This window comes from Aquimarina gracilis (assembly GCF_035285365.1).
Taxonomy (GTDB): Bacteria; Bacteroidota; Bacteroidia; order Flavobacteriales; family Flavobacteriaceae; genus Aquimarina; species Aquimarina gracilis.
On record NZ_JAYKLX010000011.1, the window covers coordinates 57,672 to 173,014 of the forward strand.

The following is a 115,343-nucleotide window of genomic DNA, read 5'->3' on the forward strand; positions in this document are numbered from 1 at the left end:
CTGACATAAATCGTGAAAGTAGTTTCAATACATAATTTTGATCATTAGTCATATAGGTAACTTGTCCTGATTTTTTGTTTACTCTTATAGCATAGATCAATTTTTCAGTAGTGTTCCAGGTATAAAAGTTATACTTTTCACTGGGTTCATTCGCTTTCAAAAACCCCTTGTTTTTTAAATAGGTTTTAAAACCGATTTGATCATTAGATGAGATATAATTTGAAAGTTTGGCCCATTCTTGTTCTTGTAAAAATTGTCCAAATATCTGGTTTGTTGAAAAAAGAAACAGAAACCCTATAATTATTAAGCCTTTCATATTATTGTTGTTTATGTAAATAATAACGAATATCCTGTTGATTTATGATCGGTTAACTAATATAGTTCCAGATATTCTTGTGTTTTGCCATTTGTTGGTAGGTATATAATAATACCTTATTTTTTTCTAAAGAAAGAGAAGGGTCTTCATTCAATACTTTCATTGCATAATATCGCGCGGTTTTTAAGATATCATTATCCTTTACAATATCTGCTATCTTTAGATTTAATACGCCACTTTGTTGGGTTCCCATAATATCTCCCGGCCCTCTAAGTTTCAGGTCCACTTCTGCAATATCAAATCCATCATTGGTACGAACCATGGTTTCGAGTCGGGTTTTGCTATCTGCAGACAATTTGTGACTAGTCATAAGGATACAATAACTTTGTTCGGCGCCACGCCCCACGCGACCACGTAACTGATGCAGTTGTGAGAGTCCGAAACGTTCTGCACTTTCGATAATCATCACACTGGCGTTAGGTACATTTACTCCGACCTCGATTACGGTTGTAGCAACCATAATTTGAGTTTCACCTTTTACAAACCGATCCATTTCATAATCCTTATCGGCAGGTTTCATTTTACCATGAACTATAGAGATTTGGTATTTTGGAGTAGGGAAGGAGCGAGCTATGCTTTCATATCCATCCATAAGATCCTTGTAGTCCATCGCTTCAGATTCTTGTATTAATGGATAAACAATATAAATTTGCCTTCCTTTTTTTATTTCGTCGGCTATGAATTTGAATACTTTAAGGCGATTGCTGTCATAACGATGTACGGTTTTAATAGCTTTTCGCCCAGGAGGTAATTCATCTATTATTGAAATATCAAGATCCCCATACAAACTCATCGCTAGTGTTCTAGGAATAGGAGTTGCAGTCATAACCAGTATATGAGGAGGATAGGTGTTTTTGTGCCATAATTTTGATCGTTGCGCTACACCAAAACGATGTTGCTCATCGATAATGGCCAATCCTAAATTTTTGAATTGTACTTTATCCTCTAGAACAGCATGCGTACCAATAAGAATATGTAGAGATCCGTCTTTTAATTCCTCGTGTATTTGTCGTCGTTCTTTTGTCGTTGTACTACCCATAAGTAGTTTTACATTAATATCAAGATCCTTGGTGAGTTCTGTAATTCCAAGGTAATGTTGATTGGCTAGAATTGCTGTTGGAGCCATCAAACATGCCTGAAAACCGTTATCAATGGCCAGTAACATGGTCATGAGAGCTACGATCGTTTTTCCAGAACCAACATCTCCTTGCAGTAAACGATTCATTTGTGCACTGCTTCCTATATCATTCCGGATTTCTTTAATTACTCGTTTTTGTGCATTGGTAAGATCAAAAGGCAGGTGGTTTTTATAAAAATTATTAAAATGTTCACCAACTTCGGTAAATGGAAACCCCTTAATCTTTTGTTTACGAATCAATTTCTTGGTAATCAACTGTAACTGGATATAGAAAAGCTCCTCGAACTTCAACCTGTATTGTGATTTGGCTAGTAGCTCTTGGCTTTTGGGGAAATGGATGTTAAAAACAGCTTCGCTTTTTGAGATAAGCTTTAACTCTTCAAGAATTTCTTTGGGTAGCGTATCATAAAAACGAACCTTGGTTTCTACAAATAGTTGTTGCATCATTTTCATGACGACGCGATTTGTGATTCCTTTGTTCGAAAGTTTTTCGGTCGACGGATAAATAGGTTGCATAGCAGTACGAAGATTTTTTTGATGTTCTTCAAGAAGCTCCATTTCTGGATGCGGCATGCTAAAACCATTGTAGTACTTTGTTTTTCCAAAAATTACATAAGGTACATTCAATTTAATATTATCTCGAATCCATTTATGCCCTCTGAACCATACCAGTTCCATCTCACCGGTATCATCAATAAATTTGGCGACCAATCGTTTTCCTCTTTTTTGCTCTACAGTTTTTATATGAATTATTTTACCAATAATCTGTACCTCTGCAGAAGAGCGTTGTAATTGAGTGATTTTATAATATTGAGTTTTATCAAGATATCGATTTGGAAATAGATTAATAAGATCTTGGTATGTGTGAATGCCAAGTTCGGTCCGCAATAAGTCGGCTCTCGAGGGCCCAACGCCTTTCAAATAATCAATAGGTGTTTGTAAGATACTTGGATTCATTAAGACGAAGATAGTACTTCTTAGAAAATTCTTCAATGTAAAACTTGCCACATTAACACCTTAAATTCGTTATTTTGGCAGAACATTTGATTATATCATATTATGCGAATTATTTTATACCTGTTTTTGTTTTTCTTGTTTTTTGAAAGTAACGCTCAACAAATCAAGAAAGTTGATTTTCTAAAAGGTACAATAGATATTGAGATTAATGCCAAAAATAAGGAGGTATGGGGAGTTGTGAATTATACGTTTATGGCTCTTAAAGATATAGAATCAGTTTTTGTCGATGCTCAGAAAATGGAAATTAAATCTGTACAATTAGATGGAAAAAAAATAGATTTCAGGTATGATGATGAGAAACTTGTTATTTCAAAATCATTTAAAGCAAATACAGAACATAGCATAGATATCCAATACAAGGCAAATCCTAAAAAAGCACTTTATTTTGTAAAAGACTACCAGGAGGATTATCAGATCTGGACACAAGGCCAGGGAAAATATACATCAAATTGGCTTCCTAGTTTTGATGACATGAACGAAAAGGTTGAATTCGATCTGGCTATTTCGTATACCAAAGGGTATGAGGTAATTGCCAACGGAAAATTACAAAAAACAGAATCTGTAAATGATTCAATACAACTGTGGAAATATGATATGCAAAAACCTATGAGCAGTTATCTACTTGCTATTGCCATTGGTAAATATGATAAAGTGGTTGAAACTTCAGAAAGTGGAATACCTTTAGAGATGTATTATTATCCGGCTGATAAGGATAAATTTGAATCTACATATCGACATAGCAAACGTATGTTTGATTTCCTGGAAAAAGAAATTGGTTTTCCGTTTCCATGGCAAAATTATAAGCAAATACCTGTGAAGGATTTTTTGTATGCAGGGATGGAAAACACTAGTGCAACAATTTTTTCTGATGCTTTTGTGGTTGACGAAATTGCCTTTACAGACAGAAATTATGTTAATGTAAATGCTCACGAGTTGGCCCACCAATGGTTTGGAGATCTTATTACAGCAACAGAAGGAACTCATCATTGGCTGCAAGAAGGGTTTGCTACATATTATGCACTTTTGGTGGAAAAAGAGATTTTCGGAGATGATTATTTTCACTATAAGCTTTATGAAAATGCAGAACAATTAACAGCTCTTTCTAAAACTGCGAATGCTACCTCGCTATTGGACCCAAAGGCAAGTTCTTTAACTTTTTATCAACGAGGGGCGTGGGCGTTACATGCCCTACGAAGCATAATTGGAGAGACGAGTTTTAAAATAGCTATTCATAACTATCTTGAAAAATATAAATACAGAAATGTAACTACCAGTGATTTTATAAAGGTTGTTGAAGAAGTTAGTGGTATGGACCTAACAGAATTCAAAAAACTATGGTTAGAGAATGTAACTTTTCCTTCTCAGGAAGCGCTAAATATTTTAACAAAATCGGGGTTTATAAAAAGTTATCTCAGTTTGGCACAGGAACGTACACAACCTATGGCCGGGAAATGGGGAACTTTAAATGCGGCATTAGATTTTCCGGTTAATGATTATATAGGACAAGAGGTGGTATATCAATTGGAAGGAAAAACAGATCCAGAAGTAATTGCCCTTTATGAAAAAGCATTTAAAACCAATAATGTATTTGTGCGTCAAGCTATTGCTAATACATTAAGCACGATACCATCAGATCTGCAAAAACACTATGAATCGTTACTTAAAGATCCATCATATGCGACTATAGAACCTGCTTTATACCACTTATGGGCCAATTTTCCAGAAAAAAGAAAGGAATATCTTGATGATACCAAAGATATTATTGGTTTTAGCGATAAAAATATCAGAGTGTTATGGTTGGTACTTGCATTAAGTACCCAAGATTATCAAACCGATAAACATCAAAAATATTATAATGAATTATCTGGATACACGTCATCAAAATACCATTTTAGCACTCGTGAGAATGCCTTTACATATTTAGAAAGTCTTGCTGCTTTTTCTGATCCATCTTTGAAAAATTTGGTAGGGGGAGCTACACACCATAATTGGCGTTTTAGAAATGCATGTAGAAAAATCCTCGATAAATTATTAAAAGAAGAAAAATATAAAAAGAAATATGTAGTTTTAAAGAATGATTTACCAAAGAATCAACAAGATTATTTATTAAAAAAATTAACCCCATAACAATATAACATGCGTGCATTGGTAATTTCCGGAGGCGGTAGTAAAGGAACTTTTGCGGGAGGCGTTGCACAATATCTTATACAGGACTTAGGTAGAAAATATGACCTGTTTGTAGGAACTTCTACTGGGAGTTTGTTGGTATCTCACCTTGCTCTTTCAAAAATAAGTGAGATAAAGGAATTTTATACCAACGTTACTCAATCTTCAATATTTACAAATTGCCCTTTTATAGTAAAAAAGAAAAGAGGGTATGTGGATATAAGCATCAATCATTTTAATGTATTACGCAATTTAATTAGAGGTAAAAAATCCTTTGGGGATAGTCATAACCTAAGATACCTTATTGATAGTGCAATTTCCAAAGAGGACTTTAAAAAATTACAATCTTTGGATAGTGATGTGATTATTACAGTAACCAATCTTTCTACGAACCAAGTAGAATATAAATCTGTAAAAGATTGCGAGTACCAAGATTATCTTGATTGGATTTGGATCTCTTGTAATTATCCTCCTTTTATGAGTTTGGTACGAAAAAATAACTGTGATTATGTGGATGGTGGTTTGGGCTCAATGGTACCTGTCGAAGAGGCCATACATAGAGGAGCAACAGAGGTCGATGTAATTGTTCTCGAAACTGAAGTGAATCATCTAAACCGAATGCCAACCAAGAACCCTTTTTCATTGATTACCAATATGGTTAATTTTATGATGGATCAGATTGAGTATCAAAATATTCAAATAGGCAAGTTTAAAGCAAGAGAGCGACAGGTAGCCATGGATCTTTATTATACGCCAACCGTACTCACGACAAATTCTTTAATTTTTGATAAAGAAAAGATGACGGCATGGTGGAAAAAAGGTTATAAGTTTGCTAAGAAAAAAAATATTTCTAATCCAATATAAATGAGAGCATTAGTAATTTCAGGTGGTGGTAGTAAAGGTGCATACGCTGGAGGTGTTGCACAATATTTAATGCAGGAACAGGGAAAAAAATATGACCTGTTTCTTGGTACTTCAACCGGTAGCCTGTTAATTCCTCATCTGGCATTAGGGAATATTGATAAGGTATACGAGATCTATACCAACGTTAACCAACGCACAATCTTTAATGTTAACCCATTTAGAGTACGTAAAAAAGGAAACAGGGAATTTGTTTCTATTAACTTCTTCTCTTCCCTTTGGCAGTTTATAAAATTGAAACGGACCTTTGGCGAAAGTAAAAATTTAAGACGTGCCATTAGAAGAAACTTTTCTGAAACCGATTTTAGATTGGCTCAAGAAAGTGTAAATGACGTAGTGGTAACTGTCTCTAACCTTACCAGAAGCAAAACCGAATACAAATCAATTAACGATTTTTCGTATGAGGATTTTTGCGACTGGATCTGGATCTCTTGTAACTATGTTCCTTTTATGAGTTTGGCTACAAAAAATGGTTGTGAATATGCCGATGGTGGTTTTGGTTGTTTGGTCCCCATTCGGGAGGCGATTCGGCGCGGTGCTACCGAAGTGGATGCTATTATTTTGGAATCTGAAAACATGGAACACAATAGAGTACTAGGTAAAAACCCGTTTTCACTAATGGTAAACCTGTTTGGGTTTATGCTGGACCAGATAGAGGGACACGATACTGTAGTAGGTAAATTGGCAGCAATTAATAAAGATGTGCCTTTGAATTTGTATTATACTCCTTCAAAACTAACCGAAAACTCATTAGTCTTTAATAAAAAACTAATGAGTAATTGGTGGCGTCAAGGGTTCGAATATGCTGCCCAAAAAGCAAAACAAGCTGAAGAGAATAAGCTTAAAAATATTGATTTGGCGGGGTAGTTTTTTACTATTCTTTAGTTATACTATGACGCCTAAAAGTTTTTGTAACACTATAATTACAGGCCCTGTTCGCCCAATATTCTATCTTGTATTCGGATAAAAGTTGAGCAATGATATAGGTAGTCTCTTCTTCATCAAATCCAAGTTTTTCTCCGAGATCTATTTCATTCATTTTACCATTGTTTTCTTTCAAGGCCTGGTAATATTTATTCTTGTTTTTCATAATTCTTTTTTTACTGCAATCATTATATGAGGGCTAAAGGATAAGAGATAGGGATCATTTTCTGTAATCCTTAAGAGCTCCATCAACGTTTTTTTTCTATTCTTGTCGAGTAGGTTTTTAAAGAAATCTTTATCAAGCCAAGTCATACCTTCAATGGCATAGGTGTTAATATATGTCAATTCTTCGTTAACAAACTCTTCCTTTAAATCATTTGGTTTATGATAATAGCCTTCTGCTAACAGCCAAGGAAAATCATCTGGAGGGTTATGAATCCCGGTAGTTAATTCTTGTTTACACATTTTGAAAAAACTTGGTTTATGCATAAACCCATTTAGTAATCCTGCCAATGTTGATGCCGTATAATTAATAGCAAAAGCCAAAATAATACCGTTGTTTTTTAGTACACGTTTAGCTTCTCTAATGCTTAATTCTCGATCTTCTTTTTTTTGAAGATGATACAGGGGACCGTGCATTAAGACTATATCTGCAAAGTTATTTGGAAATTCTAGCTTTCTTGATTCACCTACGTGAATTGAATACTTGTTTTTCATTTTATTTGCTCTATTTTGTGCTATTTCTATATGTTTTAAAATAGGTTCCACCAAATACACTTGATGTCCTTTTTTTGCAAGCCATTCAGAATATTTACCTGTTCCGCCGCCTATGTCGATAATCTTTGAAGGTGAGGTTGAGGTGTATTTTTCTATAAGTGATTTAATTCTTTCAAACTCAAATACTCCCATCCCTTTGTTAAGTCTGGTTTCTTCAGAAACTTTATTATAGAAAAGCTCTATATTTCTACTTATTAAATGTTTACTATTCATTTTTACATAGTATATTATGCGTTATCACGTTTTGAAATGTTTAGGGTGTTTCAAAGTGATAATCTAATTGATTACAAAATCAATTGATGTTGTTTAAAATTTGATGATATAAATGGTCGTGATTATCTTAGTATTAGAATGAAGATCTCCTAATACCTTAAGTACTCATTTATTAGAGTATGTCTTTTTTGAAGACTTAGATAATATGTTAGAAATAGTATAACAGACTGCAAATATAAAACTTCTGAATTACTTCTTTTTCAGTTTTGGTGTTTTTCTAAATAGTGAGGCATACAATTGTCTTTGGATTGGATTAGGGCATAAACAAACCTTCACAATTTAGTTTTAAGCTTGATACATTATTTTTTGATGAAATCTGATAGCCAATACATACCAAGTACCGCCGTCATAGGAAATGCTTTGCTATGGTCGGCAGATTCAATTACCTCAAGCTTTGATGATAAAGTGGTGTAATTTTCACTTCTCAGTATAGAGGCAAGACCAATAGCTTGCCCTACTGCATCTTTTCTTTCCAATGCACCAACCGATACAAAAATATTGGCATTTAGGTTTTTACGATTTAGGTTCTTAATCGATTCAAGTTCATGAATGTATGGTTTGTTTGATGAAACTGAAGGGCTACCAAGAATGTAATTTTTAAATGTGTCTGGTTGAGTGAACAATATGTATGCTCCAAACTTTCTGCCCATAGAATACCCAAAATAGCTACGGTTATCAGGATCAGTATGATAATTGTTTTCGACATATGGGATAACATCGTTTTGGATAAAGGCTAAATGGTCGTTTGCTCCTCCAAACTGATATTTAGCTTGATGTTCTGGATTACTTGATTTCGTTATTGAGTAATCGCGAAATCTACTGGTATAAACGCTATCACTATTTAAATCTTTTTGCCAGGAAATTCCAACCAGGATTGCTTCTTGTATTATGTATTCAGCAGAACCAGATAGTATTTCGACATGCCACATCGCATCGGTAAAGTAAATTACGGGGTATTTTGTGTCATTGTCTTTTGAATATCCTTCTGGTAACTTTATATAGAGCTCATATTGTCTTTTGTTTTTAGTATCCTTTATTGGGATCACCTGTATTCGTGGCAATTCCAAATAAGAGATTTCCGTATTTTTGGTGTCAACATTTACACCGCTTTTTTGTGCAAAGATTGTATTTAAGGATAAAACGATTGTAAGTATTAATAATTTAATAGTTTTCATGTATTTTCCTTTTTGTTAACATAGTTGATAACGTTTGGATACCACTTTATGTAAATGTTATTCAAGAGCCATCAGTTGATCAGGATGGTTCTGAATAACGAATAGTTTTAAACGCTAATCATAGAATTAACAATTACTATTATTTTATTCTTCTAGAGCATATCTCCGATCTCTTCTTTTATAAAAGCTAGTGCGGTGTCACTAGGAGCTCCTTTTTCTACCAATTCGGTAAGAAGTACTTCTCGCATTTTATCGGCAGAGTCTACTTCTTTATTCATAGTAGTTTTTCTGATCATTGCAATCGTTGCATTTTTGGCTGCTTTTATGGTATTCCAACATTCATATGAAATATAGATTTGTTGAGTAAGATTATGTTCAAACTCTTGATCTATAGTATGTATAAGCATAGATTCATAGCTTTCCTTATCTTCGCCAACAGGGGCCATTCTCGTGAGTAGTTTTCCTGGAGAAATTCGTTCTAAAAATAATGCCATACGTTCATAGGCTTGTAGGCGTAAAGGAAATGCCTGTTTTTGATTTTCCCTATGCAAGAGAAATCTGCGACGCTTTTCTTCATTATTGGTGTGCTGTTTAAAGAAGAATATGGCAAGTATAGTAATTAATGTTGACGGAATCAGTGATATAGCCAAGGGGATGATTTCGATATCCATAGTGTAATTTGGTTGTTTCGTTAGTTTATTTATTTTTCATATCCGCCGCCAAGATAACTACATTGTTTTAAGTCTTCGGCACAGGTAAACTCGACTGGAGTTTTGATGTATTTAAAAGATTCTTCGAGAGTTTTCGTTAGTTCGCCATCATCTACATTAAGGTCGACGTCTTGCATAGTAAATTGACAAGGATGCTCATATCCTGATGCATGTGTGATCTCTATAAATTCTTTTCTAAATGTTTTAAAATATTGTGCAAGACGATCTGATTTTAAAGGTACATTAATACCATTTTGTAACCACTTGCTTTGCGTCGCAATTCCGCTAGGACAGCGATTGGTATGACATATTTGTGCTTGTATACATCCTATACTCATCATCGCTTCACGGGCCACATTGATGCAATCTACACCCATAGCAAAAGCCATAGCTGCTTTGGCGGGGAATCCTAGTTTTCCACTGCCTATAAATACTACACGATTGGTTAATTTATGTTCTTGAAATATTTTATAAATAGCAGCAAATCCATATACCCATGGTAATGAAACGTGATCGGCAAAACTTGGCGGAGCAGCACCAGTACCGCCTTCGCCACCATCTATAGTAATAAAATCTGGTCCTCTATCGGTTTTTACCATAAGTGCTGCCAAAAGTTCCCATTGCTCGATTTTACCTATTGCAGCTTTAATACCTACAGGCAATCCTGTTTCATGTGCAATATCTTCTATAAACTGTAAAAGTTCTGGGACACTATTAAAAGCGGTATGAGCGGAAGGAGATAAGACATCTTTACCAACTTCTACACCTCTAATCTTGGCAATTTCAGGAGTAATTTTTTTACCGGGAAGAACGCCACCCTTTCCTGGTTTTGCTCCTTGAGATAATTTTATTTCAATTGCTCTTATAAAAGGATTGTTTTGAACCAATTCTTTTAATTGTTGCATTGAAAAGTTACCATTCTCATCACGAACGCCAAAATAACCAGTCCCGAAATGAAAGATCACATCGCCTCCATTACTGTGATAGGGCGAAAGACCACCTTCTCCTGTATTATGAAAGGCATTAGATTTTTGAACTCCAATATTTAATGACTCTACAGCTTTGGCAGAAAGTGATCCAAAGCTCATTGCAGATACATTGATTATAGAGCCTGGTCTGTAAGGCTTTTTACGTTGATTATACAATCCCATTACCTTGGCGCAAGGCAGAAAAGATTTATCCTCCTTATTTGGATGCTTTTTATCCATTTTAAAAGGGATCATACAATTTTTTACAAAAATATGTTGGTGTAGATAGATGTCTCTGTCGGTTCCGAAGCCTTCGTAATTGTTTTCATTTTTTGATGAAGCATATACCCAACCTCGCTCAATTCTATTAAAAGGAAGTTCCTCGCGATTGTTGGCTACAAAGTATTGTCGCATTTCTGGACCTATGCTTTCTAGCATGTAGCGCAGATGGCCGATAATTGGAAAATTATGTTTTATCGTATGTTTTTTATTGAAAAAAACATCACGTATTGCTATGATTACAAATAGAACAATAATCCAAATCCACCAGGAAACTGAGTCTAAAAAGTCAAGTATATTTTCCATCAATATTTTTTATCTATTGTGCATTAAGATAATCCAGGGTAAGCTGCGACATGACCTTAACACCAAGTTTAAGACCGCTCTCATCAATATAAAAATCTGGTGTATGGTGTGCAGCCGCTTTTTGGTCGCCAGGGGTTTTTCCTCCTAAAAAGAAATAAAAACCTGGTACCACTTCTTGAAAATAAGAAAAATCTTCACCACCCGTAGTTGCTTTAGAAAGTAATACATTTTCCTTTCCTGCAATTCCCTGAATAGTTGGAAGCATTTGTTTTACCAATTGAGGGTCATTATAGGTAATCGATGTATTGTTTTGAAAATCGATTGTTGCTTCGCCACCATATGTTTTTGCAATAGAAGGAACCATTTCACCCATTCTTCGAATGATAAGTTCCCTCATTTTGGGATCTAGGGTTCTCACAGTTCCAATCATTTCTGCACTTTCAGGAATAATATTGAAACGTACTCCACTAGTAATTTTGCCTACTGTAATTACAGCGGCTTCATTTACCAAAGGGGATTCTCTACTAATAATCGTTTGCAGTCCGTCTATTATTTTTGCTGAAATCAGGATAGGATCGACTCCTGTCCAAGGAGCAGAACCATGAGTTTGCTGTCCTTTTACATTAATCACAAAACGTTCTACTGCCGCCATGGTGCCTCCGGGTTTGTAACGTATTTTGCCCACTTCGGTTCCAGAGTTGATATGTAGACCAAAAATAGCATCGACATCTGGATTCTTGAGAACGCCTTCTTTGATCATTAATTTTGCTCCGCCTTCTTCGCCAGGAGGAGGTCCTTCTTCTGCAGGTTGGAAAATAAATTTTACAGTGCCTTTTATTTTATCTTTATGTTTGGTAAGGATCTCTGCTACACCCATCAAGATTGCCGTATGGGTATCATGACCACAGGCGTGGCTTACACCAACCTCTGCGTCCAAAAAGGTAGTTGTGACGGTCGACTTAAAAGGAACGTCAGCTCTTTCTTTTACAGGAAGTGCGTCAATGTCTGCCCTTAATGCCACGGTTTTTCCTGGCTTACTTCCTTTAAGAATAGCAACAACTCCTGTTTTGGCTACCTTTTCAGTAACTTCCAAGCCAAGATCTTTAAGGTGTTTTGCTATTTTTTTTGCGGTTTCGAATTCTCTATTCGATAATTCCGGATTTTGATGAAAATCCCTCCTCCATTCGATTACTTTTTCCTCGAGGGCATCAGCCATAGTATTGATTTCAGGATCAATTTGTTGAGCCTGAACAGAGCAAAAAGAAAAAAGAACGATAAATAATATTGATGATATGTTTGTATTCATTCGAGTTAAAAATTGATAAGCCTATAATTTTCGTTTTGTAGTTGTACCAAAGCCGTCATTGCCGATAACGCAAATTTTATTTCAGGAAGAGCATCTTCTTTTGTGATTTGCCTATAAGCAGCAGTCTGACCGCATAGGATTATTTGCACACCTTTTTCAGAAAGTGCTGCAATGAGATCTGCATTGGGGTTATCTACTTTATATTTTTCTTGGTATTTGGCGTTGTTTAAAATATCATAGGCAGCTGAACCATGAATTACCAAAGCTACTTTTAGCTTTTCATGAGATACACCTGCATCCACATGCATATTTAGATATCTGGCTGCTGTATTAAATAATGGATTTACTTTGGTATTATCTTCAAAAGTTCTTCCAACATCAAAAACTACTTTTAAATCACTTTGTAAATCCGTTTTAAAATCTGGTGAAGACACTTCATATGTCTTGCCATAATTTGATATCACAGCACCTTTTTTTTGAGCAAAGATCAATAAAGGCATTACTATAAAGATACTGGTAAAGCGTATGTTTTTCAATCTTTCAATTTTTGAGATTTTAAATATATTCAAAAATCTATTAATTGAAAGTTAAAATCATATTTAGATTTATAAAAATAAGGCATATCTCAATTTATAAGATATGCCCCTGTAATAATCACTTTTGAGAATTATCTCTTGATAAACTTTCCAATGGGTTTGTTATTAATCAAAATCACATAAAGTCCTTGGGTTAGATCTGAAACATCAACCTCTGCCTTGGGATCTGATTGTATAACGATTTGTCCCAACATGTCTACAATGCTTATAGCATAGTCATTTTTAGTGATTCCTTCAATACGAAGTGGCTCATCACTTTTTACTGGATTTGGGTAGTACTCAAATGTTCTACTTTCAAGGCTTAAGTTAAGTTGAGAACGATCTACATTGAATTTTTCAGTAATAGAGGAACAACCTGTCTTATTAGAAATCTCTACACTATATTCTCCTATTTGTAAGGGGAGAAGTGTGGCTTGATTACTGTCATCTAACACTTCATCATTTAAAAACCATTGGTAGGTGGTAAATGAGTTCGGTACAGATAATTTTTGATCTTCATTTACTGAAATTTCTGGTACAGTGGGATCGTCAAGAACTATTACTTTGACTTCGGTACGAATCTCAGTTGTGCAATCGTCAATTAAACCAGCAACATAATAGGTTTGAGTAGAAGTTAGTACAGGAGTCCGATAGGTAGCTCCACTGGATAATAAATTACCCCCGTTTGGCTGATCATACCATCGAAATTCACTATTTCCCGAGGCTGTAATTATTGCCGGTTCACCAATACAGATGTTTTGATCTTCTGCAACAGGTTGATTAGGTATGTTTATAGTAATAAAATTTGTTTTTTCGATAGTGTTTTCACCTATTTCATTGACTGCAGTAAGCGATATGGTATAAGTACCAGCAGCAGTATAGTTGTGCGTTGGATTTTGCACATCAGATATAGTACCATCACCAAAATCCCAACGGTACGAATTAACACGGTTTATTGTCGTGCTCCTAAACTCTACTGTAGAACAGCCGATTTGCGAAGCCTCAAAGTTAGCTATAGGCGGTTGCCTATTATCTCCAGGAGTATAACTTCCAGATATAAAATAATTACCTAAAGAAGAGTAATCGGAATATCCATCAAAAGGAGTACCTTCACCAACACCATCAATTTCAATAAAATAAGTACCTCCTTCTAGGTTTGTATTTATAGAAGCATCTAAACCTTGCGGATCTGAAAAAGCAACTTCTTCTCCTAAACCATTTAGAATTCGAGCTTGTATATTAAGATTAGGGTAATCAGGATCTGGATTGAAGTCAAACGAAACATTTCCGGTTTCAACCACAAATGAGAAAATATCTTTGTCCTCTCTGCTATTTATTAAACCAAAGTTCTTATCGGGGCTTACCTGACCATCATCGTTAACCCTAATTTCGGTAGCGTTATTAATAATATCGGCATGGTCATCTGGCCTGAAGCCAACACCATTTCTTTGATCTCCTATGATTGCAATATCATCTTGCGTTTGATTGGCATTTTCAAATTCCCCTTGACTCCAATGTCCAATAGGTCTGCTGGCGCTCCAACCCATAATAGGGCTCCATTCTCCATGTCCCCCATAATACTCGGTACCACCTTGACTGTCATGTGACAAACCAAGAGTATGACCTACTTCATGAGAACCCGTTTCTCCGGCCACTCTTGAGGAACTGATATTATACACCCAACAAGGGTCGTCGAATGAGTTTGAAGCAAAGGATCTAAGATAAGCTACCCCTCCAGAGCCAGGTGCAGCATCTGAAGTAGGGGTGAAGATGCACATCATACGACGATTTCTGGGAGCGGCTTCATAAAGATCTCTGCGCGTAGTAATGTTTATATTAAAAGGTCGGAAATCTTCCGCCATTATTTTCCATATTCTTATAATCTGCTCATCAGAAAATTCGGGCGATTGCGCATTAATTTGGGAACCGCCTGCCCATCTGGATCCCGTAACAACCTCACCATCAAAATCCAGGTAAACAATGCCTTCTGCACCTGGAAGACTTTCTAAAACCGGTGCCATTTTGGTTGGAGTATGAGAAGATTTATCTATGTTTTCAACTTTTTCAAAATCGACGCATAAAACATTGTTGATATCCGTTTCTTTGATGTATATACTTCCGTCATTCTTTGTGAACAATTTAAATGCTTTTTTTTCGGTATTGATAATAATATCTCCTTCTAGTTTTTCTTGTTCGGTGTAAAATGAAAATGAGGATGAGTTTTGATTATTCACAACCCCAATGATGGTGGTGCTTCCTTTTGATTGAATTTGCCTGTTTACAGTTAAGGAAAGCGATTCATAAGCAGAAACTTTTAATGCAACAGATTTGCCTTTCTTTTGATTAATAAAATGATCTATAAAGCTTTGTTGATCATTAGCGATAAGGAATTCTTTTTTGTCGGATTGACAATACAGAATACCAATATTGGCCCCCATTACAAGAACCAAAAAGGTCGTTAGAATTTTTTTGCACATTTTGTCGGTTAAATAGGTTTTAAATGTTAATAGAAATGGGGAAACTTTTGCTTGTTAATTGATCCAACGTTTTGTTGCATATATTAGTATGCAAGAATAAAGAATTAAACTTTAATTATGAAACATTTTGTAGATATACGTAGTAAAGACGTATTCTGTATCCAAAATACGTCTTCGAGCATATACTAGGGATCCTAGATTTTAAAAACCAAGAAATAATTAACTATACATTTTATAGAATTATGAAATGCTAATGATTCTTTCTAAAGGTATTATAGTAGATTGTTTTAAAATAACTTCTTTATCGGTAATTCCCCAAATGGTTGTTTCTACTTTTTTAAATCCTGAATCGTCTACAAAAACGATTTTTACCTTTTGATGTTCCAAATTTCCAAGTGATAAGGCTCTTTGTAATTCTAAAAACCTATCAATTTGATCTTTTCTTTTGTTCAGCACATCTTCTTTTGGGAATTTTAAAAATTTAATCTGTTCTTTTTCAATCATTTGCACATTCATGTTTGGGGCCATAGGTGTAAATTTTGCGTTAGTTTTGAGATTTTTATTAAAAATAATTTTTCTAAATATAACACTTTTAATCTTAAAATATTGCATTTAATCTATAAAACACATTGGTTTTTTACTAAAATGTAGGAAAAAACAAGCGTCCATTAGTACGTTTTTTATAAATGTATTCGGTTTACATATGGGGATATAAATTCAATTGTTTACTAAGGGGGGATGTAATTTGTCTACAATAGGTTATGTTTTGGTTCAGGTAATTTTGATCTAATAATCTACAAAATATTGTATGCTGTTTATTAATGAAATACTTATAGAAAATTGTTTTCACTTTTTTAAAGTTATTTACTACAATTTGTTTACAAAAAGACTGGAAAGTAGTTTTATAACCGTTATGGTTTGCTTAAATTTCGATCATTAAAAATGATCAAATTTGGAAGAGTATTTAGCAGAATTGAATGATGCGCAACGGGCCCCGGTTCTACAGAAAGATGGACCGATGATTGTAATTGCGGGAGCCGGTTCGGGAAAGACACGTGTACTTACATATCGAATTGCATATTTGATGCATCAAGGAGTGGATTCCTTTAATATACTGTCGCTTACATTTACAAACAAGGCGGCGCGTGAGATGAAAAAACGTATTGCCACTATAGTAGGGGCAAGCGAAGCAAAAAACCTGTGGATGGGAACATTCCACTCTATTTTTGCCAAGATCTTACGATTTGAAGCCGATAAATTAGGTTATCCATCAAATTTCACGATTTATGACACTCAAGACTCTCAAAGATTAATCGCTTCGATTATCAAAGAGATGGGACTAGACAAAGATATTTATAAGTATAAACAAGTTTATTCCAGAATATCTTCATATAAGAATAGCTTAATTACTGTAAAGGCTTATTTCCAGAATCCAGAATTGGTAGAAGCAGACGCAATGGCCAAACGCCCACGAATGGGCGAAATTTATCAACATTATGTAGAGCGTTGTTTTAAGGCCGGTGCAATGGATTTTGATGATCTTTTACTTAAAACCAATGAGTTATTGAATCGTTATCCCGATGTTTTGGCCAAATATCAAAATCGATTCAGGTATATATTGGTAGACGAGTATCAGGACACCAATCATTCCCAATATCTTATTGTTCGTGCTTTGTCTGATAAATTTCAGAACATCTGTGTTGTAGGAGATGATGCACAAAGTATTTATGCTTTTAGAGGAGCAAATATCAACAATATTTTGAATTTTCAACGAGATTATGATAATGTACAACAATATCGTCTAGAACAAAATTACAGATCAACAAAGAATATCGTTGAAGCTGCCAATTCGATTATAGACAAAAATAAAACCAAACTAGATAAAGTAGTTTGGACTGCAAATGACCCGGGGCCTAAAATTATTGTTAATAGATTGTTGACCGATGGAGATGAAGGAAGGTATGTGGCAAGTTCAATTTTTGAAAATCAAATGCAGCACCAATTAGGAAACGGACAGTTTGCTGTACTGTATAGAACTAATGCCCAATCCAGGGCAATAGAAGATGCCTTACGAAAACGAGATATTAAATATAGAATATATGGAGGACTCTCTTTTTACCAACGCAAGGAGATAAAAGATGTATTGGCTTATTTGCGTTTAGTGATCAATCCAAAAGATGAAGAAGCCCTAAAACGTGTAATTAATTATCCGGCACGCGGAATAGGAGCTACCACTGTTGATAAATTGGTAGTAGCCTCAAATCACTATGATCGTTCGATTTTTGAAGTCATAGAAAATTTGGATCGTATTAACCTAAAAATCAATAGTGGTACAAAAACGCGATTGGAGAACTTTATGAATATGATCAAAAGTTTTCAGATTACCAATCAAACTTCAGATGCTTTTGTGTTGGCCGAAATGGTTGCCAAGAAAACAGGTTTACTGCAGGAACTCAAAAAAGATGGCACTCCTGAAGGTATCGCCAGAATAGAAAACATTGAAGAATTACTTAATGGTATTCGTGATTTTGTTGAAGGACAGAAAGAAATAGATGAAGCTACGGGATCATTGGCAGAGTTTCTTGAAGATGTAGCGCTTGCCACAGATTTGGATCAAGATACCGGTGATGATGATAGAGTTGCGCTAATGACCATCCATTTGGCAAAAGGATTAGAGTTTCCATATGTTTACATTGTAGGGATGGAAGAAGATCTTTTTCCCTCGGGAATGAGTATGAATACCAGGAGCGAACTAGAGGAGGAACGACGTTTATTTTATGTAGCACTAACCAGGGCCGAAAAACAAGCTTATCTCACCTATACACAGTCGCGATACCGCTGGGGTAAACTGGTAGATGCAGAGCCTAGTAGATTTATTGAAGAAATTGATGATCAATATCTAGAATACTTAACCCCAGTAGAAGGGTATCGATACAAACCTTTAATAGATGCCGATATATTTGGAGAGGTAGACAAAAGCAAACTTAGGCTTAAAAAACCAGTTTCTGGAACACCACCATTGGCACATCAACCAACCGAAGAGCAATTACAAAAATTAAGAAAACTTAGACCTGTTTCTAATGGTAATACAGATCAACCAAAATCAGACCTTTTTGATAGTGGTTTAAGCGCAGGTATGGCTGTAGAGCATATGCGCTTTGGCATAGGCAAGATTTTGAGACTTGAAGGAGTAGGACAAGATAGAAAGGCCGAGATTCAATTTGAGAAAGGAGGCATCAAAAAGTTACTACTTAGGTTTGCCAAGTTGAAAGTTATTGGATAAGATCATTACAAAATAGATTGTGTTTTTAATACTTTACCAACATGATACAAGTGCCATCATTGATTCTGGACATTGAAAAATGCAAAAGAAATATAGAGACCATGGCTCTTAAGGCACAAAAACATGGACTTATTTTTAGACCGCATTTTAAAACTCACCAATCGCTAGAGATTGGAAGATGGTTTAAGGATTTTGGTATTACTAAGATTGCAGTATCCTCTCTAGAGATGGCATTATATTTCTCTGAAGAATGGAATGATATTACAGTGGCTTTTCCAACCAACATTCTTGAGATTGAACGAATTAACTTACTAGCAAGAAAAATTCAACTTAATCTTTTGGTAGAATCTATAGAGACAGTACAATTTTTGTCTCAAAATGTAGACTATCCAGTTGGTTTTTTTATAAAAATTGACACCGGTTATCACAGAACAGGGTTATTGCCAACCAAGATAAATACTATAGATGAAATTCTAAAAACTTCTATGGCTTCAAAAAATTTGAATTTTAAAGGTTTTCTTGCACATTCTGGCCATACCTATACATGTAATAGCAAAGCCGATGTTCTTAAAATTCATTCTCAATGTGTTAATGAATTAAGCATATTGAAGAAAAAGTATGTTACAATGTTTCCAGATATAAAGGCTTCACTCGGTGATACACCTAGTTGTAGTTTGGCAGATAACTTTGGAAGTATTGACGAAATAAGACCAGGTAACTTTGTTTTTTATGACCTTATGCAAGCAAAAATAGGTGCTAACAACATGGATCAAATTGCGGTGGCGATGGCTTGTCCAATTGTTGCTATTCATGATGATAGAAACGAAATTGTAATCTATGGCGGAGGGGTTCATTTTTCTAAAGAAAGATTGGAAAGTGAAAAGGACGGAGTTATTTATGGCAGAATTTTTGAAAGGAAAGGTAACGTATGGGGAAACATAGTACCAGATGCTTATGTGAAGAGTCTGTCTCAGGAACACGGCATAGTTTCTATCCCTGGTGATCAAATCAAAAATCACAAAGTTGGCGATTGCCTTATGGTATTACCAATACATTCTTGTATGACTGCCAATTTGATGAAACGATATAAAATAGAAGGTCGAAAGGATATTTTAATGATGAACTCACAGTAATTCTTTGGTTTTAATTTAAAAGTTATCTTAAAAAGAACCTTTATCTTTACCCTTGTATAAGTGTAATTATGGCAGAGTTTATAAAATTATATAACGAAAACCCTAATCCCAGAGAGATCCAAAAGGTAGTGGATTGTTTACGTAATGGAGGATTAATAATTTATCCAACAGATACTGTATATGGTCTTGGATGCGATATTACCAATAATAGGGCATTAGAACGTATCGCTCAAATTAAAGGAGTAAAATTAGCCAAAGCAAATTTTTCATTTATCTGTAAAGACTTAAGTAATTTATCTGATTATGTTAAGCAAATAGATAATGCTACTTTTAAATTATTAAAAAGAACACTTCCTGGGCCTTATACCTTTATTTTACCAGGAAGTAATAACTTGCCAACGGTATTTAAGAAGAAAAAAACAGTAGGAATAAGGGTACCTGATAATAATATTTGTACGACCATTGTTGAAGAATTAGGAAACCCCATTGTTTCTACTTCAATTTATGATGAGGATGAAGTAATTGAATATACTACAGATCCCGAATTGATATTAGAGAAATGGGATAACCTGGTTGACATGGTTATCGATGGAGGGTATGGAGATAATATTCCATCTACTGTTATTGATCTTACCGAAGGAGACCCTGTACTTATTAGAGAAGGTAAAGGAAGTGTTGATATTATTTAACCCTGGTTAATTTCGGTTTGGGAAACTGCATATTTTAACTCATTTCGGTATTTGCTAGGTGTTTTTCCAGAAAATTGCTTGAATAGCTTGCTAAAATGAGAAAAATTACTGAAGCCACTTTCATAACATATATCGGTTATACTCGTTTGTTTTTCATGTAATAATTTGGCGGCATGTACAAGTCGATATTCATTTACGAATTGGGTAAAGGTTTTTCCTGTAATTTTTTTGAAGTATCTACAAAATCCAGGAACACTCATACTGACTTTTTCAGCAATTTCTTCCAGGGGAATTGGCCGGCCAAATTCTTGTTGTACAAAATTAAATATTAAGTTGATTCTATTATTGTCCTCAAAGGCAGTCTCTACAATAAAACCTTCTGCATTAAGAATGGTATACTCATCAGAATTTTCCATATCCTTTAGGATTTCAAGAATGCCAATTAGTTTTTCAAATGATTCAACCCCTTTTAAAGATTCAATTCGTGTTCCAATTCTTTTTTTGGTATCTCCATAAAAAACAATCCCTTTTTTGGCTTGCTCTAATAATTTTCCAATAGCCATCATTTCAGGGATTTCAAAAAAAGAATCTCCAAGAAAGTTTGGTAACATTTGTATGATGGTTTCACTATTATTTCCTGTAAAATCATCGGTAAATCCACAATGGGGTAGGTTACTTCCAATAAGCATTAGGTCTCCGTTACGGTAATAAGACATGTGGCTACCAATCTGCCTTTTACCAGTGCCTCCATTTACATAAACAATTTCGATTTCAGGATGGTAATGCCAAATGGGGTCTTTATTCTTATTGTCTTTCGAAAATGTCTGATAATACAATGAACTTCCAAATTCGGGAACGATTTTTTCTAATGACGGTTTGTTGTTTTTCATAGTAAGATTTAATCTTTAATGACAAGCTAATATTGTTCTTTTATTGTTAAAATATTGTAAAATTAAAATAAAAAATATGTTAATTTAACATGATTGTGGTTTTGCAGTATCCTACAAAGTTAATATAGCACATAAATATGCAAATTATGTTGTATTTGTTATTTCAAATCGATTCTACATTTGTACCATCAAAACGTTAACAACTAAAACTTGAAATTATGAAAAGAGTAATGAACCTATTTTTGATAGCTTGTGCTATTTTATTTAGTATTTCGGTGAAGGCTTCAGACGTAATGTCTGTAAAGATTGAGAACTCTTCTACACTTAATGTTTCATTGTCTAATATTAGCAAGGGGCAAAAGTTGTATTTAAAAAATTATTCGGGAAAGATTTTATTCGATATCACATTGGAAGCTATGCCATTGTATAGAAAGTATTTTAATTTTAATACAGTAAAAGATGGTGTGTATTTTGTAGAGACAGAAACTGAATTTGATGTTAAAATCACTCCTGTAGTAAAGAACAAAAAGGGGATCGCATTAATTAACCAGTCCGTTGTAACTGTTTTTAAGCCAAAGGTACTTGTTGAAAATGCTTTAGTTCGAGTAATGCTAACAAGGTCTGAAAAGTCTCCTCTACAAGTTTCTATTTATGATAGAGAAGGAGTGATGCTGCTTAATGAAAATGTTGAAGAAGACAAAGCAATTTTTGAAAGAGCTTATAACTTTTCTGATGTACCAGCAGGTAAGTATTTTATCTATTTTGATTTAAAGGATAGAAAATTTGTAAAAGAAATTAATATTTGAATTTGATTGTTTTATTTTGACTAACCACAATCAAAAAGGCAATGCATTTAGCATTGCCTTTTTTCTTATTCTTATATTGTTAATCTTGTAATTACTCTTTTACCAAATTAATTTCTACTCTTCGGTTTTGAGCTCTTCCCGCTCTGGTTTTGTTGGTTGCTATTGGTCGATCTTCTCCATACCCTGTAGCTGATAGTCTAAATTGATCTATCCCATTTTCTACCAAATATGTTTTAACGGCATTGGCTCTTGAATCTGATAAACGTTGGTTAAGTCTTGCACTACCTGCGCTATCTGTATGACCTTCTACTTTGAATTTGGCCGTTGGATATTCATTAAGAATACTTACAATATCAGCAAGAACTTTATTTGATTCTTCTTTTATAGTCGATTTTCCAGAGTCAAATAAAATGGTTTTTGCATATTCATTCAATGTTTTTTGTACTTCCTCTGTAACCTCTGGGCATCCGTTATTAGCTACTGTACCAGGTACATCAGGACAATTATCATCTTTGTCCAATACACCGTCACCATCAGTATCCGGCCAAGGACAACCATAGTTTTCTTGTGGTCCTGCTACTTGTGGACAACTATCATCTTTATCAAGTAAACCATCTCCATCCGTATCCGGCCAAGGACAACCATTATTTTCTACTTCTCCGGCCTCTTCAGGGCATTGGTCATCTTTATCCAATACAGTATCTCCATCGGTATCCGGCCAAGGACAACCGTAGTTTTCTTCTGGACCTGCAGTCTCGGGACATTCATCAACTTTGTCTAATACACCATCACCATCTTTGTCTTTTGGTCTAGATTGGTATACAGGTATCTTTAGACCTGCATATACATCGGCACCTTTGGTTTTGTCGCCCAAAAGAACAGAGAATACTGATCCAGATCCAATGTATAAAGGTCCAGCTCTTAATCCAGCTCCCCATTGAAAACCGCTGTGTTGCATTACACTAATAGGAGAGTAAAAACTAAACCATTTGCTCTCGAATCTTGGGGTAAGTGAGACAACATTAGCGACTCTACTTCTGTTTACTTTATCTTTTGCAGTAAGGGATAAATCTGTATTTAAGTTTAAGTAAAACCTTTTATTAATACTCCAATCTACATTCGCATGTAATGCTGTAGGTAATACTGCTTTAGAAGCATCTCCGGGTGCTAAAGCGGTATAGAATCGCTCTAATTCATCTAAGTCTATATCTTCAAAGTCATTTTGAGAAAGCGTATTATTAAAATCATATCTTTCCTCAATTCCTTCATAAGAGATAGATCCAAGATCGGTAAGAGACAATCCAAATTTTAATTTATACTTATTTACATCTTTTGGCATATACGTTTTACCCTTACTATCTGTCGATGTATACTCTTTATAATCTGGTCTCCATTCATAAATGAAACCAAGATCAACACCTACACCAGTAGCGCCACTTATAGTCTCAATATCAATATCGTCAAGATCTTCAAGGTTTTCGCTATATCCGTATGCAACTTCTCCAGTAGTTGTTACCTCTCCGGCACCACTTATTATTTCGTTGGCATCAAAATCTACTGTAAGATCATTTCCCCGGGCGTATGCTGTTCCTAATCCTTGTAGGTACTTAAGTGTGATACCTCCTTTTAGGAAATGTTCTTCTTTATTCATTAACACTCTTGCATAGGTAGCTCCGATTTCGGCCCAGGCATTAGCACTTCCATATGCATCACCTTGATTTACATTAAAATCAATATTATCATCAAGATTATTGATAAGGCTTTCCAAAGTTTCACCGCTAATTCCATTAACGTTATAAAATGTACGTGCTCTGCTATAAATGGCAATTGAGTTCTTTTCATTTATATTAAACATGAAGGCAGGACCTAATACATCAAAATTCCCTACAAGGTTGTTTTCGTCCTTGGGAAATTCTCTTCCTTCATCTTCTATTTCATAATCGTCATCAAAGATGTCACTGAAATTAACACCATAATAGTCATTAGCAATAAAAGCACTAGCTCCAATAAGATTGATATCTGTTTTAAATCGTGAATCTACGATATTGGCAGGGTTGCTAATTATGCCATGAACACCGCTATAATTATCGGTAAGAAATCCAACATAGGATTGCGCTTTTACGGATGCCCCACATAATATGAGCAGAACCGTAGGAAAAAGTTTTCTCATTTTTCGGTTTTTAGATTTGGGTTTAGTTTTAAGGGATGTAAAGATATTAGTATTTCTTTAACATAAAAATTTATTCTAAAATTAAATTAACAAAAAAAGGATGCCATTTTTGACATCCTTTTTTATATATGAGAAATATATGTTTTAGTTTCCTCCTTGAGACGCTTTTTTCATTCCGTCTTCGATCATATTATAGAATTGATCCAGTTTTGGAAGCACAACTATTCTTGTACGTCTGTTTTTTGCACGATTTGTAGAAGAACTGTTATCTGCAACAGGAACATAGTAACTTCTACCAGCGGCAGTCATACGTTTAGGGTCAACTTTGAAATCGTTTTGTAATACTCTAACTACAGATGTAGCACGTTTTACACTTAAATCCCAGTTGTCTAATAGTACTTTGTTTTTGATAGGTACGTTATCCGTATGTCCTTCTACCAAGAATTCAATGTCAGGTTTATCGTTAACTACTTTGGCTACTTTTCCTAGCACTTCACGAGCTCTGGCAGAAACATTGTAACTTCCGCTTTTGAAAAGTAGTTTGTCAGAAATAGAAACATACACTACACCTTTTTCTACGTTGATTTCTATATCCTCGTCGGCAAGGTTTCCTAAAGCTCCTTTAAGACTGGTAACCAAAGCAAGGGTTACAGAATCCTTTTTGGTAATCGCATCTTGCATTGTTTTAATTTGCAGGTCTTTCTCTTTGATACTTTCCAAAGATTTTTCAAGATTCTCAGCTTCTTTCGTTGAAAGCGTGGCCAAGTTTCCTACATTATTTAATAATGCCGAATTTTGATTTTTAAGATTTGATACTTGATCTTGTAGTACTTTTAATTGTGACGTTGAGCTTGCTTTTTCTTCAAGGCAGCTATTAAGTTTAACAGTTGCAGTATTAAGTAAGTCTTCGGTTTCTTTGTTTTTGGCTTCTAGTTCGGCATATTTCTTTTGTGATACACAAGAAGATAATAAAACGGCCATAGAGGCGCCAATAATCATTACTTTTTTCATTAGAAAATTTGTTTTAAGTCTTGTTCTGGTTATATAACTCAAAATTATTAAAAATGTGGCGTAAACTAAGCCTGTTAACAATAATTTATTAAATAACCTTATAATTGATTAAAATGTTTACGTTTTAAAATAAAATACTGCCATACAACGGAAAAAATTGAATAATATTTCCCTTGTCTGAAAAGTTTTTTTCTTTTTTTAATGAAATGATTCAATTTACGGTAAAAGGTGTAATGAGCCTTAAGAATAGCAAAGAAATGAGAAAATTTCCCCGAAAACAAAAATTTCACTCCTGCAATACCATCCAATATTAGTCTGCTAAGTATCAAAAACCAAATATTATTTCCAGGAACATTTTTAACCAATAGAAATAAACTATTTCTAAAGTTAAGAAAAGTCTTTTTGGGATTCATAGTATCAAGAGTGGCACCTCCCAAATGATATACTGTAGATGATCCGTTATACATTATTTTGTATCCTTGATTTTGGATTCGCCAACAAAGATCTATTTCTTCCTGATGTGCAAAGAAATCTTCATCAAGTTTGCCTACTTTTTCGAAGATGCTTTTTCGTATAAATAAGCATGCTCCACTTGCCCAAAATATTGGAGTGGTACCATTATATTGACCGTTATCTTCTTCTAGAGTGTCAAAAATCCTACCTCTACAATATGGATAACCAAACTTATCGATAAACCCGCCAGCAGCTCCGGCGTATTCAAAATGTGTTTTCTTTTTATAATCTAGTATTTTGGGTTGTAGAGCGGCAACATTTTCAGATTCTTCAAAGGTCTTTAAAACGGGCACAAGCCAGTCTTTGGTGACCTCGACATCACTATTAAGTAAACAGTAAATATCAGCCTCAATTTTTGCCAATGCATCATTGTAGCCTTTGGCATAACCGCCATTAACTTCATTTTGAACGATTTTTACTGTTGGGAAATGATTTTTAACAAAAGAAACAGAACCATCAGTAGACGCATTATCTGCTACGTAAACTGTAGCTTCTTTAGAGAATTTTATTACCGAAGGTAAAAACTGCTCTAGAAGTGCTTTTCCGTTCCAATTAAGAATGACTACTGCTATTTTCACAACTGCAAATTAATGAGTTTATTCTGAAAATAGTAGTAGTCAAACTAGAATATTTTTAATCCAAAAACTGGCAAAACTCAGTTAGTTTAAATTATTTTAATAAATAACTGTTAGCGAAGAACATAACCTGCTACACCTTCATAGGTGTAACCTGCTGCATTGTTACCTTCACTTCGGTTTGTGGTATAGAAATGATTTACTGCACTACTATTGTAATAACGATATAATGGAATTCTACCATTTCCACCTGATCTAAATACGTACCCTGCTACACCTTCATATCGATATCCCGCCGGCGTGCTGCGACTTTGTTGATAAAAGTGATTCACTGCACTACTGTTATAAAATCTGTATAAAGGTACGGTACCTGGTACTTGTTGATTATAAATCTTACATTGTACACCTTCGTATCGATATCCTCCGGGAGTGCTGCGACTTGTACTGTAGTAATGATTTACCCGACTGCTGTTATAAAATCTATAAAATGGAACCGGGCTTACAGGTGGAGGAGTTCTCGCATATAATCTTTGTAAAGCAGTTCTATCGCTTGCAATAAATGGTCTGTTTACTTCTCGACCAATACAAGCAAGCATCCAAGAATTTGCAACAGCAAAAGTGGTAGGGGTTCCAGGGATATGAATTGCTCCATATTCTCCTTGCCCTTCATTCCCTCCACCGGGACAACCACTAAAAGCTCTATTTGCATAATCGGTATGTCTAAACCCTATACAATGGCCAATTTCATGAGCAATAACTGTGACGGTATTACCTAATCGATTAGAACCTCCATAAAATGAAGTGTTCATTCGTATTAAATTATGCGGTCTGCCATTTTTAGGAAAACCTGCACTTGCAAAACTTCCATCTAATGCAGTATTGCTTGCTGCCATAATACGTATATCATTGCTCGATGCATTGGTGGTTCTGCTAAAGGTTAAACGTAAATTTTGAGCGTTATAACGTTGCAAAGCTTGATCGGTAGCACTACGTACAAAAGAACCTAACGCAGGATCAACATATACTCGAATCGTTCTGGTACCCGAAACCAAATTATTAGTTCTGTAATGTTTCGAATTATTTTCTATGTTTTGATTTGCTAGTTCATAGATTTCTTCTTCGGTTAAAAAAATGTCATATTCTACCACGTAGCCATCTTCAACTTTGGATAATCCTTCGTGGGTATGAAAACCGGCCTTTTCCAATTTTTGGATTATATCCTTTGGAATATCTTGTTGTTCCCTTGTAGTTTCATTTAATGTTTCCTGATCTACTTCACAAGAAGTGAAAAAAAGCAGTAAGCTCGATAAAAGTGCTATACTGAATGATTTGAATAAATTCATAATTTTTAGTTTTAAGATTAAGTTTTGCCAATTATTTGTGTATTAATACCACGAAGGTATTTTGGCAATCCATTCTTAACAAGTTGGAATTATTGAGATTTATAAATTTAAACCCCAGATTTATTAATTTAGGGATATATATTGTGAAGGAGCTATCTTAATGATAAAAAGCTATTTATAGTTAGGAATATCTTTCAGAAAAGTATATCGTTGATCCATATAATCCATCTGGCAATAATAATGGTTCAATCCATTGGTGATCATCAAATATTCGGCATTAAGAGCAAGATTATATCTGGCAATCTGATCAAAAACTTCTTGGGTGATTTTTACCGAATGTGATTTGCATTCTACAATGAGAAAAATATCTCCATTAGGTTTGAATACAATGACATCGTATCGTTTTGAAAGATCATTAACTTTGATCAGCTTTTCTACGTTGATAAGACTTTCTGGATATTTTTTTTCATCGATAAGATACGATATGATATGTTGACGCACCCATTCTTCGGGGGTAAGAACGATAAATTTTTTACGAATCCTGTCAAAAATAGAAACTTTATTTTCGCTACTTTTGAAACGAAACTGATATGCTGGGAAGTTAAGCTTTTGCATTTGCATGTCACAAATTTGATGATTTTTTTTCAATGGATGAAGTAAAACAAATTGTAACCGATATAAAAAGCGGAAATATAAAACCTATTTATTTTTTAATGGGTGAAGAGCCTTATTATATTGATAGGATTTCAGAATTTATTGACAAAAATGTACTTGCTGAAGAAGAAAAAGGGTTCAATCAAATGATTTTGTATGGAAGAGATGTTACCATAGAAGATATTGTTTCTAATGCAAAACGTTTCCCTATGATGGCAGAGCGACAAGTTGTGATTGTTAAAGAAGCCCAGGATTTATCAAGAACCATCGAAAAACTTGCAGATTATGTAGAGAATCCACAACCTTCTACCGTTTTGGTAATGTGTTATAAATACAAGAAAATTGATAAACGGAAAAAACTCTATAAGGTCATTTCTAAGAATGGAGTTATTTTTGAAGGTAAAAAGCTTTATGAGAATCAAGTGGCAGATTGGATACGTAGGGTTTTGGCTGGAGCAAAATACGGTATAGAGCCAAAGGCAGCCCAGATGCTGGTTGAGTTTTTAGGAACTGATCTTAGTAAGATTAATAATGAATTAGAAAAACTTAAGCTTATTATTCCTTCAGGATCACAAATTACTGCAGACCAAATAGAGGAGAATATAGGCATTAGTAAAGAGTTTAATAATTTCGAATTGCGTAAGGCGGTTGGATCCAGAAATGTAGTTAAAGCTCATAGAATTATAAATTATTTTGCTCAAAATCCTAAAGATAATCCCTTGGTGGTGACAATTTCTTTATTATATAGTTTCTTTTCACAAGTGTTACAATATCATGGTTTATCAGACAAGTCACAGCGTAATGTGGCGAGTGCACTGAAGGTAAATCCTTATTTTGTAAAAGATTATACCGAAGCTGCACATAATTATCCCATGAAGAAAGTTAGCGCAATAATAGCACTGCTTAGAGATGCCGATGTAAAAAGTAAAGGAGTAGGAGCGGCAAACTTACCCCAAGGAGATGTCTTAAAAGAGCTTTTGGTCAAGATCATGGCCTAATCATTACTATTTATTAGCAATAGTTTAACAGCCTTTTTGAGCTGACAAACTTATTTTAGAGGATGCGATTCTTCAACTTCTTAAATAAGAACATCTTTCCCATTTTATTAGTGAATTTCATTGGAATATTGGGGTATAGTGTAGTAATTCCGATTCTAATATTTATTGTAATAGATTTTGGTGGCAATGGTTTTATTTATGGAATTTTGGGAGCTATGTATCCTTTCTTTCAATTAATAGGAGCACCAATTTTGGGTAGATTGTCAGATAAGGTTGGAAGAAAAAAGGTACTAATTGTTAGTCAAGCAGGTACATTTATCGCTTGGGCCTTGTTTTTACTGGCATTCCTATTACCTAAAACCTCGTTATGGTCCTCAGATTCAGAGTTTACAGGAAATTATATAATGACATTGCCTTTGATTTTGCTATTTGTAGCCAGAATATTTGACGGTTTTACCGGAGGTAATGTTTCTGTGGCAAATGCTTATTTATCTGATATTTCAACAGATGATGATAGAGACAGGAATTTTGGAATGATGGGAGCCTCTACAAGCCTGGGTTTTGTGCTAGGACCTGCTGTGGCAGGAATTTTAACTTCAACGGTTCTAGGAGAGGCATTACCAATAATCTTGGCTGCACTGATTTCTTTGATAGCCATTTTTGTTATTATGATACGACTTCCAGAGAGTAATCCCTGTGTTGTAGATACAGGCTCATTATCACTTAGGTCCTTCAGAAGGTTTTTTCAAGTCGAGCATAAAGAGTGTTATGGTGGAGAATCTTCAGAAGAGGAAAACTCATCAATCTCCTTTTGGAGTATTCTTAAGTTGGACAGTATCCCATTACTGTATGCCATATATTTTTTAACCTTTTTGGGATTTAGCCTATTCTATGCAGGGTTACCTATTTATGCTTCTTCCATTTTGCAATGGACCTCGATCGAATTGGGTATCTTTTTAGCATATTCGAGCGTAATAATGATTTTGGTGCAGGGACCGTTATTATCATTTTTATCTGGAAAATTATCCAGTACAATTTTTATTATAATAGGTACCGTTTTGCTGGCAACAAGTTTTTACCTCCTTTCTGTACCCAATATTTATGTGATGTATTTGGCTATTACTTTATTGTCCGTGGGTAATGGTCTTATGTGGCCAAGTTTTTTAGCACTTTTGTCAAAAGTTGGAAATCATCAAATGCAAGGAACCATTCAAGGTTATGGAAATAGCATGGGGAGCTTTGCCAGTATTTTTGGACTAGTGCTAGGGGGAATACTATTTGAAAGTATACAAGTAACGGTTTTTAAAATAGGGGCGGGTATCTTCCTGCTAATTTTTGTTTTGATGGTTATTCACTACTTTGGAAACAGAAAAGCAGTCTCTGGCGACCAGGAATATATTCAGGAAGTAGAAACTGCTTCGTAAATTGTATCCAAAAGTAATGACAATCTATTTAGGATGTTTTAATTCAAACTTTGGGATTTGTAGCAAAAACAGTAGCTTCAGTAATAAAACCACGGTCATCCATTTCTAATAGGCTAGTAATTGTATGCGCAATTTCCTCTCCTCTTAACTTGGTTTGTTGTTCGGCTTCGGTATACTGTTTTTGATTTAGATTATTATCAACTCGGTTATCGGCAAAACTAGTCATTACTTCACTTGGATTTACCTGCATCACACGTATGTTATGGGGCCTTAGTTCGTTTCTCCAGCTTTCAGTCATTCCTCTTAAAGCAAATTTGGTCGCTACATAGGGTGAAGCGGTGGGAGAACCCTTCAACGAAGAAGTAGAGCCAATATTAATAATGTTTCCATAGTCTTGTTCAACAAAATGTCTTGCAGATTCTTTTGCACAAAGAGCGGCACCAAGAATATTAGTCTTAAATTGATCTGTGAATTTGTCTGCTTCAATATCTATTAATTTGGAAATATATCCATATCCGGCATTGTTAACCAAGACATTAAGTCCATTCATTTTATTCTTTGCATCAAGTACCATTTGTTTTACCTGATCTTCTTTGGTCACATCGGCTTTTATATAATCTATGTTTAGCTCTTTTGCAGCTTCCTGAAGCGTAGTTTCATTTCTTCCAGAAATAACTACCTGGGCTCCTTTTTCTTTTAATAACTTAGCAGTAGCTTTTCCAATTCCCGAATTTCCCCCGGTAATTAATACTTTGGCATTTTTGATATTCATCGTTATGTAGTTTTTTGTGTGTTTATCAAAAGTACATGTTGAGTTCTAAATCTTTTGTTAAGCATAACCATTATTTTTTACGATATAGGTAGATAAGAAAAATCTTTTACCTCTGTCATAACAAAAGAACTTTGCACCTTAGAAATATTTTCTAATGAAGCCAATTTGTTTGAAAGAAAATCTTGGTATCGTTCCATATCTTCGGCATAGATTTTAATGAGGTAATCAAACATCCCGGCCACATGATAACATTCTACAACTTCTGGAAATCGTTGAATGTCTTTTTCAAATTTTTTGATAAAATCTTTTTGATGTTGATTAAGCGTGATATTACAAAATGCCATTAATTGAAATCCCACTTTTTTTCTATCCAGAATAGCTTTATACGATTTGATATAACCTTCTCGCTCTAATTTTTTTACACGTTCAAAAATAGGAGTGGTAGTAAGATTTAAGCGTTCTGCGATTTCTTTGATGGTGATTTTACCATCTTTTTGCAGTAAAAGTAGTATCGATCGGTCTATAGTATCCATAATATTTTTCTTTATCGAGAGTGTTGAAATTGTAAATTTAGAATAAAATTCTTTATATTATAATATTTATCATTTATTATTCTTAATAATAGTTATAATTTAGTTTTTAATTCTTCGTGTTGTACTTTTATCTTGATTTCATGCCTAAAAGATTTTGACAATACCCATTTAAAGAATAAACAATGAAAGAACACAATTTTAACCCAGAAAGCTTAATGATGACTTATGGTTACAAACCTGAATTATCAGAAGGAGCTATAAAATGTCCTATATTTCAAACTTCTACCTTTGTATTTAAAACAGCCGAAGAAGGAAAAGCATTTTTTGAACTTGCTTATGGTTTAAGAGAAAAATCTCCTAAAGAAGAATTAGGACTTATCTATAGCAGGATTAACAATCCCAATTTAGAAATTCTGGAAAACAGATTGTGTCTATGGGATAAGGCAGATGATTGTGCAGTTTTTGAAAGCGGGATGTCTGCTATAAGTACTGTATTGTTAGAATTTTTGAAACCGGGAGATCTATTGGTGTATAGTAATCCTGTATATGGAGGAACGGATCACTTTATACACCACTTTTTGGATAAAATAGGTGTAGAAACTATAGGTGTAATGCCAAACCAGACCAAGGAAGAGATTTTGGAAATGATAACGAATTCTGGTAAGGCAGATAAATTAGCGATGATTTATCTTGAAACTCCTGCAAACCCTACCAATGATATTGTTGATATCGAAATGTTTAGCCAAATAGCAAAGCAGTTTAGTACAGCAGATCGAAAAACGTTGGTTGCAGTAGATAATACCTATATGGGACCGCTATGGCAACACCCTTTACAGTGTGGAGCGGATTTGGTGTTATATTCTGCAACCAAATATATAGGTGGTCATAGTGACCTAATTGCAGGAGCAGTATTGGGAAGTGCCGATTTAATGCTTCGTGTAAAAACATTACGTACATTTTTGGGCAATATGGTAAGTCCACATACCGCTTGGTTAATGCTTCGAAGTCTTGAAACTTTGAAAGTTCGTATGGACCAGCAAACTAAAAATGCCCAAATCGTGGCCGAATACCTTAAAAATCATTCCAAGGTAGAAAATGTATATTACCTAGGGTTACTTGAAGCAGGAACCGAAGCTTTTGCTACCTATAAAAAACAATGTTCTGCGCCAGGAGCGATGGTGTCGTTTGATATTGTTGGAGGAGAAAAAGAGGCATTTACTTTCTTGAATAATCTAAAGCTTATGAAATTGGCAGTAAGTCTAGGAAGTACAGAAAGTCTTGCAGAGCACCCAAAGACCATGACTCATGCAGGCGTGGACCCGGAGCAATGCAAGAAAATGAATATTACCGAAAGGTTAGTAAGGCTATCTATAGGTGTTGAGAGTGCAGAGGATTTGGTATGGGATCTTGAGCAAGCTTTGGAGAAAGTAGAACTAAAAAAAATGGAAACAGCATAGATAATCTGGTATAAACGTTTAAAAGCACAGCTGTAATGCTGTGTTTTTTTATTTTAAATATTTGATTTTCAGTTAATTATTGATTTTTAGGGGATATTTACCCCTCAAAATGGGTCTTTTTCCCCATTGCGCTCAAAGGTTTCTCGAAGTATATTTGTAACATCTTATTAAAAATGCTTTACAAACCAAATTAAATATTGAAATCATGAACGTATTAACTTTTAACTTCGGCTTTATTTTAAAATTTATTCAAGAACTTCCAAAAGCTTGTAGTTACGCAATTCATAGGTAATCAAAGAATTAACAGATAAATATACGTAGACTTACGTATTTCAGAGAAGATATTTAGGTATTATTTTTACACCATAAAATAACAATAGTATAGAACAACATTACACAAAATATTATGAAACTCTTTAGAATCAATTTTACATTTATACAAGAATTTTTAAAAGAATTGCCAAGGGCTAGCAGTCACGCGATTCACAGATAGAAAATTGTAAAAGTTTTTGTTGGGGGACAAAAATTTGCAATTGGGGAAATAAAAAAGTAAGGAAAATAGAAAAACCGCATTGAATCAATGCGGTTTTTTGATGATTATGTTTTTTTTACTTTAAACTACCCACCATATCTTCAGGTTTTACCCATTCTTCGAACTCTTCTTCGGTTACATGCCCAAGAGCAATAGCTTCATGTTTTAGAGTAGTTCCATTTTTGTGAGCGGTATTAGCGATCTCGGCAGCTTTGTAATATCCAATTTTTGTATTCAAGGCAGTTACCAACATCAAAGAATTATTAAGTAATTCGGTAATTCTTTTGTGATTTGGCTCAATACCCTGTGCGCAATGTTCATCAAAAGAAACACAAGCATCACCAATAAGTTGAGCACTTTGTAGTAAGTTCGCTGCCATAACCGGTTTAAATACATTTAATTCAAAATGTCCCTGCATTCCACCAACATTGATAGCTACATCGTTACCCATCACTTGTGCACAAACCATAGTGAGTGCTTCACACTGTGTTGGGTTTACTTTTCCTGGCATGATAGAACTCCCAGGTTCATTTGCAGGTATAATTAATTCTCCGATACCACTTCTTGGTCCAGAAGCCAGCATGCGAATATCGTTTCCTATTTTGTTTAATGAAACCGCTAATTGTTTTAGTGCACCATGCGTTTCTACGAATGCATCATGAGCTGCCAGGGCTTCAAATTTGTTCTCGGCTGTAATAAACGGCAATCCAGTAAACTGTGCGATAAACTCTGAAACTCTTTTGGCATATCCTTTTGGAGTATTTAATCCTGTTCCTACAGCAGTTCCTCCAAGCGCCAATTCTGCAAGATGCGGTAATGTATTCTCTAACGCTTTAAGACCATGATCCAGTTGGGAAACATAACCTGATAGTTCTTGTCCGATCGTAAGGGGAGTAGCATCCATAAAATGCGTACGTCCAATTTTTACTACATCTTTAAATTCATCAGATTTTTTCTTTAATGTATCGCGCAACTGGGTGATCCCAGGAATTGTTACCTCAAGGATTTTTTTGTAAGCTGCGATATGCATTCCTGTTGGAAAGGTATCATTTGATGATTGAGATTTATTAACATCGTCATTTGGTTGCAATGTTTTCTCTCCTTCGCCTATGGTTTTACCAGCCAATTGATGGGCTCGATTAGCGATAACCTCATTTACATTCATATTACTCTGTGTACCAGAACCTGTTTGCCAGATCACAAGTGGAAACTGATCATCATGTTTTCCTTCTAGGATTTCATCGCAAACCTGCGCTATAAGGTCTCTTTTTTCAATAGGTAAAGCTCCTAATTCGCAATTGGTATAGGCTGCTGCCTTCTTTAGATATGCAAAACCATATACAATTTCTAATGGTATAGATGCCGGAGCACCAATTTTGAAATTATTTCTTGATCGCTCGGTCTGGGCTCCCCATAATTTATCTTCAGGCACTTCTACCTCGCCCATTGTGTCTTTCTCTATTCTATATTTCATTAGTGAGACGATTTGTTTTTTTGAAAACGCAAATTTAAGCATTTGTAACCCTATTTCTGAATAATAAACCTACTTTTTAGTGGATATTTTTGGGGTTAATTAGGAATTGAAAATAAATTAAATTTCTGCTATGACATCTAAATAAGACTTATTATCTTTGTCGAAATTGAAAATTAGAATATCGTTATGTTTGAATTTGATCAGTATCTTGGTTTTTTGGCCTTTTTAACTATACTTACCATCGGTTTTTGGTTAATGATTTTTTTATTGACTTTCGTAGTTCCTTATTGGATTATAGGAGCGAATATTGAAAATTTCAAGATGTGGAGAGAATCAAAGCGTAAAGCGAAAGAGCAAGCATAACTTAATATATAATACAAAAAAAGGAAGTCAATTGACTTCCTTTTTTTGTTTACAACATTTTTATTATCCTTCAAATTCATCGTCACCATTAAAATCTCTTTGTGGACGACCTCTTTTCTTTTTCTGATTAAATCTATAGGTGAATGAAAGATTGAAACTTCGTTCTCTCCATTGAAACTCACTATCCGATATAAAAGTTGGAGTGGTAGAAGTACTAATTCTTTTTCTAGAATTAAAAACATCATTTACATTAAAGGTAAGCGAAGCTTTTTCTTTGAATAGATCTTTGCTAAAAGCCAGCGTCATGCTAAAAATACCTTCACTTTTGGTTTGCCCATTTTCATTGGGCCCACGATAAAAAATACTGGTTTGCCAATCAATTTTGGCAGGTAAAGTGAGTTTGTTATTTATTCGTGCAAACCAACTAAAAATATCGGCATCTAGATTTTCTCCATTATTTTCACCACGCACACTATTTTGAAAGGCATTAAAGTTACCGTTTAATCTCCATTTTCTATTTGGGTTGTAGGTAAGGGTGAACTCGAATCCATAACGTTCAGAACTCGTGAGGTTGATGGGGGTTCTTCGTATTACAGGTACTTCGGTTCCTTCATTGTTTTCATCAGCTCCTATTAAAACCGTATCGCCCGTATCTTCAGAAACGAAAGTGAAAATTTGAGTAGAGCGATTATAGTATATCGAAGTATTCAAGGTCAATTTTCCCATTCGGTTTAGATATCCCAGATCAAATACATTAGAATAACTAGGATCAAGATCTGGATTTCCCTGAAACAAATTAGTGGCACTGGATCGCGAAGGAAAAGGGTTTACAAACCTGGAACGGGGTCTTCTTATTCTTCTATTATATCCCAGGGTTAAACTTTGTTTTTTCGAAATTTCGTAGCCAAGATTTATCGTTGGAAACCAATCTGTATATTTTTTTCGATTAAAATCATTACTGGTTTGTTGATCGATAGTAATGCGAGTATCTTCTAATCGCATTCCTAATAAATAGGATAGTTTTCCTGCTTTGCTTCCATATTGAGAATACAAAGCGTTGATACGTTCAGTAAATATTAGGTTGTTTGATAGGTTTGTGTCTGTCGTAATAACTCCATTATTATCAAATTGAACAAGGAAATCTGTGTCGAGTACATTAAAATTTCCTCGATATCCCAACTCAAATTGTGTTTTCTCACCAATAGGTAGAACATAATCACTTTGCAAAAGAATTCGTTCTTGATTTTCTGTAGTGTTGACTAATTCTATGGTTGAAATATTTTCTTGAGTAATACGGGAACGTTCATCTTCATTGCTATCCTCGACCTGAAAATCAAAGGTTAATTTATGACCACTATCACTGAAGTTTTTTATGTAATTCAACGAGTATTGTTTGGTGACATCATCTTCAATTTCTGGATCGAATCGGGTGTTTTGGCTTAAAATATTTCCATTCACATCGGGTTCGGTAATAATATTGGTGGTATTACTTTCATTATCTCTTGATCTGTACAAGAAAGAAACTGTAGCCGAAGAACTATCATTAATATACCATTCTATACCTGTATTGGTATTGATACCTTTTCTGATTCTGTCAAAATTACGGGCTTCAGTAAGAAAAGTATCCGGGTTGTCTGTACCTTCAGAATCAATGTTTAAAAATCGTGTCTCTGTTAACGAATTTCCTGGGACTTCGCGATAATTATATCCTGATGTGGTAAAAAAGTTGATATCTCCAGTTCTATAGTTAAGGTTACCAGATATACCCGCAGTCTTAGGATAACCCGTATTTACTGTAATGGCTCCATTAAGACCTTGAAGTTTGCTTCTACGTAGTATAATATTAAGGATTCCGGCTGTTCCTTCTGCATCATAACGGGCAGAAGGAGAAGTGATAACTTCTACTTTTTCAATAGCCTCAGCAGGTAGTTGTCGTAGCGCATCTGTACTATTCAACCCCACTAATCCTGAGGGTGTACCATTGATCAGAATTCTTACATTATCGTTTCCGCGCAGCGCTACATTTCCTTCAACATCTACCGATACCGATGGTACATTATCTAGAACATCGCTTACCGTACCACCACTTACAGTAAGGTCTTTTCCAACATTATATATTTTTTTATCAAGTTTAATTTCTACAGTAGTTTTTTCGGCAATGACAACCACATCATCTAGGGTCTCAGTATCCAAACCTAACATGATGGTGCCTAAGTCAATGTTCTTCAATACCTTTTGTTTAGAAAGTGTTTTGGTTTTGAATGAAATAAACTCAATATTGATATCATAAACTCCGGGATTAACTTCTATAGCAAACTTACCAGATTGATCGGTAATACCTCCAGTAATAATTTTTTGCAATCTTGGACTAAAAAATGAGATGGTAGCATACTCAAGAGGCTCTTGGGTATCTTGGTCTAATACGATTCCCGACACTTTAACGGGATCACTTGGGAAATCTCCTCTTTGAGAATGCAGTAGAAGTGTGGGTATAAAAAAAGCAATAATTAAAAGTCTTGTCATCTTAAAAAGTTATGAAATCGAACCAAAAGTATCTAAGCAGGTACAACAAAGCGGTTAATTGTTTGTTAAATGTTTTTCCTATTTTATTAAACAAAAAAGAGATACAGCTGTATCTCTTTTTTGTTGTTATATTTTTGACCGTTTCTCTGAAAAAAGGTTTAATCCAACAAATGTTATTTTTTTGCTAAAAAATAATTTTGATTGTCCCCAATTAGTAATTAAGTATTTACTCGATAATCCTGCCAACAGGCACGGCGAAATTTTAATGCTGAAGGAAGTTTGCCTCGAAATTTCAAATTTAACTTCCCATACATGTCTTGGGCTTGCACCGAGGTAGTTTACCAAAGAATATCCAACACTTTTTGAGGAGGTCGACCAATAACCGCTTTTTTATTTTTGATTACAATAGGTCTTTCTATAAGTTTTGGGTTTTCTGCCATGATCTTTATTACCTCGTCATTAGTATATTCTTTTCCTTTGAAATTTTCTTTCCATATGGTTTCGTTTTTTCTTACTAAATCGATAGGAGCGATTCCCAAAAGATCAATAATATCCTCAAGTTCTTGTTTTGAAGGAGGCGTTTCTAGATATTTTATTATACGTATCTCTTCTTTATTTTGTTCTAATAGCTCCAGAGTTTCTCTTGATTTACGACATCTGGGATTATGATATATTATGGTCATTTTTAATTAAGAATTAAGAATTATGAATTGAGACTAGTAATTTATAAATTCTAACAACTAACAACTAACAACTAACAACTAACAACTAACAACTAACAACTAACAACTAACAACTAACAACTTACGTCTCCTTCTGTCCCATCATCATAAGGTAGGCTTTTAAAAATTGGTCGATATTGCCGTCCATTACCGCATCTACATTACCGGTCTCTTCGGCAGTTCGAACATCCTTTACCAGTTTATAAGGATGCATAACATAATTACGTATCTGTGAGCCCCACTCAATTTTCATTTTGGAAGCTTCGATCTCATCGCGTTGCGCTTGTCTTTTTTTAAGTTCCATTTCGAATAATTGAGACTTAAGCATTTGAAGCGCTTTTTCTCGATTATCATGTTGGGACCTAGAATCTGAGCATGAAATCTGAATTCCGGTAGGGAAGTGGGTAAGCTGTACTTTGGTTTCTACCTTATTTACATTTTGACCTCCGGCACCACTAGATCTTGACGTAATAATTTCATAATCCGAAGGATTAATATCTATCTCAATACTATCATCGGCCAATGGATATACATATATTGAAGCAAACGAGGTATGGCGTTTTGCATTACTATCAAAGGGAGAGATTCGCACTAGTCTATGTACGCCGTTTTCACCTTTTAACCAACCAAAAGCATAGTCTCCCGCAATCTCCAAAGTTACTGTTTTAATCCCTGCAACATCACCTTCTTGGTAGTTAAGTTCTTTTACTTTGAAGTCTTGCTTTTCGGCCCACATAAGATACATACGCATTAGCATACTTGCCCAATCACAACTTTCGGTACCACCCGCTCCTGCGGTAATTTGTAAAACTGCACTCATGCTGTCTCCTTCATCGCTAAGCATGTTTTTAAATTCAAGATTCTCAATAAAGACTTTTGTTTCTTCATAACGTTCAGAAACTTCGTCTTCACTAGCATCTCCTTCTTTAAAAAATTCGTATAGTACTTCGAGATCGTCGACCAGGGATACTCCTTTTTCATAATCTGAAACCCATTTTTTTTCAGCATTCAGGGTTCTCATTAACTTCTCTGCTTCTTGGGCATTATCCCAAAAATCCGGAGCATAGGTTTTTTCTTCTTGGTTAGCAATTTCTATAAGTTTGGCATCAATGTCAAAGATACCTCCTTAACGCAACCAGGCGCTCTCTAAGATCTTGTAAAGTCTCAGTATTGATCATTTTATGTATTTTAGGACAAAAATATGATTTAACACTTCAGTAAGAAACATTTTTTCGATTATTTTATAGTTTTAAAAATTTTACATAAACATCAACTATGAAAAGGCTTCTCTTTTATTTATTCTTGACGACCTCAAGTATAATTTCTGCACAATTTTTGGAAAGTAATAAAAACCTAAAGACTTTTAATGGATATTTTAATTTCTTCTATAATGAATCAAAAGATGAAATATATCTGGAGGTAGATGAGTTGGATGCTGAATTTTTATACGTTCATTCTTTGGCAACGGGTTTGGGGTCAAATGATATTGGTTTGGACAGAGGCCAAATAGGAGACGGAGTTGTGGTTAAATTTCAAAAAGCAGGAAATAAGTTATTGCTTGTTCAACCTAATCAAAGATATCGTGCTATTACTGATAATAATTTGGAGAAAAAAAGTGTAGAACAAGCTTTTGCAAAATCAGTTTTATTTGGATTTCCTATTAAAGAAGAAAAGTCTGGCAAATACATTATTGACATTACGTCATTTTTATTTCAGGATACTCACGGTATTATAGATCGGTTAAAATATCAGAATGAAGGAACGTACAAAGTCGATAAAGAAAAAAGCGCATTGAGCCTGGAAAGAACCAAAGCTTTTCCTAAAAATGTAGAATTCGAAGCTCTTATAACTTATAAGGGGTCGGCCAAAGGTCAGAATATACAATCTGTCGCTCCCAATTCGAAGCTTTTGACCGTAATCCAACATCATTCTTTTGTAGAATTGCCAGACGATGGTTATCAAAAAAGAGAATTCGATCCAAGAAGCGGAGCTATCTCTATCTCTTATATGGATTATGCTACACCGGTACAGGATCCTATTGTAAAGCGCTATATTATTAGACATAGATTAGAGAAAAAAAATCCTACTCTCGCTATAAGTGAAGCCAAAGAGCCTATTGTTTATTATTTGGATCCTGGTACGCCAGAACCTGTTCGATCAGCCTTATTAGAGGGTGCAAGATGGTGGAACGAGGCCTATGAAGCCATTGGGTTTAAAGATGCTTTTCAAGTAAAAATGCTACCCGAAAATGCGGATCCAATGGATCTACGATATAATGTGATACAGTGGGTACATCGGTCTACAAGAGGGTGGAGCTATGGTGCCAGTGTTGTAGACCCAAGAACTGGCGAAATATTAAAAGGACATGTAAGTTTAGGTAGTTTAAGAATTCGACAGGATTTTTTGATTGCGCAAGCGTTATTAAATCAACCGTTTAAAGATAGGGATAGTAACTACCAGCCCATGTTGGAGATGGCATTGGCGCGTATTCGACAATTATCGGCTCATGAAGTTGGTCATACCATAGGTTTTGCTCATAATTTTGCAGCGAGTACAAACAATAGAGCTTCGGTGATGGATTACCCTCATCCGGTTGTGACTTTAAAAAATGATAGCATTGATCTTTCTAATGCATATGATACCAAAATAGGAGAGTGGGATAAAGTAACGGTTGCCTATAGCTATTCGGAATTTGCAAAAGGAACTAATGAAAAAGAAGCGCTTAATAACATTTTAAGTGCTGCCTATCAATCAGGATTACGTTTTATTTCTGATAGTGATGCCAGACCGGTTGGAGGTGCTCATGAATTGGCTCATCTATGGGATAATGGACAAAATGCAACAGAAGAACTCAAAAATGTGTTAAGTGTTAGAGAGTTTGCAATTCGTAATTTTTCTGAAGGTAATATCCGAAGTAATGAACCTTATTCGGTTTTAGAGGATGTTTTTGTGCCTCTATATTTTTTTCATCGATATCAAACAGAGGCTACAGTGAAGTTGATAGGGGGCTTAAATTATAATTATGCGGTTAAAGGAGGGAAACAAACTATAGTTGATGTTACAGATTCAAAAAAACAAAGACAAGCGCTACAGCAAGTTCTTAATACGTTAACTCCCGAGGTTTTGGCAATTCCTGAAGATAAATTAAAGTTATTCCCTCCAAGAGCTTTTGGGTATTATAGAACCAGAGAATCATTTAAAGGAAAAACAGGTGTTGGTTTTGATGCTATAAGTGTCGCTGCCACTGCAAGTGATATGAGTTTATCTTTATTATTACATCCAGAAAGAGCATCAAGACTAGTGCAACAAAAAAGCCTGAACAAAAACCAATTGGGACTTGTAGAAATGTTGGAGGAACTAATTGATCTTTCTTTTGAAAACAAATCAAAGAATAGTTATCATAAAGAAATTCAATATGTTGTGAAAACCAATGTTTTAAAACACTTGATGAACCTTAGTAGAAACAAAAGTGCATATCCACAGGTAAATGCTATCACATATGCAAAAATTAACGAACTACTGTCTCGTCTAAAAGTGAAGACAACAGATCCTTTAGACAAAATTTATAATGAATACCTGATTATGGAAATCAAAAACTTTCTTAAAAAACCGGCAGAATTTAAGGTATTGCCTTCACCAAAGATTCCCGATGGGTCTCCAATAGGTAGTTTTAGATGTGAGTTTTAAAAAAACTCGACTTCTTTTTATTACTGGTTTACTCTAAATTCTGGAATATCGATCGAAATTCTGGAATGCTTGTTATATTTATTTGTTACTCATTTACTTAGCGGTTTATGTTTGCGTTATCAATGCGCTTTGATATTTGTATAACATAAAATTGAATATCATGAAAACTAAAAAGAAGTTAATTCTGAAGAAAATGACAATCGGTCAGCTTAATCAAACTACTGGTGGTGGTAACATCGATGAGTTGTTTACAATTACAGCCAGGGAAACAAGTCCAATACTTTGTGATTATGCATATACCAAGGAACCTGTATGCAATCCAACAGTTCGGTTAACTTTTGTAGAATGTTAATCGCTTAGTTCAAGATAGAAGAGTAGTAAAGCAAAATAAAATATTATGAAAACTAAAAAGAAGTTGAGCTTAAACAAAATGAGCATTGCTCAATTAGATACTATAAAAGGAGGTCAAATAATCGATCCGTTTCGTCAATTTACCGGTGGAAGTGAATCCGAACAACCCGTTGGTGGCGGGGGTATTTGCTATTCTGATACACCAACAAGTTGCATATATTGTGTTTAATAAAGAACCTGTTTGAGATTTTTCTTATGTCGTTGTTACATTTTATAGCTGATTTGTGAGTTTACGATATATAGAAGATCCTGTTGAAATCGCCTAGAATTTTATTTAGGCGATTTTTTTTGTAGTACCGAAATAAATCTAAATTCACGAAAAACGATCGAAATTCACGAATAGCAATAGTAACTATTTGCGCTTTCCTAATAGGTTATCTTACGTTTGTTCTATCGAAGCGCTTTGATATTTGTATAACATAAAATTGAATATCATGAAAACTAAAAAGAAGTTAAGTTTGAAAAAAATGAGTATTGCACAATTAAGTATTATTAAAGGGGGTGAAATGTTGTATCAGTTTCGTACTGTAACGATTGATGAAGGAGGTCCATCTGAGCAACCAGTTGGAGGAGGAGGCGTATGTTATTCCGATTCTCCTACAAGTTGCGTGCATTGTGTTTAATAAAATCTTTAATGTAATTCTTTATTTACGTGGTTTACATTTTATAGCTGATTTGTAAGTATCAAGTATCGGGAATTACAGGAAAAACGTCTGAAAACTTTTAGGCGTTTTTTTGCACTATTAAAATAAATCAACATTCACGAAAAACAATCGAAATTCATAAATAGTAATGATAACCATTTGCTATTGTTTGAATGGTCGCGTTATGTTTGCTTTATTAGAGCGCTTTGATGTTTGTATAACATAAAATTGAATATCATGAAAACTAAGAAGAAACTAAGTCTGAAAAAAATGAATATTTCACAGCTTAACAATGTGAAAGGAGGAAACATTAATACGGGAAACAATAATACCTTTACAGATATGTCGGATAGCCTACGCATAGACTGTTATCCCAGTGGTCTGACATATCAATATTGTAATAATACGATTCCTGTTAATAGTTTGCCAACAGTATGTGGGTCATAACTATGTAACTAGTCATTTTCTTAATTTATTTAAATCGTCTGGAATTCATTTTCCAGACGATTTTTTATTTATAAATGAATATAAAACTATTTCATTAAGGAATTTCTATACTTAATCATTTCTAGATTTCTTTTTTAAGACAAACAAAATCGGAATTCTGGAATTTCGATCGAAATTCTGGAATCCCCAAGATGATCCTTTGCTTTCAACTTCTTTGTTACCATATGTTTGTGCCATCAAAGCGCATTGATGAAAAATAAGTTTAATAATTAAAATTTACACAAATGAGAAATTTAAAATTAGAAGAAGTACAAGAAGTAAACGGAGCAGGATGGTTAGGTGATCTTTGGGATGATGCAAGAAGAATTATTAATGAACTTCCTGATGCATATCAAGATGCAATTAATGCGACTACTGATATGATGTGTACAGCAACTGGAAATTGTTAATTTCTTGAAAAGAAAGATTTTCATACGGATTCTTTATAAAGGGATCCGTATGTAATCTTTTGCATAATTAGTAAAACGAACACCCTACCCAACCTACTTCTATATAATAGTTTGAAGAAGTAATTTTAATAACATAAATCATGAAAAATAAACGAAAAAAACTGGATTTAAAGAAATGTACCATTACTAGTCTCGAAATGAGAAAAGTAAATGGAGGGGTTGTTGATTCTTGTCTGCCTACATGTAATACACACCCAACTACCCCAACAGATAGTCCTACAGGTCAATCTAATATGCTTATGAGATGCGAGGTTATAACGAGACCTAACGTATAAAATCAAGTTTATAAGGTTTTAGGTGATTTTTTTTAAATAATTTCTCCGCTTCGATAGCATTCATAGATATCCTTTGCTTATAAAAAAACGAAATTCACGAATATCGATCGATATTCGTGAATACTCAGTATATCCTTTTGTAGCCAACTTCCTTCTTACTCTATGTTTGTAGTATCAAGCGCTTTGATGATAAAATTAAGTTTAACAATTAAAATTATCAAAATGAGAAATTTAAAATTGAATGAGATTACAAATGTGTCAGGAGGTATCCTTCCTGCCGTTGTTGGAGCCATTGTTGCTGTTGCTGGTGTTCTTACTGCGGGTCATGCTGTTGGTGAAATCATTGGAGAAGCGGCTCAAAGAGAGCATGAAGCCAATCACCAATGTAGTAGTACAGACTAATATTAAAAACAAAGTTTAACAATTTAAAAATTTACACAAATGAGAGATTTAAAATTTAATGAAGTACAAGCGGTAAGTGGAGGAGTAGTACCTGTTATTGTAGGTATTGTTTTGGTTGATTTGTTTTTAATTGGTGTTACTGCCGGAATGGCTTCAGGAGCCGAAGATCAAGCATCTGAATCTGGACATAATGACCAATGTAGCGCAGATTAACTAATGCTTATAAACAAACTATTCACACTCTAGTGAATAGTTTGTTGCATTTATAAGTAACTAAGAGTATAACCAAATACATGAATCATGAGTTCATCATTATTTCGTAAAGAAGCTATAAAGAACAATACACAAAGATTATTGGGAGAAGTCCTATTAATACGACCTATATCCTTTTGGATATTTACTGTTTCTATAATGTTAGTGGTGGCGATGGTGGGAGCTCTATTATTATTTGGTAAGTTTGCCCGCCGCGAGACCGTGGCGGGTTACCTGGTGCCAGATAAAGGATTGGTACGCGTATATGCCCCTTTTAATGGTATTATCGATCAAAAATATATCACAGACGGACAAAAAGTAACCAAGGGACAAAACCTTTTAGAAGTGACTACCGAAAGAGGAACAAAAGATAGTCTTAGTATCAACCAACAACTAATTACTCGTTTAGAAGAACAAAAAGCAAATCTGGAACAACGAATAATAGATGAAACTCAGGTTCTGGATAGTGAAAGTAACCGTTTAACTGTAATTCTCGCAAATCATAATAGCGAATATTATCAAATAAGACAACAATTACAAAGTCAAGGTGAACAACTTCAACTCATAAAAAATCAATGGGAAAGATATAAAACACTTAGAGAAAAAGGGCTTGTATCTGAGGATGAACTTTTAATAAAAAGAAATGCCTATTTTAATGCTAAAACAGGCATAGATGCTACAAAGCGATTACAAATAAACAAGCAAACAGAGATTGCAAATATTCAAAAACAATTAGAACAATCACCATTGCGAAAAAGTAATCGATTGCAAGAACTACAACAGCAATTCGGGCAATTAGAGGAACGTCTTATAGAACTTAGTAATAGCCGGTCCTATATGATTAAGGCACCTGTTAATGGCCATATAACCTCTACTCAGGTTAATATAGGACAAAACGTTTCTTCTGCAATTCCTATATTAACAGTGATACCTGAAAATACCATTTTGCATGCAGAGTTGTTTTTACCGTCAAGAGCCATTGGATTTGTAAAAAAAGATCAAACTGTGCTAATGCGATACGATGCTTTTCCTTATCAACGGTATGGGTTATATGAGGGTAAGATTGTACAAATCGCAGAAGCTGTTATTCATCCCAACGAGGCTTCAATACCTGTAGCAATGCAAGAACCCGTATATCGAATAAAAGTTGCTTTGGATGTTCAAAACATTAATGCATATGGAAAGAAAATGAGATTGCAGTCGGGTATGTCTGTTGCTGCAGACATTATTCTCGAAGAACGAAGTTTAGGAGAATGGCTTTTGGAGCCTATTTATAGTTTAAAAGGAAAAATATAAACATATGGAGAATCCAGTAAGTTTATTAAACTTTGGTAAAAGAAAACGATTGCCAACAGTCATACAAACAGAGGTAGCAGAATGTGGATTGGCTTCTGTAGCCATGGTTGCCAACTATTTTGGGCATAAGGTGGATCTAAATGCGTTACGTCGCAAGTATTCAATCTCCTCCAAGGGTGCTACTTTGCAAGGTCTAATAAAACTGGCAGACAGTCTGCATCTTAGTTCAAGGCCATTGCGTTTAGAATTGGAAGAGTTGTCACAGTTAAAAAAACCGTGTATACTGCATTGGGATCTGAATCATTTTGTAGTACTTAAATCGGTAAAAGGAAATAACATTACCATTCATGATCCCGCCGTTGGGGTAAGAACCTTAAAGTTGGATGAGGTTTCAAAACATTTCACAGGGGTGGCTCTGGAATTAACACCTACTGCAGAGTTTATACCCGAAAAAATAGCCAAAAAAGCAAAATTATCAGATTTCTGGACCAGAATAACAGGGTTGAAGGGAGCTCTTGGACAAATTTTGATACTCTCTTTGTTATTGCAAGTATTCGCTATTGCCAGTCCTTTTTATATGCAGTTAGTGGTAGATGATGTGATAATTAGTCGTGATCTGGATTTACTTCTTATCTTGGCGTTGGGCTTTGGTTTAATGAAATTGGTAAATCTAGCTGTTACAGCATTACGCGGAGTTGTAATTCTATATATGGGGACACAACTTAATGTCCAAATGGCCGCAAATCTGCTTCGACATTTACTTAAGTTACCTATGGGTTATTTCGAAAAAAGACATATAGGCGATATTATTTCCAGATTCAGATCTCTGGAAGATGTAAAACAACTACTCACTACGGGTCTTATTGAAACAATCGTAGACGGAATCATGGCAATAGGTTTATTGATTATGATGTTTATTTACAGCGTTAAGCTAGCTTTGATTGTATCGGTAGCCGTTGTAGTCTATATTCTCATTAGGTTGGTCTTGTATAAACCTTATAGACAATTAACAGAAGAAGCCATTGTAGCCGATGCCAAACAGAATTCTAACTTCATGGAAACGGTTAGAGGAATTCAAAGTGTCAAATTATTTGGTAACGAAAGTCAAAGACAAACCGTTTGGCACAACTATTATGCAGATACCATGAATGCTGGCATACGTATAGGAAAATTGGAAATTGGATATAATGCAATTAATGGATTTTTGTTTGGGTTGGAAAACATTATTGTGATTTACCTGGCAGCTTCATTAGTCATAGACAGCTTAATGACGATAGGTATGTTATATGCTTTTATGTCTTACAAAAGACAGTTTACAGAAAAAGCTTCAGCTTTGGTAAACAAGTTTATACAATTCAAGATGCTTTCGTTGCATATGGAACGTTTGGGAGATATTATTCTTACCCAGCCCGAAAAAGATATAGAGAGTCAGCGCCAATTACCACAAGTAAAGGGGGAATTGAGCTTAGAAAACATTAGTTTTCGATATTCAGATAACGAGCCCTACCTATTTCAAAACCTTGACTTTAAGATAGAGCAGGGGAGTTCAGTAGCTATAATTGGAGCTTCTGGTTGTGGAAAGACTACATTAATGAAGATTATGTTGGGTTTATTAAAACCAGAGACCGGAGGCATTTTTATTGATGGATACGATATAAGAAAAGTAGGACTACGAATCTATAGAAATGAGATTGGTACCGTGATGCAAAGTGATCAACTATTATCTGGTAGTATAGCTGATAATATTTGCTTCTTTGATCCAGAGTTTGATCAACAATGGATTGAGTCCTGTGCGCAAATGGCGGCGATACACCAAGATATTATCCAAATGCCAATGGGGTATCATACATTAATAGGAGATATGGGAAGTAGTTTATCTGGTGGACAAAAGCAGCGTTTGTTACTGGCAAGGGCATTATACAAAAGACCAAAAATATTGTTTTTGGACGAAGCTACATCTCATCTAGATGTGGGGTTAGAGTCTGTAGTAAATGAAACCGTAAAAAAATTAAATATTACCAGAATCATTATTGCGCATAGACCCGATACCATTGCTATGGCAGATCAGGTGGTGGCATTACAAAATGGGCAACTTTCAAAGGTTACTATACCTGGAGTTCAAGCCGTGGCGGTATAATATTTAAAAAAAGCATCTAAATCATGATTTAGATGCTTTTTTTAAATACAAATTGAGTTAGAGTGCAACTTTCCGTATTTAATTTTAATGTTCATCTAATGTGAAAATTCGATCATTTCTTCGTGTTACAGTAAGAGGGTAGCATGGATTGCTACCACATACAGGATTTACACCACTATCAACACCGATAGTATAAGATCCTCCGGTAAAATGTGTAAGGTTCAATTTAGAAATTTCAAACTTTTCTAATGTAAGTTTTTTAGGGTTAAATGACTTTTTTTTCATTGTGTTGAATTTTTATTATTACTTGTAAGTTTGACAACTAAGGTATGTAAAACCCTTGTGTTCAGGATGTAATTGAGTAATGGATTACACAAAATTCGAGAATTCCGTGTAATTTTTTTATCTGAAGAGTGTTTTAAATAACTAATCCAAATAGTGTAAGTCAGTTATTCTAAATGTCACTTTCTACCTTTGCTAATTGCTTAATATAATACGAAGGTTTAATTTGTACTTGCTTATAAAAAGCCTTAGAAAATGTTTCGGCACTGTTATATCCAAATTCATTGGCTATAGCTTTTATCGTAAATTTTCGCAATAGTACATTTTCCTGCAGCTCTTTTAATGCATAATCAATACGTAACTCATTTACATAGTTAGTGAAGGTCTTGTTTTTATAGTGGTTGATTACCTTGGATAAGTATTTTACATTGGTTTCCATCTCTTGTGCTAATGAGTGAGAGCTTATACCAAGCGTAAGATACCCCCGTTCTTTTTCAAATTCATTAAGCTTTTCTAAAATATAATTAACATGTTTCTCGGGTATATCCTGTGTCTTGGTCTTATCGATGGATAGTTTCTTATTGGTTTGATTATTTTTTGTACTCGTCTTAAGATCTTGGATAAGATTTTCGAATCGCAATCGATATGCTTGTTTTTTTCTATATTGATAATATAAAAGCACTCCCAGAATTAGTAGTAACAAGACCAGGATCCAGATACTTGATAGATAGGTGCTTTTACTTTTATTGAGTTCTTTTATAACGACCTGTTGCTCCTCAAGTAAAAGGGGAATGTCATAATCTTCTTTTACTTTTTTACTAATAGATATCTGATCGTTTAAGTAATTATCAAGAACCGAATTCAGCTTGTTGAGGTATTTATTTTGATTTGGTAAATCATTCTTGTCCTTGTAATAATCTTTTAGATATTCATAGGTTTTAACATGTTTATATTGCGGGATCGAATTTAGTGTTTCTAGTATAGAGTCGGTTTTTATAAAATACCTTATAGCTTTTTCTTTGTTGTTTAAATCATAATACGATTTGCCCAAATAAAAATAACTGTCGATAGCATTAGTTTTACTTCCATACATTGTGGGAAGGGCTTTGTTAATGCTATCAATTGAAGCCCCGTACTCTTTTCTAGTATATTGATTAATTCCTTCACATAATATGAAGTAGGCCTTCATTTTACTTATTGCTGTATCTTTATTTTTAAAAGCTGTTTTGTACCCTAAATTATTATAGTAGGTAGCAGAATCATTTTTCTCAAGACCGATATACGTTTCTGCGATGGCGTGTAATGTATTCAGATACCGGTATTGATGACTATATTCAATCTCTTTGGCATAAAATTTTTCACATTCTTTAAAAATAGCCATAGCTTCTTCCTTTTCATTTAAATGCTCACTTTTTATAGCACCAATATGGTAATCTATTCTGTACAACAAATTCGTATTATCGTTTTCTTTTGCGTATTTACGCGCAGCGTTGAGGTTGTTTAGTGTCTTTTCAATGTTTCTTTCTTGATATAAAAAAAATTGTGCCTTCGAAAAGTAGGCATATGCAGGATAATGTAAATCTTGTTTGTTTTTGGTAACATCTATAATACTATCCAAATATATTATATCATTGTCGACGATATAAAGAAGGTAAAACCCTCTTGCCATTCGTAGCGGTTTTTTTTCTCTTTTTGCTTTTGCCAAGTAACTTTTGGCGATCTGTTTTGTTTTTACAGAATCTGTCTTTTGGTAACGGGCAAAAATATCAATAAGCTCATCATAACTTTTTTGTTGTAAGGTATCTACATAAGTTTGCCCCTCTAGTTTATTCGAAAAAAATAGAAGTAGTAATAAAAAACAGTATATATAGTTTCTTTGCATGATTACTTTATGACGATGAGTTTATTGTAGGTAACTTTTTGTTATTCACAAAAGTAGTATTTTTTATGGGGTGGTCGTAAATGCTCTATGATCCAAATTATGAAAGCAGACTACATAAATGAGATAGAGGAGTTAATATCCTTATTTTTTAGGAAGGTAAATCTGGTATTCTCAATTACATAAGGCTATGCTTAACACAAGTATTATAAATATAAAAACACCACATCCCTTTTTGAGAAATGTGGTGTTTAATATAGTACATGTAATTAATACAAATTTTCTTTTCGCCTATCTAGCATTATTTAAAGGTTATATAACTACATCGGGCCTTCACCTTCTTCAGCGCAACCAAGCCATGAATTTGTGAAACAAACCCCACTTGCACCACCACCATTACCAGTAGTTATTCTATGGATAATTGATACAATACCACCTCCCGAGACATTGCTCATTTCTAATTTGGAAATTTGAAATTTTTTAAGTTCTAATTTTTTGCCCTTGATTTGTTTTTTCATATTCCTGTTTTTTTTAGTTTAAGATTTCTCGGCCAAAGTATACAAAAACTATCATTTACTACTAAGGATAATGATATGACTGCTCGAAATTCTAGAATTTCGAGTTTTTTTTTTAAATTAAGTACTTAGTGGTCAGTATTTTTTTTGTCTTTTTTTGTTTTCTCCAGTTGTTTGATAAAATAGGAAGGTTTGATGCCCACTTGTCGATAAAAAGCATTAGAAAATGTTTCAGCACTACTATAACCCATTTCCTGGGCTATTGCTTTTATGGTGAATTTTTGTAATGTAGTATTCTCTTTTAATTCGTGAACGGCATGATCAATACGCAATTCATTTACATAGTTAGTAAATGTTTTGTTTTTGAAATGATTAATTACTCTGGATAAATATTTCACATTGGTTTCAATATCATCGGCCAATGATTGAGAACTTAAACCAACGGTAAGGTATTTTCGTTCTTTTTCGAACACATCTAATTTTTCTAAAATGTAATTTACATGTTTCTCGGGTACTTTTAAAACTTTTTCGGTATCAACAGCTTTAGTTGCTTTAACAGGATCGGATTTTGAATTGGTTTTTTGCTCTTCCATTAATTTTTCAAAACGTAATCGGTACCCTTGTTTTTTTCGGTATTGATAGTACACCAGGCTACCAGAGGTTAAGAGCAATAGTGCCAATATGGTAATACTATATAAATAGGTATTGGTATTTTTACTAAGTTGCGTAATTAATACTTGTTGTTCTTCTAATAATAATGGGACATCATAATCCTCTTTAACTTTGGTGCTGATAAAAATTTTGTCATTTAGATAATTGTCAAGCAGAGAGTTTAATTTATCCAGATATTTATTTTGATTTTGTAGATCATTATTAGACTTATAGTAATCCTTTAGGTATTCATATGTTTTTACATGCTTGTATTGTGGAATAGATGTTAAAGTTTCTAGAATTGAATCGGTTTTCTTGAAATAGACAATAGCCGTTTCCTTATCACCCAGATCATAATGAGATTTCCCTAAATAGAAATAACTATCAATGGTATTAGCTTTGTCTCCAACAAGTATCAGTGTTGATACCGCTTTATTGATACTATCGATTGTGGCAGAATATCGTTGTTTGGTATACTGGTTTATCCCTTCGCAAAGAGAAAAATATGCTTTCATCATATTTAAATCTGAACTACTACTAGATGCCTTTTTATATCCCAAATTATTATAAAAAGTTGCGGAGTCCTGTTTTTTCAGACCTATATACGTTTCGGCTAGAACATGTAGCGTAAATAAATACTGGTATTTATGGATTTCTTCGGTTTCTTTAGCATAAAATTGTGCACAATCCTTAAAGATTGATATGGCCTCCTCTTTTTCGTTGAGATGCTCGCTTTTAACAATTCCCATCAAATAGTTTATACCATATAATTGATTTGTGTTATTGTTTGCACTAGCATATTTACGTGCTTCGGTTAGATTATCAATAGTTTTTTCAATATTTCTCTCTTCATATAAAAAATGCTTTGCTCTCAGAAAAAAGACCGAGGCAGGGTGGTCACCGATAGGGTTATTTTTGGTGAAAGAAATAATACTATCATAATATTTAAGCCTGTTTTCAAGGTCTGTTATGTACGAATACTTTAAAAAACCATTCATTAATTTCAGGGTATCTCCTTTTTTCTTGGCTTTTGCAATGTACTCAATGATCGCAATTTCAGCTTTGCTGTTTTCCTTGTTCTTATATTGATTATAAACATTGTAGAGTTCATCAAAACTTTTTCCTTTTATAGAGTCTTTAAAATTTTGTGCATTGGTAATTGAAGAAAAGAGCAGGGCTTTTATAAAAAAGCAATAAACAAAAACTTTGTACATAATGGGTATTTATGAAAAGAATTATTTTAGGTCGATTAGTTGTTGCTAATCGCAAAAGTAGTGTTATTTTTATAAGTTGAAATTTATGTTCAAATAATATACCGTTTTATTATAATTACAATTAATGAAAATAGACCTTAGAAGCGATACAGTTACCAAACCCACGCCAGAAATGCTGGAAGCTATGATGACTGCCAAAGTGGGGGATGATGTTTATAAAGAAGATCCTACCGTAAATGCTTTAGAAAGTAAGCTTGCGGCTATGTTTGGTAAAGATGCGGCGTTGTTTTTCCCTTCGGGAAGTATGGCCAATCAAGCTGCCATAAAATTGCATACACAACCAGGAGAACAGCTTATTGCCGATCAATATGCACATGTTTACAATTATGAAGGAGGAGGTGTTTCTTTTAATAGTGGAGTTTCATGTAAGTTAATAGAAGGTAATCGAGGTATGATTACAGCAAAACAAGTGGAAACTTCTATAAATCCACCCGATTTTTATCATAGCCCGTTAACCAGTCTGGTTTGTGTTGAAAATACTACCAACAAGGGGGGTGGAGCATGTTATGATTTCGAGGAAATAAAAAGAATTAGAAAAGTTTGTGATGCCCATAATCTGGGATACCATCTTGACGGTGCACGATTATGGAATGCATTGGTAGCAAAAGGAGAAACGGCCAAACAATACGGAGAAGTATTTGATACCATTTCGGTATGTTTAAGTAAGGGATTGGGCGCACCAATAGGATCGGTATTGATGGGGAATAAGGAAATCATGCAAAATGCTATACGAGTAAGAAAGATATTGGGTGGCGGAATGAGACAAGTTGGCTATTTGGCTGCAGCCGGGGTTTATGCTATCGAAAATCATATCGATCGACTTGCAGAAGATCATAAAAGAGCCCAAGAGATTGGTGATGTATTGCTAACATTGCCTTTTGTGAAAAAAGTAGAACACATAGATACCAATATTGTGATATTTACGATAGAAGGAGATGAAGAAAGATTTATTTCAGAAATGGGAGCCAGAGATATTCATTTCTATGGTATGGGGCAAGGCAAGTTACGATTTGTAACACATTTGGACTATACTCAAAAAATGCATGAGTATTTTTTGGAAGTACTAATGTCTTTTAAAACAAAAAAAGCTGTTCAACGCATATGAACAGCTTTAAGGTTTATTATAAATTATACACTTAAAAAATTATACTTCTTTTGTATCGGCTCCTGGAGCATTTTCTTTAACAGAGTTAATTCCATTTTCCATACCAGACTCAGAAGAATACATTTGACTACTACCTATTACTTGTCCGTTTCCAGCTTTTAGGTTAAAGTAGAACTTACCATTTTTTGCGGTTTTACGTTCATATCTACCATCGTCTGACGCATTTTTCTTAACTGAAGCAATCCCGTTTTCGGCAGCGGCCTTACTATTGTAAACTTCGCTGCTTAAGATTACTTGCCCGTTTTTTGCTTTTAACGTAAAATGAAAGCTAGCCCCTTCCTTATTTTTGAGTTCAAACATATTGTCAGTTTTTTAGTTAATTTTTTTGATTATGTTAAAAATATATAATTAATAGCAGAAAGAAAAATGAATTGCATTTAACCTTCTCTTTTATATTGAAACTCTACACATTTTTAAAAAGCAATACACATATTTTATTAACAAAGAATCTTCTGCATCGTTATGGTTTTCCGTAATAATAATGCGCAGTAACAGGGCGAATTGGTGTATGATAAAATACATAGTTGTCGGTTTCAATGTGTTTTATCGAAAAAAAAAACATGTTATCGAAAAAAACAAAATTGTTAGCCTTTCAAAATATGATTGCCAGTATGCTTTGGGCTAATTTTACTTTAATAATAATGTTAAATTTTTACACATAAAACCATCAACTATGAGAAAAATTATATTAGGAGCATTTCTTATATTGCTCATTGCAAACGTTAATGCACAACAAGATCTTCCACAAAACCCAGAACCAGGAAAATGTTATGTAAGGTGTACTACGCCAGATGTTTATGAGAATCAAACTGTAAAGGTAATGATTACACCAGAATACAGAAAGCTTAAAACGTATCCAGCAACCTATGAAACGGTAACTGAAAAAGTGGTCGTTAAAGAAGCATCCAAAAAATTAACTGTGATTCCGGCAAAGTACAAAACAACAACTGTTACTTTTGTTAAAAAGCAAAGAGCTTCAACACTAAAAGTGATCCCTGCAAAATTAGCTAATGGATCTGAAACAGTAGAAATCAAACCGGCGTATGCTCAATGGGAATTGGGAGCACCAGCACCAGATTGTGCGTCTAGTAATCCCGATGATTGTAGATATTGGTGTTATAAAGGATATCCAGCTGAATTTACGACCGTATCTACCAAAACTTTGGCATCCGACGCTTCTACACAAAGTTCTGCTATAGCAGAACAAACAGGTACATTTACAAAAAGAGTCTTAGTAGAACCAGCGAGAGTAGTAGAAGAGGAGATTCCTGCAGAATATGGAACAGTAACAAAAACGGTTTTGGTTAAAGATGCATACACTGAAGAAGTTGTAGTGCCAGCTACTTATAAAGAAGTATCCAAAGAAGTGTTATCTCAAAAAGGAGGATTAACCACATGGAAAGAAGTAGAGTGCTCGTTGGTTGAGTATTCCGCCTTACCAATCAATTGGAATTTGGGAAGTGCCACTTTAACAGCACAGGCCAAGAGCATAATCGATACTCGATTAATGCCTGTGCTAGCAAACAACCCAGGAACTAAAATGGAAATAGCTTCTCATACAGACTCAAGAGGATCTAGAACCAGTAATAAGGACCTTTCTGATAGAAGAGCTCAAGCGGTAGTTACTTATTTAATTTCGAAAGGTGTAAACGGAAGCCGATTGGTAGCTAATGGATACGGAGAAACGAGGCTTAAAAATCGATGTGCAGATGGCGTAACTTGTACAGAAAGACAACATGCTGCAAACAGAAGGACAGAATTTAGATTAATTCAGTAATTCAAACAAAACCAACTACTATATAAAAAAGCCCGATAATAATTATCGGGCTTTTTTTATTTGGTAAACTTGCTTAATAAGTCAAAATGATAACTAGGGTCTCTTAAAGAACTATAACCTGAAATTTGATCAAGAATTTTACCTTTATGATTTATCATAAAAATTAAAGGAAAAGTCTTTGCTTTATTATAAAGATCTAAAACTTTATAGTTTTCAATTTTTTGTTTTTCAGTTAGTAAATCTTGATCCCGGGGAATATCGATATATAAAAAAACGAAAGAGTTTTTGTACTTGCTAAATTTGTAACTCCCAAAAAAATCTTCTTTTAGCATCATACATGGTCTGCACCAATCACTTCCTGTAAAATACAAAACAATGGTTTTATTTTCTTTTTTAGCAATTTCTTTGGCTTCCGTCAGATCATAAACCCAAAAGGATTCTTTTTCTTCTTGAGAAAAAACTACCAAATTTGAAAGAAATAAAAACAAAAAGATGTATCTGTATTTCATAGCACTACCAGTTTTGTATAAAATATACCAATAACTATTCCATAAATTTTCCTAACCCTGGAATATTGGGCATTCCTTCTTTTGCAGCGGCAGCCAATTCACTTTCATTTACTTGTGTAGCTTTAGTTATAGCTTTGTTCAGTGTTAAAACTAAATAATCTTCCAATTGTTCTTTATCCTGTAACAACTCGTCTGCAATAGTTATACTTTTAACTTCTCTATTCGCTGTAAGGGTTACTTTGAGTAAATTGTCAGAGCTATTTTCGTCTATCAAAACAGTATCTAACCTTTTTTTTGTATCCTCAACTTTTTTCTGAGCTTCCTTGAGTTTTCCCATCATTCCCATCATATCTCCAAACATGGCATATCTATTTTTAAAATTAATAAAGCAAAATTACCATTTTGTAAATTATATGCCAAAGGAAGGTCATTAAATGAATAAGAACCATGAAGGCAAGTTGATATTAGTTAAGGCTAAAAAAATAAGAAATAGATGCAAACTCTATGTGTTATATTCTAAGTTTCAATTACTTTTGCAACTTCACATAAAAATAATTAAGAAAAGCATTGGAAACAAAAGTTCAATACCCGATAGCCAACATAAAAACAACTAATCTTGAAAAACATGGAGATGTTAGAGCCGATGATTATTTTTGGCTAAATGATCGTGAGGATCCCCAGGTTATTGATTATCTGAAGCATGAAAATGAGTATAATGATAGAATGACCGCTCATACAAAGGACTTTCGGTCTTCTCTTTTTGAAGAAATGAAGGCAAGAATTAAAGAAGACGATGCTTCGGTACCATATAAATTGAATGGATATTGGTACATTACCAGATTTGAAAAGGGTAAAGATTATCCTATATATTCCCGAAAAAAAGAAACTTTAGAGGCTAAAGAAGAAATACTTTTTGATTGCAATAAGGAAGCCGAAGGGCATAGCTATTATAAAATGGTAGGCCTAAGTGTGAGTCCCGATAACAAATTAATAGCTTTTGGAGTTGATACATTAAGCAGGCGAAAATATACGATACGTATCAAAAATCTCGAAACTGGAGAAATCTATCCCGAATCTATTGAAACAACAACAGGAGGCAGCACCTGGGCAGCAGATAGTAAGACACTATTCTATACCCAAAAGGATGAAGAAACTTTAAGGTCTAATAAAATTTACAGACATACTTTAAATACTTCAGTTTCTGAAGACGTTCTTATTTATGATGAGAAGGATGATACGTTTTACACTTTTGTCTATAAAACAAAATCCAAGAAATTTTTGGTCATAGGATCGAGTAGTACGCTAACTACCGAATATAGAATATTAAAGGCAGATGATCCTATGGGTGAATTCAAAGTATTTCAGCCCAGAGTACGAGGTCTGGAATATGGTATTGCCCATTATAACGGTGATTTTTACATATTAACCAATGCAGATGAGGCCAAGAATTTTAAGGTAATGAAGGTTTCAGAAGGAAATACCCTTAAAGAAAACTGGCAAGAAGTAATTCCGCATCGAAAAGATGTTTTGATCGAGGATATTGAAATCTTTAAGAACTATTTTGTAGTTAGTGAACGAAAAAACGGGCTCAACAAGATTAATATAAAAAAATGGGACGGTTCTGCAGATTATTACCTTCCTTTTGATAATGAAACGTATACAGCTTATGTAAGTACTAATCCAGATTTTAATACCAAAACCCTAAGATATGCTTACAATTCTCTTACCACTCCCAATTCGGTGATCGATTTTGATATGGAAACTAAACAGAAAGAGATCAAAAAAGAGCAAGAAGTCTTAGGGGGACAATTTGATAAAAACAATTACGTTTCAGAAAGAGTTTGGGCCACTGCAGAAGACGGAACCAAAGTTCCAATATCAATGGTGTATAAAAAAGGAATCAAAAAAGATGGAAATAATCCATTACTACAATATGGATATGGCTCTTATGGCTCTACAGTGGATCCTTATTTTTCTTCTGTAAGATTAAGCTTGTTAGATAGAGGTTTTATTTATGCAATCGCACATGTACGGGGTGGTGAGTACCTGGGTAGAGGTTGGTATGAAGATGGAAAACTGCTTAAAAAGAAAAATACCTTTACCGATTTTATTGATTGTTCTAAGTTTTTAATAGAACAAGGCTTTACCTCAAAAGACCATTTGTATGCGATGGGTGGCTCTGCAGGTGGATTGTTAATGGGGGCAATTATAAATATTGCACCCGAAATCTATAATGGGATAATTGCTGCCGTTCCTTTTGTTGATGTAGTAACTACAATGCTTGATGATAGTATTCCTTTAACTACCGGTGAATATGATGAATGGGGAAACCCCAATGAAAAGGAATTTTATGAGTATATGAAATCATATTCACCCTATGATAATGTTATTCCACAAAATTACCCTAATATGCTTGTAACTACAGGTTTACACGACTCTCAAGTGCAGTATTGGGAACCGGCAAAATGGGTAGCCAAACTTAGAGAATTAAAAACAGATGATAATTTGTTACTATTACATACCAATATGGATGCGGGTCACGGAGGGGCTTCAGGAAGGTTTGAAGCTCTTAAAGAAGTAGCCGAAGAATATGCATTTGTTTTGGATTTGGAAGGTATAAAAGAGTAATTAAAAAAATTAATGTAACTTCGTAGCGTTTTTATAGCAATTTGTGACCCCCAAATTTATCTCACAAATTCAAAAAACAACAACCTTATGAAAGAAAATATACAGGCTTATAATAATGTTCTGGAACTTATAGGTAAAACCCCACTTGTAAAGCTGAACAAGATTATGAAAGACTTCCCAGGAAATTATTATGCAAAAATAGAGTCCTTTAATCCTGGGCATTCCACCAAAGATAGAATTGCATTATATATTATCGAGCAAGCAGAGAAAAAAGGAATTCTAAAACCCGGAAGCACTATTATTGAAACTACCAGTGGAAATACAGGTTTTAGTCTTGCAATGGTAAGTGTAATAAAAGGATATGAATGTATCTTGGCGGTAAGTTCTAAATCTTCAAAAGATAAAATAGCAATGCTTAAAAACATGGGGGCAAAAGTTTACGTTTGCCCAGCCCATGTAAGCGCAGATGATCCTAGATCATATTACCAAGTAGCAAAACGATTGCATGAAGAAATAAAGGGATCGGTATACATTAACCAATACTTTAATGAATTAAATATCGATGCACATTATAATTCTACGGGTCCCGAGATTTGGGAACAAACTAACGGAAATCTAACTCATTTTGTTGCATGTTGCGGTACTGGAGGTACTATTTCTGGTACGGCAAGGTATCTAAAGGAAAAGAATAATGACATTAAGGTATTAGGTATTGATGCATATGGTTCTGTGCTTAAAAAATATCACGAAACCAAAGAGTTTGATAGCAATGAAATTTACCCATACCGAATTGAAGGTTTAGGAAAGAATCTTATACCAACCGCAACCGATTTTGAAGCCATAGATAAGTTTGAAAAAGTAAACGATGAGGATAGTGCCCATACCGCTAGAGAGTTGGCAAAAACGGAAGGAATGTTTTTGGGATATACTAGTGGAGCAGCGCTGCAGGGAATCAAGCAATTGGCGGCCCAGGGTGAATTTGATGAAAACAGCAATGTAATCGTTATTTTACCCGATCATGGTTCCAGATATATGAGTAAAGTATTTAGTGATGATTGGATGATGGAACAAGGCTTTTTTGACAGTCAGCATGAAGCAGATGCGACCAAAGTTCAATTCATCAAATAAGAAAAATAATAAACATCTTTTAAAGCATCCTAAACCGTTTTAGGATGCTTTTTTATGCAGTTTTTGGCAGAGTACAGTTCATACACTTAATTGTTGATGTCAATAATATTTAATAAATTACAGAAAATCAGTAAAATACTTATGGTTTGAGACGCCTCTAGAGCATTATTTTGTTAAAAAAACGCTTTATAAAAGTGAATTCGAATATTATTATGCCATCAAATCAATTTTCCGTATTTTCGCACACTTAAAAGAAACAATTTTTGATAAATGAGAGATTTATTTGATAAAATTTACAAAGACAAAGGGCCATTAGGAAAGTGGGCAGATCAAGCAGAAGGATATTTTGTTTTTCCTAAATTAGAAGGTCCAATATCAAATAGAATGAGGTTTCAAGGGAGAGAAGTCATTACCTGGAGTATCAACGACTATTTGGGCTTAGCTAATAAAGAAGAAGTTCGTAAAGTAGATGCTGAGGCCGCTGTTGCTTATGGTTCTGCTTATCCTATGGGAGCCAGAATGATGAGTGGTCACACAGATCTTCACGAGCAATTGCAAAATGAACTTGCTGAATTTGTTGATAAAGAAGCGGCTTATTTGTTAAACTTTGGATATCAGGGAATGGTATCTACCATCGATGCTTTGGTTAGCAAAGATGATATTATCGTTTATGATGTTGATGCACATGCTTGTATTATTGATGGTGTAAGGTTACATCAAGGTAAAAGATATACCTATCGTCATAATGATATCGAAAGTATCGATAAAAACTTAATGAGAGCCACCAAAATGGCTGAAAAAACTGGAGGAGGAATCTTATTGATTTCTGAAGGTGTTTTTGGAATGAGGGGAGAACAAGGTCGATTAAAGGAAATTGTGGCTCTTAAGGAAAAATATAACTTTAGATTATTTGTTGATGATGCTCATGGATTTGGTACTTTGGGTGCTACCGGAGCCGGAACAGGTGAGGAGCAAGGAGTTCAAGATCAAATTGATGTGTATTTTGCTACTTTTGCAAAATCTATGGCAAGCACAGGTGCATTTATTGCAGCCGATCAAGAAATTATTGATTATTTAAAATATAATTTACGTTCTCAAATGTTTGCAAAATCTCTACAAATGCAACTTGTAGTAGGTGCCTTAAAACGTTTGGATATGTTGAGAACCATGCCCGAGTTGAAAGCAAAACTTTGGGATAATGTTAATGCATTGCAAAATGGATTAAGAGAAAGAGGTTTTGATTTGGGAACTACTCAGAGTTGTGTAACTCCGGTTTATTTAAAAGGAAGTATTCCTGAGGCTATGGCTTTGGTAAAAGACCTTAGAGAAAATCACGGTATTTTTTGCTCTATAGTTGTATATCCTGTAATCCCTAAAGGTTTAATTCTATTAAGATTGATACCTACCGCATCTCACACTATGGAAGACATAGAAGAAACATTAAATGCTTTTTCTGCAATTAGAGAACGGTTAAACAATGGTACTTATAAGCGTATGTCTGCTTCTGTAGCTGCTGCAATGGGAGAATAAGAATGCGCAATTGAAATATTATATTATTTATAAAAAAACCTCTCAAGATCTTGAGAGGTTTTTTTGTTTAAATACTTTTTCTGAACGTTCTTCTTTTTTTATGTAAATCGTGTTCATAACCATTCCAAAGCGCTTGCACTGCTTTGTTTTCTTCAAGTTCAGGATTGGTTTCTACGGTCTCAATTCCGTTTCTAATAAAAGTTTCATTCATTTCTTTGAAAATCAATGCAGTTACCCCTTTATTTTGATATTCAGGATCAACACCTATTAAATAAAATGCAGCAGTATCATTTCTTCGTTGCGCTCTTAAGATATGTAAGAACCTTAATGGATATATTTTACCATTCATCTTTTTTAGAGCCTTAGAAAAAGAGGGCATAACAATAGCAAAAGCAATAAGCTTTCCTTTATTGTCTGCAATACAAGTAATGTAATCTGGATTCAAATAAGGCAAGTATTTTTTCTTATACATATCTATTTGATATTGTTGTATAGGAACAAATGTTTGCAAGCTGCTGTATGTTTTGTTTAGGAGATCAAACATATCATCTGCATATTTCAAGATTTCTTTACTTTTTTTGAATTTAAGCAAAGAAAGTTGATAGCGTTTTTTGATAACCTCGGCAAACTTAATCACCTTTTCTTTTGTCTCTTTAGGAACTTTGATTTTATACTCGACCCACGTAGCTGCTGGTTCAAAGCCAAGTTGTTCCATATGGTCGCCATAATATGGATAGTTATACCATGTTATCATTGTATTCAGTTCATCGAACCCCTTGATCAAAATACCAGCTTTATCCATATTCGAGAATCCAACAGGGCCTTCCATATATTCAAGACTGTGTTGTTTCCCAAAGTCGGCGACCTTTTGCAGCAAAGCCTTTGTAACCTCTATATCATCGATAACATCAAACCAACCAAAACGTACTTTAGGTTTTTTTTGTTCATTTACCTCAATCCAATTAACAATAGCTGCAATTCGTCCTACGATTTTATCATTTTTATAGGCAAGAAAATACTTTGCTTCGGCATTTTTAAAAACCGGATTTTTTTTGGGATCCATTACATCAACTTCTTCTTTGATAATTGATGGCACATAATAGGGGGAATCTTTATATAAATAAAAAGGAAACTTAACAAATGTTGTTAAATCTCCTTTAGAAGTAATTTCTTTAATTGTAATCATATATCGTCTCTAATTCATGACAAATATAAAACCCTTTTATTAAATATGAATGATTGTACAAGGATCATTTTATAGAGAATGATACTCTTATTGATCAAACTTTTCTAATTCTTTATCAATATCGTCTTCGAGATTGTTGTCTTTTTCTTCTTGGTTTTTACGTTTCGCCTCTTCTTTTTTACGTTTCTTGTCTTCTTTAAGACGTCTTTTCTCTTCTTTCTTTCTTCGTTTTTCTTCTTCTTTTTTAGCTTTTGCCTGTTCCTTTTGATATTGCTCATATTCTGCATCAATATCAATTTCTTCTTCTTTTTTCTTTTCTACAGGCTTATCTTTTGGTTTGTCTTGTTCTTTTTCTTCTTCATTAAGTTCTTGCTCCATTTTTTCAAGCTCTTTAAGCTGTCTGTCAAGATCCTCAAGCTCGTCATCGACTCCTTTATCTTGTTCCATCTTATCCAATTCGGCATCGATGTCTTCAATCATCTTCTGCTTTTCTTTTTCTGCTTTAATAGCAGCTTTTTCTGCAGCTCGTGCTTCTTTTGCTTCACGTTTAAGACGTCTTGCTTCTTCCTTTTTGAATTTTTTACTTTCTTTCTTGTCTATTTTTTCTTGTTCTATTCTTTCACGCTCCAAACGTTCTGCGGTTCTTCGCTCATCAAGATCTCTTTCCATTTCTTCTCTGAAGCTATCGTCTTCAAACTCATTAACAAATGGTGTTCTTCCTATTTTAAGACTATCTGTTTCGCTTTCTTCTAACTCGTCAAGCTCTCCTTCAATTCCATCTTCACCTTCGCCTTCTTCGCCTTCTTCGCTATCTTCGTCTTCTTCACCTTCTTTAACGCCTCCTTCAAGTCCTGGTTTTTCTATAATTTCATCTTTGGTATGCCAGTCAAATCTATAGGAAGCCCCAAAACTACATGTAAATACCGAAGGGGTGTCCTTAAAATTGAAAGCAATATTGGCATCAAATTGTACATCTTGATTAAATAAGTATGCACCGCCAACCCTCATGATGTTATCGCTGTAAAAGTCGCTTTTTTGTACTTGATATTCCAGGAAACCTGCCCATTTATCATTAACGGTATGGGTTGCTGTCATAATCAATCCAAAAGCAGGATTTTCGGTGGTTATTTTATCAATAATGAGATTGGTTACAAAGGCCCAATCGCCTCCATAATCTGTAGTCCAGTTGTTTTGAGTAGCAATTACAAATAAAGGACTTATACTTTCGTCTTCTGGAAATGTAAACGGATTATCGGCACTTATAAAATTAACACCTGCATATGCAGAAACGGCAGGAATAAGGGTTCTCCATTTAAATCGATGATGTTCCTTCCAACTTTTTAGGCTGGCATATGTAGAATCTATTTTTTTTGGTTTTTTGTAAGGATCATAAATAAGGTATTTGGCGCCCAATGTGTTAATTTCGAAATCGCTTCGATTTATTTTCTGCTCATTGGCACCTACTGTTTGTCTTACACCATCTGCTCTAAATCTACCATTCAATCTAATTTCTAGTTGCTCTATAAGAAGACCATATCTTACAGCATAATCTAAATTGAAAATATTGGTCTTAGTGTCAAAAATCTTATGTTTTTCTTTTCCGAAACCAAATCCACCTTCTAACTGTAAAACATTATTCCCAACAGAAAAGGCACCTTGAGAAGTACCAGGTCTATTAGAATTAATCTTTTCGGTGTATTGTGCCGTAGCCATTAACCCAGAAAGAAAAATGGTTATCAACAACAGAATAGACTTAGGGCTCATATTCAATATATTTGGTTCAAATATAGCAGATTTTATCATTTTTTTAGGATTGAACGTCTGTAATTGTATAGAGAGTTCCTTATTTTTGAAAAAAAATGACATGCAAGAGGCTTCTATACAAGGGGTGTTAAAGGTAATTCTCATTATATTACTTATATATTACGGACTAAAGGTATTAACGCGTTTATTTGGTCCTCTATTGTTTAGGTATGTCACAAAGAAAGCTGGAGAGAAATTTCAACAGCAATTTGAGCAATACCAGCAACCACAACAATCACCAGAAGGTGAAGTTACTATAGATAAGAAACCAAATAGAAAATCTTCGAATAAAGATGTAGGAGAATATATCGATTATGAGGAAATTGATTAATTTGGCGCTTCATTTAGTAAACTAGCACACATCATGCCATTAATCAAAAGATTCTTACCTCATTTACTGGTTATTTTAGGTTTTATACTAATTTCAATTTTATTTTTTAATCCTGTTCTAAGTGGAAAGATATTGTATCAAAACGATATTAAGCTTTACCAAAGTATGGCCAAGCAACAAAATGATTACAGGACTGAAACGGGAGAAGAAACCTTTTGGAATAATTCGGCTTATGGAGGTATGCCTACGTATCAAATGGGGGCAAAGTTTCCTCATGATTATATGGATAAATTAGATCGTATAATACGATTTTTACCTCGACCTGCCGATTATTTGTTTCTATATCTTTTGAGCTTTTATATTTTAATGCTGGCTATGCGCATACCCTGGCGAATGGGGGTAGTGGGAGCACTAGCGTTTGGTTTTTCAACGTATTTAATCATAATTATAGGAGTAGGACATAACTCAAAGGCACATGCCATTGCTTATTTTCCATTGGTAATAGCAGGGATCATTATGGTATTTCAGAAGAGATACCTTTGGGGTGCTCTTTTAACAGCATTGGCGATGGGGTTAGAAATTCAGGCCAATCATTACCAAATGACTTATTATTTGGGCCTTTTGGTTGCTGTATTAGGTATCTCGTATTTAATTGATGCCATAAAAAAGAAACAATTACCTCATTTTTTTAAATCTGCCGGTTTTTTAATTGTAGCTGTTTTGCTTGGATTGGCAACCAATGCGACTACCTTGTTATCTACATCAGAATATGCGAAAACTAGTATAAGAGGTAAGAACTTATTGGCCGATGCGACGACCAGTTCTTCAGAAAAAAATGGCTTGGACTACAACTACATTACAGAGTATAGTTATGGAAAACAGGAATCCCTTAATCTTTTTGTTCCAAAACTAATGGGATTAGGAAGAGCTTCTGATTTAGGAAAAGATTCTGCATTCTATCAAAAGCTTATCGAATTGGGACAACCGCCAGAACAAGCTAGTTATTATGCCAATGGAACCCCATTATATTGGGGAGCACAGCCTTTTGTAGAAGCACCTCCTTACTTGGGAGTTACAGTGGTCTTTCTTGCACTTTTGGGACTTCTTTTGGTTAAAGGAAGGTTGAGATGGTGGTTATTGGGGGGAATGATTTTATCTCTCACCTTAAGTTGGGGAAAGAATTTTGATTTTTTAACCCGATTCTTTATCGATTATGTGCCTTTGTATAACAAATTTAGAGCTGTATCTAGTATCCAGGTTATTCTAGAATTATTAGTTCCAATAGCAGCAGTTTTTGGATTGCATAGATGGTTTAATGATAAAATTCCATTTGAAGAAAAAAAGAAGAAATTTTTAATTTCTCTGGGTGTTTTTGGGGGATTGTGTCTAATTTTTGTTCTGTTTGGAGGAAGTTTATTTAGTTTTAAATCTCCTTCTGAAGTGCAGCTTGCGATCGAACAACCCATGATTTTTGATGCCATTAAAGAAGATCGAATCACAATAATGAAAAGTGATAGTCTTCGATCATTGATTTTTATCCTTTTAACTTCAGGTGTATTATGGTTCATGCTCAAGAAAAAGCTATCAGAACATATTGCTTTGGTTTGCATAGGTGTACTTATTGTTGTGGATTTGGTTTCAGTCGATAGGCGAAGTGTCGATGAAGAAAGTTTTATTTCAAAAAGGGAATATAGATCATTTTTTCAACCTACTGCGGTGGATAAACAAATCATGAAAGACGACTCTTATTATCGTGTCCTGGATCAAGCTAGAGGTTTTAATAATTCACATACCAATTATTTCTTTAATTCTGTAAATGGATATTCGGCTGTTCGACCCAGAAAAATGGATGATCTGTATTATGGGCATATTGCCAAAGGAAACCTTGAGGTTATAAACATGCTTAATATTAAGTATGTTATTCAACGAAATAAAGAAGGAAAGCTAGAGGCACAACAAAATCCTTCGGTTAATGGTCCAGCCTGGTTTGTAGAAGAAATAAAGTATGTAGAAGATTATAGATCTGAATTTGATGCTCTAAAAACGATCAAAACAAAAGAAACAGCGGTCATTAGAAAGGAGTATAAAGAAGAGATAGGAGCTTTTAAGACTCAAAGGGATAGTGTATCGACGATTTCCATTTCCAAAACCGATCCTAATCATTTGGCGTATAATGTTTATGCAGATAAACCTGGTTTTGTTGTATTTGCAGAAACATATTACGAAAATGGCTGGAAAGCTTTTATAGACGACAAAGAGCAACCTATTTATCCTGTTAACTATATGCTTAGAGGTTTGAAGGTCCCACAAGGGAAGCATAAGATTGAATTTAAATTTGATCCTCAGGTGGTTAAAACAGGAAGTGCAATTACACTAACCAGCTCGATAATTTTAGCTTTGCTAATTATAGGAGGTTTGTTTTTTCAATACAAAAAAACGGGTAGTTTACTATCTTTAGAAAAAGAAGAGTAGTAAGGTATATTTTGAAAGTCCTAATCATAACATATTATTGGCCACCTGCAGGAGGTCCTGGTGTTCAGCGATGGCTTAAGTTTGTAAAGTATTTTAGGGATTTTGATATTGAACCTATAGTATATGTTCCCGAAAATCCGACGTATGCGATAGAAGATAAGTCGCTACACTCAGAAATTCCTGAAGGCTTAACTGTTCTGAAGAAACCCATATTCGAACCATACAAGTTTGCACAGTTTTTTTCAAAGAAAGACACAAAAACAATAAGTAAAGGTATTATTACCAATACGGGTAAGCAATCTTTTATACAGAAATTGCTTCTGTATGTAAGAGGAAACTTTTTTATACCTGATGCTCGTAAGTATTGGGTGAACCCTTCTGTAAAGTACTTAAAAAAGTACCTTTCAGAAAATAAAATAGATACGATTATTACTACAGGTCCACCTCATAGTATCCATCTTATCGGGAAAGAATTGAAAAATCGATTGAATGTGAATTGGATTGCCGATTTTAGGGACCCATGGACTACGATTGGATATCACGATAAGCTGAAATTAACAAAAAGATCTTCTTCTAGACATAAGACTTTGGAAAAGGAAGTGTTAACAAATGCCGATCATATTACGGTTACCAGTTTTACCACCAAAAAAGAATTTGAACAAATAACTCATCAACCTATTTCGGTAATTACCAATGGTTATGACTTTGAAAAAATAGAAAAAACAAAAGTAGATGAACAATTCACAGTTTCGCATATAGGATCTTTATTATCGGGAAGAAATCCAATCAATTTATGGAAGGCCCTGTATGAATTAACTAAAGAACGTAGTGATTTTGCGGCAATGTTTCAGTTACAATTGGTAGGTGCTGTGAGCGAAGATGTGCTAGCTTCAATAAAAGAAGCGGGGTTATCCAATTTTTTGAAGTTACAGGGGTATGTTTCTCATAAAGAAGCCATAAAAATACAAAGAAGCTCGCAGGTTTTGTTATTAATAGAAATTGATAGTGAAGAAACAAAATGTATTATACCAGGGAAATTATTTGAGTACATAGTTTCAAAACGTCCCGTTTTGGCAATAGGACCAAAAGATGCCGATATTTCTAAGTTAATTGCTGAAACTAACTCAGGTCATTTTTTTGAATACCATGAGGGTAGAGATATAAAATCACAAATACTTCAATATTTTAAATTTTTTGAAGAAGGCAAGTTGGTTTCTAATGTAAGCAACATAGAAAAGTACAGTAGGAGGGAGTTGACCAAAAGTATGTCTGAGGTTATTAAAAAAGTAAATGACTAAAATTACCAAAATATAGATTTGTACATTTAGCATCAGAATAGGCATAAATTAATGGGAATAGTAGTTAATCAATCTATAAAAAATGTAATTATAACGTGTTTAGGTTTCGGAATAGGAGCGATAAATACCCTATTCCTATTTACCAACTTTATGGATGAGAAACATTATGGCTTGGTTGCTTATCTTATGTCTGCATCAAATTTGATATGGCCATTAATGACTTTTGGAGTACATAACACGCTCATAAAATTTTTTTCGGCCTACACAGATACAGATCAGCAAAATAAGTTCTTAACGCAAATGTTACTTATTCCGTTTATGGTATCCATTATTATTGGATTATTTGGGTTGGCATTTTATACCTCGATTATCAATTTTATGGGCCGCGAAAATGATATTGTCGCTCCATATGTCTGGACTATATTCCTTCTTGCATTCGCCTTATCATATTTTGAAGTGTTTTTTGCATGGTCCAAAGTGAAGCTTAAAAGCGTTTTTGGAAATGTGATGAAAGAGCTTTTTCTGAGAGTTTTTATTTCCTTGCTATTGTTTTTATTGTATTTCAAGATTATATCAATTGATCAGTTTGTTTATGGATTGGTAATTGTCTATTTGATCCGGACTTTTATCATGAAAATTTATGCGTTTAGTCTACATAAGTTTTCGCCAATATTTTCATTTCCAAATAACTATATTTCAGTATTTAAATATACTTTTTTGATACTCATTGCCGGATCGGTAGCTTCATTGCTAATCGATTTGGATAAGGTAATGATTAAAGAATTCCTTCCTATAGAAAATGTAGCCAAGTATGGTATATGTGCTTATATTGCCAGTGTGATTATAATCCCTTCGCGCGCCATGCACCAAATCACATATCCTTTAACAGCCAAGTTAATTAATGAAAAGTCCTGGGATAAATTAAAAGAGCTTTACAAAAAAAGTTCTTTAAATCTTTTCATAGTTAGTGGCGTATTGTTTGTATTAATTATCTGTAATGTAAAGCAATTATTCGAAATTATACCCGATGAGTATGAATTATTTATGTGGGTGGTAATATTAATAGGAACTACAAAATTATTTGACAATCTTTTGGGTAATAATAACTCTATCTTATACAATTCAGATTATTACAGAATCGTATTGTATATAGGTATTGGTATGGCTGTTCTTTCTTTTGTTCTTAACATTATTTGTATTCAGTTATATGGTGTAACTGGGGCGGCTATTGCTACTTTTTCTGCGGTATTTTGTTACAATATAACAAAGCTGTGGATCGTAAACTTGAAGTTTAAAATGCACCCCTTCTCGAAGAATATATTTCTTAGTGTGCTATTAATTACGGCTTTCACATTTGGATTTTACTATTGGGACTTTGGTTTTCATCCTATATTGAATATTGTTTTAAAGAGTGTTTTAATAAGCGGAGTATATTTTTTGGTTGTGTATATACTAAAATTGTCTCCCGATATTAATGCCATTATAAAGAAAATCCCTCGAGGTGCTTAAGCATACAACTCTGAGGGATTTTCCAACTAACCAACCAAAAAAATAAATGTTCTTGTATATTTTCTAGCTTCTACTTCTGGCACTACGTGATCTGCTATTGCTTGATCTTGAATACCCTTTTGAAGCGCCGCTTCTTTGTCTGTTTACTGTTGTTCTGGATTTGCTTGTTCCTTTTCCAGTACTATTATAACGACTGTTATTAGAACGTTTTGTTACATTTCCAGAGTAATTTCTACTTGAACTTTTAGGTCTTTTAACCTGGGTTCTTGTATTTCTTTCATACTTAGATCTATTACTATTTTGTGATCTAGATGCTACAGCATTTCTGTTTCGTTGTGTAGTTTGAACGTTGCGTCTAGGTTGTGTACTTCTGTTATTTGATTGTACTCTAGACTTTGACTGTACATTTCTACTCACCGTTCGTGTTCTTGTGTTTGGTGTTACAGTACGTGTTCTGGTTACACTTCTTGTATTGTTATTTACAGATCTACTTCTAGTAGACTTATTATTACTATAGTTAGCTCCTCTGGTTCTGGTAGCTGTTCTGTTTCCATAGTTACCAGATCTGCTTCTTGAATATTTGCTATAGTTACGATCATTTCTTTTATACATTTCGGCTCTATGACCTCTTGTTCTATAGTTTAAGGCTCTTGCATTAGATACTCTATACCCTCTGTTATAGCTCGTTATTCTGCTATGAGGTCTGTAATAGTTACGACTTCTATATGGTCTTGCATAGAACCCATTGTAATAATTGTTCCTGTATACGGTATACGAACATCTGTATGGGTTATAGAATCTTCTGTAAGGTCTGTTATAAACAATACATCTATTTACAACTGGTACAGCAAAATATGCATGAAAAGGTCTGTATACATAATAGCGATTGAATCTATTGATAAACCCAGTACAGTTTATAAAGTTTCCGTAGCTGTTATAATGAACATATAATCCACCTACTCGTGCTACACGACCCCAACGGTTATAGTTAATAAAAACATCTCCTGCCTGTATAATTCTCCCATAGTGATCATAAAAGATGGGAATGTTTTCTATCTGTACAACAGCACCATAATCATCATATTGTACAAAAGGGTCATAATTATATCCTGAATTAAAACTAATGTTTACACCGGGAGCATTTACTCCAACACTTACTCCGCCTCGTCTACCATTAAGGTAAAAATCGAATTGCCCGTCTGCGAAAACTGAGAACTCAATTCCTCCTTCGGTAAAGATGAAAGATTTACCATAGTTATAATAAGCTGTGGCAGCATTTGCATTTGTTTCTGAGGCATTAGCACTAAAAGTTGCTAATAATAAGCCGGTAAAAAGTAAAACAACATTTTTCATAATTCATGTTTTTATTTGATGTTCACTTTTATAATATCAAGCAGCGTGCCAAAAATGTAAATTACTGTATGGTAGTGGTTTATGTTTTTTGCAAAAAAACAGCTACACAAAAATGTAGCCGTTTTGAAATTAGTAGTACTCCTGCTTTTAATCAGAAAGTAACATTACTAAATAAAGGTAAATTAAAGTTTAATGAGCCTTATTATTTCAGTTTTTGTATGTGTTTGTATTTTTATGAAATAAGTTCCAGCCATTTTAAGTTGTTTTCCTAAAACAACATTATCGGTGTTTTTTTCATACCGTTTATTATAGAGTTGTTTACCTAACATATCATATATACTTATGCTAAATACATCACGATCCAGTCTTGAAAGATCTAATGTAAACGTTTCTTCGAATGGATTTGGATATATGTTAAGTCTGTTTCTGTTAAGGTTTTCTTTAAACTGAACTGGTCTTTTTGTTGTTAATCCTTGATTAGGTGTGGTGTTATAGGCATAATCCTGTATAGTATAAGATAGTCCACTATTTGCAACAGAGACATAAAACCATCCATAATGAGTTGCTCCATTGATTTTAAAAGTAAAACCTATATAACCAGACCTGCCATTCCAATTGCTATATGAAGAATCGCTTATTGTGAAACTATTAGAATTAGATCTGAAATTTCCAGAAGCACCAACTTCTATTCCTTCTCCTAAAAAAGTAATATCACTTGATGAATCATTGCATATAACATCTTTTCCATAGGTAACTAATCTAATAGAATTATTCGTAAACCAACCCCCAAATCCATTGTCATCACCAACTTCAATTCTAAAGAAATTCCAGGAACTGGCTGAATTTGTAGTTTTATCTTCTATATCCACATAAACCACTGTTCCATCGTCAATACAAGGTGAACAAGAACCGCCACAATCAACACCCGTTTCATCACCATTTTGGATTCCATCACTACAAGTTGGGTTTGTAGTATCGCCACCAACAATTACCGTATAATCTTCTACTTCGTCTCCATCAGAAGCAGCTGTTCCACACGGGTTGGGGTTAGAGAACCATCTGTAACGAACTCTTAATCTAGTAGAGCCACTTTTTGCATCATTTGGTACGGTTACCGTAGTTGTTTGTCCCCCTACACCAGGAGTTTTCATCAATACTTCTTCTCCTGCATCTTCAAAATCTCCATCTTGATTCCAGTCTATCCAACCGCCTACTACATTAGAAGCCCAGTTTGAAGTTGTAATCCCCGGAGTAATTGTCAATGAAACCGATTGTCCTTTTGTAACATTTGTACTTTGGGAGGTGTAATCTGTATAAGAGCCATTTTGGGTTGAATTTGAAATTGAACCAAAAGTAACTTGAGCTATATAATTAGATCCTTGCCTACCGGCATTACAATATGTTATATTAGTATCGCAAGGAGAACAGGCCCCTCCACAATCTACTCCTGTTTCATCACCGTTCTGAATACCATCATTGCAAGTTGGGTTTGTGGTACCACCGTCACCTATAATAAACACAAAATAATCTTCTACTTCATTACCATTTGATGCTGTTGTTCCACAAGGATCAGGGTTGGATCCAAATTTATAACGCACTCTTAGTCTGGTGGCACCATTTTTTGCCGTATTAGGAATGGTAACTGATTTTGTTACACCGCCGATACCTGGGGTTTTCATTAAAACTTCTTCTCCTGCATCTTCAAAATCACCATCTTTATTCCAATCAATCCAAGCTCCAATAACATTACTATTCCAGAATTCGATTCCTGGATTAACCGTTAAAGCATAGGATTCGCCTTTAACAAGGTTTGTTCCAAGGTTGGTGAAATCAGTATAAGAACTATTTCCACTTTTATTAGAGATAGAGCCAAAGGTAACTTCAGCTATATAATTTGAATCTTGATTACCTGCAGCACAATAGTTTGTAGGCATAGGACCAGAGTTCCCATCTGTTATACTAAAATTAGCATTTGTAATATCGAAAAAGATGTTATTCGTACCTCTTACCATAATTCTATTTACACCTCCTTGATTGTTTGGTATAGTAATTTGATGAGTACCATCATTAGGTACCGCAGAAGCTAAGGTTATTGGGTACGTATTTCCGCCATCTGTAGATAATAAAATATCAACATTTGCTGCATTTACCCCATTTCCTGTAGTTCCTGCCACGTTCCAGGTTACCGTTTGCGTAGAGCCTGCTGCCGCATCAAATCTAGAGTTTTGAGAGGTTATCTCAAAAGGGCCAGCAGTTCCGCTTACCGTAATAACAGCATCATCAGAATCAGTGTTACCTCCTCCCGGATGATTATCTCTTACTGTAAATCTAAAATTCATAGTTCTGGAAACAGAGGGTACTACCTCCCATTCAGAAGAAGCATTTCCAGCTTTTACTGTAGAAAGATCAGGCATATATCGAATTGGAGATGTGGTAGGAGGTTTATATCTGAATAAAGGACCGTTTGTTGAATTAGCCCGGGGTGGCATAGGTGCTATTTCCTTATCCATTTGGTTCCATGTATACGTTAATTGATCAGATGTATTAGGATCGCTACCTGATCCTTTTAATACAAATGGAGTAGACCTTGGAATTGTATAATTGGCTCCTGCATTAGCCGTTGGTGCACTATTACCTACCGATTTTGTTGTACCACAACCCGCTGTACTTACAATATGATTCCACATTTCATCTATTTGTTTGGCATGAAAAAAAACATATTGTGTATTTTCTGTATTAGGAGCACAACCTGTATATGCCATGATAGTATTACCTCCTCCTGGTTCAACGGCACCTTCGTCAAGACGATTACCACCACAAGAGTTGTTAAACGAATGGTTAGCACCGAATTGATGGCCTATTTCGTGAACGAATGTGCGAAAGAAATAATCTGCGACAGATGTGAAAGGATGTGCACCTGTAGCTCCTTGAGCTTTTTTACTATCATCACATACAGATCTTAAAGCTCCACGTCCAGTGCCATCTGAATCTAAAACATGGCCAATATCATAGTTAGCGTTACCAATTGCAGCATCAAGAACACCTTGTCCCTCATTAACAGATATTGAAGTATTACCATGTGTAATACCATCAGTTGCTGGGTCAAGAAAAATGGAGTTCTCAATATTTGGTACTAATTCAAACGTAGTTCCAAGATCTCGTTCATAAACAGCATTCACTCTAGTCATGAGTGCATTTAAGGCAGCAAGTACTGCGGCTTTCCTTTGTTGAGTTGAACCATTTGTAACCCCTGCCTCATCGGTATAAACTTTAGACAACTCTCCTGTCACTGCTATAGCCATTCGGTAGACTCTAACACGACCATCATTAGCGTCTTTTCTTGCTTTGTTTGATTTTTCAGTTTGCGTTGTACTTTTTTCTGAAAAAGTTTCGGTTGCATTATCAATTGTTTGACACTTAATTGGTTCTGATCCACCCGTTTTTAAAGTAACAACATAATCTTTACTAGTACTAGTAGAAGGTTTGATATTCGTTATTGTACCATCAGGTTTCAAAATTATACCCCTAAGGTTATTATGCCCCAAACTAAAATGTACTACTTCACCTTCTCCATTAACAGATGTACCGACATAAGATTTAATATCTGGGAACTTTTTGGCTAAATCCGGATGTAATACACTCGTTTCCTTTACACGATATTCTTTAAATTTTCCATCTTCGGTAGGAAATGTGATAATGACATTTGATAGACCAAATGAATTGAATCTTGTTGGACAATGAGATAAAATTTCTTTAAATTTTTCAACACTAAGAGTATACGTGTTTTGGTGTGAAGTTTCTGTATTATTCTTTGTGGAAGAAATGTTTTTATTTTGAATTGGGTCATGGTTTTTTGTCCAAAAATTATTGGTTTGTGCGAAACCACAACTAAAAATGAATACTCCTAGGAGTAAGGTAAGTTGATTTTTCATGATTTAAAATTTAACAGTCGTCAAAACATTTTGAAAAAAATGAGTTCATCCTTCTCAACATCACTCAATAGTAAATTTGTACATTAAGACAACCTATTATACTTTGGTTTTACTTTATAATTCTAAATGCTTGGTTTACTTCATTAGAAGAATTCTAACAAACTATTTTCCAGTAATTTCTATTTATTGACAACTAAGTATTGTTAAGGTTCTTAGTATTCTTTATGAATCCATTTTTCACTAAGAAATAGTATACACGTACCGTAATCTCTGGATTATCCAAGGATAAAACATGAAGTGTAGTTTGATTTTTAAATAGAAAGGGTTCGTTTGATTTTTTTGGATGTTTATTGTTGTAGGTAACAACATTAAAACTGCTAAAAGTTTACAATTGAAATTCATGATTATGTGAAGTTTGTGTTGATTAATTAAAATTATAACAAACATTAGCTTCAAATAATGCGAATACTACCCAATAGTGATACTATTTAAGTAATTTTTTATTCAAGTTACTGCTTTTTAAATCCAAGAATTTTCAACCTTACTTTATTACCAGGTTTTTGCTTACTAAGATGTTTTAGAACGATTGGTGCTGGTCGTTTTGTGTTATTTTATCCAATCATAATATGATCTTATCCAGATAGTTGCTTTTTGTTTGATATGACAATAATATATTACAATTTGAGATTCAAATTAACCAAAAATGTAATAGGAAAATATGAAAACAAAAAATGTTAATCTATTATTATTGTTGATGTTATTGTTACTAGGGGCAGGTAAAATTAACGCTCAAGGATACTCTATTTCGGGTACTGTTACATCTTCATCAAGTGGCTTGCCACTACCTGGGGTGAATGTTGTAATAAAAGACACTAGAAATGGTGTCCAAACTGATTTTGATGGTAATTATACGATCAAAGTATCAAAAGGACAGGTTTTGGTGTTTTCATTTATTGGATTAAAAAGCACCGAAATGATCGTAGGAGATAGCAGGACAATAAATGTAAAAATGGAAGAAGATTATTCTGAATTGGGGGAAGTAGTTATCGAAGGATACAGAACAGTATCCAAAGAGAGCTCTGTTGTTGCCAGTGTTCAACTTTCTTCCGAGGCATTAGAAGCCAGGCCAAATGCAAGTTTTGTACAATCACTATCGGGCCAGGTTGCAGGTTTGGATATACAAACTGGTAGTGGACAACCAGGGGCCAATTCCTTGGTGCAAATTAGAGGGGTGAGTTCAATAAATGGTAATACCGAGCCACTATTTATAATGGATGGTATCCCTATCAATGAGGACAACTTTAGAAGTTTAAACCCTAATGATATAGAATCTATCTCTGTTATTAAAGATTCTGCCGGATCTTCTATTTTTGGAAGTAGAGGGGCTAATGGGGTGATTGTCATTAAAACAAAAAGAGGAAGAAGAGACTCTCCTCTGGAAATCACATATACCGCTTCCCAAAGTTTTTCTCAACTTCAAGGGCAAGATTATAATTTTATGTCCGCTCCAGAATATTTACGTTTTGAACGTGATGTAATAGAAAGAGGAAGAGGAGTCGGTATGACAGATGCGGAAATCGATGCTACACCTACTACAGATTGGGAGGATCAATTTTTTAGAACAGGGCAGACCATAAATCATGCCATTGCCTTTACACAAGGAGGTAGAAACACTTCTAGTTATACTTCTTTAGGCTATTTTAGTCAAGAAGGAATTCTTAGAACTACAGGCTTACAGCGATTTACGTTTAGAAATAATATTAGTGGAAGTTCTAAAAATAATAAATTCAACTATAATACCACTTTAACGGCCAATTACTCTAAGAGTAACCTTCCAGATGGTGTTGGTACATTTGGTGTAACTACAAACTTGCTATATGGTGCAAATGCATCGCTTCCGTATATCTCCCCAGATGAATATATTGATGGAGCCACTTTGGCAAATCAGGGATTTAATCTTGCACTTACTCCGCTCTATCTTATTGATAGATTGAGGACTTATGAATTTCTTGAGGAAGAAGTTAAAATTGTCGCAGGATTTTCAGCTGAATATGAATTTATAGACAATTTAAAAGCGAAAATAAATCTTGGTGTGGATTATGAACATATAACTGGTTATGAATTGGTGCCTCCGCAGGCGTATAGAGCACTTGTTTTTGCACAACCTGGAAATAATACTCCTGGTTTTCAAGACCAGAGTACAAGAAGAGATATTTCAATTAACAATAACTTGTCATTAAATTATTATAAATCTTTTGATAAACACACTTTTGATGCTACACTTTTTTTAGAATACTTTAAAGCTCACCGACGAGGGTTTGGTTATTTTGCAAGAGGTTTGAACCCTAGGACTTTTGCACCAGGTGATGGTAGTGGATTTGTAAGTGATAATGGAAACAATGATTTCTTTATCGATGATGCAAGAGCATTTAGATTAGATGCGGGCTTATTCTCTTACTTTGGAAATGTAGATTATGACTATGATAGTAAATATGGGGTTTCGGCTACGATAAGACGAGATGCTTCTTATAGATTTTCTGAAACAAACAGGTGGGGAACTTTTTATTCTGTTGGAGCCCGTTGGAATATTTCCAATGAAGATTTTATGCAGAATTCTATATTCAATAATTTAAAATTAAGAGCATCATACGGTACTACAGGAAACCAAAGAATCGAAGATGGAACATATTTTACTGCGCCAGATATATTTGAATCTTTTTACGGTACAAGCAATACTACCTATAATGGCCTTAATTCTTTACTTTTAACTCAAATAGGAAACAATACCTTAAGATGGGAAGAAGTAACTCAGGCTAATATTGGTCTGGATTTTCAGGTATTTAATAGTAGGTTGAGAGGTAGTCTGGATGTATATCATAAAAAAACTGAAGATGTATTTCAAGATAGACCTATATCTGCCATTAATGGAATTACACAAATTAGAGCTAATGTAGGCGATTTGACCAACAAAGGTATAGATTGGTCGTTGCGCTACGATCTTATTAAAGATACGGATCTAAGCTTAACACTGAACTTTGTTGGTAATCATAATAAAAATGAATTAGGCAATCTGCCATCTGAAACTGGTGAAATACTTGGTATTGGTAGAAATGGAGGTAGATTACGTGAACTGAAACTGGTGCGCTTTGCAGGGGTAAACCCCGGTAATGGTAATGTATTGTTCTATGATATCAATGGCAATTTGACAGAAAACCCTGATCCCGATACAGATGCAGTTTGGACTGGTAAAAGTGATATTCCTGAAGCAACAGGAAGTTTCGGGTTTAATTTTAATTATAAAGGGTTTTACTTAGATACCCAATGGAGTTTCGTTCTCGGTGTTGATAGAATTGATGTTATTTATTATGAACTTATTAATAATGGTTTTGCGCCAACCAATTTTCAGTTGTCCAGAGATATACTCAATGCCTGGACTCCGGATAACCGTATTACAGATATACCTAGTATAACATCTACCAATGCAACTATATTAAGGAATACAAGCGACCGCTTTCTATTCAATTCAGATTATTTAAGACTACGTTTTTTAAATGTGGGATATGTTTTTCCTAAAGAATATTTAAAAGGCACAGGTTTTACTAAACTAAAGATATTTAGTTCGGCTGAAAATTTGGTAACCTTTTCTGAATGGAGGGGATATGATGCCGAATCACGTGATACTGAAACAAGAAATTACCCTACTCCAAGAATTTTTTCATTTGGAGTTGAACTAGGATTTTAAAAAATAAGAGACATGAAAAAACTAATAAAATTTGTATTGTTTTTGGCACTTTTCACATCTTGTGAAGATGCTATAGATATTGATCAAGTAGGTCGCATTACTACAGATGTAGCTTTTCAGAACTTACAAGATTTGCAAGACGGTCTCATAGGTGTTTATGGTCAATATGATTTGGTACAGGACATAGCACATTCATCGACTTTTACAGATGAACTTTCTATAGGATTTATAAGCGGAGGGCAAAGAGGAAATGATTACCAATTTATATTAAATTCTACCTCATTATCTGCTTTCATATTTTGGATCAGAGGTTATCAGGAAATAAATGAAGCAACGAGGTTAATTGTGGCAGCAGAATCTGTGCCTTTAGAGGCTGGAGAGCAAAGTACATACAATGATGTACTAGGTCAGGCACATGCCCTTAGAGCCTATTCCCACTTCAAATTATTGTCTTATTATTCAACAGATTTGACAGATGACAACGCTTTAGGTGTTATTGCAGTAGATTTTGTACCCAGTATAGATGATACTTTTCCTCGTAATACTAACGGAGAGGTTTTTGCCCTAATAGAAGCCGATCTGCAAAAAGCAGAGAGTCTATTGCAAGAGCAAAGCAATGCTACTTTTGTATCCAGGGATTTCATTACGGCATTAAGAGCACGTATGGCTCTATATCGTGGACAATATGGTTTGGCAGTAACCCATGCCCAAGAGTTATTGAGTAATTATCCTATCGCTACCAGAGCACAATATGTTGATATGTTTTTAGATACTGATAATACAGAGATTATCTTCAAGCTTGAACGCACCTTGGGTGATCAATTTGATGCCGGGGGTAATGGTGTATCCGATATGGCTAGCCAAAGTAGAGCTGGTGCCAAGTTTGCCTTTACTAATGAAACCATTGATGGTGGGCCGTATTTTGAAATAGGAAGATCGTTGTTCAATTTATTTGACGAAGATGATATTAGATTTGATGTCAATGTTGGGCCAGAATCTGTCATTTCGCCGGATTATCAAAATGCAGCAGATTTTGAAAACGAAGATATTTTACTTGTTTATAAATATCCTGGTTCCGAAACGCAACCGTTAATGAACGACTTAAAAGTGTTTCGATCTTCTGAGATGTTATTGATTTTGGCAGAAGCAGCAGCAGCTAATGGTAACATTAATGGAGCATCTAATTCTACGGCAGCATATATCAAACAATTGCGCGATGCCAGATTTACAACGACACAACCTTTACCAACATACGCTGATCAAACAGAGGCTTTTGCAGCTATTTTAAATGAACGCCGTGTTGAATTCGCTTTTGAAGGACATAGATTTCATGATTTAAAGCGTTTAGGTCCTCGTGCTAATCAAGGGGTGTTACGAGATCCCTTGGATTGTAACGTTCCAGGAGTTAATGGTGCATGTGCATTACCTGCTACAGATCATAGGTTCACTTTACCTATACCGCAGGCCGAGTTGATTGCCAATCCTCGTCTACGCGAACAACAAAACCCAGGCTATTAATCCTAAAAAAATAAGTCATGAAAAAATATATAATAAGTTTTAGTATACTTTGTGTCACATTGGTATCCTGCGAACAGGATAAAGTGATTTTTAACGAAAGTCAGACGTTTGTAAAATTTGAAGAAACAAATAAGGACGTTCCAATTGTTATTGGTAGTACGGCTTCAACTGAAGTGCCGATTAGTGTAAGTAGCACGAGCTCATCAGAAAGAAGTATTCCAGTTGAAGTAGTAGAAGATAAAACTACCGTAGAAGCGGGTACATATACTCTTGGATCTATTACTATCCCGGCAAATTCTTATGAGGGTAAATTAGATGTAAATTTTGTAAACGGCAACGGTGAATTTACCGAGGCTAAGACATTGGTAGTACAAATACCTAGCAGTGCTGATTTTTCTGGAGCTGGAGAATTAAGTTTTAATGTTTTTGAAATATGCCCAGTAGATGAAACTTTATTTGTTGGTGAATATTATATGGAGCAAACTGCTCCTATTCCCTTTTTGTTTGGTCAGTCTACCTTAACTCATGATACGGTGGTAGAAGTTACTGCTAATGGCTTAGAAAGGTCTTTTGATACATTTATTTTTCCTTTTTGGTGCAGTACAGAAGTTATCCCTTTTAAGTTTAATTTGGTGTGTAACGAAATTATAGTCCCGGTTCAAGATGGTAATTGCGGTTGTGGTAATGAAGGTTATTTTGCACCTGCAATTATCCCTGCCACATATTCTGTAGATGATGATAGCGTTTTTGAACTTACTTTTACAGGAGACGCAACTGAAGCTTGTTCAGCTTCGGCTGGGGTACAGGTCACTTATAGGTTCACTAAACAATAAATAGTTAAAATAAAAAAATTAAATGTTCGCGAATTAGCTTTTTAATTTGGATTGTTTTAAACGGTATTCAGTTATTTAAAATAATGGATACCGTTTTTTATTGAAATAGCAGTAAAGAAATAAATCGATTTTTATGGGTTCTAACTAAAAAGGATTATGAAGACTTGCTTATGATATGCAGAAATTTTATATAAAGTTGCCTTATCGCAAATCATATTATACTAGAGAGACTCGCAAGGAATTAGTTTAGCATAATGAGTCCTTTCTTCAAAAAAAAGTAATTTATTAATTCAAATCTTGCCAATCGTTTTTTGTAGAATTTTCTATGGCCTCAAGCATAGATTTTTTTATGTTTTTTGATTTAGATATTGGATTTCTTCCATCATTGAAGGTATATACAATAGTAGCTTTATGTTCGGTAAAACCTTGAAAGGAATAATTGGTTGTATATGTGTTCGTCCCCTTATTTGGTGAATAAGTGTTCAAAGAAACATCATCAATTTGGAATTCTAATTTACCCTCGGGTAATTGATCTTCAGAATTAATGGTTATCGAAATTTCAAGAATATCATCATTAATTATAGATGTGGCATTCCAATCCAAAGTTGGGGTCGCCAACATTTCTGCATTATCATCGTTACTGCATGATGTGAGTAAAAATGAAATTGTTATATAAGTAAATAGGGTTAAATTTTTCATTAATTAAAAGTTTTTGAAATTACTTTGTTTATACTGGGGATTTCGATTATCCAAGTTCCCTCAGAAATATCTTTGATAGTAATTATCTCTCCTGGTTTTACAGTGTAGTTTTCTTGAAAATTTGGGCCTTTAACAATAATCTCGTGTGATTTAACAATACCCTTTATTTCAATTCGACGTACAACTTCTCCTGTTGCAAATTGAATATTATTTTGACTATATGAAGGAGTAGAAGAAATCCATTTGACCTCGGGGAAGTAAGTTTTAGGAGTCACAGAAATTTCAATTAAAGCAGAATCAGATAAACCACCATTGTCATATATGACAGCTTTTATAATATGATCACCAATTTCGAGGTCTGTAAAAGTATAATCAAAAGGAGCAAAATTTATGCTATTTGCCAGTACATCACCAATATAGAATTCTACCCTGTCGATGTCATCCATGCCATTAGAATCTTCAACCGTTGTGTTGAGGGTAAAAGATTCGCCTTCTTCAAAAGAATTATTATCGGTAGAATTGTTGATGGTAATCCTTGGAGGTAAATTTTCTGAGGGAGGTATTTTTAAACCGGTATCAATCAAATTTTGATTTTGCCATAAAGTAATTCTCGATGGGTGTTGTAGAGCAGCAAGCATTCTGGTTACTTGGCCAGTTGTAAACATTTTATAACAACCTGAAGCTCCATTATAACCCATGTAATTTTCATTGTTTACATAGTTTCCATTACAATTTGTTCCTTCAGAACAACGAATATCATGTAATCCATTTTCGACAGGAGTATCATCAACTTCATCTGTTCCATTGCATCCACCTTCAAAAGTATGGATCAAATTAAGCCAATGGGCAAATTCGTGAGTTAACGTTGAAGCAAATTCTTTATCGGTATTGGTGCCTATATACGCTCCGTTATACACAACTCTTGCCAAATTATTGTCTGACATAGAACTATTAGGATACCATGCTACGCCAGAATTATTGGTTACATTATCATCATAGAGATCATTTTGTATATATACATTCATATAACGATAATTGTCCCAAGCATCCATCATTATTTCTGGGTCACTACTTGAATCATTTCCGTAACCACCTTTTACGTCATGATATATGACACCTGTTGTTTCATTTCCATTAGGATCTTTTTTGGCAAGTCTAAACGTTATATCAAGAGTTTCTTTAATATTAAAAAACCTAGAATTAACTGTTTGAAAATCATCGTTTAGACCTTGAAAATCTTTGTTTAAGTCATTCAAAGCTTTCTCGATCAAAGCATTATTGACTGTTTTTCCGTTGAATGTGGTGCCATATACATGAAACACAACAGGTATTTCATAGGACTGTGTCGAGTTTTTTTGATAATAGTTTTTTGAAAATGTATTAAAATCTTTATACTCGTCATAAGAAGCTTTATTGTTTTCAAAGTATCTTGTATTTACTTCAGAAGTTTTGCAGCTTATTTTTAACTCGTTTTTTTGAGAAAATACGAACTGAGAATATAAAATGATAATTATTACGTAAATCGATTTCATGCTTAATTAGATAAGTATAGTTGAGTAAATTAAGCAGAAGAATATATTTACATATAACAATTATTATCAGATATGAGTATTATATTAACCTTCTTTTATTTAGGAAATAGACTCTTATCAATATTTGGGATCACCTTAAGCGCATTTTTGTAATACAACTTCTTCAATACGTCATCATCCAGATCCAATCCATACATTTTCCAAAATGCGTGGTAGCGTTTATAATATGGGAAATATTCATCGTCAGATTCTAAAACCCTGAAATAGGTATAATACTCTTCGGGATTCCAAGAATCCTTACCAAACATAACACGATCCTGATATTTGGTCAAAAAGGCCTTAGCATTACGGGGTTGCCTTCCTAATTCGGCGATTACAGCACCAATTTCGGTGTACATATTGGGTATTTCATCCATTAATTGGGCCAATTTGGCCAGGTTATTACCATACCAACCCAGGTGGGCATTAATAAATTTTGTGTTTTTATGTTTTCTAAAGATATTATGTTGCTCGTTGATAATGGTTTGCCATGAACCCGTAACCTTTGGATCACGTTTTCTTCTTGATCGAAGTTTCAATTCCAACCAGCGTTCATTTTTATTATCATGTGGCTCCCAGAATGATTTTGGATCTGCAGAATGAATAAGTACCGGAATACCTAGTTCTCCACATTTTTCCCAAACAGGACCAATACGAGGATCGTCGATTTTGATTCGATTTCCTTTACTGTCTTTATTATCCATGCCTTGGCTTTTGTATATTTTTAAACCATTGGCTCCCATGGTTACATCTTTTTCTAGTTGTGCAACGGTTTTTTCGGTCCATCCCGGTTCATCAATTCCTGTAAGACTTATATTGGTGAAAACAATGAAACGATTGGGATGATTGTTTTTTACATTTTCTAAAGATTTTATTAAATGTTCGTCAGATCCTCTACCGCGCCCAGATAAATTAACCATTACTCTCATGTTCAATTTGTCCATTTCTGTAACGACCTCTTGCAGATTTTGTGTTGGCATTCTAAACTGATGATTATGTACATCAATAAATGGAAATTTGGCCTTTTTAATTTCTGTCCCAGGAACGATAAGGGTAGAGGGTGGGTCATAATCCTCAAATTCCATGTTTTGTGCAGAAACCTGTATCGATACAATTGCAAAAAAAGCAAATAGAAGTTTATAAAAATTCATATTTATTAGTTTGATTTTGATTGTAGAATAATAAATATAAAATAATTGATATGTCTATTATTGCACCTTAACAACACTTTATAAGTAAAAATGATCCTTGGGGCAAGCCCGCGGGGCATTTATATGAACCCCAGTTTTAATTTCAAGGCAAGCCTTGGGGTATTATACCCTTTGGCGGTGCCAATAAAAAAATCCCGTTACCTTGAAGTATTTGGTAACGGGATTTTAAACAACTAACCAACAACTAATCTATATTTTAATCATCATCATCATCATCATCATCGTCATCATCGTCATCATCATCGTCATCGTCATCATCATCGTCATGATTATGATATCTCTTTTTTCTTTTTCTGTTTTTATAATAATGGTCATCATCACCTCTGTCAAAGACTTCAGGTCTCCAGTTTTGATTATAGTATGGGTCATGAGTCATGGTACATCCATCTATTCCACAATAACCACATCCTGTGTAATGAACATTTCCTTCTACATATTTAATAGTACCGTATCTGTTATAATAGATGTGTAATCCTCCGATTTGGTAAAGCAAGCCTCTTCTATTATATCTTAGATATGTAGCGCCAATTCTTCGTACTCTATTAAATCTATCGTAACTAATATAATTTGGACCTACTTTCTTTAACCTTCCGTAGTAGTCGTATCTTACAATTCTGTTATAACGAGAAGGGTTGTTGTATCCATAATATCCTCCGGGAGTATTCAAACTACCGTGGCTACTCCAAACATTTTGTCTGGATCTGTTTCTAAGGATTTTAAAATCAATATCCCCTTCAGGATAAACAAAGAATTTAACACCACCTTGTATAAAGACGATTGGTTGTGCGTGGTGATAGCGTTTTGTAACCCTATCATAATGATCAGCTTGTTGATGATCGGCCGAGTGTGCAGTTGTACCTACTAGTAACAAGGCTGCGATAAAAAGTACCATTTTTTTCATAACTTACTTATTTTGGGTTGTGCCTACTCAATTAGCTTTTCGGCTTCCGCTATTTGTTTATTGAATATTCAAATGGCGTGCCAAAAATTTTTAAGTTCTGAAAAGAAGAGTCTAATTATTTGTTTTTTAGGAACTTATAAATTTCGTCAGGATCGGCTCGTTGTTTGTAATCTTCTTGAATGAAATCATAAATGATTGTTCCATTTTGATCAATTATATATGTAGCCGATATGGGAAGTTGCTGTTTTGCGTTCCCATTACTCAATTCTAGATCGATACCAAAACCATGATATACATCGACTAAGTCTTTGGGTAAAGTAAAGACAAGATTAAAAGCATTAGCAATTTGGTTATCCGTATCTGATAGTACTTCAAAGCTTAAATTATTTTTTTCTGAAGTGGTTAATGAATTATCTGGGGTCTCTGGGCTTATTGCTACAAGAGTAGCTCCATATTTTTCGAATTCGGGTAAGGATTGTTGCAAAGCTCTTAACTCCAGATTACAATAGGGACACCATCCACCACGATAAAAAGACAGTATTACTTTTTTGTCCAATAATATTTCCTGAACCGAAATAACTTTGTTGGCCGCATTGGGTAAAGAAATTTCTGGAATTTGATTTCCTGTTCTTAAAGCTTTGTTTGCTAGTCCCGAATCGCGTATTTGTTGAATACCATTATTCATTATTTTATGCGTTGCTTCAGGATATTTTGCAAGGGATTGTGCTGCGCGAGCTTTTAGATCGGTGGTAAGAGACATTGTTTTGGTTTTATAATTAGTATGCTCTTAGCCGTGATGATAATCTTTACATTACATTAAAAATATTGAAATTATGTTAAATTTTTGGATAGATAAGATCGCTGTACGATATCCGAAAGAAACCCTTTAATATAATTATAATTTTTCGGTCAAATATTTCCCAGTGTGCGATTTTTTATTCTTTGCGATTTCCTCGGGAGTACCTTGAGCGATAATGTTTCCTCCTTTTTTACCTCCCTCGGGTCCAAGATCAATAACATAGTCGGCACATTTTACTAGATCCAAATTATGTTCAATAACCAAAATAGAATGCCCTTTTTCGATTAACTCATTAAAAGATTTAAGCAATTTTTTAATATCATGAAAATGAAGTCCAGTAGTTGGCTCATCAAAAATAAATAACGCTTTGTCTTTGGTGTTTCCTTTAACCAGGAATGAAGCCAGTTTAATTCGTTGAGCTTCTCCACCAGAAAGGGTAGAGGAGCTTTGTCCTAACTGTACATATCCTAAACCGACATCTTGTAAAGGTTGGAGTTTTTTACGAATTTTTGTTTCATTATGTTCTGCAAAAAAATCAATGGCATTATCAATGGTCATGGTCAGAATATCATGAATATTCTTATCATGAAAAGTTACTTCTAATACCTCTTTTTTGAAACGTTTTCCTCTACAGGTTTCACACTCAAGATGCACATCGGCCATAAACTGCATCTCTATAGTAACCTCGCCTTCACCTTTACATGTTTCGCAACGTCCCCCATCTACATTAAATGAAAAATGTTTTGATTTGTAATTGCGAATACTTGACAACTTTTGATTGGCAAAAAGATTTCGAATATCGTCGTATGCTTTGATATAGGTAACAGGATTGGATCTTGAAGATCTTCCGATTGGGTTTTGATCCACAAACTCAACATGTTTTATATTGCTATAGTTTCCTTTCAGCGCTGTGAATTGCCCAGCTTTTTCGCCATACCCACCAAGTTGCTTTAGTACAGATGGGTAAATTATTTTCTTTACCAATGTACTTTTACCACTACCAGACACCCCTGTAATTGCTGTAAACATACCGAGCGGAATTTTTACATCTATATTATTAAGGTTGTTTTCTCGTGCACCAATAACTTCGATATAATATTTTGAGGTTCTGCGGTTTTCGGGAACTTCTATTTCTAATGCTCCACTAAGGTATTTTGCTGTTAACGAATCTGCTTTTAGAATTTCATCAAAAGAACCTGTGGCAACAACATGCCCTCCAAAGGTACCCGCCTCGGGACCAATATCGATAATCTCGTCGGCAGCTTTCATAATATCCTCGTCATGCTCTACAACAATAACTGTATTGCCAAGGTCACGTAGCGATTCTAATACTTTTATTAACTTTTCAGTATCTTTTGGATGTAGTCCAATGCTTGGCTCATCCAGGATATACATTGATCCCACAAGATTACTTCCCAAAGAAGTAGCGAGGTTGATTCTTTGCGATTCTCCTCCAGATAATGTATTTGATTTACGGTTAAGGGTAAGGTATTCCAATCCAACATTTTGCAAAAATTCAAGCCTACTATTTATTTCTTTAAGAAGCCTTTTGGCAATTTTTGTGTCATATTTGTTAAGTTCCAAAGTTTTAAAGAACTCGGCAAGCTCGTTTAATGGCATTTCGACCAAATCGGTAAGGGTAGCTGTGCCTACTTTTACATAATTGGCCTCCGAGCGCAGACGTTTTCCTTTACAAGCAGTACATTTCGTTTTTCCACGATAACGAGAAAGCATTACGCGGTTTTGAATTTTGTAGGCTTTAGACTCCAATTCTTTAAAGAAATCATCAATTCCTTCAAAATGTTCATTTCCTTTCCATAGTAATTCTTTATGTTCTTCAGATAACTCGAAATACGATTTATGAATTGGGAAATCAAACTTATAGGCACTATTCACTAGTTGGTCCTTATACCAGCCCATACTATCGCCTCTCCAGGGGAAAACTGCTCCTTCATATACACTTAATGCGGTATTAGGAATTACCAGGTCTTCATCTATACCAATAACATCACCATAGCCCTCACATACTGGACATGCGCCATACGGATTATTAAAACTAAAAAGATGTACATTTGGCTCCAAGAATGTCATTCCGTCTAACTCAAACTTGTTGCTAAACTGTCTCTGGTTATTGTCGCTAAGCGTTTCGATATAACAAGTTCCTTTTCCTTCAAAAAATGCAGAGTCTACTGCATCTGCCAGGCGATTATAGAAATCTTCATCGTCTCGTTTCACAATTCGATCGACTACCAAGAAAACGTCATCTTTTTCTTTTATAAGGCCTTCTTCAATTCTTACTACGGTTTCATTTACTTTTATCCTGGCAAAACCTTGTTGCTGGAGTACTTTTAGTTTACCTTCAATAGTTCTGCCATTTTCAATAGTGATTGGCGAGAGTAACAAAAGCTTTTCTCCTTCCTCGAAGGATTTCACATATTCTATGACATCGGTTACTCTATCTTTTTTGACCAGGTTTCCAGAAATAGGAGAGTAGGTTTTACCAATTCTTGCGTATAAGAGTTTCAGATAGTCATAAATTTCTGTAGTGGTACCTACAGTCGATCTTGGGTTGGTAGAATTTACTTTCTGCTCAATAGCTATTGCGGGAGCAATACCTTTGATATAATCTACTTTTGGTTTGTTAAGGCGACCCAAAAACTGTCGTGCATATGATGAAAGGCTTTCTACATACCTACGCTGACCCTCGGCATATAGTGTATCAAAAGCCAAGCTGGATTTACCAGAACCAGATAATCCAGTAATCACAACTAATTTATTCCTGGGGATTACAGCATCAAGATCTTTCAGATTATGAAGCTTGGCTCCTTTAATTATAATATTGTTTTTTGGATCTAGGGTTGTAATATCTCGAATCATAGTAATCATGCGGTGAGAGCGCAAATATAATGATTACTAAAGAAGTATTATAACCTATTGATAATGAAAGTTTAGTTAAAAAAATTAACAGAAAATTGTTTGTTTTTAAATGATAGTTACTATATTAGCCCCAACTAATGAACCAAATTTTAAACTAGAACGCCTATAGAATACCTTTACTTTTTAAGTTTAACATAGCCCGAGCCCCAAGCTTGTTGGTACTAAAATAAAGTATAGGTATGAAAGACTACACTGTTTCAGACGCAGTTCTGGTAAACAATTACATCAAAGGAGACGAAAGTGCTTTATCGGTTCTAATCGAACGACACAAACAACGTATTTACAGTTTTATTTATTCGAAAGTTTTTGATAGAGATGTATCTGAAGATATTTTTCAGGATACCTTTATTAAAGTAATTCGTACATTAAAGAATGGAAAGTATAACGAAGAAGGAAAATTTCTTCCTTGGGTAATGCGTATTGCTCATAATTTGGTGATAGACCATTTCAGAAAAGGAAATCGCATGCCAAAATTTGAGGATAATGGAGAATTTAGCATCTTTTCTGTAATTAGCGATGGAAATCTAAATGCTGAAAAAAGAATTATCAAAGATCAGGTAGAAGAAGATCTGCGAAATTTAATTCAAGAATTACCTGAGGACCAAAAAGAAGTGCTGATCATGCGTATGTATAGAGATATGAGTTTTAAAGAAATCTCTGATAAAACGGGGGTTAGTATTAATACTGCTCTTGGAAGAATGCGTTATGCATTAATCAACCTTAGAAAGGTTATAGAGAAAAATAACATAGTTTTAACAAATTAATAACGCTTTGATATAATAATAAGTAAAAAGTGCCGTTTTCATTCTATAACAATATAATTATAGATCATAAAATATGGCAAAATTTTACTTTAAGTCTTCACAGAAAGAAGAAAAACATTTAGTACCTAGTAGAAGAACAGTAGATTTTCTTCTTAATTATTCAAAATCACTAAAAGTTACCGAGTATGGTAATTTGAAGTTTGAAACGATTTTGAATTAATACACGTAAACAAAGGCCTATTTTTTAATAGGCCTTTTTGATTTTTGATATTCTGATATAACGGTTTTTCTACCGATTGTGTTAGTAATAATATCTTTTTCGAGATCCCAGCCGCGCGCCGGAGAATATTCTCTTCCATACCATATAATCTGCAAATGAAGGTCATTCCATAATTCTTTTGGGAATAATCGTTTGGCATCTTTCTCGGTTTGAACAACATTTTTACCACTACTAAACCCCCAACGATACATTAATCTGTGAATATGAGTATCTACAGGAAACGCCGGTACACCAAATGCTTGTGACATTACAACACTAGCAGTTTTGTGACCTACAGCGGGTAATTCTTCTAAGGCTTCAAAACTTTGAGGAACCTCACCATTATGCTTTTCAATAAGAATTTTTGATAACCCATGAATACCTTTTGATTTCATAGGACTCAGCCCTACGGGTTTTATAATTTCCCTAATTTCGTCGATAGATAATTTTACCATAGTGTATGGATTATCTGCCCGATCAAATAATAATGGAGTAATTTGATTTACTCGCACATCTGTACTTTGTGCGCTTAATAAAACGGCAATTAATAAAGTGTATGGATCCTTATGATCTAATGGAATTGGAATTTTTGGATATAATTCTTGTAATGTTTTAATCGTAAAATCAATCTTTTCCTGTTTAGTCATATTTTCACAGTTGTTTTGTGCTAAAATATTAAAATATCACACGAGTAGTCCAAAAGGATGTCATTAAATTTTTTATAAAATCTAGACAGAATTATAGTTTTTGTTTTATTTTTGGATATAAACATTGAACAAAATATAAATTACATAAATCTCATAAAATGACAACACTACAAGCAGGGGATAAGGCTCCTAATTTTAAAGCCCTTGATCAAGATGGAAATACAATCACGCTAGATGATTACAAAGGAAAGAAATTAGTTGTTTTTTTCTATCCAAAAGCCAGTACACCAGGTTGTACGGCCGAAGCCTGTAATTTAAGGGATAATTATCAAACTTTTCAAGCTCAGGGTTATGAGATTATTGGTGTTAGTGCCGATAGCGCAAAACGACAACAAAATTTTAAAAACAAATTTGAATTACCTTATCCGTTATTGGCCGACGAGGATAAAAAAGTTATTGAAGCCTTTGGTGTTTGGGGACCCAAAAAATTTATGGGAAAAGAATATGATGGTATACACCGTACTACTTTTGTAATTGATGAAAACGGAGTGATTTCTGAAGTAATAGCCAAAGTAAAAACCAAAGATCACGCAGCGCAGATCTTATAGTGTTTTTATTAATAAGATAAAAAAGAGCCAGGTAGTAATGAGTAATTAACCTGGCTATTTTTGTTTTAATATGTAGTAATATTTTATTTTACTGCTTCTTCAGGGGTTTTATATCCAAAGAAGTTGTTTTCTTTAATCATTTCTGGAATTAATTCGGGTAACTGATCTTCCCATCCTTGTTCTCCATCCTGGATTTTTTGAAGCACTTCTCTAGAGAAAATATCCATAATTGTCGCATCATAATCAGTAATATCCTGCAGTTTGCCATTGTATTTAAAGAACTTGTACAATTCTTTCATTCTTGGGTGCACTTTCAGGTTGTCGCTATTTGTAACTTTGTCGGTTTCTTGATTGTGTAAGGGGTATAGATAAACTTTTAGGTCTTTAAAGAATAACTTACCAAAAGCTTCTAGAATTCCACCACTTAAATGACGATAGTATTTTTCATCAAAAATATCAACCAGGTTATTTACTCCCATGGCCAGTGCCATTCGTTCTTTGGTGTAATTAGAGAAGTACTCTACAACTTTATAGTATTCTTTAAAGTTCGAAATCATTACTGTTTGCCCAAGAGAACATAATAATCGGGCTCGCGCCATGAAATCTTCCTCATCAATTTCACCTTCGGCTCTTAGATTAGAAAGGGTAATCTCGAAAATCACCACGGTTTTATCTTTATTTACTTTGTTTTCACTCAAAAACATGTTAAGCGATTTCTTGTAAATATCCATATTCACCTTGGTAACCGGTCTGAAACTTCCGCGTAGTGCCAAAATGTTTTTCTTATACAAAATCGCGGCGGGTAATATATTATTTCCATCGGGTCCAAACATTACCGCTTCTGTCATTCCATTTTTTACCAGTTGTAAACTCATTAAACGGTTATCGACTTTTGTAAATCTTGGACCAGAAAAGTTGATGGTGTCAATTTCTATTTGATCTTTATCCAGGTGATCATATAAGTAACGTAATAACTTTTTAGGATTATCATATTTATAATACGCACCATAAATAAGGTTTACACCAAGTATTCCCAACGTAATTTGTTGTAAACGCGCATCATTTTCATGGAAACGGATATGTAATATAATTTCGTTATAATCTTCATTTGGAGTAGTTTGATAACGAATACCAACCCAACCGTGTCCTTTGTATTTTTTTGCAAAATCAATAGTTGCTACTGTATTTGCATAGCTAAAAAAAAGTTTGTTAGGGTGCTTCTCTCTAGAAATTCTTTCTTCAATAAGATTTACTTCATGCCGAAGCATTTTTTTTAGCCTGGCTTCAGTAACATAGCGTTTGTCATCTTCGATTCCATAAATCGCATCACTAAAATCTTTATCATAGGCACTCATGGCTTTTGCGATAGTACCCGATGCGCCACCTGCTCTAAAAAAGTTTCGTACCGTTTCCTGGCCAGCACCGATTTCGGCAAAAGTTCCGTAAATATTTTGATTGAGATTTATACGTAATGCTTTACTCTTAATTGAGGGGACAGATTCAAATTCTTTATCTCCCATTATCGTGATAGGCATAGTAAAAAGGGCTTTTTTTGTTTAATGTAAAGGTACTAATACGATTATTATTAAAAAAGTCATAATCCAATTTTCTGCATATTGTAAATGATATTGGTAATAATTAATAAATTCATATATTTTTTGCCAAAAAAATATAAGTACATTTGCGCTATTAAAAGATGTAATGAACGTAACATTTCTTGGTACTGGCACTTCACAAGGAATTCCGATTATAGGAAGTAGTCACCCTGTATGTTTAAGTGAAGATCCCCGGGACAAACGCCTTAGAGTTTCTGTTCTTATATCTTGGGGTGAATATACGTATGTAATAGATTGCGGACCTGATTTTAGGCAACAAATGCTTTCTAACCATGTTTCCCGAATCGATGGAGTTGTGTTTACACACGAACATGCAGATCATACCATGGGATTAGACGATATAAGGCCTTTTTTCTTTAGGCAAGGTGATATTCCTATTTATGCACACAAAAGGGTGTTAAATGCACTTAAAACAAGGTTTGATTATATTTTTGCTTCCGAAAACAAATACCCCGGTGCGCCAAGCGTACTTGAAAACGAAATTACCAACCTTCCTTTTACTTTGGGTGACCTTGAAGTAATACCTGTTAATACAATGCATAACCGTTTGCAGGTATTTGGATTTAGATTTAAAGATTTTGCTTATTTAACCGATGTTAAAACGGTCGAAGAGAAAGAAAGGGCCAAATTGAAAGGAGTAAAAGTTTTGGTGGTTAATGCTTTAAGAATAGAACCTCACCATTCTCACTTTAATTTAGAAGAAGCATTAGAGTTTATTAAAGAAATACAACCAGAAAGGGCATACCTTACCCATATTAGTCATATGTTGGGTTTTCATGCCGAAGTAGAAAAAACTTTACCAAATAACGTATTTATTGCTTACGATAACTTGAAAATAACGATTTAAAATATGAAGAATAAGATTTTTATGTACCTGTTTATTTTTACGGCATTGTTTGTGCTTTTTCAATTTATGAATGCCAAAAAGGCTAAAGAATCGTATGATGCTAAAATTGATAATCTTCAGGAACGATTAAAAACGCAAGATTCGTTAAAAACGGCAACTGTAGATTCTTTAATAAATATAAATATGGACCTTACTTATTTTTCGTTGGAAAGTAATGAAGATGCCGTAAGTTATTTTGAAGAAATGGGATATGATCCGGCTAAGCTGGCTCTAACGATTAGTGATAAGATAATAGGCGAGAACAAGCCGGGAAAAGATAATCCAATCATTCCTTTTGTGGGTATGGAAGGAAATATGGCAATCAATAAAGTTCGTCTCTTAAATCATAAATGGATCATCGCCGATTTTACAGATGGCGTATACTGGGGGGAATTATTTATAACTTACGATGTAAGAGAAGATGGCGTAGTAGATTTTGAAGTTGAAAAATCGTTTTTGTATCCCAGAAATTAACATACATCAATTTTTTTGTCTCTTTGTAGCGGTAATTTTGTTCACGATAATTTAAAATATATAAAAATCATGAACAAAATAGCCATCGCACTATTAGTAATAACTTTTGCATCTTGTGCAAAAAACAAAGAAGCAAAAGAAAAAGTAACCGAACAGGTTCAACCTAAAAAAGAAGAAGTAACACAAAGCAAAAAAGTACTTTTTGTATTAACTAGCCATGCCGAACTTGGTGATACGGGAGTAAAAACAGGTTTTTGGGTAGAGGAGTTTGCTACACCTTATTATTTTTTGAAAGACAAAGGTTTTGAAATTACCTTGGCTTCTCCCAAAGGAGGTCAACCTCCTATTGATCCAAAAAGTGAATTGCCAGATTTTCAAACAGAATCTACAAAGCGATTTAATAATGATAAAGAAGCCAAGGACCAATTGGCAAATACACTAAAATTGACAGAAGTGCGTCAATCAAATTTTGATGCTATATTTTATCCAGGAGGGCATGGACCACTTTGGGACCTGTCTGAAGATCAAAACTCTATTTCTTTAATTGAAGAATTTTATAAAAACAATAAACCCGTGGCAGCTGTTTGTCACGCCCCCGCAGTTTTTAAAAATACCAAAAACGAAGATGGAACTTCGCTTGTAAAAGGAAAGAAAGTAACCGGTTTTACAAATGGAGAAGAAGCCGCTGTAGCACTTACAGAAGTTGTTCCTTTTTTGGTAGAAGATATGCTTAAAGAAAATGGCGGGATTTATTCTAAAGCTGCCGATTGGAATCCTTATGCTGTCGAAGACGGATTATTAATTACAGGACAAAACCCGGCTTCTGCAGAATTGGTGGCCGATCTTTTGGTCAAAAAACTTCAATAAACTTGATCATAAAAATATAAGAGCTGCTTAGAATGGCAGCTCTTATTAAAATTATAATCTACTTTAAAACTATTTTATCTTTTATAAAAAACGTTAAGTTTTATACCAATAGTAAAATTCTCTGTTCTTAAAACTTTTTCATTGTAGCATGACCAATACATGGTTCATAGGCTATATGTAACTTAAATTATTTAGAATGATTCTACACCTGGGAAAAACGCCCCGGAAAACCCGGGAACATTTTCCGGGCCCGGAAAAACGTGCCGGGTTTTCCGGCAGCATATTCCCCGCTCGGAAAGTTGTGCCGGGTTTTCCGGCAACACATTCTGATGGGATAATAAGCTGCCGGAGTTTCAGGCCTGTTTTTCCTTAAAAATTATCCTCCGCTGGTGCGAGACTGTGTCTCGTATCCCATGTGCTTTTAATCGTATTGTTAATTTTTATTTTTATAAAAACCTTGCTTATACTCATCTCTACTTCTTCTTACTCTTACCGGCACCAGAAACATTCTGGCGCTAGTAGGGGCGATTGGGTTACAGAAATACATGTTTTTATAAAGGTGTTATTTCTCAACATTGCTGTTTGTATTACTGGTTATTCCTTTTAGTTTTTCACAAAACAACAGCATCCGGGCAAATAGCAAGTTGTATTTGCCCGGATTACAATTATTACTTTTTTGTATAAATAAGAATTCTTCTAAAATTTTGATCTTCTTCTATATCGATAAGGGTTTTGCCATCTTCACTAAGTTCCCAGGTGATTACATCATCATCGTTGTTGTACTTTCCGGTGTATTTGCCTTCTTCGGTCTTTGTCCAGGTTCCAGCATATGCAAAAGCTTGACATTCATTTGATGTATTAATTTCGCTATTAGATTCTTCGAATGTATTATTGTCTGCAAAGATTATAAAATCTAGTTTGTCACAATCTTTCAGGGTTATTTCTTCTCCTTGTCTAATATGTCCGGTAAAATTCCATTTTCCAGCTATAGGATCTACTAGTCCGCCATTATCATCAATACTACAGCTAAATGCGGTTGTTAAAAAAATAGTTGTTACGAATGTTAAAATTGCTTTTTTCATAGTTTTAAAAAATTAGTGTTTATGAATATTTGCTATTGTATTTTCTTTTTTTTTAGTTATTCACTTTTGCCTTTGATCGTTTCGCGAAGTCAGAAGATTTTGTGGAGCGGGCAGATGATTTCCTAATTCTATATGATTAAAAATATCTTGAGAATGTTTAGATCCGCATATATTTCTCGTATCGATATATTCGAACCTATTCTTAATTCTATTAATGGTTTAATCATGTTTCACGAAACAAACATCAAAAAAAAGAATGTCCGTTTAGAATAAAAATAAAATGGGATAAAACGATTTAATTATGGGACAACAGCTATTTGATTCAACGACTACATAACAGCAACAACTTACCTGTGAGAATTATTTCATTCTTAAAAAGACCATCGCAATTGCCAAAAATAGTGCCATTAAAACATAATCTTTACTCGATAATCCTGCCTAATGGCAAGCGCGGCGAGATTTAAATGCTAAAGGAGGCTTGCCTTGAAATTTTACATTTAATTTCCTATACATGCCTCTTGCTTGCACCGAGGTTTAGTATCGTGAATAAAACACAAAAGCTGCTCAAATCGAGCAGCTTTTTTTTGGTTTTAGGTAATCTCTATTTAAGTTGGTTAAGGCTGGTTATCTTTTTAAGAGTTTCTTTTTGATAAAGGCTCCATCTGCTTCTATGACTGCAATATATACACCTTTTGGGACTTCAGATCCATCATTGGTTTTACCATTCCAGGTATAATTGAAGTTTTCTTGATTTTGTTGTTTTGTGGCCAATTTTGTGATCAAGTTTCCGTAAAGATCATATATATCGATATTGACATTGGTTGTTTTCTTACCGGTGTATGAAAAGGTAACCTGATCTTTAAAGGTATTTGGATAGACTTTAATATTTCTGATAGTCAAATTGTCTGTCTGATCATCATTTGTCCATGGTCTGCCAAGAGGTTGGTCTAACCATAACATGATAAATTCATTATCATCGGGTAAGCCAGTACCAACATGACGCCCAATACTAAAAGGGTAGTTGTTATCATTTAATACCCCAATTAAAAAGGGATTAAAAACAACAACACTTTCTATAGTTACAAATGGAAAAGCAAAATCCTTGCCGATTCCCACATCTCCATCTAATCCCGGAAGAGAGATCCTTCTTAGGTCATTGATTTTTAGGAGATCAACATTGGGATTTTTTGCAACCAACTCGTCGTCTTCATTTAATTCAATTTCATAGATTGCTTTGAAACCGTTTACATCGCCTTGTGATCCATCGCGTTCAATAATCAACCCTCTGTTTTCACTAAACATGATAAAATCTCCAATGGCACTAGCTCTTTCACTCATAGGGTATTGAAATTTCTTACCGGTAAATGATTTACTGGCTAAGTCGAATTCATGAATCAATAAATTATTATTTTCAGCCCCCACAAGCGGTTTTTCTAGAAGCGGAAGCAACTTTTTGTTATCGGTGGTTAAAGCCATTCCTTCAAAACCACCGCTTCCTTTTACTCTAAAAGGGGTATCAAGTTTAGTACTTCGGTATGGCCAATACAAGCCACCTAACCATGGCGTGTTTTCTCCATTTTGATCCTGTAGATTAGTGCCATCTCCAGATTCACCAACTTTTGGGAAATCTCCAAACAAACACACTGTGCGAATGGTTGGGTATTTTTTATGAGCGATTAATAAGGTTCTGAAATCAAAACTTTGTATATCTGCTCGACCTTCTAGATTGTTGGCTACAATTGCATCTGCTACAGCTTTGGTAAATGTTTCTGGATCTACGGTTCTTTCGGCAAAAATATCACCACGATCATCAGTATCGGTTCGCGGATTGATTTTGGTTTCTATGTTAAAACGGACCCTGGAAGCATTCATCCAACGTTTCGTAGCTTCGGGATCTGACGCCCCAGGTCCGTTTTTGTAATATTCAACATAAAAGTTTACAAAATCAAATAGTTGTTGTAAAGAAGGTATGATATACGGATCGATAAATCCTTTTTGCGCTGCAAATGCTACTGATACAGGTGATAACGATAGGTTATTCGTTTGTGCGGGTCTTCCACTTAAAATTTTATCGGCTATAAATGTATTTTGAATTTCGGCAAGGGTAAGGTCCTTTACCAGTACTTCATCTTCAAATGCATAGGGAGTACCATCAGCTTTCCTGGTTTTTGCAGCTTCTATATGCGGGTCATGATCTAATATAGGAACACCATCCAATGTAATTCCTGTATCAGTTTCCAAGGTAGGCATCAGGTAATCCAGGGCTGCTTCCATAGAAGGCAACGTATTTTCTGGTCTTAGATTTCTCGCGCCTCGGTGGCCTTGTGCATCGAATAGGGTAACATCTATAAGTCCGTTGGCATCTATAAAATCGGGGTGCCCATCTTTGTTATTATCAAAATTTTGTACTGCTTCTAATAAAAGATCAGGACGATCAGAAATAATACCCTGTACCCCAAGATCAAGGAGTAGGTTCATGTTTTCAAGGTCATTGACGGTATAAACAACAACATCATGTGCGGCACGATTTAAAGAAGACACGTTATGTAACTCACTAGAAGCCGATTTAAGACCACTAGGTGGATTTTTACGGCTACCAACGTTGGTATTTTCGTTTTGATCATCAAGCATCACAAACCAGGGAGACATTACCGGGTTTTTACTTCCGTTGGCTTGTGCATGTGCTCTCATGGCATTCATCACTCTTAAAGCACTGAATTCTTCGCTATACGGGTTTTGAGGAGCACGAAGATCTTTTCCTTCATTTTCGAAGTCTGGTAAGGAAAACGGAGCATCTAGTAATACACCATTTTTATCAAAGTGTAATAAGAATGGGCCAAACTCGTCACCGATCCAATAGTCTCCATTTTCTGTTCTTTGTATAGATTCGATATCAAAATCGGCTCCTGTCAATACTCTATGATCACTGAAATGGTTTACGATAGCAAAAGGGATCAACCCATTAGGATCCTTTAGTTCTATAAAATCCAGAATTTCAATAGTACCTTCACCTCGTTTCAGGAAGGTTTCAAATTTTGGTAGTATCTTATAGATACGAAGGTTGTAGTCTGCAGAATTTTCGATACCGCCAAACCCATTATCCGATAATGCCATAAAGGTTCCGTCATAATTATTAAGTACAGCAGAGAACCCTTGTACAGGTTGTTTGTTGAAAAAAGGAACGGGTTGTTGATTGATTAATTCTGAACCTATATATTGTCCTGAGGTAGGTCCTTCAGAGAAACTTGCTGCTGGTAGTACCGCTCTCGCTACCAGAATATCTCCAAAGTTAGATAAGGACAAACCAATTCCTTTCGGGGGGGTATTTTTAAAGAAATTATCTACCGGAATATCAAATTGTGCTTTTTCTTCTTTTTTATGCTCAATAGGGCTATTCTGAGCTTGTGCTGATAAACTAAGGCCGAAACATACTGTACTTACCTGTACAAGCTGTTTTAATGTGGAAATGATTGAGTAAAAACGTTTCATGATAGTGTAATACGATTAAGATTAATTTGGTTAAAGACATCCTAAAAGTACGTTAGTCATATTACCGAATTGTTGATTGTTTTTAAACAAATGATTAGGATAAGGTTACCTATATTAACAATAAAAACAAGAGGTAGTTTGCAAGAATCTGCTTAGAATGTATTCAATAATATGAGTGCTTCATTGAGAATTTAATAATTCTACAAGATCAAGATTTGTAATCGCATAGTTTTACAAGTATTCTTTTATATTTGGTCTCTTTCACATAAACAACAAACCTTATTTTGGTAATGAAAACAAAGTTTCTTTCCTCTTTATTAGTTTTAATAAGCATAGCAATAACTTTTTCTTGTAAAAAGAAGTATGAAGGTCCATATCAAGGTTTTGATGATAAAGGAACTTATATTGAAGTTTTTAAAGACAATGGTAAATACATCATCAAACCGTATTCAGATAAAATTATAGAGACTTCTTTCATCCCCAAAGGAGAAACCTTTACTAAAGAGTCGCATGCTGTTGTACTTTCTGCAGGTGTAGATGCGAAAATAAAAGAGGACAAGAATACAATTACGTATGCAACTTCGGGAATAGTTGCTCATATTACCAAAGAGCCGTTTGATATTCGATATACCTATAAAGGGAAAGAATTAATTTCTGAAAATAAGGGGTATGTAAAAACAGATTCTACAGAGATTCTTGATTTTAACCTGGACAAGGATGAAGTAATCTATGGAGCGGGAGCAAGGGTAGTGGGGATGAATCGTAGAGGAAAAAAACTTCAACTTTATAATCGTGCACATTATGGCTATGAAACAGCATCAGAGTTGATGAATTATACAATGCCCTTGATACTTTCTTCAAAAATATATGCAGTTCATTTTGATAATGCACCAATTGGGTTTTTGGATATCGACAGTAAGAAAGATAATACCTTACAATATGAAACCATAAGTGGAAGAAAAACCTACCAAGTAATTGCTGGAGACGATTGGAAGGATTTGATGAATGCATATACCGATTTAACCGGAAAACAACCATTACCACCTCGTTGGGCCTTTGGAAACTTTGCAAGTCGTTTTGGTTACCATTCTGAAAAAGAGACCAGGGAGACCGTTGAGAAGTTTCAAAAAGATAGCATCCCGTTGGATGCCGTTATTCTTGATATTTATTGGTTTGGGAAAGAAATACAAGGACATATGGGAAATCTTGAGTTCCTCACAGATTCTTTCCCGACGCCAAAGCAAATGATTAATGATTTTACCAGTAAAGGAATTAAAACCGTTTTAATTACCGAACCTTTTGTATTAAGTACTTCCAAAAAATGGGAAGAAGCCGTCGAGAAGGGTGTTTTGGGTAAGGACTCCATTGGTAATCCTTTTAGATACGACTTTTATTTCGGAAACACTGGAATTATTGATATTTATGATCCCAAAGGGAAAGAGTGGTTTTGGAACATTTACAAAACCTATACCCAAGAATATGGAGTTGCAGGTTGGTGGGGTGACTTGGGAGAGCCAGAGGTGCATCCATCAAAGCTACTGCATGCTACGGGTAGTGCAGACGAAGTGCATAATACTTACGGACATGATTGGGCCAGATTGGTACAAGAAGGATATAAAAAGGACTTTCCAGATCAAAGACCTTTTATTTTGATGCGGGCAGGATATTCTGGATCACAACGATTTGGTATGATCCCATGGTCGGGAGATGTGAGTAGAAGTTGGGGAGGATTACAACCACAAACCGAAATAGCACTTTCTATGGGAATACAAGGATTAGGATATATGCATTCTGATCTTGGAGGATTCGCCGGTGGAGAAACTTTTGATCCCGAATTGTACACACGTTGGTTACAATATGGTGTTTTTCAACCTATATTTAGACCTCATGCTCAGGAACATATTGCACCGGAGCCTGTTTTTCATGATAAGGAAACCAAGGCGCTGGCCAAAAAGAGTGTAGCGCTTCGTTATAGCTTGCTTCCATATAACTATACCCTTGCTTTTGAGAATAATCAAACAGGAGTACCGCTTATGCGTCCACTATTTTTTGAAGATCAAGAAAACAAGGAATTTTATGAGGTGAGCTATACGTATTTATGGGGAGATAACTTTTTGGTATCTCCGGTGGTTAAACCGGGCATTGCTTCTATGGATGTTCCATTCCCAAAAGGAAGCAATTGGTACGATTTCTTTTCTGGAGAGAAATATGAAGGAGGTAAATATGCGACCGTAAATGTAGCAGAAGATCATATTCCTGTTTTTGTTAAAGCTGGATCTTTTGTCCCTATGGTTGCACCAGTACAAACTACAGATCAGTATTCAACCAAAGAACTTACGTTGCATTACTATCATGATATTTCAGTTAAAGAAAGTTCTGGGAAATTATATAATGACGATGGTAAAACACCAAATGCTTTCGAAAATGGTGCTTATGAACTATTGAAATTCAAAGGTAAAACTTCTGAGAACGACTTGTCGATTTCTTTGGCAGCAGAACGCGGGGCTAATTATAAATCAATTGATAGAAAGATTACATTGATAATACATAATATTGATGAAGATTCAAAATCTGATGGTATTGGAAATACGATTTGGGATGAAGAAACCAAAACACTAAAAATTTCTCTTGATTGGGACTCTATCACGACCAAAACAATAAAAGTAAACATTTAATAGTATTGTTGTAAATTTATACTTATTTCTCATGAAATCTTTTAAATAGAATGGGTTATGTAGACTTTCTCAGTATATTTTTTAGATTTTAAAGCTCACTTTTCCTATTAATTTCAATGAAATTAATAAACAGTAAAAACGATTTAAGATGAAATATAGTAAATCTATAGACGAGTATATTGAAAATAACTCAGAATGGCTAGAGGAAATTACAACCTTAAGAAATATTATGTGTTCCACAGAAATGAAAGAGACTATTAAATGGGGCGCTCCAACATATACAATAGATGGTAAAAATGTTGTAGGATTAGGAGCATTCAAATCTTATGTTGGTATTTGGTTTCACCAGGGTGTTTTCTTAAAAGACCAAAAGAATAAATTGATTAATGCACAAGAAGGCAAAACAAAGGGCTTAAGGCAATGGAGATTCTCATCACTAAGTGAAATTGATGAAGACCTGGTCCTTAAATATGTACAAGAGGCTATCCAAAATCAAAAAGAAGGAAAGGAAATAAAACCAGAAAAATCAAAAACGCTAACAATTCCTATTGAATTAGATCGTGTTCTGACTTCAGATACAGATCTGAAAAAATCCTTTGATCAATTAACGCCCTTTAAGCAAAAAGAATTTATAGAATATATTGCAACAGCAAAACGAGAAGCAACTCGATTATCCAGGTTAGAAAAAATTACTCCTATGATATTAGAAGGAGTAGGACTTAATGATAAATACAGATAAAATTAGGGGGATTTTACCCTTTTGCGCTAAGTTTTTCTTACTTCGCTGTTAACAAAAATTTAATAAGAACACTTCTTTTTTATCAAATCCATAATATGGCTTAAATCAGCACTCTAGAATCACATGTATTCCCAACAAAATTAGTACGTTTAAACCATAAATTTACAATTATTGTTGTAGTTAACTTTTTAATTTACAGTCTCTTGAATGTGTATAATTAACAAGATGTTAACATTTTAATTTACACCTTTATTTAACTCTTTTAAAGCGTAAATCTCCTAATTTTGTACCATGTCGAAAGGAAAAAATTCGTTCGATTTTACATTTTAAACCTCCAAAATAGAATTGTAAAATGACAAAATTTGAACATCATCGTGTTAGAGAGATTAAAGAGAATTCTTCTTTTGAAAATAGGTTGTATCATTTATTTGTAGCCTCAATAAGTGATCAAGTACCTATTACTCAATTTCGAAAACTTTTTTCAAAGTATCAAAAAATGGATGTCCATATCATGACCAAAAATGGAAAAGATATCGGAATGGCTTATTTTATGTATTGCAAAAATCCAAATTGTAAAAAGGATATCTACATACGTATCGGTCTTGGGATAATAGAAGAGGAGAGAGCTTCTTCTTATTTTCCAAAGAGTTTAATAATGAGTTCTATGATTAAAGCCAAATTAAAGAACCCATTAAAGAACGTTTTCCTTGTTGGAATCACTATGAATCCAATAGTATATTCAGCAACTTGTAAGTATTGGAAGTATACGTATCCAAATCCATTACTTGTCGAGTCTACGCATATTAACAATGTCAAGAATAGAATAATTACGCTATTCAATATGAACGAAGTTGAAAACGACGTTATTGGTGTACCTTTTAAAATAACTGAGGTAGAAGAGGTAAAAAAGAAATTCGAAGAAAATAGAAGTGAAAATGTATTTATCAATTATTTTACTTCCAAAATTGCTGCAGAGGAATGTAACAAAGGTTTGCTGAGTATTATACCTATAAGTTTCCGTAATTTGGTAATTGTCGTTATTCGAAAGACTAAAATGGACGTTATGAGGTCGCTTTACATGTTTATGTATGAGAAGGTGATGCCTATGTTAGAAGAGTATAGACCGGCCACAAGAATTTAAAAGTAAAGTTTATTATTATATATAAAAAGACCATTCTGTAGAATCCAGAATGGTCTTTTTTTTGTTTAACTACATATTAATTAATATAGAAAATCAAGGGCAGTTTGATCATCTGCGTTAAATGGACGATCACCCCCGTCTGAGCAGGCTAACATCCAAGATCCCGCTGCCAATGTAGCACCTGCAGGTGTTCCAGGTATCAGATTGGCACCAACACCACCATCTCCTTCATTGCTCGGAGACCCACCACAGGAAATACTTCTGTCAAAGAAGTCTGTATGTCTGAAACCAATACAGTGCCCCATCTCATGAGCCACGATGGTTGCAATACCACCGGTATCAAAGCCTAGATTAGATAACCGTCCGTTTAAAGAAATTTGATTGAACGGATCACCAGAAGCCGTTGGGAAACCGGCAGAACCTAATACTCCAAAAAATTCTAAAAAGAAATTAAGCCTGTTGATAACAATATCGGCATTGCTTGAAGAGTTAACTCTCTGGAAAGTAAGTTCCAAATTTTCTGCATTGTAACGTTGAATTGCCAAATCAACGCCAGCAACAGTCGCAGAATTAAACCTGGAACTCACAAACACGGTAATATTTCTGTTACCATTGGTGGCTACCAGGTTATTTGTACTGTACTGTTTTGAGTTAACTAAAACCCCTTTGGTTTCTGCTAGGTTTAAGATCTGTTTGTACGTTAGTAAAATGTCACCTTCTACAATATAACTTTCTTCGAATTTAATAGGAGGCTGGTCTATAACATTAAACCCTGCATCTTTAAGGGCAATTAAAACTTCGTCTGACACTTCTTGTGTAACCATCGTTTCTTCTTCCTGCTCACAGGCAACAAAAAAAACACTCATCAATGCGGTGAGTGCAACAAATAATTTGAGTTTTTTCATAATGAACTATTTAAGTTGATTTTTGTGTATCCTAAATATAAATCAAAAAAAACAATTATTCAAATGTAATAAACTGATTTTTAGAATGTTGTAATGTAATTTTACAATCAAAATTTTATGGTAAAACCGTTATAATTAAAAGACCCCTCTTGGGTTTTGAACCAAGAAAGGTCTTTGTCAACATAAACAATTCAAACGCTATATACTAGAATTTGAATTCTTTAGTAAAACTTTGGCTATTTTTAACGCGTATCCTTGCCTTTTTGGTAAAAGAAGAAAAATCAAATACTTGTGTAATTGCAGATTTTGTCGTTATTATTTTTGGAACCAAATTACTACCATGTATATCTATAACTTCTATAGTCACTTTTTTTTGAAATGAATTTAAAAGATATACTGTCACTTCTTTACCTTTTTGTGAGAAGATGGGTTTAAACACCTCAATAGCATTACCTTCTGGTATTGCTTGATCTCTAGATTCGTCAAATCTATACGCAGTTTTAATACTCTTGTATTTGTTTTCGAGATGCACAATAAAGGTATTTCCGCTTAGTTCATTCAACAAAAACTCGTTTGTCAATAAATTGGGAGTTGTCTTTGTTTCCTGAAACAGAACCGAATGAGATTCGTCTTTGATGGTTAGCGTTGTACTAATCTTTTCTAAACCATAATATTCGAGTATAATATTTCTATTTTCAGAAGAAACAAGTACAACGTTTTTAAAATCTTCTCTTGCAAAGCATAGCGTACATATTAATGTGAATATTGCTAAAATTGAATACTTTCTCATGATGAATATTTTTAAATGTTTTTATAAATGTATACCAATAGAGAATGCCAATTTTGACAATGGGACGAGTGTATAAACTTAGAATATGGATAGCTTGAAATGTCAGTTTTTTGTGATTAATAACCTTAGTATTTATACGAATGCTAATTTGGTAACATATTGGTTATTTGTCCTTTATTTCTGGGCCTTGGTCACAAAAATTGAACTCTTTGACGTAATAGACCATAATTAATTGTAATATAGTAGTATGAATTGGTTAGGAACCCATAAAGGTTGGACGTTAGAGCGAATAAGTCGTCATGTTCTTTATTGGATGACATGGAGTACTTTGTATGTATTAATAAACTATTTTACTGTTTACAACAGAACACTTTGGCGATGCATAAGTCATGAATTAGTAGTGCTTCCAATAAAAATGGGGTGTGCATACGTGATTGCCTATGTCTTAATGCCAAAGTTTCTTTACAAAAAGCAGTATCTTAAATTTATAATTACCACAATACTAACCGCTGGTATTTTTGGTTGGATGTTACTCATGTTATACTATGAGATGATTTACCCTACGATTTTGGGAAAAACCGGATACTACACCGATCATGCAAGTTCTATTTATAAGTCCATAGAACTAATATATATTACCTCTTTCGTATTGGGCATAAAGTTTTTCCAGAATATTTTACAAGAACGAAAGCGCAATCAAGATTTGTTACAGCAAAAGATAGAAGCTGAATTGAAGTATTTAAAAAACCAGGTGCAACCCCATTTTCTGTTTAATACCTTGAACAATATTTACGGGATGGTATTATCAAATGATAAAAAGGCAGGGGAATCGATTGTTAAACTTTCAGAGATCCTTGGTTATCTTTTATATGAAAGTGATGTTGAGTTGATTTCATTAATTTCAGAGATTGATAATTTAGAAAATTTCATCGAACTTGAGCGTTTGCGATATGATAGAAAACTGGATTTTAAGTATCAAAAATTAGGATTGCCATGTGGGGCATATATTTCACCTTTAATCTTACTTCCATTTGTAGAGAACGCTTTTAAACATGGTCCGGCCAAAGAGGAAGGGAAATCTACCATTGATTTGAGAATCGAAGTAAGTAATAGTACCTTAAACTTTTCTATTAAAAACACATATAACGAATTTTCTATTGACAGTAGTGTAAAATCGGGAATCGGAATGAAAAATATTACGAAACGATTGGCATTAATTTATCCCGAGAGACATAAATTGATTGTTAAGAAAGGAGAAATGTTTGAAGTAGACTTGGAAATCAGATTATCATAAAGCCAATGAGCAGAGAAATAAATTGTATCATTATTGATGACGAAGAAATGGCCACAAAAGTCATTGCCAAGCATTTAGAAAATGTGCCTGGATTTAAAATTGTAGGTATTTTTCACAGTGCAGTTGAAGCCTTTTTGGTTATTGATGATTTACGTGTTGATGTCATGTTTTTGGATATACAAATGCCCAAAATGACCGGTCTTTCTATGCTCAAAATGTTAAAAAAACAACCTCTCACAGTTCTTACCACCGCTCATAGAGAGTATGCGCTTGAAGGGTTTCAATTGGAAGTGGTAGATTATTTATTGAAACCTATTGGACTAGACAGATTTCTTCAAACTATTAGCCGTATTAAACGCTTGGTGAATACCACTGATCAAATAACCAATACCGAAAAAGAGGAAAAAGAAAAAGTAATAGAAAACTCTGAAGCACTAGATCATGTTTTTATAAAGTCTGAAAGGTCCTTTCTGAAAATAGATTTTTCTTCAATTTTGCAAGTGGAAGCTATTAAGAATCATATAAAAATTGTCACTACAAAAGAGACCCATATAAGTCTTATGCCAATTTCTGAATTTGAAACCAAATTGCCTGCTCATGATTTTATTCGCGTCCATCGATCCTATATCATCAATATGGCGCATGTAAAACGTTTTGATAACAATAGTGTTACCAATGATAATGGAGTAGTTCCTATTGGTCGTTCTTATAAAGAGATTGCCAGAGAGTTGCTCACCAAAAGGTTAATTAAATAAACGTTAGATCAAATTACTTAACCATTCTTTAAACTGGTAGAAGTTTTGTGGTGCAACTCCATGACCTACCGGAAATTCATTTAATTTGGTACTAATACCTAGCTTTGCCAGGTGAGTAGGAGCATTTCGGGCCCATGCTACAGGAATAACCTGATCAACACTACCATGAGAACAATAGATATTTAGGTGTGAAAAATCATTACTTTGATAACCTTCCTTTAGAATAGCATCATTAATGTATCCGCTTAAAGCAATTACATTTTTAACTTTTGAAGGATAAGAAAGTGCTACCGAATAGCTTAAAATTGTTCCCTGGCTAAATCCTAAAAGCGTTACATTATCCGGATCCAGATCATAAGCTTGTATTGCTTCATCAATAAAATTGGCAATCTTATCTCGAGATTCTATTCCTTGTTTATCATCACTAAATTTTCCATCTGCAGCATCAAAATAGATTGCATACCAAGCATTTCCATAGGGCTGCATAGGGCGTGGGGCACGAACAGAGATAATAAAAAGCTCTTCTGGTAATTCTGAAGCAAATGAAAATAGATCATTTTCATCACTTCCGTATCCATGAAACATGAATAGTGCCGGAGTTTTCTCCTTTTTTATGGATGGTTCTTTAATGATATGGTAGAGGGACAATGTTTTTGTTTGCATAATTCTTTAATTCTTATTTTATAAAATTGAACCATTCTTGAAAATAGGGCCCCACAATAGGAACAGTTTTTTGTTCTTCTCTAGAAGCTAAAATTAATCCGTAGATAATAAGAACTATTGAAAAAAACCAAAATCCAATATGAACAAAAATAGAATTAAAGATTTCGGCTAGTGCTACTAGAAGATAGAACATAATCCATAGGCCTAATGCCTGCCTAATATGAAAGCTGGCAAACTGGTTTTTACGATCATGATTCATAAAAAAGGCGATTAATGTTCCAAAAATTGTTATGTAAGCTATTATTGCTGCTGTTTTTCCTTGTTTTGCATAATCCGATTCCATGATTTCTATCTTAAGATTAGAGTTGTATATGAAATAATTATAATTGGTTTATTTCAATACTATTTTTCCGTTTGCAGTAATTCCATAAACATGACCTTTTGTAGCTTTTCCAACAAAAGCACTATTTTTTGAGGTTGATATTATTCTATCCTCTGTAAAAGTTGAATCTCCTTGAGGGTTGAATAACGATAAACTTGCAGGGTTCCCTTTGTTTATTTGTATAGGTGCTATCCCGAAAATTTCTTTTCCGTGCGTCAATACAGAAACTGTTTTTTCGAGCCCTAAAATATTATTCAACATACCAAACACAGTTTCTAATCCTATAGTGCCGTATTTTGCAGCGTCAAATTCTACTTTTTTGTGTTCAATATCGATAGGCTGGTGGTCACTTGTTACCATATCAATAGTATCATCTTCTATTCCCTTTAATAAAGCATCGACATCTTTTTGTGTACGAAGGGGCGGTAATACTTTGAAATTAGCATCGAATGTGGTTAATTCTGAATCGGTTAAGGTAAGATGATGTACGCTCACACTACAAGTTACTTGTAAACCCTTTGCTTTTGCTTCTTTTATAAGAGCTACAGACTTTGCTGTAGATATTGTTGGAATATGTAATTTACCTCCTGTATACTCTAGTAAAAACAAATCGCGCGCTACTTGAAGTTCCTCTGCTAATGCGGGAATCCCCTTTAAACCCAAGAGCGTACTTTGTTCTTCTTCATTCATTACTCCTTTTCCGGCAATATTGTTTTCTTGCGGAAATGATAATACCAATCCATTAAAATTTTGTGCATACAATAAGGCAATTTTTAACAAATTAGGATTCTGAATTGATTTCTTATAATCTCCAAAGGCAACCGCACCTGCTTGTTGCATATCATATAGCTCTGCCAAATCTATACCCTCAGATTTTACCGTGAGGGCGCCAATGGGATGTACATTTGTAGCTTTGTTATGTGCTTTCCCAGTTATAAACCCTATAGATGCACTGGTATCTGTAACAGGAAGTGTATTTGGATTTAGTGCGATGTCTGTAAAACCACTTTTTGCGGCTACAGTGAGTCCATGATCGATAGTCTCTCTTTCTTCATAACCAGGTTCTCCAAAACTTACACTACTATCAAACCAACCTTGCGAAACATGTAAGTTATCCAGAATTATTTCTTTTACATTGTTTTTGGGTGTAATTTCTGTATTTATATCTGTAATTATGCCATTTTCAATAAGAACATCGACAGTTTGCTTATGAAAAGGAGAGGTAGGGTCAATTACAGTTGCCGCCTTTAATATAAGGTTCATTTGAGATATTTTAATAATAGTATTTCAATTAACAAGAACATCAGCGCAAAAATAACAAACCATTTCCAAAGTTCATTGATGCTAGTGTCTTCTTTTATCTGCTCAAAAAGTTCGGTAACAGAATCGTTAAGATTATAGCCCGCCATAACAGCATTATTATAATATTGCAGTTCACTTTCTTTGCTATCATAGTTATAACTCACGTATTGTATGATCTTGTCTTTATCTTTCAAGCTATAAATCCCTGCTTTGGTAGGAACTTCATCGGTTGTAATTCGAACTTTGGTAGAAAAACTTTGTTGTAACGGAATGCTGTTTTCTTGATCGGATGCCAAAGTTAATATACCGTCTTGTCCCAATGATATAGGCACTTCATAAGAATTAACCTGACCAATAGTATATGATATATCTGTTAATTCCAAACTTTGTTTACCTATATTGTATAAAGTAGGTACAATAAGCGGAGAGTTTTTAAAGTTAGAATTTTCATTATTAAACCCTGTAGTAAATACATACACCTTATTGGTTTTGTATAAAAAAGGATTGCCGTCTTCAAATGAAAGTATACTATTTGAAGCGTTGGACTGATAAAAGGTATTTACTTTTGGATACTGAAAATTGGTAATTCTTTTATCGAATACTCCCTTGTAAAGTGGATGCGAGAAATTTATTTTGGTAATCTTTTTTTCTTGAGATTTCAAAGCCAGAAGACCTTCTCCGGAAAATGTATTAATTAGTTGTTGATAAGACACCAAATCTCCTTTTTCTGAAGGAATAATACATATCGTTCCTCCTTGATCGGTAAACGGTTGTAAAGCATTAATTAATGATATAGGAACTTGTTTCACTTCGTTAAGGATTACCAAATTAGCATCACCTATATCATTATAATTTAATGATTCGATTGAACTACTGGTTAATTCAAATTCATCGGGGGTATAAATGCTTTTAATAAAGCTATCGCTAGCTTCATTTATAGCTACTACTTTTATCTTTTTTGGAGGGTTAATAGTAAAATATCTATTGTTATCAAAAGTAATGGCTGGATCTTCCAGGGTTACCCTCCCGTTTATGCCTGTATTTTCGTTTATACGAAATTCGGTAGTCGCAGAACCATTTTGAGGGATAGAAACGGCTGTTTTGGCAATTAGTTTATCATCGTCATATAGGGCAATAGAGGTATTGTCTCCATTGGCTTCAATATTACTTAAAAGCACTTTAAGTATTAGTTCATTATCTGTATTGCGTTGAATATAAAGACTATCTATCGCAAGATTCTGCTTGGTAACGGGTTGAAGCCGAACCAAATTAACCATAGATTTTGCTTCATCAGGCAAAGAAAAAGTTCCTTCTTTTTGTTGAAAGTCAGAAACCATGACCACCTGTTTTATACTTTCCGGATTTGTAGCCAGAAGTCGTTTTGCCTTTAGAAAAGCAGCCTGATAGGGTAATTGATTAGAGCTGTAGTCTAATTGAAGTAAATCATTTTGGATATCTTTCTTGGTAACATCAACAAACGTTTCTGTATTTGTGAATAAAGAAAAGACTTGTTCTTCTGACAGGTTACTTAATATTTCTTGTATTGCTCGTTTCAAAAGTGGACCTTTTGAACCTTTGGCCTGCATACTAAAAGAATTATCCAGATAAATAACAGTTTCGGTTTCTTTACCAACTATATCTTCTTTTGCAGAATAAGGTTGCGCAAAAGCAATTATAATACCAGCAAGCGCCAATAAACGAGCTAAAAGCGTAAGCCACTTCTTTAATTGTGAACTTTTGCGTGTTTGTATAGTTACAGCTTTTAAAAACTGGACATTGGTAAAATCAACTTTTTGGAAACGCCTTAATTGAAACAAATGAACTAAAACAGGAATGATCAATGCAAAAAGAGCGTAAAGAAATTCTGGGTGTTTAAACTGCATTCCTAATTTGAGTTTTTCAAATATACTATAAGATTTAAGAATTATGATTTACCTGGTATATATTTTTGGGTGTTTTTTTGATCTGTTTATAGTATCATTTTTAGAAAGCTCTCTTTTTAATCATTCCACCTCTGGTATCATTAATGCTATGCATTATAACAAATGCTTCAGGATCAATTTTTTCGATTTCATTATTTAGTTTGCTGATTTCCAGTCTAGTGATTACAGTATATACGATATCGATTTCGACCATACCCTCTGCAGTATGATTACTTTGTTTACCTTGATAAATCGTTACTCCTCGTCTCATTTTATCTATAATCATTGCCATAATTTCTTGATTAAATTTTGAGATGATTGTAACTCCTGTGTATTCTTCAATGCCTTCAATAACAAAATCCAAAGTCCTTGAAGCTGCCAGATATGTGAGCATAGAGTATAAGGCAGTTTCTATAGATAATAAATAGGCTGCTGCAGAAAAGATAATAACGTTAATTATGGTTATAGCATCTCCAACAGTTGTTCCAAGTTTCTTACTCATGAAAATTGCCAATACCTCAGTACCGTCAAGAACACCACCGCCACGTACCGAAAGACCTATGCCAGCTCCTAGAAAAAAACCGCCAAAGACAGATACCAATAATTTGTCTTGTGTAATTTCGGGGAAGTCAATTGTTAAAAGTGCAAGTGCCAATCCCGTTATAGCAAGGGTCGCCCTAATTGCAAATCTTCTTCCTATTACACGTAATCCTAAAAATATGAAAGGAATATTAATCAAAACGATTAAAATATAAAGTGGTATTGAAGTCACTTCAGAGATTAATAATGAAATTCCGGTTACACCACCATCGATAAACATATTGGGAAGCAAGAAACTCTCTAAACCAAAAGCAGCAGAAACAATACCTGCACTCATAAAAAAAGTGTCTTTCAGAAAGGAAACAACGGTAGATCCTAATGTTCGAGTAGGTCTTAGAAAACCCTTAGATTTGTTCGTATAAACCCATTCAGGTTTTTTGAACTTTTGAATAGAAAACGCCGTAATTACTCTTCGTTTCCAAATTGAATTCATAGCAAGTAATGGTCTGATTTGGTTACAATTAATTCATACAATAATGTATTAAAACATTAGTATAAAGCTACGTAACCTTTTTATTCTTCAAACGAACTTTAACAAAGGTTTGGGCATAAAAAAAGTGGGAGCAAAACTCCCACTTTTTAGTATTGTATTTCTTCTTTATTTAGAAGATATAATATCCAACAGAAACTTGGAATGTCGAGTTTTTTCCATCAACAGCATCAAGTACATCTGTTAAACCTAGATTATAACGTACTTGTCCAAAGAAACCACCAAATTCTACTCCAGCACCAACTGC

The 115,343-nt window shown here is 34.4% G+C and carries 96 protein-coding genes (2 of these 96 cut by a window edge); 44 read left to right on the forward strand and 52 right to left on the reverse strand.

Translation table 11 applies throughout. From position 1 onward, the window contains the following. Both U6A24_RS21050 and recG read right to left on the reverse strand, forming a co-directional pair. On the reverse strand, positions 1 to 316 hold the 5' portion of the coding sequence (locus U6A24_RS21050; protein WP_324181997.1) for a hypothetical protein. The gene continues 140 nt to the left of window position 1, outside the view; only the first 316 of its 456 coding nucleotides appear in the window; the start codon lies at positions 314 to 316; its stop codon lies beyond the left edge, outside the window. A gap of 52 nt (positions 317 to 368) precedes the next feature. Next, a complete protein-coding gene (gene recG, locus U6A24_RS21055) occupies positions 369 to 2,471 on the reverse strand; it encodes an ATP-dependent DNA helicase RecG (protein WP_324181998.1) in 2,103 nt (700 codons plus the stop codon). Between the two features lie 102 nt (positions 2,472 to 2,573). Between recG and U6A24_RS21060 the strand changes: the two genes are divergently transcribed. The 3 genes from U6A24_RS21060 to U6A24_RS21070 are packed head-to-tail and all read left to right on the forward strand — an operon-like array spanning position 2,574 to position 6,485. Further along, positions 2,574 to 4,658: a M1 family metallopeptidase gene (locus tag U6A24_RS21060; RefSeq protein ID WP_324181999.1), complete on the forward strand. Its 2,085-nt coding sequence runs from the start codon at positions 2,574 to 2,576 to the stop codon at positions 4,656 to 4,658. A 9-nt stretch (positions 4,659 to 4,667) separates the two neighbouring features. Continuing rightward, positions 4,668 to 5,561: a patatin-like phospholipase family protein gene (locus U6A24_RS21065; RefSeq protein WP_324182000.1), complete on the forward strand. Its 894-nt coding sequence runs from the start codon at positions 4,668 to 4,670 to the stop codon at positions 5,559 to 5,561. Next, positions 5,562 to 6,485 (forward strand): patatin-like phospholipase family protein, encoded by a 924-nt coding sequence (locus U6A24_RS21070; protein WP_324182001.1) that lies wholly within the window; start codon positions 5,562 to 5,564, stop codon positions 6,483 to 6,485. Positions 6,486 to 6,492: 7 nt separating this feature from the next. On the opposite strand, the gene U6A24_RS21075 is transcribed toward U6A24_RS21070, so the two are convergent. From U6A24_RS21075 to U6A24_RS21115, 9 genes are all read right to left on the reverse strand, one after another. Then, positions 6,493 to 6,708 carry a hypothetical protein gene (locus U6A24_RS21075; protein WP_324182002.1) on the reverse strand — a complete coding sequence of 72 codons (216 nt, stop codon included), beginning with the start codon at positions 6,706 to 6,708 and terminating at the stop codon, positions 6,493 to 6,495. Beyond that, positions 6,705 to 7,532, reverse strand: coding sequence for a class I SAM-dependent methyltransferase (locus tag U6A24_RS21080; RefSeq protein ID WP_324182003.1), 828 nt, complete (start codon positions 7,530 to 7,532; stop codon positions 6,705 to 6,707). The genes U6A24_RS21075 and U6A24_RS21080 overlap by 4 nt, the downstream gene beginning before the upstream one ends. 359 nt (positions 7,533 to 7,891) lie before the next feature. Then, positions 7,892 to 8,767 (reverse strand): alpha/beta hydrolase, encoded by an 876-nt coding sequence (locus U6A24_RS21085; protein ID WP_324182004.1) that lies wholly within the window; start codon positions 8,765 to 8,767, stop codon positions 7,892 to 7,894. Positions 8,768 to 8,919: 152 nt separating this feature from the next. Continuing rightward, entirely contained in the window at positions 8,920 to 9,438 is a 519-nt protein-coding gene (locus U6A24_RS21090; protein ID WP_324182005.1) for a DUF7935 family protein, read from the reverse strand. 29 nt (positions 9,439 to 9,467) lie between these two features. Next, positions 9,468 to 11,030, reverse strand: a complete 1,563-nt coding sequence (locus U6A24_RS21095) for an FMN-binding glutamate synthase family protein (protein ID WP_324182006.1) — start codon at positions 11,028 to 11,030, stop codon at positions 9,468 to 9,470. 13 nt (positions 11,031 to 11,043) lie between these two features. Then, positions 11,044 to 12,336 carry an amidohydrolase gene (locus U6A24_RS21100; RefSeq protein WP_324182007.1) on the reverse strand — a complete coding sequence of 431 codons (1,293 nt, stop codon included), beginning with the start codon at positions 12,334 to 12,336 and terminating at the stop codon, positions 11,044 to 11,046. Positions 12,337 to 12,341: 5 nt separating this feature from the next. Continuing rightward, complete coding sequence (locus U6A24_RS21105) at positions 12,342 to 12,872, reverse strand: DsrE family protein (protein WP_324182008.1); 531 nt, start codon at positions 12,870 to 12,872, stop codon at positions 12,342 to 12,344. A 131-nt stretch (positions 12,873 to 13,003) separates the two neighbouring features. Next, positions 13,004 to 15,388, reverse strand: a complete 2,385-nt coding sequence (locus U6A24_RS21110) for an Ig-like domain-containing protein (protein WP_324182009.1) — start codon at positions 15,386 to 15,388, stop codon at positions 13,004 to 13,006. Between the two features lie 240 nt (positions 15,389 to 15,628). Further along, positions 15,629 to 15,892: a hypothetical protein gene (locus U6A24_RS21115; protein ID WP_324182010.1), complete on the reverse strand. Its 264-nt coding sequence runs from the start codon at positions 15,890 to 15,892 to the stop codon at positions 15,629 to 15,631. Between the two features lie 448 nt (positions 15,893 to 16,340). Between U6A24_RS21115 and U6A24_RS21120 the strand changes: the two genes are divergently transcribed. The 3 genes from U6A24_RS21120 (at position 16,341) to U6A24_RS21130 (ending at position 20,493) form a co-directional block, all read left to right on the forward strand. Further along, on the forward strand, positions 16,341 to 18,671 hold the full coding sequence (locus tag U6A24_RS21120; RefSeq protein ID WP_324182011.1) for an ATP-dependent helicase: 2,331 nt from the start codon (positions 16,341 to 16,343) through the stop codon (positions 18,669 to 18,671). Positions 18,672 to 18,712: 41 nt separating this feature from the next. Beyond that, a complete protein-coding gene (locus U6A24_RS21125; RefSeq protein ID WP_324182012.1) occupies positions 18,713 to 19,804 on the forward strand; it encodes an alanine racemase in 1,092 nt (363 codons plus the stop codon). A gap of 68 nt (positions 19,805 to 19,872) precedes the next feature. Next, the gene (locus U6A24_RS21130) at positions 19,873 to 20,493 is read left to right on the forward strand and encodes an L-threonylcarbamoyladenylate synthase (RefSeq protein ID WP_324182013.1); all 621 of its coding nucleotides are present in this window, start codon (positions 19,873 to 19,875) and stop codon (positions 20,491 to 20,493) included. Here U6A24_RS21130 and U6A24_RS21135 read toward each other — a convergent pair. Continuing rightward, positions 20,490 to 21,383, reverse strand: coding sequence for an AraC family transcriptional regulator (locus U6A24_RS21135; protein WP_324182014.1), 894 nt, complete (start codon positions 21,381 to 21,383; stop codon positions 20,490 to 20,492). The two genes, U6A24_RS21130 and U6A24_RS21135, sit on opposite strands and share 4 nt — an antisense overlap. Positions 21,384 to 21,601: 218 nt before the next feature. Here U6A24_RS21135 and U6A24_RS21140 point away from each other — a divergent pair, with 218 nt between their 5' ends. Next, the gene (locus U6A24_RS21140) at positions 21,602 to 22,189 is read left to right on the forward strand and encodes a PPC domain-containing protein (RefSeq protein ID WP_324182015.1); all 588 of its coding nucleotides are present in this window, start codon (positions 21,602 to 21,604) and stop codon (positions 22,187 to 22,189) included. A 91-nt stretch (positions 22,190 to 22,280) separates the two neighbouring features. Here the strand turns inward: U6A24_RS21140 and U6A24_RS21145 are convergent, their stop codons facing one another. The 5 genes from U6A24_RS21145 to U6A24_RS21165 form a co-directional block, all read right to left on the reverse strand. Continuing rightward, positions 22,281 to 24,359, reverse strand: coding sequence for a DUF5723 family protein (locus U6A24_RS21145; protein ID WP_324182016.1), 2,079 nt, complete (start codon positions 24,357 to 24,359; stop codon positions 22,281 to 22,283). 144 nt (positions 24,360 to 24,503) lie between these two features. After that, the gene (locus U6A24_RS21150; RefSeq protein WP_324182017.1) at positions 24,504 to 25,370 is read right to left on the reverse strand and encodes an OmpA/MotB family protein; all 867 of its coding nucleotides are present in this window, start codon (positions 25,368 to 25,370) and stop codon (positions 24,504 to 24,506) included. Between the two features lie 98 nt (positions 25,371 to 25,468). Beyond that, entirely contained in the window at positions 25,469 to 26,461 is a 993-nt protein-coding gene (locus tag U6A24_RS21155; RefSeq protein WP_324182018.1) for a glycosyltransferase family 2 protein, read from the reverse strand. A 110-nt stretch (positions 26,462 to 26,571) separates the two neighbouring features. After that, positions 26,572 to 27,801, reverse strand: a complete 1,230-nt coding sequence (locus tag U6A24_RS21160) for a M57 family metalloprotease (protein ID WP_324182019.1) — start codon at positions 27,799 to 27,801, stop codon at positions 26,572 to 26,574. A 171-nt stretch (positions 27,802 to 27,972) separates the two neighbouring features. Beyond that, positions 27,973 to 28,416, reverse strand: coding sequence for a type I restriction enzyme HsdR N-terminal domain-containing protein (locus tag U6A24_RS21165; protein ID WP_324182020.1), 444 nt, complete (start codon positions 28,414 to 28,416; stop codon positions 27,973 to 27,975). Between the two features lie 32 nt (positions 28,417 to 28,448). Between U6A24_RS21165 and holA the strand changes: the two genes are divergently transcribed. Together holA and U6A24_RS21175 are read left to right on the forward strand one after the other, a co-directional pair. Beyond that, a complete protein-coding gene (gene holA / locus U6A24_RS21170) occupies positions 28,449 to 29,453 on the forward strand; it encodes a DNA polymerase III subunit delta (protein ID WP_324182021.1) in 1,005 nt (334 codons plus the stop codon). Between the two features lie 110 nt (positions 29,454 to 29,563). Continuing rightward, entirely contained in the window at positions 29,564 to 30,877 is a 1,314-nt protein-coding gene (locus U6A24_RS21175; protein ID WP_324182022.1) for an MFS transporter, read from the forward strand. Positions 30,878 to 30,920: 43 nt separating this feature from the next. On the opposite strand, the gene U6A24_RS21180 is transcribed toward U6A24_RS21175, so the two are convergent. Beyond that, a complete protein-coding gene (locus U6A24_RS21180; protein WP_324182023.1) occupies positions 30,921 to 31,649 on the reverse strand; it encodes an SDR family oxidoreductase in 729 nt (242 codons plus the stop codon). Positions 31,650 to 31,726: 77 nt separating this feature from the next. After that, positions 31,727 to 32,182 (reverse strand): Lrp/AsnC family transcriptional regulator, encoded by a 456-nt coding sequence (locus tag U6A24_RS21185; protein ID WP_324182024.1) that lies wholly within the window; start codon positions 32,180 to 32,182, stop codon positions 31,727 to 31,729. Between the two features lie 182 nt (positions 32,183 to 32,364). Between U6A24_RS21185 and U6A24_RS21190 the strand changes: the two genes are divergently transcribed. Continuing rightward, positions 32,365 to 33,639, forward strand: a complete 1,275-nt coding sequence (locus U6A24_RS21190) for a cystathionine gamma-synthase family protein (protein WP_324182025.1) — start codon at positions 32,365 to 32,367, stop codon at positions 33,637 to 33,639. Positions 33,640 to 34,247: 608 nt separating this feature from the next. Here the strand turns inward: U6A24_RS21190 and fumC are convergent. The 4 genes from fumC to prfB all read right to left on the reverse strand — a co-directional run bounded on the left by fumC (position 34,248) and on the right by prfB (position 40,431). After that, positions 34,248 to 35,645 carry a class II fumarate hydratase gene (gene fumC / locus U6A24_RS21195; RefSeq protein ID WP_324182026.1) on the reverse strand — a complete coding sequence of 466 codons (1,398 nt, stop codon included), beginning with the start codon at positions 35,643 to 35,645 and terminating at the stop codon, positions 34,248 to 34,250. Positions 35,646 to 36,071: 426 nt separating this feature from the next. Continuing rightward, entirely contained in the window at positions 36,072 to 38,531 is a 2,460-nt protein-coding gene (locus U6A24_RS21200) for an outer membrane beta-barrel family protein (protein WP_324182027.1), read from the reverse strand. Positions 38,532 to 38,869: 338 nt separating this feature from the next. Further along, positions 38,870 to 39,214, reverse strand: a complete 345-nt coding sequence (gene arsC, locus U6A24_RS21205; RefSeq protein ID WP_324182028.1) for an arsenate reductase (glutaredoxin) — start codon at positions 39,212 to 39,214, stop codon at positions 38,870 to 38,872. A 121-nt stretch (positions 39,215 to 39,335) separates the two neighbouring features. Beyond that, positions 39,336 to 40,431, reverse strand: a protein-coding gene (gene prfB, locus U6A24_RS21210) for a peptide chain release factor 2 (RefSeq protein ID WP_324182029.1) whose coding sequence is annotated in 2 segments (ribosomal slippage) — positions 39,336 to 40,367 and positions 40,369 to 40,431 — 1,095 coding nt in all. Because the reading frame shifts where the segments join, the coding sequence is not laid out codon by codon here. Positions 40,432 to 40,528: 97 nt separating this feature from the next. On the opposite strand from prfB, the gene U6A24_RS21215 reads away from it, so the two are divergent. The 11 genes from U6A24_RS21215 (at position 40,529) to U6A24_RS21265 (ending at position 49,313) form a co-directional block, all read left to right on the forward strand. Beyond that, positions 40,529 to 42,940, forward strand: coding sequence for a zinc-dependent metalloprotease (locus U6A24_RS21215; RefSeq protein ID WP_324182030.1), 2,412 nt, complete (start codon positions 40,529 to 40,531; stop codon positions 42,938 to 42,940). Between the two features lie 160 nt (positions 42,941 to 43,100). Next, positions 43,101 to 43,292, forward strand: coding sequence for a hypothetical protein (locus U6A24_RS21220; protein WP_324182031.1), 192 nt, complete (start codon positions 43,101 to 43,103; stop codon positions 43,290 to 43,292). A gap of 45 nt (positions 43,293 to 43,337) precedes the next feature. Next, a complete protein-coding gene (locus tag U6A24_RS21225) occupies positions 43,338 to 43,520 on the forward strand; it encodes a hypothetical protein (RefSeq protein WP_324182032.1) in 183 nt (60 codons plus the stop codon). Between the two features lie 265 nt (positions 43,521 to 43,785). Beyond that, the gene (locus tag U6A24_RS21230; protein WP_324182033.1) at positions 43,786 to 43,974 is read left to right on the forward strand and encodes a hypothetical protein; all 189 of its coding nucleotides are present in this window, start codon (positions 43,786 to 43,788) and stop codon (positions 43,972 to 43,974) included. Between the two features lie 258 nt (positions 43,975 to 44,232). Then, positions 44,233 to 44,442 carry a hypothetical protein gene (locus tag U6A24_RS21235; RefSeq protein ID WP_324182034.1) on the forward strand — a complete coding sequence of 70 codons (210 nt, stop codon included), beginning with the start codon at positions 44,233 to 44,235 and terminating at the stop codon, positions 44,440 to 44,442. Between the two features lie 284 nt (positions 44,443 to 44,726). After that, complete coding sequence (locus U6A24_RS21240; protein WP_324182035.1) at positions 44,727 to 44,891, forward strand: hypothetical protein; 165 nt, start codon at positions 44,727 to 44,729, stop codon at positions 44,889 to 44,891. A 140-nt stretch (positions 44,892 to 45,031) separates the two neighbouring features. Beyond that, positions 45,032 to 45,226, forward strand: a complete 195-nt coding sequence (locus U6A24_RS21245) for a hypothetical protein (protein ID WP_324182036.1) — start codon at positions 45,032 to 45,034, stop codon at positions 45,224 to 45,226. Between the two features lie 222 nt (positions 45,227 to 45,448). After that, on the forward strand, positions 45,449 to 45,628 hold the full coding sequence (locus U6A24_RS21250; RefSeq protein ID WP_324182037.1) for a class IIb bacteriocin, lactobin A/cerein 7B family: 180 nt from the start codon (positions 45,449 to 45,451) through the stop codon (positions 45,626 to 45,628). 39 nt (positions 45,629 to 45,667) lie between these two features. Next, positions 45,668 to 45,841 (forward strand): class IIb bacteriocin, lactobin A/cerein 7B family, encoded by a 174-nt coding sequence (locus tag U6A24_RS21255; RefSeq protein ID WP_324182038.1) that lies wholly within the window; start codon positions 45,668 to 45,670, stop codon positions 45,839 to 45,841. A gap of 87 nt (positions 45,842 to 45,928) precedes the next feature. Further along, the gene (locus U6A24_RS21260) at positions 45,929 to 47,176 is read left to right on the forward strand and encodes an HlyD family secretion protein (RefSeq protein ID WP_324182039.1); all 1,248 of its coding nucleotides are present in this window, start codon (positions 45,929 to 45,931) and stop codon (positions 47,174 to 47,176) included. A 4-nt stretch (positions 47,177 to 47,180) separates the two neighbouring features. Next, on the forward strand, positions 47,181 to 49,313 hold the full coding sequence (locus U6A24_RS21265; protein ID WP_324182040.1) for a peptidase domain-containing ABC transporter: 2,133 nt from the start codon (positions 47,181 to 47,183) through the stop codon (positions 49,311 to 49,313). An 84-nt stretch (positions 49,314 to 49,397) separates the two neighbouring features. Here the strand turns inward: U6A24_RS21265 and U6A24_RS21270 are convergent, their stop codons facing one another. The 4 genes from U6A24_RS21270 to U6A24_RS21285 form a co-directional block, all read right to left on the reverse strand. Next, entirely contained in the window at positions 49,398 to 49,598 is a 201-nt protein-coding gene (locus U6A24_RS21270; RefSeq protein ID WP_324182041.1) for a hypothetical protein, read from the reverse strand. A gap of 169 nt (positions 49,599 to 49,767) precedes the next feature. Beyond that, the gene (locus U6A24_RS21275) at positions 49,768 to 51,477 is read right to left on the reverse strand and encodes a helix-turn-helix domain-containing protein (RefSeq protein ID WP_324182042.1); all 1,710 of its coding nucleotides are present in this window, start codon (positions 51,475 to 51,477) and stop codon (positions 49,768 to 49,770) included. Between the two features lie 317 nt (positions 51,478 to 51,794). Next, the gene (locus U6A24_RS21280) at positions 51,795 to 51,992 is read right to left on the reverse strand and encodes a hypothetical protein (protein WP_324182043.1); all 198 of its coding nucleotides are present in this window, start codon (positions 51,990 to 51,992) and stop codon (positions 51,795 to 51,797) included. Positions 51,993 to 52,117: 125 nt separating this feature from the next. Beyond that, complete coding sequence (locus U6A24_RS21285; RefSeq protein WP_324182044.1) at positions 52,118 to 53,854, reverse strand: helix-turn-helix domain-containing protein; 1,737 nt, start codon at positions 53,852 to 53,854, stop codon at positions 52,118 to 52,120. Between the two features lie 124 nt (positions 53,855 to 53,978). Between U6A24_RS21285 and U6A24_RS21290 the strand changes: the two genes are divergently transcribed. After that, on the forward strand, positions 53,979 to 55,019 hold the full coding sequence (locus tag U6A24_RS21290; protein ID WP_324182045.1) for a threonine aldolase family protein: 1,041 nt from the start codon (positions 53,979 to 53,981) through the stop codon (positions 55,017 to 55,019). A 39-nt stretch (positions 55,020 to 55,058) separates the two neighbouring features. Here U6A24_RS21290 and U6A24_RS21295 read toward each other — a convergent pair whose 3' ends face one another. Beyond that, positions 55,059 to 55,379, reverse strand: coding sequence for a YegP family protein (locus U6A24_RS21295; protein WP_324182046.1), 321 nt, complete (start codon positions 55,377 to 55,379; stop codon positions 55,059 to 55,061). Positions 55,380 to 55,752: 373 nt separating this feature from the next. On the opposite strand from U6A24_RS21295, the gene U6A24_RS21300 reads away from it, so the two are divergent. After that, positions 55,753 to 56,856 (forward strand): OmpA family protein, encoded by a 1,104-nt coding sequence (locus tag U6A24_RS21300; protein WP_324182047.1) that lies wholly within the window; start codon positions 55,753 to 55,755, stop codon positions 56,854 to 56,856. Positions 56,857 to 56,912: 56 nt separating this feature from the next. Here the strand turns inward: U6A24_RS21300 and U6A24_RS21305 are convergent, their stop codons facing one another. Together U6A24_RS21305 and U6A24_RS21310 are read right to left on the reverse strand one after the other, a co-directional pair. After that, entirely contained in the window at positions 56,913 to 57,365 is a 453-nt protein-coding gene (locus U6A24_RS21305) for a thioredoxin family protein (RefSeq protein WP_324182048.1), read from the reverse strand. A gap of 34 nt (positions 57,366 to 57,399) precedes the next feature. Next, the gene (locus U6A24_RS21310) at positions 57,400 to 57,726 is read right to left on the reverse strand and encodes a YbaB/EbfC family nucleoid-associated protein (protein WP_324182049.1); all 327 of its coding nucleotides are present in this window, start codon (positions 57,724 to 57,726) and stop codon (positions 57,400 to 57,402) included. Positions 57,727 to 57,932: 206 nt separating this feature from the next. Here U6A24_RS21310 and U6A24_RS21315 point away from each other — a divergent pair, with 206 nt between their 5' ends. The 3 genes from U6A24_RS21315 (at position 57,933) to U6A24_RS21325 (ending at position 62,651) form a co-directional block, all read left to right on the forward strand. Beyond that, positions 57,933 to 59,993, forward strand: a complete 2,061-nt coding sequence (locus U6A24_RS21315; RefSeq protein WP_324182050.1) for a S9 family peptidase — start codon at positions 57,933 to 57,935, stop codon at positions 59,991 to 59,993. An 87-nt stretch (positions 59,994 to 60,080) separates the two neighbouring features. Further along, positions 60,081 to 61,121, forward strand: coding sequence for a PLP-dependent cysteine synthase family protein (locus U6A24_RS21320; protein WP_324182051.1), 1,041 nt, complete (start codon positions 60,081 to 60,083; stop codon positions 61,119 to 61,121). Between the two features lie 270 nt (positions 61,122 to 61,391). Beyond that, complete coding sequence (locus tag U6A24_RS21325; protein ID WP_324182052.1) at positions 61,392 to 62,651, forward strand: aminotransferase class I/II-fold pyridoxal phosphate-dependent enzyme; 1,260 nt, start codon at positions 61,392 to 61,394, stop codon at positions 62,649 to 62,651. Between the two features lie 67 nt (positions 62,652 to 62,718). Here U6A24_RS21325 and U6A24_RS21330 read toward each other — a convergent pair whose 3' ends face one another. Together U6A24_RS21330 and U6A24_RS21335 are read right to left on the reverse strand one after the other, a co-directional pair. Continuing rightward, positions 62,719 to 63,837 (reverse strand): GNAT family N-acetyltransferase, encoded by a 1,119-nt coding sequence (locus U6A24_RS21330; protein WP_324182053.1) that lies wholly within the window; start codon positions 63,835 to 63,837, stop codon positions 62,719 to 62,721. Between the two features lie 87 nt (positions 63,838 to 63,924). Then, positions 63,925 to 65,601 carry a transporter gene (locus tag U6A24_RS21335; RefSeq protein WP_324182054.1) on the reverse strand — a complete coding sequence of 559 codons (1,677 nt, stop codon included), beginning with the start codon at positions 65,599 to 65,601 and terminating at the stop codon, positions 63,925 to 63,927. Positions 65,602 to 65,701: 100 nt separating this feature from the next. On the opposite strand from U6A24_RS21335, the gene U6A24_RS21340 reads away from it, so the two are divergent. The 4 genes from U6A24_RS21340 to U6A24_RS21355 are packed head-to-tail and all read left to right on the forward strand — an operon-like array spanning position 65,702 to position 71,250. Beyond that, the gene (locus U6A24_RS21340) at positions 65,702 to 65,971 is read left to right on the forward strand and encodes a DUF4834 family protein (protein WP_324182055.1); all 270 of its coding nucleotides are present in this window, start codon (positions 65,702 to 65,704) and stop codon (positions 65,969 to 65,971) included. Between the two features lie 33 nt (positions 65,972 to 66,004). After that, positions 66,005 to 68,443, forward strand: a complete 2,439-nt coding sequence (locus tag U6A24_RS21345; RefSeq protein WP_324182056.1) for a YfhO family protein — start codon at positions 66,005 to 66,007, stop codon at positions 68,441 to 68,443. Between the two features lie 8 nt (positions 68,444 to 68,451). After that, a complete protein-coding gene (locus tag U6A24_RS21350; RefSeq protein ID WP_324182167.1) occupies positions 68,452 to 69,741 on the forward strand; it encodes a glycosyltransferase family 4 protein in 1,290 nt (429 codons plus the stop codon). 51 nt (positions 69,742 to 69,792) lie between these two features. Next, the gene (locus U6A24_RS21355) at positions 69,793 to 71,250 is read left to right on the forward strand and encodes an oligosaccharide flippase family protein (protein ID WP_324182057.1); all 1,458 of its coding nucleotides are present in this window, start codon (positions 69,793 to 69,795) and stop codon (positions 71,248 to 71,250) included. A gap of 63 nt (positions 71,251 to 71,313) precedes the next feature. Here the strand turns inward: U6A24_RS21355 and U6A24_RS21360 are convergent, their stop codons facing one another. Both U6A24_RS21360 and U6A24_RS21365 read right to left on the reverse strand, forming a co-directional pair. Beyond that, positions 71,314 to 72,603, reverse strand: coding sequence for a splicing factor U2AF large subunit (locus U6A24_RS21360; protein ID WP_324182058.1), 1,290 nt, complete (start codon positions 72,601 to 72,603; stop codon positions 71,314 to 71,316). 182 nt (positions 72,604 to 72,785) lie between these two features. Continuing rightward, positions 72,786 to 76,535 carry a GEVED domain-containing protein gene (locus U6A24_RS21365; RefSeq protein WP_324182059.1) on the reverse strand — a complete coding sequence of 1,250 codons (3,750 nt, stop codon included), beginning with the start codon at positions 76,533 to 76,535 and terminating at the stop codon, positions 72,786 to 72,788. Between the two features lie 718 nt (positions 76,536 to 77,253). Here U6A24_RS21365 and U6A24_RS21370 point away from each other — a divergent pair. Genes U6A24_RS21370 through U6A24_RS21380 form a run of 3 tightly spaced genes read left to right on the forward strand, consistent with a single transcriptional unit; the run spans position 77,254 to position 82,628 of the window. Then, positions 77,254 to 80,277, forward strand: a complete 3,024-nt coding sequence (locus U6A24_RS21370) for a SusC/RagA family TonB-linked outer membrane protein (protein ID WP_324182060.1) — start codon at positions 77,254 to 77,256, stop codon at positions 80,275 to 80,277. A 12-nt stretch (positions 80,278 to 80,289) separates the two neighbouring features. Next, entirely contained in the window at positions 80,290 to 81,795 is a 1,506-nt protein-coding gene (locus U6A24_RS21375) for a RagB/SusD family nutrient uptake outer membrane protein (protein ID WP_324182061.1), read from the forward strand. Between the two features lie 17 nt (positions 81,796 to 81,812). Further along, positions 81,813 to 82,628 (forward strand): hypothetical protein, encoded by an 816-nt coding sequence (locus U6A24_RS21380; RefSeq protein ID WP_324182062.1) that lies wholly within the window; start codon positions 81,813 to 81,815, stop codon positions 82,626 to 82,628. Positions 82,629 to 82,913: 285 nt separating this feature from the next. On the opposite strand, the gene U6A24_RS21385 is transcribed toward U6A24_RS21380, so the two are convergent. The 6 genes from U6A24_RS21385 to uvrA form a co-directional block, all read right to left on the reverse strand. Continuing rightward, positions 82,914 to 83,327: a hypothetical protein gene (locus U6A24_RS21385; protein WP_324182063.1), complete on the reverse strand. Its 414-nt coding sequence runs from the start codon at positions 83,325 to 83,327 to the stop codon at positions 82,914 to 82,916. Next, positions 83,327 to 84,859 carry a M43 family zinc metalloprotease gene (locus U6A24_RS21390; protein WP_324182064.1) on the reverse strand — a complete coding sequence of 511 codons (1,533 nt, stop codon included), beginning with the start codon at positions 84,857 to 84,859 and terminating at the stop codon, positions 83,327 to 83,329. The genes U6A24_RS21385 and U6A24_RS21390 overlap by 1 nt, the downstream gene beginning before the upstream one ends. A gap of 95 nt (positions 84,860 to 84,954) precedes the next feature. Next, entirely contained in the window at positions 84,955 to 86,049 is a 1,095-nt protein-coding gene (locus U6A24_RS21395; RefSeq protein WP_324182065.1) for an amidohydrolase family protein, read from the reverse strand. A gap of 256 nt (positions 86,050 to 86,305) precedes the next feature. Continuing rightward, the gene (locus U6A24_RS21400) at positions 86,306 to 87,010 is read right to left on the reverse strand and encodes a hypothetical protein (RefSeq protein WP_324182066.1); all 705 of its coding nucleotides are present in this window, start codon (positions 87,008 to 87,010) and stop codon (positions 86,306 to 86,308) included. 115 nt (positions 87,011 to 87,125) lie between these two features. Then, positions 87,126 to 87,770 (reverse strand): peroxiredoxin-like family protein, encoded by a 645-nt coding sequence (locus U6A24_RS21405; RefSeq protein WP_324182067.1) that lies wholly within the window; start codon positions 87,768 to 87,770, stop codon positions 87,126 to 87,128. A 135-nt stretch (positions 87,771 to 87,905) separates the two neighbouring features. Continuing rightward, the gene (gene uvrA / locus U6A24_RS21410) at positions 87,906 to 90,686 is read right to left on the reverse strand and encodes an excinuclease ABC subunit UvrA (RefSeq protein ID WP_324182068.1); all 2,781 of its coding nucleotides are present in this window, start codon (positions 90,684 to 90,686) and stop codon (positions 87,906 to 87,908) included. Between the two features lie 239 nt (positions 90,687 to 90,925). On the opposite strand from uvrA, the gene U6A24_RS21415 reads away from it, so the two are divergent. Both U6A24_RS21415 and U6A24_RS21420 read left to right on the forward strand, forming a co-directional pair. Further along, entirely contained in the window at positions 90,926 to 91,510 is a 585-nt protein-coding gene (locus tag U6A24_RS21415) for an RNA polymerase sigma factor (RefSeq protein ID WP_324182069.1), read from the forward strand. A 73-nt stretch (positions 91,511 to 91,583) separates the two neighbouring features. Then, positions 91,584 to 91,730: a hypothetical protein gene (locus U6A24_RS21420; protein WP_324182070.1), complete on the forward strand. Its 147-nt coding sequence runs from the start codon at positions 91,584 to 91,586 to the stop codon at positions 91,728 to 91,730. Between the two features lie 17 nt (positions 91,731 to 91,747). On the opposite strand, the gene U6A24_RS21425 is transcribed toward U6A24_RS21420, so the two are convergent. Further along, complete coding sequence (locus U6A24_RS21425; RefSeq protein WP_324182071.1) at positions 91,748 to 92,416, reverse strand: endonuclease III domain-containing protein; 669 nt, start codon at positions 92,414 to 92,416, stop codon at positions 91,748 to 91,750. Positions 92,417 to 92,574: 158 nt separating this feature from the next. On the opposite strand from U6A24_RS21425, the gene bcp reads away from it, so the two are divergent. Further along, positions 92,575 to 93,024, forward strand: coding sequence for a thioredoxin-dependent thiol peroxidase (bcp, locus tag U6A24_RS21430; RefSeq protein ID WP_324182072.1), 450 nt, complete (start codon positions 92,575 to 92,577; stop codon positions 93,022 to 93,024). Positions 93,025 to 93,107: 83 nt separating this feature from the next. Here the strand turns inward: bcp and U6A24_RS21435 are convergent, their stop codons facing one another. Further along, positions 93,108 to 94,559, reverse strand: coding sequence for a TonB-dependent receptor (locus U6A24_RS21435; RefSeq protein ID WP_324182073.1), 1,452 nt, complete (start codon positions 94,557 to 94,559; stop codon positions 93,108 to 93,110). Between the two features lie 166 nt (positions 94,560 to 94,725). Between U6A24_RS21435 and U6A24_RS21440 the strand changes: the two genes are divergently transcribed. From U6A24_RS21440 to U6A24_RS21450, 3 genes are all read left to right on the forward strand, one after another. Then, positions 94,726 to 95,487 (forward strand): MBL fold metallo-hydrolase, encoded by a 762-nt coding sequence (locus tag U6A24_RS21440; RefSeq protein ID WP_324182074.1) that lies wholly within the window; start codon positions 94,726 to 94,728, stop codon positions 95,485 to 95,487. A gap of 3 nt (positions 95,488 to 95,490) precedes the next feature. Beyond that, entirely contained in the window at positions 95,491 to 96,000 is a 510-nt protein-coding gene (locus U6A24_RS21445) for a hypothetical protein (RefSeq protein ID WP_324182075.1), read from the forward strand. A 69-nt stretch (positions 96,001 to 96,069) separates the two neighbouring features. Next, positions 96,070 to 96,867: a type 1 glutamine amidotransferase domain-containing protein gene (locus U6A24_RS21450; protein WP_324182076.1), complete on the forward strand. Its 798-nt coding sequence runs from the start codon at positions 96,070 to 96,072 to the stop codon at positions 96,865 to 96,867. Between the two features lie 668 nt (positions 96,868 to 97,535). Here U6A24_RS21450 and U6A24_RS21455 read toward each other — a convergent pair. Both U6A24_RS21455 and U6A24_RS21460 read right to left on the reverse strand, forming a co-directional pair. Then, entirely contained in the window at positions 97,536 to 97,949 is a 414-nt protein-coding gene (locus U6A24_RS21455) for a lipocalin-like domain-containing protein (protein WP_324182077.1), read from the reverse strand. A 624-nt stretch (positions 97,950 to 98,573) separates the two neighbouring features. Next, the gene (locus tag U6A24_RS21460; RefSeq protein WP_324182078.1) at positions 98,574 to 101,438 is read right to left on the reverse strand and encodes an esterase-like activity of phytase family protein; all 2,865 of its coding nucleotides are present in this window, start codon (positions 101,436 to 101,438) and stop codon (positions 98,574 to 98,576) included. Positions 101,439 to 101,728: 290 nt separating this feature from the next. Between U6A24_RS21460 and U6A24_RS21465 the strand changes: the two genes are divergently transcribed. The 3 genes from U6A24_RS21465 to U6A24_RS21475 all read left to right on the forward strand — a co-directional run bounded on the left by U6A24_RS21465 (position 101,729) and on the right by U6A24_RS21475 (position 105,993). Then, entirely contained in the window at positions 101,729 to 104,113 is a 2,385-nt protein-coding gene (locus tag U6A24_RS21465) for a glycoside hydrolase family 31 protein (RefSeq protein ID WP_324182079.1), read from the forward strand. 148 nt (positions 104,114 to 104,261) lie between these two features. Continuing rightward, positions 104,262 to 104,852 carry a YdeI/OmpD-associated family protein gene (locus U6A24_RS21470; RefSeq protein WP_324182080.1) on the forward strand — a complete coding sequence of 197 codons (591 nt, stop codon included), beginning with the start codon at positions 104,262 to 104,264 and terminating at the stop codon, positions 104,850 to 104,852. A gap of 352 nt (positions 104,853 to 105,204) precedes the next feature. After that, entirely contained in the window at positions 105,205 to 105,993 is a 789-nt protein-coding gene (locus U6A24_RS21475; protein WP_324182081.1) for a hypothetical protein, read from the forward strand. 80 nt (positions 105,994 to 106,073) lie between these two features. Here U6A24_RS21475 and U6A24_RS21480 read toward each other — a convergent pair whose 3' ends face one another. Both U6A24_RS21480 and U6A24_RS21485 read right to left on the reverse strand, forming a co-directional pair. Then, a complete protein-coding gene (locus U6A24_RS21480; protein ID WP_324182082.1) occupies positions 106,074 to 106,898 on the reverse strand; it encodes a M57 family metalloprotease in 825 nt (274 codons plus the stop codon). Positions 106,899 to 107,103: 205 nt separating this feature from the next. After that, positions 107,104 to 107,688: a hypothetical protein gene (locus U6A24_RS21485; protein ID WP_324182083.1), complete on the reverse strand. Its 585-nt coding sequence runs from the start codon at positions 107,686 to 107,688 to the stop codon at positions 107,104 to 107,106. A 247-nt stretch (positions 107,689 to 107,935) separates the two neighbouring features. Between U6A24_RS21485 and U6A24_RS21490 the strand changes: the two genes are divergently transcribed. Then, positions 107,936 to 108,982 (forward strand): sensor histidine kinase, encoded by a 1,047-nt coding sequence (locus U6A24_RS21490; RefSeq protein WP_324182084.1) that lies wholly within the window; start codon positions 107,936 to 107,938, stop codon positions 108,980 to 108,982. A gap of 5 nt (positions 108,983 to 108,987) precedes the next feature. Continuing rightward, positions 108,988 to 109,737, forward strand: a complete 750-nt coding sequence (locus U6A24_RS21495; protein ID WP_324182085.1) for a LytR/AlgR family response regulator transcription factor — start codon at positions 108,988 to 108,990, stop codon at positions 109,735 to 109,737. Between the two features lie 3 nt (positions 109,738 to 109,740). On the opposite strand, the gene U6A24_RS21500 is transcribed toward U6A24_RS21495, so the two are convergent. The 6 genes from U6A24_RS21500 to U6A24_RS21525 all read right to left on the reverse strand — a co-directional run. Continuing rightward, complete coding sequence (locus U6A24_RS21500) at positions 109,741 to 110,400, reverse strand: alpha/beta hydrolase (RefSeq protein ID WP_324182086.1); 660 nt, start codon at positions 110,398 to 110,400, stop codon at positions 109,741 to 109,743. A gap of 13 nt (positions 110,401 to 110,413) precedes the next feature. Beyond that, on the reverse strand, positions 110,414 to 110,743 hold the full coding sequence (locus U6A24_RS21505; protein ID WP_324182087.1) for a hypothetical protein: 330 nt from the start codon (positions 110,741 to 110,743) through the stop codon (positions 110,414 to 110,416). A 48-nt stretch (positions 110,744 to 110,791) separates the two neighbouring features. After that, positions 110,792 to 112,045: a dihydroorotase gene (locus U6A24_RS21510; RefSeq protein ID WP_324182088.1), complete on the reverse strand. Its 1,254-nt coding sequence runs from the start codon at positions 112,043 to 112,045 to the stop codon at positions 110,792 to 110,794. Then, positions 112,042 to 113,967, reverse strand: coding sequence for a vWA domain-containing protein (locus U6A24_RS21515; RefSeq protein ID WP_324182089.1), 1,926 nt, complete (start codon positions 113,965 to 113,967; stop codon positions 112,042 to 112,044). The genes U6A24_RS21510 and U6A24_RS21515 overlap by 4 nt, the downstream gene beginning before the upstream one ends. A gap of 100 nt (positions 113,968 to 114,067) precedes the next feature. Continuing rightward, the gene (locus U6A24_RS21520) at positions 114,068 to 115,039 is read right to left on the reverse strand and encodes a YitT family protein (RefSeq protein ID WP_324182090.1); all 972 of its coding nucleotides are present in this window, start codon (positions 115,037 to 115,039) and stop codon (positions 114,068 to 114,070) included. Between the two features lie 169 nt (positions 115,040 to 115,208). Next, positions 115,209 to 115,343 carry the final stretch of a porin family protein gene (locus U6A24_RS21525; protein WP_324182091.1) on the reverse strand. The gene runs 387 nt beyond the window's last position, so only the last 135 of its 522 coding nucleotides appear in the window; its start codon lies beyond the right edge, outside the window — the gene reads right to left on this strand; its stop codon occupies positions 115,209 to 115,211.

Bases quoted from the DNA above. Each gene is read 5' to 3' on its own strand.
- recG (WP_324181998.1), bottom strand. From the start codon at position 2,471: ATGAATCCAAGTATCTTACAAACACCTATTGATTATTTGAAAGGCGTT.
- U6A24_RS21060 (WP_324181999.1), top strand. From the start codon at position 2,574: ATGCGAATTATTTTATACCTGTTTTTGTTTTTCTTGTTTTTTGAAAGT.
- U6A24_RS21065 (WP_324182000.1), top strand. From the start codon at position 4,668: ATGCGTGCATTGGTAATTTCCGGAGGCGGTAGTAAAGGAACTTTTGCG.
- U6A24_RS21070 (WP_324182001.1), top strand. From the start codon at position 5,562: ATGAGAGCATTAGTAATTTCAGGTGGTGGTAGTAAAGGTGCATACGCT.
- U6A24_RS21075 (WP_324182002.1), bottom strand. From the start codon at position 6,708: ATGAAAAACAAGAATAAATATTACCAGGCCTTGAAAGAAAACAATGGT.
- U6A24_RS21080 (WP_324182003.1), bottom strand. From the start codon at position 7,532: ATGAATAGTAAACATTTAATAAGTAGAAATATAGAGCTTTTCTATAAT.
- U6A24_RS21085 (WP_324182004.1), bottom strand. From the start codon at position 8,767: ATGAAAACTATTAAATTATTAATACTTACAATCGTTTTATCCTTAAAT.
- U6A24_RS21090 (WP_324182005.1), bottom strand. From the start codon at position 9,438: ATGGATATCGAAATCATCCCCTTGGCTATATCACTGATTCCGTCAACA.
- U6A24_RS21095 (WP_324182006.1), bottom strand. From the start codon at position 11,030: ATGGAAAATATACTTGACTTTTTAGACTCAGTTTCCTGGTGGATTTGG.
- U6A24_RS21100 (WP_324182007.1), bottom strand. From the start codon at position 12,336: ATGAATACAAACATATCATCAATATTATTTATCGTTCTTTTTTCTTTT.
- U6A24_RS21110 (WP_324182009.1), bottom strand. From the start codon at position 15,388: ATGTGCAAAAAAATTCTAACGACCTTTTTGGTTCTTGTAATGGGGGCC.
- U6A24_RS21115 (WP_324182010.1), bottom strand. From the start codon at position 15,892: ATGATTGAAAAAGAACAGATTAAATTTTTAAAATTCCCAAAAGAAGAT.
- U6A24_RS21125 (WP_324182012.1), top strand. From the start codon at position 18,713: ATGATACAAGTGCCATCATTGATTCTGGACATTGAAAAATGCAAAAGA.
- U6A24_RS21130 (WP_324182013.1), top strand. From the start codon at position 19,873: ATGGCAGAGTTTATAAAATTATATAACGAAAACCCTAATCCCAGAGAG.
- U6A24_RS21135 (WP_324182014.1), bottom strand. From the start codon at position 21,383: ATGAAAAACAACAAACCGTCATTAGAAAAAATCGTTCCCGAATTTGGA.
- U6A24_RS21140 (WP_324182015.1), top strand. From the start codon at position 21,602: ATGAAAAGAGTAATGAACCTATTTTTGATAGCTTGTGCTATTTTATTT.
- U6A24_RS21145 (WP_324182016.1), bottom strand. From the start codon at position 24,359: ATGAGAAAACTTTTTCCTACGGTTCTGCTCATATTATGTGGGGCATCC.
- U6A24_RS21150 (WP_324182017.1), bottom strand. From the start codon at position 25,370: ATGAAAAAAGTAATGATTATTGGCGCCTCTATGGCCGTTTTATTATCT.
- U6A24_RS21160 (WP_324182019.1), bottom strand. From the start codon at position 27,801: ATGAATTTATTCAAATCATTCAGTATAGCACTTTTATCGAGCTTACTG.
- U6A24_RS21165 (WP_324182020.1), bottom strand. From the start codon at position 28,416: ATGCAAAAGCTTAACTTCCCAGCATATCAGTTTCGTTTCAAAAGTAGC.
- holA (WP_324182021.1), top strand. From the start codon at position 28,449: ATGGATGAAGTAAAACAAATTGTAACCGATATAAAAAGCGGAAATATA.
- U6A24_RS21180 (WP_324182023.1), bottom strand. From the start codon at position 31,649: ATGAATATCAAAAATGCCAAAGTATTAATTACCGGGGGAAATTCGGGA.
- U6A24_RS21185 (WP_324182024.1), bottom strand. From the start codon at position 32,182: ATGGATACTATAGACCGATCGATACTACTTTTACTGCAAAAAGATGGT.
- U6A24_RS21190 (WP_324182025.1), top strand. From the start codon at position 32,365: ATGAAAGAACACAATTTTAACCCAGAAAGCTTAATGATGACTTATGGT.
- fumC (WP_324182026.1), bottom strand. From the start codon at position 35,645: ATGAAATATAGAATAGAGAAAGACACAATGGGCGAGGTAGAAGTGCCT.
- U6A24_RS21200 (WP_324182027.1), bottom strand. From the start codon at position 38,531: ATGACAAGACTTTTAATTATTGCTTTTTTTATACCCACACTTCTACTG.
- arsC (WP_324182028.1), bottom strand. From the start codon at position 39,214: ATGACCATAATATATCATAATCCCAGATGTCGTAAATCAAGAGAAACT.
- U6A24_RS21215 (WP_324182030.1), top strand. From the start codon at position 40,529: ATGAAAAGGCTTCTCTTTTATTTATTCTTGACGACCTCAAGTATAATT.
- U6A24_RS21220 (WP_324182031.1), top strand. From the start codon at position 43,101: ATGAAAACTAAAAAGAAGTTAATTCTGAAGAAAATGACAATCGGTCAG.
- U6A24_RS21225 (WP_324182032.1), top strand. From the start codon at position 43,338: ATGAAAACTAAAAAGAAGTTGAGCTTAAACAAAATGAGCATTGCTCAA.
- U6A24_RS21230 (WP_324182033.1), top strand. From the start codon at position 43,786: ATGAAAACTAAAAAGAAGTTAAGTTTGAAAAAAATGAGTATTGCACAA.
- U6A24_RS21235 (WP_324182034.1), top strand. From the start codon at position 44,233: ATGAAAACTAAGAAGAAACTAAGTCTGAAAAAAATGAATATTTCACAG.
- U6A24_RS21240 (WP_324182035.1), top strand. From the start codon at position 44,727: ATGAGAAATTTAAAATTAGAAGAAGTACAAGAAGTAAACGGAGCAGGA.
- U6A24_RS21245 (WP_324182036.1), top strand. From the start codon at position 45,032: ATGAAAAATAAACGAAAAAAACTGGATTTAAAGAAATGTACCATTACT.
- U6A24_RS21250 (WP_324182037.1), top strand. From the start codon at position 45,449: ATGAGAAATTTAAAATTGAATGAGATTACAAATGTGTCAGGAGGTATC.
- U6A24_RS21255 (WP_324182038.1), top strand. From the start codon at position 45,668: ATGAGAGATTTAAAATTTAATGAAGTACAAGCGGTAAGTGGAGGAGTA.
- U6A24_RS21260 (WP_324182039.1), top strand. From the start codon at position 45,929: ATGAGTTCATCATTATTTCGTAAAGAAGCTATAAAGAACAATACACAA.
- U6A24_RS21265 (WP_324182040.1), top strand. From the start codon at position 47,181: ATGGAGAATCCAGTAAGTTTATTAAACTTTGGTAAAAGAAAACGATTG.
- U6A24_RS21270 (WP_324182041.1), bottom strand. From the start codon at position 49,598: ATGAAAAAAAAGTCATTTAACCCTAAAAAACTTACATTAGAAAAGTTT.
- U6A24_RS21275 (WP_324182042.1), bottom strand. From the start codon at position 51,477: ATGCAAAGAAACTATATATACTGTTTTTTATTACTACTTCTATTTTTT.
- U6A24_RS21280 (WP_324182043.1), bottom strand. From the start codon at position 51,992: ATGAAAAAACAAATCAAGGGCAAAAAATTAGAACTTAAAAAATTTCAA.
- U6A24_RS21285 (WP_324182044.1), bottom strand. From the start codon at position 53,854: ATGTACAAAGTTTTTGTTTATTGCTTTTTTATAAAAGCCCTGCTCTTT.
- U6A24_RS21290 (WP_324182045.1), top strand. From the start codon at position 53,979: ATGAAAATAGACCTTAGAAGCGATACAGTTACCAAACCCACGCCAGAA.
- U6A24_RS21295 (WP_324182046.1), bottom strand. From the start codon at position 55,379: ATGTTTGAACTCAAAAATAAGGAAGGGGCTAGCTTTCATTTTACGTTA.
- U6A24_RS21300 (WP_324182047.1), top strand. From the start codon at position 55,753: ATGAGAAAAATTATATTAGGAGCATTTCTTATATTGCTCATTGCAAAC.
- U6A24_RS21305 (WP_324182048.1), bottom strand. From the start codon at position 57,365: ATGAAATACAGATACATCTTTTTGTTTTTATTTCTTTCAAATTTGGTA.
- U6A24_RS21310 (WP_324182049.1), bottom strand. From the start codon at position 57,726: ATGTTTGGAGATATGATGGGAATGATGGGAAAACTCAAGGAAGCTCAG.
- U6A24_RS21320 (WP_324182051.1), top strand. From the start codon at position 60,081: ATGAAAGAAAATATACAGGCTTATAATAATGTTCTGGAACTTATAGGT.
- U6A24_RS21325 (WP_324182052.1), top strand. From the start codon at position 61,392: ATGAGAGATTTATTTGATAAAATTTACAAAGACAAAGGGCCATTAGGA.
- U6A24_RS21330 (WP_324182053.1), bottom strand. From the start codon at position 63,837: ATGATTACAATTAAAGAAATTACTTCTAAAGGAGATTTAACAACATTT.
- U6A24_RS21335 (WP_324182054.1), bottom strand. From the start codon at position 65,601: ATGAGCCCTAAGTCTATTCTGTTGTTGATAACCATTTTTCTTTCTGGG.
- U6A24_RS21340 (WP_324182055.1), top strand. From the start codon at position 65,702: ATGCAAGAGGCTTCTATACAAGGGGTGTTAAAGGTAATTCTCATTATA.
- U6A24_RS21345 (WP_324182056.1), top strand. From the start codon at position 66,005: ATGCCATTAATCAAAAGATTCTTACCTCATTTACTGGTTATTTTAGGT.
- U6A24_RS21355 (WP_324182057.1), top strand. From the start codon at position 69,793: ATGGGAATAGTAGTTAATCAATCTATAAAAAATGTAATTATAACGTGT.
- U6A24_RS21360 (WP_324182058.1), bottom strand. From the start codon at position 72,603: ATGAAAAATGTTGTTTTACTTTTTACCGGCTTATTATTAGCAACTTTT.
- U6A24_RS21365 (WP_324182059.1), bottom strand. From the start codon at position 76,535: ATGAAAAATCAACTTACCTTACTCCTAGGAGTATTCATTTTTAGTTGT.
- U6A24_RS21370 (WP_324182060.1), top strand. From the start codon at position 77,254: ATGAAAACAAAAAATGTTAATCTATTATTATTGTTGATGTTATTGTTA.
- U6A24_RS21375 (WP_324182061.1), top strand. From the start codon at position 80,290: ATGAAAAAACTAATAAAATTTGTATTGTTTTTGGCACTTTTCACATCT.
- U6A24_RS21380 (WP_324182062.1), top strand. From the start codon at position 81,813: ATGAAAAAATATATAATAAGTTTTAGTATACTTTGTGTCACATTGGTA.
- U6A24_RS21385 (WP_324182063.1), bottom strand. From the start codon at position 83,327: ATGAAAAATTTAACCCTATTTACTTATATAACAATTTCATTTTTACTC.
- U6A24_RS21390 (WP_324182064.1), bottom strand. From the start codon at position 84,859: ATGAAATCGATTTACGTAATAATTATCATTTTATATTCTCAGTTCGTA.
- U6A24_RS21395 (WP_324182065.1), bottom strand. From the start codon at position 86,049: ATGAATTTTTATAAACTTCTATTTGCTTTTTTTGCAATTGTATCGATA.
- U6A24_RS21400 (WP_324182066.1), bottom strand. From the start codon at position 87,010: ATGAAAAAAATGGTACTTTTTATCGCAGCCTTGTTACTAGTAGGTACA.
- U6A24_RS21405 (WP_324182067.1), bottom strand. From the start codon at position 87,770: ATGTCTCTTACCACCGATCTAAAAGCTCGCGCAGCACAATCCCTTGCA.
- uvrA (WP_324182068.1), bottom strand. From the start codon at position 90,686: ATGATTCGAGATATTACAACCCTAGATCCAAAAAACAATATTATAATT.
- U6A24_RS21415 (WP_324182069.1), top strand. From the start codon at position 90,926: ATGAAAGACTACACTGTTTCAGACGCAGTTCTGGTAAACAATTACATC.
- U6A24_RS21420 (WP_324182070.1), top strand. From the start codon at position 91,584: ATGGCAAAATTTTACTTTAAGTCTTCACAGAAAGAAGAAAAACATTTA.
- U6A24_RS21425 (WP_324182071.1), bottom strand. From the start codon at position 92,416: ATGACTAAACAGGAAAAGATTGATTTTACGATTAAAACATTACAAGAA.
- bcp (WP_324182072.1), top strand. From the start codon at position 92,575: ATGACAACACTACAAGCAGGGGATAAGGCTCCTAATTTTAAAGCCCTT.
- U6A24_RS21435 (WP_324182073.1), bottom strand. From the start codon at position 94,559: ATGCCTATCACGATAATGGGAGATAAAGAATTTGAATCTGTCCCCTCA.
- U6A24_RS21440 (WP_324182074.1), top strand. From the start codon at position 94,726: ATGAACGTAACATTTCTTGGTACTGGCACTTCACAAGGAATTCCGATT.
- U6A24_RS21445 (WP_324182075.1), top strand. From the start codon at position 95,491: ATGAAGAATAAGATTTTTATGTACCTGTTTATTTTTACGGCATTGTTT.
- U6A24_RS21450 (WP_324182076.1), top strand. From the start codon at position 96,070: ATGAACAAAATAGCCATCGCACTATTAGTAATAACTTTTGCATCTTGT.
- U6A24_RS21455 (WP_324182077.1), bottom strand. From the start codon at position 97,949: ATGAAAAAAGCAATTTTAACATTCGTAACAACTATTTTTTTAACAACC.
- U6A24_RS21460 (WP_324182078.1), bottom strand. From the start codon at position 101,438: ATGAAACGTTTTTACTCAATCATTTCCACATTAAAACAGCTTGTACAG.
- U6A24_RS21465 (WP_324182079.1), top strand. From the start codon at position 101,729: ATGAAAACAAAGTTTCTTTCCTCTTTATTAGTTTTAATAAGCATAGCA.
- U6A24_RS21470 (WP_324182080.1), top strand. From the start codon at position 104,262: ATGAAATATAGTAAATCTATAGACGAGTATATTGAAAATAACTCAGAA.
- U6A24_RS21475 (WP_324182081.1), top strand. From the start codon at position 105,205: ATGACAAAATTTGAACATCATCGTGTTAGAGAGATTAAAGAGAATTCT.
- U6A24_RS21480 (WP_324182082.1), bottom strand. From the start codon at position 106,898: ATGAAAAAACTCAAATTATTTGTTGCACTCACCGCATTGATGAGTGTT.
- U6A24_RS21485 (WP_324182083.1), bottom strand. From the start codon at position 107,688: ATGAGAAAGTATTCAATTTTAGCAATATTCACATTAATATGTACGCTA.
- U6A24_RS21490 (WP_324182084.1), top strand. From the start codon at position 107,936: ATGAATTGGTTAGGAACCCATAAAGGTTGGACGTTAGAGCGAATAAGT.
- U6A24_RS21495 (WP_324182085.1), top strand. From the start codon at position 108,988: ATGAGCAGAGAAATAAATTGTATCATTATTGATGACGAAGAAATGGCC.
- U6A24_RS21500 (WP_324182086.1), bottom strand. From the start codon at position 110,400: ATGCAAACAAAAACATTGTCCCTCTACCATATCATTAAAGAACCATCC.
- U6A24_RS21505 (WP_324182087.1), bottom strand. From the start codon at position 110,743: ATGGAATCGGATTATGCAAAACAAGGAAAAACAGCAGCAATAATAGCT.
- U6A24_RS21510 (WP_324182088.1), bottom strand. From the start codon at position 112,045: ATGAACCTTATATTAAAGGCGGCAACTGTAATTGACCCTACCTCTCCT.
- U6A24_RS21515 (WP_324182089.1), bottom strand. From the start codon at position 113,967: ATGCAGTTTAAACACCCAGAATTTCTTTACGCTCTTTTTGCATTGATC.
- U6A24_RS21520 (WP_324182090.1), bottom strand. From the start codon at position 115,039: ATGAATTCAATTTGGAAACGAAGAGTAATTACGGCGTTTTCTATTCAA.